This window comes from Micromonospora sp. BS32, assembly GCF_059089345.1.
In genome coordinates, this window is record NZ_JBSSHR010000001.1 from 227,860 (window position 1) to 338,447 (window position 110,588).

The window sequence follows — 110,588 nt, forward strand, 5'->3', positions numbered from 1 at the left end:
AAGACCAGCCGGACCCGGGCCTCGGTGGCCGACGGCGCCAACGCGTTGGCCAGGCCGCGGGTGCCGCCCCAGCGGGGGACCGTGCCGTAGAGCGCGAAGCAGATCGCGTCCAGCACCGTGGACTTGCCCGAGCCGGTCGGGCCGACCAGGACGAAGAAGTCCGCGTCGGTGAAGTCAACGGTGGTCTCGTCGCGGAAGACGGTGAAGCCCGCCATGTCCAGCCGCATCGGGCGCATCAGCGGTCGACCTCCTCGAGGAGCTCGTCGAAGAGCTCCCGCACCCCGTCGTCGTCGTGGCCCTTGCTGTCCAGGTAGTCGGCGAAGAGTTCGCGGGGAGAACGCCCGGCGCGCTGGGCCGTCCGGGTGCCGCTGCCGGGGGTGGGAACCAGCTCCGGGTCGATCCGGATCTCCAGCGCGCGGGGGAGCAGCTCCTGCACCTCCTCGCGCAGGCCGGCCCGGGGCTGCTCGCGGACGAACACCCGCAGCCAGCCCTCCGGCGGGGTGATCTCGGCGAGCTGGGCGAGGGTGCCGCGGACGGTGCGCAGCGGTACCGCCGCCGGCACCGGCACCTCGCGGATCTGGGCGGCCGTCCGGGCGGTGACCTCGACCAGGGTGACCGAGGGGACGTTCTCCTGCTCGCCGAAGTCGACCGCGAGCGGGCTGCCGCTGTAGCGGACCGGGCAGGGGCCGATCACCCGCTGGGCGCGGTGCAGGTGGCCGAGCGCCACGTAGTGGGCGGTGCCCGGGAAGACCGTCGCCGGGACCGCGTAGCCGAGCACGGTGTGCGCGTCCCGCTCGCCGCCGCCGGTGCTCGCCCCGACCACGGTGACGTGCGCGGTGACCAGGTGCACCCGGTCGGGCTCGGTGAAGCCCTCGGTGAGCCGGGCGAGGACCCGGCCGAGGTGGTCGGCGTACGTCTGGGTCGCCTCGGCGGCGGTCAGCTCGTACATCTCCACCGCGCGGACCGCGAACCGCTGGGAGAGGAAGGGCAGCGCGGCGAGCTGCCAGCGCTCGCCGTCGCGGGTGACGCCGTCGATGACGTGCTCGGCCGGATTGTCCCGGACGCCGCCGCGCAGGGTGATGCCCGCGGCGTCGGCCCAGGGCCGCAGCGCGTCGAGGGCCTGACCGTTGTCGTGGTTGCCGCCGATCGCCACCACCTCCGCGCCGGTGCGGCGCAGCGCGGTCAGCGCCCGGGTGACCAGCCGGGTCGCCTCGGCGGTCGGCGCGGCGGTGTCGTAGAGGTCGCCGGCGACGATGACCAGGTCGGGACGCTCGGCGGCGGCGATCTCGATGACGCCGGCGAGCACCTGCTTGTGCTCGTCGAGGCGGGGCTGCCCCTTGAGCACCTTGCCGACGTGCCAGTCGGAGGTGTGCAGGATCTTCACGGGTGGGGAGCCCCCTCTAGAACGGGATGTCGTCGTCGCCGGAGCCCGAGCCGACCACCGCGAACGGGTCGACGGACTGGGTGATCGAGCGCAGTGTCTGCGAGGGCGGCCGCCCCGCCTCGGAGACCCGGGTCGCCCAGGCGGGGAAGGGGAACTCCAGGCAGAGCGGGACGGGGATGTCCGGCTGGTTGACGAACATGGTGCCCGGCTTGGCCAGCAGCGCCCGCTGCCGCTGGGCCGGTGGGAGGAAGCCGTACTCCGGGCGGGACGCCTCGGCCGGGTCGAGCCGGCCGACCACCCGGATCGCCGAGTTGGTGACGATACGCCGCTCGACCTCGCTGGCGGTCTGCTGCGCGCCGACCAGGATCACCCCGAGCGAGCGGCCCCGCTCGGCGATGTCCAGCAGCACCTCCTTGATCGGGGAGGAGCCCTCGCGCGGGGCGTACTTGTTGAGCTCGTCGAGGACGACGAAGAGCAACGGCTTCGCGGTGCCGGACTTCTCCTTGCGTTCGAACTCGCTCTTGAGCGTCACGCCGACCACGAATCGCTGTGCGCGGTCCGGCAGGTTGTGCAGGTCGACGACGGTGACCTGGGCGCTCTCCGCCGTGTTGATCGAGTGCGGGCGGCGGGTGGCCAGGTCGCCCCGGATCAGCCGGCCGAGGTCCTTCTTGCTGCCGATCAGCCGGCGCGCGAACGCGTTGACCGTGCCCAGGCCGACCGCGCTGCCCGCCCAGTCGCTCCGGGTCTCGTCGTCGTTGAGCTGCTCGACGATGTGGTCGACCAGGTCGCCGTACGACCCGAGCCGGACCCCGTCGACGCTGACCCCGCCGTCGGCGGGCTGGGCGTAGCGGGCCAGGTGGGCGGCGACCGAGTGGACCACCATCGTGTACTGCTGGCGCTCGTCGTCGGCATCGGCGAAGACGTAGGGCAGCAGGCGGTCGGCGCAGAACTCGCTCAGCGTCCAGTAGAAGCTGTCGACGCCGGTGAGCCGGCTGCTCACGTCGGGGGTGCCGGACGAGTCGCCGACCCGGGGCGGGGCGTAGACCCGCACGTCGGGGAAGGCCCCGGCGTCCAGGCCGAGCTTCGCGTACGCGGCCCGGGTCGGGTCGTCGAGCCGGGCGTTGGGGTGGTCGAGGAAGAGCAGGTCCTCGCCCTTGACGTTGAAGATCAGCGCCTTGACGTTGACCGCGTCGCCGCCGAGCACGCCGGAGCGGAAGACCGAGTAGAGCAGGAAGGTGGCGAAGCTGGTCTTGGTGGCCACCCCCGAGATGCCGGAGATGGAGACGTGCGCGCCCCGGCTGCCGTCGAGGAAGTCGGCGTTGAGGTAGACCGGCACCCCGTCGCGCCCCATCCCCATCGGGATCCGCCGCTCCATCCGGTCGAAGTGCAGCGCCCGGGCCCGGGCGTCGCCCTCGGCCCGGTAGACCGCCGCGCCCGGCGAGGGGGGGACGTAGAACTCCGGGTCGACCCGGGTGGTGGTGATCTCGGCGGCCTCCTGCACCTGGGCCGGGAGGGTGCCGTCGGCGATGGCGAAGACGTCCGAGTCGAACTGGGCGCCCTCGTGCCGGGCCCGGACCTGGGTCACCACCCCGGCGATCGTCACCGGCTCCCGGTCGGGCAGCTCGCGGCGGGTCACCACCACGTCGTCGAGCTGGAGGTAGCTGTCCGGGGAGACGGCCGTCCAGAACTGCAGCGGGGTGGCGTCGGCGGTGCCGAGCACCCGGCCCACCGGCTGGCCGGGGCCCTCGCGCAGGTCGTCGGTCATCGGCGGGCTCCGGTCAGCTGGTCGTTCCGGTCACGGCACACGTGGTGCATCCTGCCCGAGGAGTACGACAGGTTGCCACGCGACGCGGCGGACGCCACGCCGGGCGACAGCGCGTCCGCCGGAGCGTCACCGGCGGCGCACGCAGCGTCGCCCTGTCCGGACCCGTCTGCGGTCACCGGGTGTTCGGCTCGGAACCTTGCCGCGCAGCCGGTCATCGGTGCACCGGTGTGGCGTCCCGGCCGCCCCGGTTCGCCCGCCGCCACAACGAAATCCGTACTTCCGGCGCGGTCCGGCTGGCTCGGCGGGCTCCTCGGAGCCGCATTGAACTGGGCGGATGACATCTCGTGGTGAACAGGGTGCGAAAAGTCGTGGAAAAAATCTTGGTCAGAAGTCGTGACAGACAAGGGACACCAGGGTCTTAAATATGCAACAGCACATCGAGGATCTTTCCTCCGTCGATCCCCGTGTGCCCTGTCGTGGCCCGTGACCTGCGGAGCCTCGACCGATCCGTCGTGCATCCGCGACGGATCAGTCGGTCGGCACCCCCCCGACCGGCGGACCTAGTGAAGGCGAGATCTTCATGCGTCGAACCACCCTCCTGAGCGGCCTCGCCACGGCCGCTCTGCTGGCCACGGCCGCCACCGTGCCGACCGCGGCCGCCGCCGCGCCCGGCGTCTCCGGTGACGCGTTCACCCGGGCGGTCGCCCAGCTCAAGGCGCACTCCGGCGCCGGGCTGGCCGCCGACGGCCAGTCGTTCACCCTCCGGAACGTCGCCACCGACGCCGACGGCACGGAGCACGTCCGGCTCAACCGCTACTCCGACGGCCTGCCGGTACTCGGCGGCGACGTCGTGGTGCACCTGGGCAAGGGCAACTCGTGGCGCGGCGCCAGCCAGAGCCTCGCCGCCGCCCCGCAGCGCACCCCGAAGGCCACGGTCAGCAAGGCCGCCGCCGGCCGGGTCGCGCTGGGCGCGTCGACCGCCGCCGGGCGTACCGTCTCCGGCACCCAGCTCGTCTTCGACGCCGACAACGCGTCCACCACGCTGGCGTACGAGGTCGTCGTGGGCGGCACCTACGCCGACGGCACCCCGAGCGAGCTGCACGTGCTGGTGGACGCCACCACCGGCAAGGTGCGCGACTCGTGGGAGGGCGTGGTCCGCGAGGGCACCGGCAACACCTACCACTCCGGCTCGGTCTCCGTCGGCAGCGTGCTCTCCGGTGGCACCTACCAGCTCAACGACCCCAACCGGGGGAGCAGCAAGACCTACGACCTCAACGGTGGCACCAGCGGCACCGGCACCCTGGTCACCTCCGCGTCGAACGTCTTCGGCGACGGCACCCTGGGCAACCGGCAGACCACCGCCGCCGACGCCGCCTACGGCGCCGCGGCGACCTGGGACTACTACAAGAACACGTTCGGTCGTAACGGCATCCGCAACGACGGCGTGGCCGCGTACAGCCGGGTGCACTACAGCACCAACTACGTCAACGCGTTCTGGAGCGACTCCTGCTTCTGCATGACGTACGGCGACGGCGACCTCTCCCAGGGCTGGGAGCCGCTGACCTCGCTGGACATCGCCGGGCACGAGATGAGCCACGGCGTCACCGCCAACACCGCCGGCCTGCGCTACAGCGGTGAGTCCGGCGGCCTCAACGAGGCCACCAGCGACATCTTCGGCACCATGGTCGAGTTCTACGCCAACAACGCGAAGGACCCGGGCGACTACCAGATCGGCGTCGAGGTCAAGACCAACGGCGTGCCGCTGCGGTACATGGACAAGCCCTCCAAGGACGGCAGGTCCGCGGACTGCTGGAGCAGCTCGGTCGGGCGCCTGGACGTGCACTACTCCTCCGGGCCGGCGAACCACTTCTTCTACCTGCTCGCCGTGGGCAGCGGCTCCTCGTCCTACGGCAACAGCCCGACGTGCAACGGCAGCACCGTGGCCGGCATCGGCAACGCCAAGGCCGGGGCCATCTGGTACCGGGCGCTGACCACCTACATGACCTCGCGGACCAGCTACGCCGGGGCGCGCACCGCGTCCCTGTCGGCCGCGCGGGACCTGTACGGCGCCGGCAGCACCGAGTACAACACGGTCGCCGCCGCCTGGTCGGCCGTGAGCGTCAACTGATCCACTGATCCGCGGGCCGGCGGCTTCCTCCTCCGCCGGCTCGCGGAGCACGGCTCGCGTCACGGGCGCGGGTACGCCGACCGGCGTGCCCGCGCCCGTCGCCGTCTGCCGGGCCTGCGCCTACTCGTCAGGGTGACGGCGGTTCCGGCCGGTCAGCCGGCGGGCGCGGCCCCCGCGGAAGCCGTCGCGTCGTGCCGGGCGTACCGCAGCATGAGCACCCCGTCGTCGGCGGCGAGCACGTGCCGCAGCGGCAACTGCCGGGGCGGGCTGGCGTCACCCGCGGTGATCCGGCCCGGGCCCGCGCCGGCGAGCAGCGGGGCGACGGTCAGGCAGAGCTCGTCGACCAGGTCAGCCGCGGTGAGCGCGCCGAAGAGGTGCGGGCCCCCCTCGCAGAGCACCTGGTCCAGTCCGCGCCGGCGCAGCTCGGCCAGGCCCTCGGCGAGGTCGACGGTCTCCGGACCGCAGCGGACCAGGTCGGCCACGTCGGTCAGCCCCGGCGGCGGGGTGGCGGCGTCGGTGGTGAGCACGACCGGCCGCACCGGCGCGTCGGCGAAGGCCGCCTGGGCCGGGTCCAGGTCCAGCGAGCCGGAGACCACCGCCAGGGTCGGGTATTCGGCCAGGCCCCGCTCGCGTCGCCAGGCCCGGCGCGGCTCGCTGAGGCGCACCGCGCGGTAGCCCTCGTGCCGCAGCGTGCCGGCGGCCACCAGCAGCCCGTCGCAGAGCATCCGGAGCAGACCGAAGATCCGCTTGTCCGGCTCGCCGGAGAGCCCGGCGGAGTAGCCGTCCAGGGTCACCGCCCCGTCCACGCTGGAGACGAAGTTGACCCGCAGGTGCGGGCGGTCGACCCGCGCGTAGAGGGCGGTCAGCTCCGCATCGTCGAGCGGCCCGGCGGCCGGCGTCGGCCAGAGCCGGGAGATCGGCGTCGGGGCGTTCATTCGCCGGCCGGGCCGGTGACCGGAGGGGTGGGCTCGGGGGCACGGTGCTGGCAGTCGCACCACTTCCGGCCGGGGCAGTCGGCGTGCCGTCGTTCCCGGCAGGCTCGGCAGATCATGTCGGCAGCCTATGCGGTGGGGGAGCGGGGGTGGCGTGGCGCGGCGGATCCGCCCGCCGCGCCGGTGCTGCGGCACCCGACCCGGCGTCCGGCAAACGTGTCGGCGGTAACGATCTGGGAACGCTCCCATCGGTCTATTGACACCTCTGACACCTCCCGGCAATCTCATGGGAGCGTTCCCAGAGACGTGACGCGGATCACCCGCATCGCCTTCGGCCGACCGGCAGCCGACGCCGGTCCGGCCCGGGAACGTGCACAGCACCCCCCACCACACCCACCCAGCCTCACCATCGAAAGAGGGGTCAGGATGAGCGTCACCTCACGTCGCCGCTTCGCGGCGATCGCGCTCGCATCCGTCGCCGTGCTCGCCACGGCGACCGCCTGCGGCGACGACTCGTCGTCGGAAGCGGGCGACGGCAACGTCACCCTGGTCGTCGACGTCTTCGGCGACCAGGGCTTCGGGTACGAGGAGCTCTACAAGCAGTACGAGCAGGAGCACCCGAACGTCAAGATCCAGGAGCGCGGCAAGGGCCTCGGCCTGGGCGACTACAACACCCGGTTGGCCCAGCAGATCACCGCCGGCGCGGGCGCCGGTGACGTCGTCGCTCTCGAAGAGGGCACGATCGTGCAGTTCTACGCGCAGGCCGACAAGTTCGTGAACCTCGCCGACCACGGCGCGAACGACCTCAAGGGCAACTTCCTGCCCTGGAAGTGGGAGCAGGGGATCACGCCGGACGGCAAGGTCCTCGGCCTCGGCACCGACATCGGGTCGATGGCCGTCTGCTACCGCACCGACCTGTTCAAGGCCGCCGGCCTGCCGACCGATCGGGAGCAGGTCGGCGCGCTCTGGCCGACCTGGAACGACTTCATCGCCCAGGGGCAGAAGTTCGCCGCCGCCGACAAGAAGCACAAGTTCGTCGACTCGGCCACCAACTTCTACAACGTGGTGCTGATGCAGACGGCCGGCGCCGGTAGCGGCTACACCTACTTCGACAAGAGCAACCAGCTGGTCATCGGCAACAACCCGGACGTGAAGTCCGCGTTCGACCTGACCACCAAGATGGTCAGCGGGGGTCTGTCGAACAACCTCAAGAGCTTCTCCAACGAGTGGAACGCCGGTTTCAAGAACGGCACCTTCGCCACCATCGCCTGCCCGGCCTGGATGACCGGCGTGATCAAGGGGCAGGCGGGTGACTCGGCCGCCGGCAAGTGGGACATCGCCAAGGCGCCCGGCGCCGGTGGCAACTGGGGTGGCTCCTTCCTGGCGGTGCCGAAGTCCAGCAAGCACGCCAAGGAGGCCGCCGAGCTGGCCAAGTTCCTGACCACCGCCAAGTCGCAGACCGAGGCGTTCAAGAAGGTCGGCAACCTGCCGTCGTCGCCGCAGGCGCTCAGCGACCCGGCGGTCGCCGAGGCCACCAACGACTACTTCAGCAAGGCGCCGGTCGGCAAGATCTTCGCCGCCGGGGCGAGCGAGCTGAAGCCGGTCTACTTCGGCCCGAAGAACCAGGCGGTCCGGGACGCGGTCGAGAACGCGCTGCGCAGCGTCGAGCAGGGCAAGGCCGCCGACGCCGCCTGGCAGGACGCGGTGAAGAACGGCGAGGCAGCCGGCAAGTAACCGGCGCAGGTCGCGCTCACGGGTGGTGCCGAGGTCCGGCGCCACCCGTGAACCCGCGTCGGACCGCCCTGCCGCGGTGCCCATGGCGGCGCCGCCGACTGTGAAGGACCGCTCATGAGCTCTCTGGAAACCACCGCCCCGCCGGGCGCCGAGGTACGCCGGACGCCGCCCGCGCCGCGCCACGTGGCCCCGCGCTCCAGGCTGCTGAACCGGCTGGACCTCCGGCTCACGCCGTACCTGTTCGTCCTGCCGTTCTTCGTGCTCTTCGGGATCTTCGGGGTCTACCCGATCATCTACACGTTCTGGATCGCGATGACCGACCGGTCACCGCTCAACGCCTCGATCAGCTTCGTCGGCCTGGACAACTTTGTCGAGCTGCTGACGAACGACCCGCAGTTCTGGAACGCGGTGGTGAACACCCTCGGGATGTTCGTTCTCTCCACCGTGCCGCAGCTGCTGCTCGCCCTGATGCTGGCCAACGCGCTGAACCGGCGCATCCGGGGCCAGATGTACTTCCGGCTGGCCATCGCGATGCCGATCATCACCTCCACCGCCGTGGTGGCGCTGATCTTCTCGATGATCTACGCGCGGGAGTTCGGCCTGGTGAACTGGCTGCTCGATCTGGTCGGTGTCGACCCGATCGACTGGCGGGCCAACCGCTTCGCGTCCTGGTTCGCCATCTCCACGATGGTCGACTGGCGGTGGGTCGGCTACAACGCCCTGATCTACCTCGCCGCGATGCAGTCGATCAGCAAGGACATGTACGAGGCGGCCTCCCTCGACGGTGCCTCCCGGCGCCGGCAGTTCTGGTCGATCACCATTCCCCAGCTGCGTCCCACCATCATCTTCACGCTCATCATCTCGACCATCGGCGGCCTCCAGCTCTTCACCGAGCCGCTGATGTTCACCAGCGGCGCGGGTGCGCTCTCCGGCGGCACGGAGGGGCAGTTCCAGACCATCACCATGTACCTGCTGGACGTGATGAACCAGCGGTTCCGCTGGGGGTACGCGGGCGCCGTCGCGCTGGTGCTGTTCCTGCTGATCGCGTCCGTCTCGTTCATCAACTACCTGCTGGCCCGCCGAATCAGCTCGGACAAGTGAGGGTGGCGCATCAATGACCAGTACGACTCTGCGACCACCGGCGGTCCGGCCGCCGGCCGGTCGCCCCGGTCTCCGTCACCAGGCGGAGAAGCTCTGGACGGCCAGCCCGCTCACCTGGTTCGGGCTCGTCCTCGGCGTGATCCTCTCGCTCTTCCCCTTCTACTGGATGATCGTCATCGCCTCGCGGACGAGCGACGCGGCGAACTCCTGGCCGCCGCCCTTCCTGCCCGGGGGAAAGCTGGGCGAGAACATCCAGCGGGTCCTCGACAACGGCGACGCCAACATCGTCAAGGGCCTGCTGAACTCGTTCCTGGTCTCCGGCACGATCACGGTGGCGACGGTCTTCTTCGGCTCACTCGCCGGATTCGCCTTCGCGAAGCTGCGTTTTCGCGGCAAGAACGCGCTGCTGCTGATCATCCTCGCCTCGATGATGATTCCCATTCAGCTCGGCGTGCTCCCGTTGTACATCCTCATGGCCAAGCTGGAATGGCTGAACACCATGCCGTCGGTGACCGTGCCGTTCCTCATCGGCGGCTTCGGGATCTTCATGATGCGCCAGTACGCCGAGCAGGCGGTGCCGAACGAGCTGATCGAGGCGGCCCGGGTCGACGGCTGCTCCACCTGGCGGGTCTACTGGCACGTGGTGGTGCCGGCGCTGCGGCCCGCCGCGGCGGTGCTCGGACTGCTCACGTTCATGGAGCAGTGGAACCAGTTCTTCTGGCCCTTCGTGGTGCTGGCGGATCCGGCCAATCCGACCGTGCAGATCTCTTTGCGCAGCCTCAACACCGCATACTTCGCGGACAATTCTCAGATCTTCGCGGGTACGCTGATCGCGACCCTTCCGTTGTTCGTCGTGTTCGTCCTGTTCGGCCGCCAGATCATTGGCGGGATCATGGAAGGTGCCGTCAAGTCGTGAGCAACCCAGCACACCCGCCCGCGGTCGGCGTACTCGACCAGGGGCCGGAACTCGTCTTCCCGCCCGGCTTCCTGTGGGGCGCGGCGACCGCCGCGTACCAGATCGAGGGGGCGGCCACCGAGGGCGGCCGTACCCCGTCGATCTGGGACACGTTCAGTCACACCGAGGGGCGGGTGGTCGCCGGGCACACCGGCGACGTGGCCTGCGACCACTACCACCGGATGCCCGACGACGTCCGGCTGATGGCCGAGCTGGGCCTGAAGTCGTATCGGTTCTCGGTCTCCTGGCCCCGGGTGCAGCCCGGCGGCTCCGGCGCCGCGAACCAGCAGGGCCTGGACTTCTACCGGCGGCTCGTCGACGAGCTGCTCGGGCACGAGATCGAGCCGTGGCTGACCCTCTACCACTGGGACCTGCCCCAGCCGCTGGAGGACGCCGGCGGCTGGCCGGCCCGGGACACCGCCGCCCGGTTCGCCGACTACGCCCGGCTCGTCGCGGACGCCCTCGGCGACCGGGTGCGGTACTGGACGACGCTCAACGAGCCCTGGTGCTCGGCCTTCCTCGGCTACGGCTCCGGCGTGCACGCCCCCGGCCGCTCCGACGGGGCGGACGCCGTCCGGGCGGGGCACCACCTGATGCTCGGGCACGGGCTCGCCGTGCAGGCGTTGCGGGCGTCCCGGCCGCAGGCGCAGCTCGGCATCACCGTCAACCTCTACCCGGTCACCCCGGCCACCGACGCGCCGGCCGACGTCGACGCCGCCCGGCGGATCGACGGGTTGGCCAACCGGTTCTTCCTCGACCCGGTGCTGCGTGGGTCGTACCCGGCCGACCTCGTCGCCGACCTGCGCGAGGTGACCGACTTCGGGCACGTCCACGACGGTGACCTGGCCACCATCTCCACCCCGCTGGACGTGGTGGGGGTGAACTACTACAGCCGGCACGTGGTCGCCGCGCCCGTCGAGGGGGCCGAGCCGGAGAAGTACTGGCGGGCGCCGTCGTGCTGGCCGGGCAGCGAGGACGTCCGGTTCGTCACCCGGGGCGTGCCGGTCACCGACATGGACTGGGAGATCGACGCCCCCGGCCTGGTGGAGACGCTGCGCCGGGTGCACGAGGAGTACACCGACCTGCCGTTGTACGTCACCGAGAACGGTTCGGCGTTCGTCGACACGGTGGTGGACGGGCAGGTCGACGACGTCGATCGGCTCGGCTACTTCGACGCCCACCTGCGTGCCGCGCACGAGGCGATCACCGCCGGGGTGCCCCTGCGGGGCTACTTCGCCTGGTCGCTGATGGATAATTTCGAATGGGCCTGGGGTTACACCAAGCGTTTCGGGATGGTCCGGGTCGACTACGACACCCAGGCCCGTATCCCCAAGTCCAGTGCCAGGTGGTACGCCGAGGTGATCCGACGCAACGGTCTGGCCGCACAATAGGCGAAGGCCAGCCATCTTCCGGGCGGCCCCGGCCGCCACCCCGTCCCCGGGGTAGCGGCGGGTCCGCCCGATGTCGGAGGAGCAGACGATGACAACGCAGCGCACCCGGTCGCTCGGGCGCCCGACCCTCGACGCGGTCGCCGCCAAGGCGGGCGTCGGGCGCGGCACGGTGTCCCGGGTGGTGAACGGGTCGCCCCAGGTCAGTCCGGAGGCCCGGGCCGCGGTCCAGCAGGCCATCGCCGAGCTGGGGTACGTCCCGAACCGGGCGGCCCGGGCGCTGGTCACCCAGCGGACCGACTCGGTCGCCCTGGTGGTCTCCGAGTCGGGGGAGCGGGTCTTCACCGAGCCGTTCTTCGCCGGCATCGTCCGCGGCGTCTCCTCCGGCCTGCTGGAGACGCCGTTGCAGCTCTGGCTCGCCATGGTGCAGTCGCCGATCGAGCGGGAACGGGTCGAGCACCACCTGACCAACCAGCACGTCGACGGGGTGCTGCTGCTGTCGCTGCACGACTCCGACCCGCTGCCCACCCTGCTGGAGGAGCGCGACCTGCCGACGGTGCTCGGTGGCCGGCCGGCCCGGATGCTGCAACCCGGCGCCCAGCCGTCCTGGTTCGTCGACGTGGACAACATCGGTGGGGCCCGGCAGGCCGTGGAGCACCTGGCCGGCAAGGGGCGGCGGCGGATCGCGCACATCGCCGGCCCGCAGGACATGGGGGCCGGGGTGGACCGGCTCACCGGCTACCGGCAGGCCGTCCAGGCCACCGGCGCGGGCGCCGACCCGCGGATGATCGTGTACGGCGACTTCAGCGAGGGCAGCGGCGCCGCCGGGATGCGGCAGCTGCTGGAGGCCTGCCCCGACCTGGACGCCGTCTTCGTCGCCTCGGACCTGATGGCCTTCGGCGCGCTGCGGACGCTGCGCGAGGCGGGCCGTCGGGTCCCCGAGGACGTCGCGGTGATCGGCTTCGACGACGCGCCCATCGCCCAGCAGTCCGACCCGCCGCTGACCACGGTCTTCCAGCCGGTGGAGGAGATGGGCCGGCAGATGGCCCGGCTGCTGGCGGCCCGGATCCGCGGCGACGAGATCCCCACCCCGCACATCCTCCTGGACACCAAACTGATCCACCGCACCTCCGCCTGACCCCCCGCCAAGATCCGCTCACTTGCACGGAAAGAGTGGCCATTCACGGTCGAATGGCCACTCTTTCCGTGAAAGAGCGCCCACGGGGGCGGGGCGTGGGGTGTCAGGGGTTGCGGAGGGTGTGGAGGCCCTGGTGGGTGAGGGGGGCCACCATGTCGCCGATTCGGTCGAAGCCGGCGCCGAGGGTCTGGCCGAGGGTGTGCCGGTAGTGGATGCCCTCGCAGATCACCGCGAGCTTGAAACAGCCGAGGGCGATGTGCCAGTGCAGCGGCCCGACGTCGACGTCGCTGCGGCCGGCGTACCGGTCGATCAACTCGGCGCCGGTGGGGAACCCGGCGCGCGGGCCGATCCCGTCGGCCACCGGGTTGCCCTCGGCCAGCTCACTGTCGCCGAGCACGTCCCAGTAGGTCAGCAGCAGGCCCAGGTCGGCCAGCGGGTCGCCGAGGGTGGCCATCTCCCAGTCGAGCACCGCCCGCACCGAGACCGGGTCGACGGTGGCGAGGAGGTTGTCCAGCCGGTAGTCCCCGTGCACGATCCGCCCGGCGTTGGCGCCCTCGGGCACCGAGGCGGCGAGCAGGTCGCGCAGCTCGTCGATGTCGGGCAGGTCACGGCTGCGGGACCGGTCGAGCTGGCCGGCCCAGCGGCGCACCTGGCGGCCGAGGTAGCCCTCGGGGCGGCCGAAGTCGGCCAGCCCCACCTCGGCGGGCTCGACGGCATGCAGCGCGGCGAGGGTGTCCATCATCGCGTACGCCAGCTCCCGCCGCCGGTCGGCGCCGAGCGGGTCGGTCTGCGCGCGACTGCGGAACACCTCGCCGCGGACCCGCTCCATCAGGTAGAACGGCGCCCCGATCACCTCGGCGTCGTCGCAGAGCAGCAGCGCCGCCGGGACCGGCACCGCGGTGGGGGCGAGCGCGGAGATCACCCGGAACTCGCGGGCCATGTCGTGCGCGGTGGCGAGCACGTGCCCCAGCGGCGGCCGGCGCAGCACCAGCTCCTGCTCGCCCGCCCGCACCAGGTAGGTCAGGTTCGACTTGCCGCCGGCGATCAGCGTGGCCGTGAGCGGGGCGTCGGCCAGCTCCGGCCGGTGCGCGGCCAGGTGGGCGGTGAGCCGGTCGAGGTCGAGGCCCTTCGGCGACCGGGTGGTGGCCGGGCCGGTCGGGGCCGCGGCGGCCTGGGACGCGTCGACGGCCGGTTCGGTCATCCGAATAGTTGATGGCAGCTCAGCTTTCTTGTCAAGGTCGGATTTTCCGGCCGGGACATGCCGCTGCAACAGGGGTGAAATGGTCAACCGGCAGGCTGGTGCCCAGCCTGCCGGCCGCGACGGCCGGCCCGCCGAGCGGAGGACAGACATGTTGCTCAGAGTTCGGGTGACCCTGCCGGACCGACCCGGGACGCTCGGCCAGGTGGCCCGGACACTCGGCGTCTCCGGTGCCGACATCGTGCAGGTGGTGGTCCTGGAACGGCTCGGCGGGCGGGCCGTGGACGACTTCACGGTGGTCTGGCCGGGCGCCGCCCGGGTGGAGCGGCTGATGGCCGGCCTGGCCGCCATCCCCGGCGTACGCGTCGACGGCGTGTGGCGGGCGATCGGCGCCCCGACCACCACCGGCCAGGACGCCGAGCTGCTGGCCCAGATCGCGGCGAACCCGACCGACGGGGTGGCCACCCTGGTCGACGCCGTACCGGGGCTGCTCGCCGCCGACTGGGCGGTCGCCGCGGTGGTGCCGCTGGACTGGGCCTCCCGCAGCGGTGGCGGGACGCCGGTGATCGGCCACGCCAGCTGGCGGATGCCCGAGCCGCCCCGGCTGCCCGAGGTGACCCCGCTGCGGGCCCGGGCGCTGACCGGCGCGGACGGCTCGCACCACGCCGTCGCCCCGTTCGGCCGGGCCGGGCTGGTGCTGGTGGTGGCCCGGGAGCACACCGAGCCGCTCACCGCCGCCGCCTTCCACTCCACCGAGGTGGACCGGCTGGCTCAGCTCGTCCGGGCCAGCGCGGTGATCCTCGGCGACCGGCTGGACCTGGTTGGCGCCCCGCCGGTGACCAACGTCACCTGAGCCGGAGCTGCGGTTCCGGCGCTGTCACCGCCGGGCAACGGCACGGCAACAGCCGCCCGGCAGGGTCGTAGCGGGGGAAGGGAGCGAACATGACGCTGTGGCGGATCCGAGCCACCGTGGACGACCGGCCGGGCTATCTGTCGGTGCTCACGGCGAGTCTCGCCTTGCGGGGGGTCAACATCCTCACCGTGCAGGTGCACACCACCGAGGCCGGCGCGGTCGACGACTTCCTCGTCGACGCGCCGGACGGACTCAAGGAGGCGGACCTGGTCGCCGCGGTGGAGCGCGGCCGGGGCCGGGACTGCTGGGTGGCGCGCAGTGAGGCGCGCGGCCTGGCCGACCAGCCGACCCGGGTGCTGGCGCTGGCCGCCAGGCTGGTCCGGGACCCGGACGCGACCGGGGAGGTGCTCCGCGCCCTGCTCGGCGCGGACGAGGTGACCTGGCGGCCGTCGCCGGCCGGCCCGCACGGCGGGGTCGGTCCGTCGACGATGCTGCTGGCCGACCCGACGGGGGGCTCGTTCGCGCTGCACCGGCGGGCGCCCAGCTTCACCCCGGCCGAGTACGCCCGGGCGCAGGCGCTGGCCGAGCTGGCCGCGACGGTCGCCCGCCGGGACGCCGACCGGGTCACCCTGGTCCTGCCCGACGGGGCGGAGCTGACCGTACGCCCGGCCACGGCCGACGACCTGCCGGCCGTGGTAGCGCTGCACGATGCCTGCTCGGCGCGGAGTCGGCAGCGGCGCTACCTGGGCGGGGCGGTCTCGCCGGCACCGAGCCGGCTGCGCCGGTTGCTGGCGCCGGCCCACGGGCTGACCCTGCTGGCCACCACGCCCGGTTCGGGCGGGGCGGCGGAATCGGTGGTGGCGATGGCGAACCTGATCGCCGAGGGGGACGAGGCCGAGGCGGCGTTGCTGGTCCGGGACGACTGGCAGCGCCGCGGGCTGGGCAGCGCGCTGCTGCGCCGGCTGCTCGGGCACGCCGACCGGGCCGGCTGCGCCGCGGTGGTGCTGCACACCCAGGCGGACAACACGGCGATGCTGCGCACGATGGCCCGGCTGGGCCGACCGACGCAGGTGGAGCGGGACGGCTCGGTGCTCACCGTCACGGTGCCGCTGGTCGCCCCGACCGCCGGGGGCGCGCCCGGCGCCCGGCCCGGGATACCGGGGCAGGTCACCCGTACCGGGCCGGCGCGCTGACCGGGATCCGAGACAACCGCACAGCTTCGGGCGGGGGTGCCCCGCCCGGTGCGCAGGCCGACCTCCGGTGCGGGGGTCGGTGAAACGGCAGGGCCCCCGATGCGGGGGCCCTGCCCAGGTCCGGGACCGGCTGACGGCGGACCACCCGGCCCGGATCGCCCGCCGGGATCAGGTGGCCGGGTAGCTGCTGTAATCCGGGAAGTTGCCGTAGAGCCGGTCGTCGCCGCCCTGGGTGACCGCCTGCACCAGCAGGTCGCCGCCGACGAAGGCGCCCTTCCAGGAGGCGCCCCGGCCGCCGAACGGCTCGTCCCGGTCACCCCGGGAGCGGGGCTTGTTGATGCCCACCTTGAACGCCTGGAGGTCGACCGCGAGCTTGGCCGCCTCGTCGGTGTCGTCGCAGGCCAGCGAGGCGACCAGCGCGCCGTTGGAGGCGTTCATCGCGGCGAGCAGCTCGTCGGTGGTGTCCACCACGACGATGGTGTCCACCGGGCCGAACGGCTCGGCGTGCATCAGCCGGGACCGGCCGGGCGGGGCGAGCAGCACCGCCGGCGCCACATACGCGGAGGTGTCCTGCCCGTCGAGGAAGGGCGCACCGTCGAGCTTGCCGCGGTGCAGCGGCACCGCGCCGCCGCGTACCGCCTCGTCGACCTTGCGGCGCAGCTCGTCGGCCTTGGCGGCGCTGATCAGCGGGCCGAAGTCCAGCTCGGGCAGCGGGTCGCCGGCCCGCCAGCTCTCGTCGACCGCGAGCGGGTGTCCGAACCGGACGGAGCGGACCACGGGCAGGTACATGTCGAGGAACTCGTCGACCAGGTCCCGCTGGACCACGAACCGGGGGTACGCGGTGCAGCGCTGCTTGCCGTACTCGAAGCCCTTCTTGAGGTGCGCGGCGAGCACGTCCCACTGGGAGAAGTTCCAGACGCCCCAGGCGTTGAGCCCCTCCTGCTCGATGAAGTGCCGCTTGTCGGTGTCGAGCAGGGCGGCGGCCACCTTGCCGCCGTTGGAGCGTCCGCCGACGAAGGCGACGGCTCCGATCTCGGGCGCCCGGACCAGCACCTCGGAGAGTTCCTCGCCGCTGCCGGAGAGCAGCGTGGCGGGCAGCCCGGCCCGGCGCATCAACGCGTGCGCCACGGTCAGGCAGACCGCCCCGCCCTGGGACGGGGTCTTGGCGATGACCGCGTTGCCGGCGAGGAGCTGGACCAGTTCGGCGTGGACCAGCACGCTCATCGGGTAGTTCCACGACGCGATGTTGCTCACCGGGCCGGGCAGCGGCTCACGGCCGTCGGCCAGCATCCGGTCGATCTCGCCGACGTACCACCGGACGCCGTCCAGAGCGCGGTCGACGTCGGCGCAGGCGAGCCGCCAGGGCTTGCCGATCTCCCAGACCAGCAGCATGGCGAGCAGGTCGCGGTGGGCGGTGAGGGCGTCCAGCGCGTCGTCGACCCGGGCCTTGCGCTCGGCGAGCGGGGTCGCCGCCCAGTCGCGGTGCGCGGTGGCCGCATGGGCGACCGCGGCGCGTGCGGTCTCGGCGTCCAGCCGGGGCAGGTTGACCAGCAGGGTGTTGTCGACCGGGGTGCGCACCGGGCCGGGCGTACCGACCGCCCGCCACTCGCCGGAGATCAGGTTGTGCAGCGTGGTGACGCCGTCGGTTTCGGGCCCGAAGGCCTCCGGTGCGGCGGCCACCGCGCGGGCGAGGGTGTCGGACCAGGCGGTCCCGTCGGCGAGTCGTAGAGCCATCGCATTCTCCTCAGGGTCGACCGGGGGAGCGGCGGCGTCGATGGCACCGCTGGTGTGGCGTACTGTCCCGCGCCGGTCAGCGCGCGGGCAACCGTACGTTCGTATGCCAGGACGCGTGTCCGTCGCCGCAGGCGCGGTCGGGCGGTTCACCGCCCGCCCCGCCCGCCCATGAGCTGGGAGTACGCGGCCAAAGCATCGACGTAGACCGATGATGTGACGAATCCCCGGGCGGCGTCGACCGGGTTACCCGTCAGTACGGATCACGCGCCCGGACAGATCAATCCCGGCCTCGTTCGACTCGGCGGCGTGGCACCCGCGGGGCCTGGACGACGAAACCGGCCGCCGGGCAGATGCCCGACGGCCGGTTCGGTCCGCTGTGGAGCGGTCAGCTGGTGAAGGTGATCTTGTCGCGACGACGACGCAGCACGGTCAGGGCGACGCCCCCACCGATCAGCACGAGGCCGGTCAGTGCGGTGCTGGTGGCCGCCACGCCGGTCAGCGGCAGCGAGCCGCTGCCCTCACCGCCACCGACACCGCCGGGGGCGCCGGGGCTGGTCGGGACGCCCGGGCTGGTCGGCGTGCCGGGGCTGGTCGGGGTCGACGGGCTCTGCGACGGCGACTCGGTGGAGCTGGCGCACGGCTGGAGCCAGAACACCTTGTGCTTCTCGTCGGACGACCGGCCGTCGGTGAGGTCCACGTCGAGCTTGATGTGGTAGCCCTGCTGTGCGTTGACCTTGAGGCCCTTCAGGTCGAGATCGTCGGCCGAGAGCCGGATGACCTCGTCGTGGTCGTTCTCCGCGCCCGACGCCGCGTCCTTGCTGATCACGTAGTTCTTGACGGACCAGACGATCTTGTCCTTCGGCGCGCTCGACGGCGGCTGCGACCAGAGCGTGATGTCCGCCGCCTGGTTGGTGTCGAAGTTGAAGAACTCCAGCTCGAAGTCGCAGGTCACGTGCGGCTGGTTGTCGACCTCGTCCTCGAACTCTTCGCCGTCGATCTTGACCGTGCCGTTGTCACCGTTCGGGTTGTGCGGTGCCCCCTGGGAGAGGGCGGCGCCCGCCCACGCCGGGCTGGCGAAGGCGAGGCAGGCCGTGGCGGCGGTCGCGGCAAGAGCCGCGCGCGCCACGTACCGACGCTGTGGCATGGGGAATCCTCCGGAATGGGTGTAGGGGACGGCACATGATCCCATGGATGGCGTCCGAGCGCGACATCGGACGATCGGCCTGAGCTGGGACGACGGGCCGGTGGGAAGCCCGAGAGTGACGAACCGGCGACGGATTCGCGGCATGTCGCTGTAACGCGGTGGGGACATCCGGCGCTTGCCCCGGTTTTGGGGCGTCGGTGACGGCCTTCACAAAGTACGACATCCCGATTGCGTTGTCATGCATCCATGCCAGCGCTCCCGCGATTCCCGCGGCTGGTCACCGTGACCGCGGGGCTGGTGACCAGGTAGCTGGGGGCGCGGTCGCGTCGACTCGGTTGACGCCGCCGACCAGCCGGCTGATCTCCGCAGCGGCCTGGTGTTCCGGTGCGACGGTCAGAAAGCGTCGCAGGACGCGTTCGGCCTCGGCGGGGCGGCTGGTGCGCTCGGCCAGTCCCAGCACGAGCAGTCCGTCGGGCGAGTCCGGGGCGTGGGCGAGCACCTGTCGTGCCGCCCCCGTCGCCCCGGCCGTGTCTCCCGCTCGCAGGAGCACGAAGGCGAGCCGGAGCTGGACGGCGTCATCGGGCCGCTCCCGCAGTGCTTCCCGGTACATCCGCGCAGCGGCGTCGTACCGGTGCTGCGCCTCCAGGTCACCGGCCAGTTGCACGGCGACGGCGATGGGGTCGGCCGGTGCCGCCGCCTGTCGGGCCGGCCGGTCGAGGTGGTAGGTGGCGACCGCCACCGACGCCACGAGAGCGAACAATCCGACGGACACCGCCCGCCAGGCCCGGCCGGCCGCCCGGGCGTTCGGGGCCGCGGCCGCGGTCACCATGGGTGCGGCCCGGGGCGTGCGGGGACGCAGCGTCCGCAGGGCCGCGTACCCGCCGCCCAGTAGGGCCACCAGGGGTACGCCCCAGAGCAGCAGCTCCGTTCTGCGAGCCGGCGCATCGGTGAGCACGTCCGCGCCGTAGCGTTGGACGAACCACCGGCGGATCTCGTCGCGGTCCCGCCCCTGGGCGAGCTGATCGGCCACCACCTGCCGCATCGCCGCCGCGATCGGCGAGTGCGAGTCTGCCACGGACTCGCCCTGGCAGGCCGGGCAGCGCAGCCCGGCGGCGACTGCGCGGACCGGGTCCTGCCCGGGGGAGTCGCCGGCGGACCGGGCGAGCCCCGCACCGGCCGCGACGACCAGCGCGGTGAGGGCGAGCGCCGTGACGGCGCCCCGCCACTTCACCCGGCCAGCAGCGGGGCCACCCGCTGCTCCAGCCACTGCCGCGTGACGACGCCTCGCCGGCGGTCGATGATGCCGCCGTCCCGGTCCACCAGGAAGGTCTCCGGCACGCCGCGGACGCCCCAGCCGATCGCCCGGGTGCCGTCCGGGTCCCGCAGCACGGTCAGCGCGGTCGCGCCGGTCTCGTCGAGCAGAGCCCGTACCGCCTCGGCGCCGTCGCGGATGTTCAGCCCGACCAGCCGGAGTCCCCGGGGTGCCCAGCGCCGTTCGGCTTCGACCAGCAGCGGCAGCTCGTCGCGGCAGGGACCGCACCAGGAGGCGAAGACGTTGACCAGCACCACGTGTCCGCGAGCGGCGGCCAGGTCGAAGCGGCCACCGTCCAGGGTGACGCCGGACAGGGCCGGGGCGGGTACCGGGGTCCCGGCGGCGATGTCGCCGGACGTCGATGTCGCGGGTGGGCGTAGGCCGAGAGCGACCAGCGTGCCGACGGCCACGGTGAGCGCCAGCACCACGGCAGGTCCGGCTCGCAGCCAGTCCGGTCGCCGAAGCGTCCGGCGGGTCATCGGACACCTCCGGATCCGAGGGCGGCGGGCCTGGCCGGACGGTGCGTCGGCACGGGCGGGCGGTGCCGGCGGCGGGCCGCGCCGAGCGCCGCGAGGAGGCCGCCCAGGGCGGTCAGCCCACCACCGGCCCAGAGCAGCCCGACGAGCGGGTTCACTGCCAGCCGGACCGTCGCGCTGCCGTTGTCCGGAGCGACCGCGATCAGCGTGACGTAGGTGTCGCGCAGCAGGCCGGTGTCGATCGCCGGCAGGGTGACGGCAGTGTCCCGGGCGGGGTGGTAGCGCAGGGCCGGCGTGGCGGTCCGCGCCGCACCGTCGGGCCCGGTCAGCCGCAGCCGCGCCCGCACCGACATGCCGTCGTCGCCGCCGCCGCGGTCGACGCCGACCAGGCGTGCCGTCACGTCGGCCACCCGGATCGTCTCCCCGGTGCGGAGGGTCCGCTCGGTGTCCCGCCCGTACGCCGCGGACCCGGCGACGCCCACCGCCACCAGGGCGATCCCGGCGTGCGCGACCAGCCCGGCCAGCCGGCTCGGTCGCCGGTGCGGTCCCGGCCGGCGCAGCCGATCGGGCACCTCGCGGGCCAGGCCGACGAGCACGAACGCGGCCGTGCCGAACGCGGTGAGCGCCGGCAGGCCGGGTCGGCTGAGCAGCCCCACCGCCGCCACGGTGGCCAGGGCGACGCCACCGGGCAGCACGAGTCGGCGCGCCGCCGCCGCCCGGTCCCGGACCCGCAGCGCTGGGGTCATGCCCATCACCAGCAGCACCACCACCGCCAGCGGCACCGCCGTACGCTGGTAGTAGTCCGGTCCGACCGAGACGCGTGCCCCGCCGAGCGGGCCGGAGAGCAGCGGGAAGATCGTGCCGATCAGCACCGCCGCCGCGATCGTCACCAGGAGCACGCCGTTGACCAGCACCGCCGTTCCCCTGGACAGCGCCGGTGGACCCGGTCGGGCAACCGGTCCGGGCGGCCGCCGTCCGGCCAGGACGGTCGCCCCGACGACCGCCAGCAGCACGAAGCCGAGCAGCATCGGGCCCAGCGGTGAGTCGGTGAAGCCGTGCACGCTGGACACCGCGCCGGACCGGGTGAGGAAGGTACCGAGCAGCACCAGCAGGAAGCTCGCGCAGGCCAGCGTGGTGGGCCAGCCCGCCCGTTCGGCGGCGCGTGCCAGGGTGGTGTGCAGGAACGCGGTGGCGGTCAGCCAGGGCAGCAGGGAGGCGTTCTCCACCGGGTCCCACGCCCAGTAGCCGCCCCAGCCCAGCACCGCGTACGACCACCACGCGCCCAGCCCGATGCCGGCGGTCAGCGCGGCCCAGGCCACCAGCGCCCACGGCCGGGCGGCCCGCAGCCAGCCGCGCCCGTCGGGCCCGGCCAGCGGCGCGGCCAGCGCGAAGGCGAACGGCACGACCAGGCCGAGGTAGCCGGCGTAGAGCAGCGGCGGGTGCACCCCCATGGCCGGGTGCTGCTGCAGCAACGGGTTGGGCCCCGGGCCGTCGGCAGGTGTTGGGCTCACCACCCGGAACGGGTTCGCGGCGAAGCTGGACAGGGCGAAGAAGAACAACGTGACCACGCTGACGACGACCATCGCGTACGCGTGCAGCCGGGCCGGATACCTACGCCGGGCCAGCAGCGCCGCGTACCCGGCGAGGACCAGCAGCCAGAGCAGCAGCGACCCGTCCAGCGCGGACCAGAGACTGGTGACCGTGTAGTACAGCGGCACCCGGCGTCCGCCGTTCTCCGCGACGAACCGGACGCTGAAGTCGTGCCGGATCAGGGCCGCCTCCAGTACGCCGCAGGCGAGAGCGGCGGTCGCCAGGGTCACGGCGGTGCCGAGGCGGGCGGGCCGGGCGGGCGCGGCGAACAGAGCCACCCGCAGCCAGAGCAGCGCGGTGAGGGTGGCAGCGGCCAGCCCCACCGTGAGGCTCACGGTGCCGAGGTCAGCGAGCATCGACCGGGCCCGGGGAGGTGGACGGGCGGTACTCGTTGCCGTGGCGGACCACGACGTGGTCCGAGCGGAACACGCCGTCCGCCGACAGGGTGCCCTCGACGACCGCCCCCTCGCCCTCCCGGAACGTCTCCGGGGGCACGCCGCGCTGCTCGACGGTGATCTCGTGACCGCCTTCGGCGAGGCGGAACATCACCAGTTCGCCGCTGCGGCGAAGCGACCCGGGCACCACGTCGCCGCCGAGGCGGATCCGCTCCCGGGTGGTGGCGGCCGGGTCCGCGAGCACCTCGCCCGGCGTGCGGTAGTAGGTCAGGGTGTCGCGCAGCGCGCCGGTGACCAGCAGCGCGCCCACGGCGAGCAGCACGGCGACGACGGCGGCCCGGCCCGCCAGGCGACGGGTCATCCGATTCGGACCGGGACGCTGTCCGGCGCGGGACGGGCCTGGGCGGCCAGCCGGCGTTCCAGCCGAACCACCCGGTGCAGCAGGACGCAGAGCGCGGCGAGCGTCGCCGCAGCCACGGCGAGCAGCAGCGCGAGACCCATCCGGGGATCGATCGGTGGGCGTTGCGGGGCGAGCACGGTGGCTTGCTGGTGCAGCGAGCGCCACCAGACCACGGAGAAGTGCACCACGGGAACGAGCAGGAAGCCGCCCGTACCGACGAGCGCCGCCGCTCGCGCCACCCGGTGGTCACCGCCGTCGCGCGCCCCGGCCCGCCCGCCTACCGCCGGCCGCAGGGCCAGGTAGCCGGCGTACGCGAGCAGCAGGAGGGCCGTGCTGACCAGCCGGGGATCCCACGCCCACCAGGTTCCCCAGACCAGGTGCCCCCAGAGTGAACCCGTCGCGATCGCCACCGCGGTCAGGGCCACCCCGATCTCGGCGCCCGCGCGGGCGAATCGGTCCCAGCGCAGGTCGCCCCCGATGAGGTACGCGCCGCTGGCGGCCAGCACGACGGCGAACGCGGCGTAGGCCACCCAGGCGGCGGGAACGTGCAGGTACATCAGGCGCTGCGCCTGGCCCTGCACCTCGTCCGGGGGGGCCAGCCATCCGCCGGCCACCACCGCCGCTGCGGCGAGGCCGCCGGCGAACCAGGCCATCGTCCGGCGTCCGGCGGCCGCTTCGGCGGTGTCCGCGACGAGGTCCACGCTGGAGGCGCGCATGATCTTCCTGTCCAGGCCTGGGGCGCTTGTGGATGGGGTGGTATGCGGCTTCACCATAGAGGCACCCGAACGGCAGATCCGCAAATTCGCCAGAAATCGTCTGATAACCCCCAGAGGCCCCTAAGGTCGCTGATGGTGGACAGGACAGCGGAGACGACCTTGAGCGCGGCCGGGCGGCACCGCCGGCCGCGTCCGGTGCTCACGGCGCTGTACGGCCTGCTCCTGCTCGCCGGGTGCGCCGGCGACACTCCGTCGGCGCTGAATCCCGCCGGGACCGGGGCGGCTAGGGTCGCGGGCCTCTGGTGGCTGTTGTTCTGGATCTCCACGGGGGTGTTCGTCGAGGTCATGGTGCTGCTGACCTGGGCGCTGGTCTTCCGGCGGGGCAACGCCCGGGTGCGGCACGGGCAACCCGTGCGCTTCGTGACGATCGCCGGCGCCGGGCTGCCCTTCGTCATCCTCGTCGCCGTCTACGCAGTAGGCCTGCGTGACCTCGCGGCGCTCGGTCACGGTCCCGGTCCGAACGCCCCCACCGTGGAGGTGACCGGCCACAAGTGGTGGTGGGAGGTGCATTACCCGGGGGCGTCCGGCGCCACCGCCAACGAGGTCCACATCCCGGTGGGCGAGCGTGTCAGGGTGCGCCTGCGCACCGACGACGTGCTGCACAGCTTCTGGGTGCCGCAGCTCATGCCGAAAACGGATCTGATCGCCGGTGAGACCCGGGAGACCTGGTTGCAGGCGGAGCGCGCCGGCAGCTACCGGGGTCAGTGCGCCGAGTACTGCGGCACCCAGCACGCCCACATGGCCTTCCTGGTCGTCGCGCAACCCCGCGCCGACTTCGACGCGTGGCTGGCCCGCCTGAACGCCCCGGCGCGCGAGCCCCGGACCGAGGCCGAACGGCGCGGCCAGCTGGCGTTCACGCAGGGCACCTGCGCCGCCTGCCACGCGGTGCGGGGTACCAGCGCGCAGGGGCAGGTGGGGCCGGATCTGTCCAACCTCGGCTCCCGGTGGAGCATCGGCGCCGGGGCGGTGCCCAACACCGCCGGGCACCTCGGCGGCTGGATCGCCAACTCGCAGACCGTCAAGCCCGGCAACGCCATGCCCCCGCAGCCGGTCGACGCCACCCAGATGCCCGACCTCATCACCTATCTGCGATCGCTCGAGTAGGCGCGCTGATGTCCGCGACCATCACACCGCCGCCCGGCATCAGCCGCGAGGAGCTGACGCGGCTGACGGAACAGTGGGCCGAGCGCCCCTCGCTGCGGGCCTGGTTCAGCACCGTCGACCACAAGAGGATCGGCCGCCGCTACCTGGTCACCGCCGGGTTCTTCTTCGTCCTGGCCGGGCTCAGCGCACTGGTCATGCGGACCCAGCTCGCCCGACCCGAGGCGGGGGTCGTGTCGCCCCAGGAGTACAACCAGCTCTTCACCATGCACGGCACAGCCATGATCTTCCTGTTCGCCACGCCGATGCTGTTCGGCTTCGGCAACTTCCTCGTCCCGCTGATGATCGGCTCCCGGGACATGGCGTTCCCGAGGTTGAACGCGTTCGGCTACTGGGTCTTCCTCTTCGCCGGGCTGTTCATGTGGGCGAGTCTGCCGTTCGGTGCGGCGCCGAACAACGGCTGGTTCGCCTACGTGCCGCTCAGCGGGGAGCAGCACAACCCCGGCCTGCACATGGACGTCTACGCGCTCGGGCTGCTCTTCCTCGGCATCTCCACCACCTCCGGGGCGATCAACTTCATCGTCACCTCGCTCAAGTTGCGCGCTTCCGGGATGTCGCTCAACCGGGTGCCGCTGTTCGTCTGGGCGATCGTGGCCACCGCATTCATGGTGATCTTCGCGCTGCCGGCGTTGAACCTGGACAACGCCATGCTCTTCCTCGACCGCCGGTTCGGCACCCACTTCTTCGACCCGGACGCCGGTGGGAACGTGCTGCTCTGGCAGCACCTGTTCTGGATCTTCGGACACCCCGATGTCTACATCATCGTGCTGCCCGCGCTGGGCATCGTCTCCGCGGTGCTGCCCGCGTTCACCCGCCGCGGCGTGGTCGGCTATCCGCTGATCGTGCTCTCCATCGTGGCCATCGCGATCATCTCGTTCGGGGTGTGGGTGCACCACATGTTCGCCACCGGACTGCCTCAGCTCTCGTACAGCTTCTTCAGCGCGGCCAGCACGATAATCACCATCCCGTCCGGGATCCAGATCTTCGCCTGGCTGGCCACCATGCTGCTCGGCCGGCTGGTCATCCGGGTGCCGCTGCTGTTCGTCATCGGGTTTGTGGTGACCTTCGTGCTGGGCGGCTTCACCGGCGCGATGTTCGCGTTGACCGCGTTCGACCAGCAGGTCACCGACTCCTATTTCGTGGTGGCGCACTTCCACTACGTGCTGATCGGTGGGGCGGTCTTCCCGATGCTCGCGGGGATCTACTACTGGCTGCCCAAGATCACCGGCCGGATGTACCACGAGGGCCTGGGGCGCTGGGCGTTCTGGCTGGTCTTCGCCGGCATGCACGTCACGTTCTTCCCGATGCACCTCTACGGCCTGTTCGGCATGCCCCGGCGGGTCTACACCTACCGCAGCGAGCCGGGCTGGGACGGGTGGAACCTGGTCAGCACCGCCGGGTCGTACCTGCTCGCCGTCGGGCTGCTGCTTGTGCTCGTCGGCGTGGTGCACGCGGTACGGCGGGGCCGCCCGGCCCCGGCCGACCCGTGGGAGGGCGACAGCCTGGAGTGGTCGACCGCCTCGCCGCCCGAGCCGTACAACTTCCCGGTTCTGCCCCGGGTGCACAGCCTGCACCCGGCCTGGGACGAGCGGACCGCCGAGTCGACCGGCGTGGGCGCGACGGAGGACCGCATCCTCAGCGAGGGACGCCGCACGCTCTTCACCAGCGAGCTGGACGGCCGTCCCGAACGGGCGGTGGAGATGCCGGAGTCCACGCTCAAGCCGCTCCTGCTCGCCGGCGCGCTGCTGGTCTTCTTCACCGCCATGCTTTTGGCCTGGTATCCGGTCGCGGCCGTCGCCATGGTCGTGGTCGTGGCGACGATCGCGGTCTGGCTCTGGCCGCCCCGCCAACCCGAAGAGGAACCCGGGGTGGCGGCGTGACCGAGCGGGGTGGGGTCCTGGCGGCGTCCACCAGCGCCGAGGCGCTGAGCACGGAGCTGCCGGTCGGCCGGTCGACCGGCTGGTGGGGCATGGTGATGCTGGTGGCCACCGAGGCCACCCTCTTCGCCTGCCTGCTCGGCAGCTACTTCTACCTCCGCTTCCAGTACGGCCCACAGTGGCCGCCGGACGGCATCCAGGACCCGGAGCTGCTCACGCCGCTGGTGATGACCGCCGTGCTGGTACCCAGCAGCCTTCCGGTGATCTGGGCGGAGCACGGCATCCGCCACGGCCAGCGGTGGCGGATGCGCTGCGGACTGGCCACCACGCTGGCGCTCGGGATGACCTTCCTGGCCCTGCTGGCCACCGAGTACGCCGAGAAGCTGAAGCAGTTCACCATGACCACCGACGTGTACGGCTCGCTGTTCTACCTGATCACCGGCTTCCACGGGCTCCACGTGCTGGTCGGGCTGACCATGATCGGCTGGCTGCTCGCCGCCTCCCTGAACGGCGGCAGCTTCGGCGCCCAGCGGCACGAGCGGGTCCGCAACGCCGCAATCTACTGGCACTTCGTCGACCTGGTGTGGGTCGCCGTCCTGTTCACCCTCTACCTCTCCCCGCGGCTGTGATGAGCACCCGGCCCGGTCCGCACGCCCGGCTGGCCGGCGGCCTGCTGCTCTGGTATGGCGTGCTCGGTGGTGCCGTCGCCTGGGCGGTGCACCTGCTCGTCGGCTGGAGCCTGGACGAGCTCGTCTGTGCCGCCGGCTCCGAGCGGGTCTCCGCCGTACCGCTCTGGCAGGCCGTCGGCCTGGCGGTGGTGATCCCGGGCCTGGTCACGGTGGGGTCGCTGCTGGTGGCCGCGCTGGTCTGGCGACACACCGCGCGGGCACCGGCCACCGGCGCCGAGGATCCGGCGTTCGGCCGCTCCCGGATGCTCGCCGCCGTGGGCATCTGGGCCAACCTGCTGTTCCTGGCCATCATCGTGCTCGGCGGGGCCGCCGTGCTGGTGTTCCCACCATGTCAGGGCTGAGCGTCTACCGGGCCCACGGGCCCGGCCCGACCCCAGTGGCCGAGGGACTGCTGACCATGCTGGTGGTCGTCACGACCTGCCTGCTGGCGGCGGGATACGGGCGGGGCGTGCAGGAGCTGTGGGTCCGTCGGGGTCCCGGTCAGGTCGTACCGGGCTGGCGGGTGGGCGCCTTCGCCGCGGGGCTGCTGGTGGTGCTCGCCGCGGACCAGGGCCCGCTGCACGAGATGGCCGAGGCCTCGTTCGCCGGGCACATGGCCCAGCACATGCTCCTCCTGCTGGTGGCGGGGCCGCTGCTGGCGGCGGGCGCGGCGGGGCTGCCGCTGAGCCTGGCCGCGCCGCCGCCGCTGCGCCGGGTGATCGCCCGGTGCCGGGTGGCGCCGCCGGTACGCCGGATGCGCCGGCCGACCGCGTACGCCCTGCTGGCCGGAGCGGGGCAGACCGTCGGCCTCTGGTTCTGGCACCTGCCGGGGCCGTACGTCGCGGCGGTGGACCGTCCCGTGGCGCACGCGGCCGAGCATCTGTGCTTCCTGGCGGCGGCCTGGCTGTTCTGGGCGCCGGTGCTCGGCTCGGCACGGCACCGGGCGCCCGCGCCGGTGACCGTGCTGGTGCTGCTCGGCAGCATGCTGCCCGCCTCCGCCCTCGGCGCCGTACTCACCTTCGCCCCGAAACCGGTCTACCCCACCCGGATGTTCGACGCCTCGCCGCTCGCCGACCAGCAGCTCGCCGGCCTGGTGATGTGGGTGCCGATGGATCTGGTCGTGCTGGTCGTGGCGCTGACGGTGTTCCTGCGCTGGCTGCTGCGAATGGACCGGGACCGCCCCGACAGCCTGCGTCGGGGCCCGGTGCGCCGATGGACCGGCCCGGCGGCGGTCGAAGCCGGAACGGAAGGGAAGGTCCGATGAAGCTGTCCTGTCGGCTCTGGGCGCTCGGTGCGGCCCTGATCAGTCTGCCGGTCGTCGCGATCACCGGCTGCGCCTCGACGCCCGCACCGCCGCCCCCGGAGTCGCGGAGCGGGCGGCCCGACCGGGGCGCGGAGCTGATCGCCCAGTACGGCTGCGGGTCGTGCCACACCATTCCCGGCGTCACCCGCGCCGACGGCCTGGTCGGCCCGCCCCTGACCCGCTTCGGCGCCCGCTCCTACATCGCCGGTGAGCTGCCGAACAACGCCGACAACCTGCGGCGCTGGATCTCCGACCCGCAGGGCGTGGAGCCGGGCACGGCCATGCCGAATCTGGGAGTCGACGCGATCGACGCGCAGGACATTGTTGCCTATCTCTACACCCTGGACTGACCGATGCGACAGCCACGAACGGCGACCCGACTACCCGCCCTGCACGCGCGCCGGGCCCTCGCGGTGGGACCCGTCCTGCTGCTCGCCGCCGGCCCGGTCGTGGTGGCGCCCGCGCCGACCCCGCGGGAGGCGGCGACCACGGCCGCCACCACGCCACCGCCCGGCTCGGGCGACCGGGGCAGGCAGCTCTACCTGGAGCACTGCGCGAGCTGTCATGGCGAGCAGGGACAGGGGTCGCAGCGGGGGCTTTCCTTGGTCGGCGTGGGTCCCGCCTCGACGGACTTCCAGCTCTCGACCGGCCGCATGCCCGTGTCCCAGGAGGTGCCGCAGGCCCGCCGCGGCGCACCCGTCTTCTCCGCCGATGACATCGCGGCCCTGGTCGGCCAGGTGGCCAGCTTCGGCGGGGGCGGGCCGCAGGTTCCACGGGTCACGCCGGCGAACGTCGTCTCCGGCCGGGAGGTCTTCGCGGCGAACTGCGCCCCGTGCCACGGTGCCACCGGTGCCGGTGCGGTGCTGACCAGCGGCTGGGTAGCCCCGCCGCTGTACGACGCCACGGCGACGCAGGTCGCCGAGGCGGTCCGGGTCGGCCCCGGGCTGATGCCGGTCTTCCCTGGTCAGGTGCTCAGCGACGCGCAGGTCAACGACCTGACCGGTTACGTGGAGCGGCTGCGCAGCCAGCGTCTGGACCGGGGCGGCAACCCGCTCGGGCGGCTCGGCCCGCTGGCCGAAGGGCTGGTGGCCTGGCTGGCGGTGTTGGGGCTGCTGGTGGCGGCCGCCCGGTGGCTGGGCCGGAGGGCCGGGGAGTGAGCGGCCGGCGTCCTTCGGCGGCCGAGCGGGCGGCAAGCCGTCGGATCATCACTGCATTCCTGGCCAGCGCGGCCGGGGCGGTGGGCTTCGCGGTGACGTACGGGCTGGGCGGGAACACCCGGTGGGAGGGGATCTGCCTGGCGGTGGCCTGCGCCGGCCTGGCCGTTGGTCTGGCGGTGTGGGGACGACGCCTCGTGCCGGTCGGCGGGTACGTCGAGGAGCACGAGGGCTTCGCCCCGCCCCCCGCGGAGCAGGCGATGACCGCGGCGGTGCTGACCGCGCCGGACAGCCCGGTGCGGCGGCGTGGCCTGCTCGCCGCCCTCGGGCTGGCGTTGACCGCGCTCGGCGCCGCCGCGTTGTTCCCGCTGCGGTCCCTGCTGCCGTGGGACCGGGCCGACCCGGTGAAGGCGCTGAAGGACACCCCGTGGGGACCCGGCGTGCGGTTGGTCGACGCCGTCGGACGCCCGCTGCGGCCCGAGGACGTGCCGGCGAACGCGATGGTCGGGGTGTTTCCGCAGGGCAACGCCGACGCCGGGGACGCCCCCGCCTTCGCGGTACGGCTGGAACCGGAACGGTTCACCCGGCCGCCCTCCGGCGGACACCTGGACGGGCTGGTCGTCTGGTCCCTGCTCTGCACGCATGCCGGCTGCCCGGTCCGGCTCTACCTCAAGGGCGCCGGGCAGGTGCTCTGCCCCTGCCACCAGTCCTCGTTCGACCTGATGGCGAACGCCCGACCGGTGGCCGGCCCGGCCGCGCGGGCCCTGCCCGGCCTGCCCGTCGAGATCGGACCGGACGGCTTCCTCCGCGCCACCGGGGACTTCACCACACCGCCCGGCGCCGGCTTCTGGAGCCGGCCGTGATCACCGGCCGGCTGGCCCGCGCGCTGGACGACCGGCTGCGGCTCTCCCCGATCACCCGGCGGGCGCTGGCGAAGGTCTTCCCCGACCACTGGTCGTTCATGCTCGGCGAGATCGCGCTCTACTCGTTCGTCGCGCTGATCCTCACCGGGATCTACCTCACCTTCTTCTTCGACGCCAGCTCCGCCGACCGGGTCTACCACGGCGGGTATGCCCCGCTGGACGGCGCCACCACCTCCGCCGCATACGCCTCGACGGTCCGGTTGAGCTGGGACATTCGGGCCGGCCTGCTGATCCGGCAGACCCACCACTGGGCCGCGCTGGTCTTCGTCGCGGCGATCCTGCTGCATCTGACCCGGATCTTCTTCACCGGAGCGTTCCGCAAGCCGCGCGAGCTCAACTGGCTGATCGGCGTGACCATGCTGACCCTCGCGCTGGCCAACGGATTCACCGGCTACTCCATGCCGGACGACCTGATCTCGGGCATGGGACTGCGGATCATCGTGTCGGTGGTGGAGTCGATACCCCTGGCCGGAGCGTGGCTGGTGTCGCTGGGCCTCGGTGGGGAGTTCCCCTCCGACGTGATGATCCCCCGGCTGTTCATCAGCCACGTGCTGCTGGTGCCGGCGGTCCTGGTCGCCCTCGTGTCGCTGCACCTGGCCATCCTGGTGCGGCAGAAGCACAGCCAGTTCCCGGGCCCGGGGCGGACCGAGCACAACGTGGTCGGATCGCTGCTCTGGCCGAGCTACGCCCTGCGCTCTCTCGCCCTGTTCGCCTGGGTGCTGGCGGTGCTGTTCGCCCTGGGCGGCCTGGTGCAGATCAACCCGGTTTGGCTCTACGGCCCCTTCGAGCCGGCCCAGTCCACCTCACCGGCCCAGCCGGACTGGTACGTCGCCTGGGGCGACGGCGCGCTGCGACTGTTCCCGCCGTGGGAGTTCCGCATCGCCGGGCACCTCGTGCCGGCCCCGTTCTTTCCCGGCGTGGTGCTCGGCGGGATCACCTTCCTGGCCCTCTACGCCTGGCCGTTCGCCGAGCGCATACTTACGCGGGACCGTCGGCAGCACCATCTGCTCGACCGGCCCCGCGACCATCCGGTCCGGCTGGCCGTCGGCGTCGGCGCGCTGACCTTCTACGTTGTGCTGACTGTCGCTGCGGGGGACGACATCCTCGCCCGGCTGCTGCGGGTGCCCGTCTACGACCTGCTGGCGCTGTTCCGGGTGCTGGCGCTCGTCCTGCCACTGCTGGCCGGCGGGGTCGCATTCCTCGCGGCCCGGGCGCTGCGCCGCAGCGGATCCGGCGGCATCGGCGAACTCACCCGCCCCGACCTGCGGCGGGCCGGGGGGCGGCCGACGGGGGAGCCCGCAGACCGGAACGGCGCCGGCCTGCCGCTGACTCCGCCGCGGGACCGACCGGGTGAGCGGATCGAGCTGTGGCCGGACGGCGACGGGTGGCGCTGGCGTTATCGCGACGAGATGGGACCCGTGGTCATGTCCGGAAACCGGGCCGTGCGGTCGGAGGAGGAGGCGATCGAGGCTTCCCGGCTCGCGTACCCAGGGGTCGACCGGGTGGTGGTGCCCGGGCCGCCCCCGCCGTCGCCGCCCGGCCCGGTCCGTGCCGTTCTGCGCCGGTGGGGCCGCGCCGCGGCGGCGGGATCGCTGCTGGTCGCGGCCCTGGTGGACCGGCGGCGTGACCGCCGGCGCCCCGAGCGCACGGGACGCGATCCGTCGCCACCGCCGCAGGACCAGGAGCCGGCCGAATCCGGGCCGCCGGCCGAGGCCGCGGACGAGCCGTCGACACGGGTTGGGCGGACATGAGACATCTGGTGGGCCAACCAACGGAGCTGCCCGACCCACCGTCGACGGCGCCCGCCCCAACCGGCGAGCGATCTCCCGCACGGACAGCCCCGCCGCCCGACCCAACCGAACTCTTCCCGTTCCCCCGCCGACAACCGCCCCGCCATCAGCAGCCACCTCCACCACATCAACGAAGGTGTTGCAACCAGCGGCTGAGCCCGCCGACCGAACGGAAACTGTCCAAGATCCTTCAGGCTTTCACCGGCTGAGTCAGTCGGGCAGGTCCTCGGCGAGGAGGTCCATCAGGAGGGCGTCGTGCCACCTGCCGTCCGCACCGCGTTCGTAGCGGCGCATGATGCCCACCGGCCGGAAGCCGACCTTCGCGTACGCCCGGATCGCGGCGGTGTTCGCCGCTGCCGGGTCGATGGTGAGCCGGTGGTGGCCGCGCGCGGAAACCAGGTGCCGGGCCAGCGTGCGGATCGCGTCCCCGCCCAACCCGGCGCCGTGCACCGCCGGGTCGAGGTAGATGTCCAGCGCGGCGTGCCGGTAGTCCGGGTCCGGCTCGGCGTAGTACTGCACCAGGCCGACGACCCGGCCGTCGTGCTCGATGGCGTACCCGGTGAGGTCGTCGTCGGCCAGCTCGGCGCGGACCGCGGCGACCAGGTCGTCACCGCCGCGCCACCAGCGCCGTACCTCCGGCGTGGCCCGGATCGCCGCGAGGGCGGGCACGTCCGCGTCCGACACCGGTCGCAGCGTCACGCTCTGCCCCCGCAGCACCGGCTCAGCCCCGGATCTCGCCGTGCGCGACGCAGACCGCCGACCAGCCGACCGGAAGCACCTGCACCTTCATCCGGCGGCGGCAGTGCGCGCAGTACCGCGGCGGCTCCAGCGCCCGCGCCGTCGCGCAACCCGGGTGCGGGCCCGACGTGGCGCTCTCGCCGCAGCGGTCGCACCAGGTCACCGTGGGCTCGACCAGTTCGGTCACCGTCTACCTCACAGGGTCGCGGAGAGGGCCTTGACCGGCATCTTCAGGTCGTCGAGCAGCTCCAGGTCAGCGGTCGCCGGCCGACCCAGGGTGGTCAGGTAGTTGCCGACGATGACCGCGTTGATCCCGCCGAGCAGCCCGTCGCGGGTGCCCAGGTCGCCCAGCGTGATCTCCCGGCCGCCCGCGTACCGGAGGATGGTGCGCGGCATGGCCAGCCGGAACGCGGCGATGGCCCGCAGCGCGTCCTTCCCCTCCACCACCGGGCGGTCACCCAGCGGGGTGCCCGGCCGGGGGTTGAGGAAGTTCAGCGGCACCTCGTGCGGGTCCAGCGCGGCGAGCTGGGCGGCGAACTCGGCGCGCTGCTCCACGGTCTCGCCCAGGCCGAGGATGCCGCCGCAGCAGACCTCCATGCCGGACTCGCGGACCATCTTCAGCGTCTCCCAGCGCTCCTCCCAGGAGTGCGTGGTGACCACGTTCGGGAAGTAGGAGCGGCAGGTCTCCAGGTTGTGGTTGTAGCGGTGCACGCCCATCTCGACCAGGTCGTCGACCTGCTCCTGGCTGAGCATGCCCAGCGACGCGGCGACCTGGATGTCGACCTCCGCCTTGATGGCGGCGACGCCCTCGCGCATCTGCTTCATCAGGCGGTCGTCCGGGCCGCGCACGGCGGCCACGATGCAGAACTCGGTCGCCCCGGTCGCCGCGGTCTGCTTCGCCGCCTCGACCAGGGAGGGGATGTCCAGCCAGACCGAGCGGACCGGCGAGGTGAACAGGCCGGACTGCGAGCAGAAGTGGCAGTCCTCCGGGCAGCCGCCGGTCTTGAGCGACACGATGCCCTCGACCTCGACCTCCGGGCCGCACCAGCGCATCCGTACCTCGTGGGCGAGCTGCAGGGCGGCGGGGACGTCTTCGTCGGGCAGGTTCAGCACGGCGAGGACACCGGCCTCGTCGAGGCCGACGCCGTTCTCCAGCACCTGGGTCCGGGCCTGGTCGAGGATCTCTGGCATGGCTCGTACCCTACAAGGCCCCCCGGCGCCGAGAAATGGGCGCTTCCCCGGGCTCCGGATCTCCGATGTCGGTCAGCTGGTCGGCCAGCAGCGCCCGCACCAGCGCACCCGTCGACCCGGCGAGCTGAACCGAGGTTGAGGTCAAGGCGAACCGAGTGGATCCGCCGGGCCCCGACGGGCGGGTGGTAACTTCGCCCGGCGGAAGCGGTCGACGGCGGTGGGGAGTGACGGTGGCGGACTGGCTGGCGGCGCTCGACCGCCGCGCCGAGTTGCGGGCCAAGGCGGGGCTCACCCGGACACTGTGCCCCCGGGCCGCCGGCGACGCCGTGGTCGACCTGGCCGGCAACGACTACCTGGGCCTGGCCACCCACCCCGAGGTCACCGCCGCCGCCGCGCAGGCATTGTCCGCGTTCGGGCTGGGGGCCACCGGGTCGCGGCTGGTGCGCGGCTCCACCGACGCCCACCACGCCCTGGAGGACGTCCTGGCCGGTTGGCTCGGCGCCGACCGGGCACTGGTCTTCTCCTCCGGCTACCTGGCCAACCTGGCCGCCGTCCGGGGGCTCGTCCAGCCCCGTACCCTGCTCGTCTCCGACGCGCACAACCACGCCTCGCTGATCGACGGCTGCCGGATCTCCGGCGCGGAGACGGTGGTCACCCCGCACGCCGACGTCGACGCGGTGGCCGCCGCGCTGGCCGCCGCACCCGGCCGCCCGGCGGTGGTGGTCACCGAGTCGGTCTTCTCCGTCGACGGGGACCTCGCCCCGCTGGCCGCGCTGCACGCGGTGGCCCGCCGGCACGGCGCGCTGCTGCTGGTCGACGACGCGCACGCGCTCGGCGTCACCGGTCCGGCCGGCGCCGGCGGGGTCGCCGCCGCAGGGCTGGCCGGCGAGCCGGACGTGGTGGTCACCGCAACCCTCTCCAAGGCGCTCGGTGGCGCCGGCGGGGTGGTCGCCGGGCCAGCCGAGTTCGTCCGGCACCTGATCGAGACCGGTCGGACCTTCATCTTCGACACCGCGCCGCCGCCCGCGGTCGTCGCCGGCGTGCACGCCGCCGTCGAGCTGGCCCGGGCCGGCGACGACCTGCGCGCCGAGCTGGCCGACCGGGCCGCGTCGGCGGTGCGCCGGCTGACCGCCGCCGGGCTGACCGTCTCCGCGCCCGACGCCGCCGTGGTGTCGGTGACCGCCCCCGGCCCGGAGGCGGCCACCACCTGGGCCGCCGACTGCCGGGACCGCGGCATCGCGGTCGGCTGCTTCCGCCCGCCGTCCACCCCGGACAGCCGATCCCGGCTGCGACTGACGATCTCCGCCGGGGTGCCGCGGGCCGACTTCGACCGCGCCCTGGAGGTCATCGTGGAGTGTGCGCCGTGAGCGCGAGGAGTGAGCCGGGTTTGCGAGCCCCGCAGTCGCGAACGAAGGTGGCCCCGTGAGCGCGAGGAGTGAGCCGGGTTTGCGAGCCCCGCAGTCGCGAACGAAGGTGGCCCCGTGAGCGCGAGGAGTGAGCCGGGTTTGCGAGCCCCGCAGTCGCGAACGAAGGTGGCCCCTTGACCAGCCCGTGGAAGGGGGCGGTGCTGGTCACCGGCACCGACACGGAGGTCGGCAAGACGGTGGTCACCGCCGCCATTGCGGCCGCCGCGCAGGCCGCCGGCATGCGGGTCGCGGTGATCAAACCAGGGCAGACGGGTACGGCCACCGGCGAGCCCGGCGACGTCGACTCGGTGACCCGGCTGGCCGCCCCGCTGACCGGCCGGACCCTGGCCAGCTATCCGGACCCGCTCGCCCCGCTCGCCGCGGCCCGGGTCGCCGAGCTGGAACCGCTGGAGCTCTACACCGCGGTCGACGCGATCCGGGCCGAGGTCGACAAGCACGACCTGGTGCTGATCGAGGGGGCCGGCGGGCTGCTCGTACCGATGGGGCTGCGCCCGTCCGGCGAGCCGTGGACGGTGGCCGACCTGGCGGTCTCCCTGGACGCCCCGGCGGTGGTGGTGGCCCGCGCCGGGCTCGGCACGCTCAACCACACCGCATTGACCCTGGAGGCGCTGGAACGGCGGGCCGTCCCCGCCGGGGTGGTGATCGGCGCCTGGCCGACGGAGCCGGAGCTGGTGCACTGGACCAACCTGACCGACCTGGTACCCGACCTGCTCGGCGCGCTGCCGATGGGCGCGGGCGCGATGGACCCCGGGGTCTTCCGGCGTTCCGCCCCCGGCTGGCTCACCCCGGCCCTCCACGGGGTGCTCGACGACTGGCGGGCCTGGGCCGAGGACATCAGCTGAGCCCCACCACCTGACCTTCGTCGGTGCCCGGGCCGGCCGGCCGTCGGTAGCCTGACCGACGTGCGCAGACGTCGGGTGTGGTGCCGGGTCGACCGGTGGCGGGCCGGTGACCTGGCGCTCTGGGCCGTCATCGCCGCCCCGGTGGCCGCCGCCCGCCTCAGCCCGCCGTACGAGCGGTTCGCCTTACCGTTGCTGATCGGCTCGTTGCTCCTGCTGGCGGCGGCGGTCGGCGCGGCCCGGCGGTGGCCGGCCACGGCGGTGGCGCTGGTCCTGGCCGGTTCCCTGGTCGACGGCAACTTCGTCTTCGCCCTGCTCGCCGTCAGCTACCTCGCCGGCCGGCGCAGCACCCGCACCGGGCCGGCCGCCGGGCTGTTCACCGTGGTGGCGGTCGGCGGCACGGTGCTGCACCTGGCGGTGCTCGGCACCGGCATGGCGACCTGGTTCCTGCTCAGCTGCGTGCTGCTTGGCGCGGGGGTGTTCCCCTGGCTGGTGGGCCGCTACCGGCGGCAGCAGCACGCGTTGGGGGTGGCGGGCCGGGAGCATGCCGAGGCGGTGGAGCGCGAGCAGCGGGGCGCGGCCGAGCGAATCCGGCTGCGCGAGCGGGCCCGGATCGCCCAGGAGATGCATGACTCGCTGGGCCACGAGCTGAGCCTGATCGCGCTGCGCGCCGCCGCTCTGGAGGTCGCCCCCGACCTTGCCGCGGGGCACCGGGCCGCCGCCGGAGAGCTGCGCTCCAGCGTCGCCGCGGCCACGGAGCGGCTGCATCAGGTCATCGGGGTGCTCCGGGACGGCCCGGCCACCACCCACCCGGTCGGGGAGACCCTCGACGAGCTGGTCGACCGGTCCCGCGAGGCGGGCATGGTGGTGCTGCCGCACCTCGGACCCGGGACCGATCGGCTGCCGGTGGTCACGGCCCGCGCCGCGCACCAGGTGGTCCGCGAGGCGCTGACCAACGCCGCCCGGTACGCCCCCGGCGCCCCGGTGACTGTCGCGGTCACCGAGGACGGCGGCCGGATCGAGGTGCGGGTGGCCAACCCGCCGCCCCCGGCCGGTCCGCTGCCCGGCCCGCCGTCGCACGGCTCCGGCTTGCTGGCGCTGGACGAACGGATCCGGTTGCTCGGCGGCACCCTGGACGCCGGCCCGGCCCCGGACGGCGGGTTCGTGGTCGCCGCCCGGCTGCCCGGGGCGACGGGGGCAGAACCGGCCGGCACCGCGCTGTTCCCCGCGGCCGTCCCCGATCCGGCCGTCCCCGATCCGGCCGTCCCCGATCCGGCCGTCCCCGATCCGGCCGGCGCCGATCCGGCCGGCGATCCGCCGGACGTCGGGGCGGCCGAGGGGCGGCGGCTGCGGGCGGCCCGGCGGCGGGTCCGGCGCAGCCTGCTGGTGGCCGTCGCCGTTCCGCCGGCCGTGGCCCTGCTGCTGTCGCTGGTCTACTACCCGGTGGCCACGGCGGACGCGGTGCTCGACCGGGCTGTCTTCGAGCGGATGCGGATCGGTACGCCCCGCGCCGAGCTGGCCGGGCTGCCCCGCCGCCAGGTCGAGCCGCCGGCCGACGTACCGGTCGTCGCGGACCCCCGCTGCGAGTACTACACCGACGGGAACTTCCCGCTGGCCGAGCCGACCTGGCGGCTCTGCTTCGTCGACGGCCAGCTGACCAGCAAGGAGCGGGTGACGGGATGACCAGCGATCCAGGACCGGTGCGGGTGCTGGTCGCCGACGACGAGGCGATGATCCGGGCCGGGGTACGGGCCATCCTCGCCACCGACGCCGGCATCGAGGTGGTCGCCGAGGCGGCCGACGGCCGGGCGGCGGTCGACCTCGCCCGCGTCCACCGGCCCCGGGTGGCACTGCTGGACATCCGGATGCCGGTGCTGGACGGGCTCGCCGCCGCCGCCGAGATCCGTCGCTGCGTGCCCGGCACCGCCACGGTCATGCTCACCACGTTCGGGGAGGACGAGCACGTGGCCCGGGCGCTCGGACACGGCGCCAGCGGCTTCCTGCTCAAGGCCGGCGACCCGCGCGAGTTGATCGCCGGGGTGCACGCGGTCGCCGACGGCGGGGCGTACCTGTCGCCGCGGGTGGCCCGTCGGGTCATCGAGCTGAACTCCGACCGGCTGGCCCGGGTGCCGGCGGCGCGGGACCGGACCGCCGGGCTGACCGAGCGGGAACGCGAGGTACTCGGCCTGGTGGGGGCGGGACTGTCCAACGCCGAGATCGCCCGCCGGCTCTTCCTCACCGAGGGGACGGTGAAGGGCTACCTGACCAGCATCTTCACCCGCCTCGAGGTACGCAACCGGGTGCAGGCGGCGATCCTGGCGTACGAGGCGGGGCTGGCCGGCTGAACCCGGCCGGCCCCGCCCCGGCGCCACTCAGGCGTCCCGGCGGCGCAGCGCGTACCGGCCGAGCGCCAGTGCTCCGGCGGCCCAGCCGGCGAGCAACAGCAGCCCCACCACCGGCGGGTACGGGTCGGTGTCCCCGGCCAGGAAGTGCCCGCCGGCCACCCCGGGGAAGGCGTCGGCGATCCGGTTCAGCACGGCGATGTCCGGCTCCTGCAACGACAGCGGCACGATCATCAGCACTGCGAAGAGCACGGTGAGGGTGAGCACCGCGCTGCGTAGCGCCGCGCCCAGGCCGAGCGCGAGCACGCCCACCAGCGCCAGGTACGTGGCCGTCGCGAGGACGTCGCCGACCGTGCCGGCCACCGGGACGCTGCCCCACTCGCCGAGCAGCGGGCGGGCGGCCAGCATGCCGACCACGCTGAGCAACAGGCCGAAGGCGAAGGTCACCCCACCGGTCACCACCGCCTTGGCCAGCAGCACCCGTCCCCGCGACGGGGTGCACTGCAGGGTGGTCCGGATGGTGCCGGTGGCGTACTCGCCGGTGATGGCGAGCAGGCCGAGGGCCAGCACGGCGTACTGGGTGAGTTCCAGCGCCCCGACGACGATGCTGCCCACGGTGACCACTCCCGGGTCGTCGGCCGGGTCGCCGTTGGTGTTGGCATTCGCGGCGTAGATGGCGAGCTGGGCGGCGGTCGCGGCCATCACCAGCACGCCGGCCAGCAGGGTCCACCAGGTGGCCCGCACCGACCAGAGTCGGGTCCACTCGGCAGCGAGCGCGCCGGCCACGCCACCGCGTCGACCGGCGGGACGGGTGGGGGAGAGGGCGCTCACCGGGCCCCACCCCCGGCGTACTCGACCGCGTCGCCGGTCAACCGCATGAACGTCTCCTCGAGGGTGGCGGTCACCGTGGTCAGCTCGTGCAGCGGCACCCCCAGCTCGTACGCAAGGTCGCCGATCCGAGCGGCGGTCGCGCCGGTGACGGTCAGGCCGTCGGCGTCGGACGCGGTCACCGTGCCGCCCTCGACGGTGAGCCGGTCGGCCAGCGCGGCGAGCGCCGCCGGTCGCGGCCCCCGTACCCGGACCGTGGCGGCGCCGGCGGCGAGCAGCTCGGCCACGGGCGCGTCGGCGATCAACCGGCCCCGGCCGATCACCACCAGGTGCGCGGCGGTCTGCTCCATCTCGCTCATCAGATGGCTGGAGACCAGCACCGTCCGCCCCTCGGCGGCGAGGCGTCGGGTGAGGTCCCGAATCCAGCGCACGCCGTCCGGATCGAGGCCGTTGACCGGCTCGTCGAAGAGCAGCACCGGTGGGTCACCGAGCAGCGCTCCGGCGATGCCGAGCCGCTGGGCCATGCCGAGCGACAGCGCCCGGCCCGGCTTGGCGGCCGCCCGGTCGTCCAGGCCGGCGAGGGCGAGGACCTCGTCGACCCGACGGGCCGGGATGCCGTTGCTGCGGGCCGTCGTCAGCAGGTGGGCCCGCCCCGACCGGGACGGGTGGATCGCCCGGGCGTCGAGCAGCGCGCCCACCTCGTACAGCGGATGCCGCAGCTCCCGGTACTGCCGCCCGTCCACCAGGGCCCGGCCGGCGGTGGGCCGGTCCAGGCCGAGGACCATCCGCATGGTGGTGGACTTGCCCGCACCGTTCGGGCCGAGGAACCCGGTGACCCGGCCAGGTCGGATGTCGACGGTCAGGTCATCGACCGCCGTCACCGCCCCGAACCGTTTCGTCAACCCACGTAGTGTGATCATGCGTTGACGGTAGGAACCGCGCAGGTTTCGTCGCCGCTGCCGATCGGCAGCTGCTGCCCCCGACCTTCGTCAGGTGCTGCCGGTTGGTCGCTGCCGACCGGCTCAGGGCCGCCGCACCACGAACGCGTCCGGCATCCGGAAGGTGAGGTTGTCCGGGCACCACGGCGGCCGGACCACCGTCACCCCGTCCAGCAGTGCCGCGGCCTCGGCGACCACCACCGCCGCCTCCATCCGGGCCAGCTGCGCGCCGACGCAGCGGTGCGCCCCCGCCCCGAAGGCCAGGTGCCGACGCGAGCCGCGCTGGCCGGGGAGGAACCCGGAAGGTTCCGCCACCACCTCGGGGTCGCGTCCGGCGCGGGCCAGCCAGAGCACCACGCTGGCCCCCGCCGCCACCGCCGTCCCGCCGAGCGTGGCGTCGACCGCGGCCACCCGCCGCCAGGTCACGATCGGCGGCTCCAGCCGCAGTCCCTCCTCGACCACGTCGGCGACCGCCACCGTGCCGTCCCGCAGCCCGGCGCGGACCGTCGGCTCGCCGGCCAGCCGGTGCAGCAGCAGGGTGAGGAACTGCGAGGTGGTCTCCTGACCGGCGACCAGCAGGAAGAAGAGCGCGCCGACCACCACGTCGGGGGAGTGGCCGGCGGCCCGCAGCCGGGCGGCGAGCCCACCGCCGGTGGCGGCGAAGTCCCGCAGCACGGTGTGGAACCGGCCCACCTCCGCGGCCAGGACGAGCTGCCGGTCGGCGTCCAGTGGGGCCCAGAACAGCTCCAGCGCGGCCCGGGCGAAGTCCTTGACCGCCTCGACCGGGGCGTCCGGCAGGTCGACCAGCCGGGCCAGCACCAGCAGCGGCAGGTCGGCGGCGAGCGCGGCGTACAGGTCGACCGGTTCCCCGGCGGCCAGCGCGGCATCCAGCCGGGCCACCCGCCGCCGGACCAGGTCGGTCAGCCAGGGCCGCTGCGCGTCCACCCGGGCCGGGTGCAGCGCCTCGGCGACGATCTCCCGGATCGCCGGGTGGCTCGCCCCGGAGTTGTTGGCCAGCGTCGGCGGCAGCCGGAACCGGTGCCGGGCGAGGATCCGCAGCGCCGCCACCGGGACCGGGGTCACCGCGTCCAGGGCGTTGTCGGGCAGCCAGGTCACCGGGTCGGCGAGCACCTGCCGGACCAGCGCGTGCCGGGTCACCACCAGGTGCGCGACGCCCACGTGGTCAACGACGGTCGCCACGTCGGGCCAGGGCCCGTCGACGGACTCCCAGCCCCGGAACAGCACGCCGACACGCTAGCGGGCGGCTCCCGGCGGCGTCGGGTCCAGCTCCCAGACGGTGGTGCGCTTCACCCGTACGCTCTCCAGCGCCTCCGGCACCGGCACGTCGTACGCGGCCAGCTCGCGGAAGCGTTCGCGGGGCAGGAACGCCCGGCCGGGGTCGCCGACCAGCACCCGGGCCCCTTCGGTGCGGGCCGCCCGGAGCAGGAACCGCAGCATCCGCTTCGCCATCGCCTCGCTGTAGAAGACGTCCCCGGCGAGCACCACGTCCGCGCCTCCGGCGTCGCCGTCCAGGATGTCGCCGAGTTCGGCGTCGACGCGTACCCCGTTGGCCTCGGCGTTCAGCGCGACCGCCGCGACCGCCCGGTCGTCCACCTCGACGGCGCGCACGGACGCCGCGCCGGCCTTCGCGGCGGCGATGGCCACCAGGCCGGAGCCGGCGGCCAGGTCGAGCACCCGGCGGCCGGCGACCAGCTCGGGGTGGTCGGTGACGTAGCGGGCCAGGCTCTGCCCGCCGGCCCAGGCGAAGGCCCAGAACGGCGGGGGCTGGGCGCTGCGGAACTCGCCCTCGGTCAGCTCCCACAGCCCGATCGGCTCGTCGGCCTGGTGCAGCCGCACCTCGGGAACGAAGGGCACCGGGGCGAGCCGGGCGTGCAGCCGGACGAAGGCCGCGGAAAGGTCGGACACTCTGGAATTGTGCCCCGGCCGGCTTTCCGGGCGTGTCGCGGGGCGACGGTGACCGGTTCACCACAGCCGGTGATAACGCGCCCCGGATGTGGCGGTCGGTGCGAACACGCCCGTCTACCGGCTTCCCCGGCCCGCTCATAGCGTGGCGAGTGGACCGGACCCACGAAATGACGAGGCGGTGATGACGGTGTGGCGCAACGCGCTGCGGGTCGGGGTGGTGCTGGCCTGCCTGTCGGCGACGGGGCTGGCGGCGCCGACGCCGGCGTCGGCCGCGCCCGGGTTCGCCACCGAGCTGAGCGGCCTGCCCGACGAGTTCAGCGCGGGTGACCAGGTGCGCACGGTCTCCGCGGTGGTCCGCCGCGACGGCGGCGGTTGCCTCAAGGTGCGCTGGTCGATGGTGCTCAGCGTGCAGGGCGGCCTGCGGCTGGACCAGGTGAAGATGGACCGGGTGGAGGACTCCGGCTCCTTCCCGCTGGAGATCCGGACCGACGGGGACGTGGCCCGGTTGACCGACCGGGAGCTAGACCCGGGCACGCTCTGCCCGGACCGCACGGTCACCGCCCGCTACCAGGTGGCCTTCGCCGAGGACGTCACCGAGGGGCAGCTCACCCTCGCCGCCGAGGCGTACGACGAGGGTCTGCGCCTGCTCGCCCGGCAGACCGCCACCCGGGAGGTGGTCGGCGCGGCCGCCGCCCCGACGACCGAGCCGACGGTGCCGGCCGAGCCGACGGTGCCGGCCGAGCCGACCGTGCCCGCCACCGAGGACGCCGAGCCGACCGAGGCGGCGATCGCCGACGTGGCGCCGCCCGCCGCTGCGAACCGGGCGCAGACCGGCCCCGGCGGCTTCGGGCTGGTACAGGCGGCCTTCCTCCTCGGCGGGTTGCTGCTCTTCCTCGGCGTCGGCCTGCTGATGCGGCTGCGGCAGCTCACCCGCGCCGCCGGCGCGGCCGGCGGTGGCACCGGAGGGCGGCCCTTCGAGCGGCAGCCCGGGCGCTGGACGCCGGCCCGTCGCTGATCGGGGGCCGCCGGGGGCCGGGCACTGCCCGACCCCCGGCGGGCATCACTTCGAGAACACCTGGAACTCGGCGACCCGGACCTGGTCGCGCGCCGGGCTGGCGGTCGCGCAGTCGGTCGTGGTGGCCGGGTCGTCGTCCTGCTCACCGGCGTACGCGGGCCCGCCCGTGCACTGGCTGGCCAGCACCTCCAGCTTCACGTGGGTGGCGAGGGTGGTCGGCACCCGGAACGAGCGCAGGTTGATGTCCCGGGTGTAGGCCCGGTACTTCCCACCGGGGAACGCGTCGGCGTCGCTGGTGTAGATCCGCTGCCAGCGGGCCGGGTCGGCGCAGTCGGTGGTGGTCGCGTCGCAGGTCGACACGGCGAACGCGCGCAGCGCGCTCAACGCGTTCTGCCCGCCCGCGTCGGCGTCCCCGAGGATCGCCGGGCGCAGCATGGCGCTGACGTTCACCCGCTTGACCACCTGGGCCGCGTCCCCGGGCAGCGCCACGGTGACCTGCCTGCCGGCGACGCCGTCCAGCGAGGCCCAGTTGGTGGCCTCGGTGTCGTCGCCGATCCGGTCCAGGTTCAGCCCGTCTCCGCTGATCACCGCGCCGGAGGCGGTGGACGCCAGGTTGCGGCTCAGCCGCAGGTCGACGTACGCCTGCTGGCCGGCCTGGGCGACCACGCTGAGCCGCTGGTGGCCGAAGCCGGGCGCGACCGCCAGCAGCTGGTACGTCCCGGCGACCGCCTCGAAGGTGTCCGGCAGCCCGGTGGCCGGATCGGTGTCGGCGATCGGGGTGGCCCGGGCCTCGTAGTCGCCGACGTACACCCGGATCGGCGCGTCGGCGCTGTCGCCCTTGGCCCGCAGCGTGAGGGTGGCGTTGCCGCCGGCCGGGCTGGCGAAGCTCGGCGTCGGGTCGCTGTCGGCGGCGCCGACCGTGGCGGCGTCCCGGCCCATGCCGGAGCGGGCGAACTCGGCCCAGATCAGCTCCTGGTCGGCCCCGCCGAAGCGGAGCAGGTCGGCGGTGAGCAGGGTGTCCCGCATGTCGAGCATGCTGACCTGGCTCGCGGCCTGGAGCAGGAACGAGTCGAAGACCAGCTGCGCCCAGCGCCGGTTGCCCGGGCACTGGTCCGCGGTGACCTTCCCCTGCGCGCAGTCGAGCTGCCGCTGCCCGGTGCCGAGGCCGTACCGCTTCACCATGGCGGCCCGGATCCGGTAGTTGGTGGCGCTCCAGATCTCGCCGTCGGCGTGCACGGCCGGGCCGGCGGTGTTGTAGCCGACGTCGGAGTAGTTCAGCGGGCTGCGGCTCATGTCGTGGTTGCGGATGCCGCTGACCAGGTTGCCGGTGACGTATCCGCCGGTGACGAAGGGCGTCTCGCCGGGGGCGCGCAGACCGTGCTCGTACAGGTACTCAGCGGCGAGCAGGTCGCTCCACGACTCGCCCATCGCGCCGCCCTGGAGGCCGCTGATGCCGGTGTCCGGCCCGGCGATCATCCGGTTGGTGATCGCGTGGGTGTACTCGTGCCCGATCACCGTCATGTCGTAGTCGCCGTCGACGCACGGCGGGTACGGCCCGCCGGCCTGCGGCTGCCACAGGTACATGTTGGTGCTCGGCGGGAGGCCGTCGCGGGGCGTGCCCTGGTTGGCGTTGTTCCGGTTGCCGCTGAGCGCGCCCTGCTGGGCCCGGCCCTGCTCGGCGTCACCGCCCAGGCCGGCCGCGCCGACGTTGACCGCCTGCAGGTTCCAGGTGGCCTCGGTGAAGCCGAGGTGCCAGGCCCAGTCGTGCATCCGGTTGTGCATCGCGAAGAGGTTCGCGATGGCCGCGTCGGTGTCATTGCGCTGCGCCGAGGTGAACGCCGCCGGGTTGCAGCGGGACTGGTGCCACTGGTCGGTGAAGGGGTACTCGTAGCGGCGCTCGGGGCTGGCCGGGGCCGGCAGCAGCGGGCTGCCCGCGCCCCAGGAGACCACCGTGTTGGCCGAGTTGCCCCGGGAGGTGCCGGTCGGCGTGCCGGTGGCCAGGTCGACGTCCCAGGGCTGGCCGCTCGCCGGGTCGCGGAACGCGGCGGCGCAGTCCGGCGCGGGGTCGCCGCACCAGCGCACCCGAGGGTCCTGCCCGGCGGCGAGGTCCTGCGGCGGGGTGGCCGGGTAGACCGCCCAGCTCGGGTTGTCGGAGTCGAAGTCGACCAGGTCCTCGCGAACCAGGACGCCACCGGTGATCCCGTCGACGTACGTGGTGACGGCGGCCGGGTGGTCGGTGGCCTTCCCGATCAGGGTCACCTCGTACGCGGCCCGGTTGCCGTCGGTCGGGGTGGGCACGGCGACCTGCCGGACGCTGTGGCTGGCCACCCCCTCGGCGGTCAGCCCGGCGTCGGCGAGCGCGGCGGCGTACGCCTGCTCGCCGGTGAGCGTGGCCGGGGCGGGCGCCGTGTCGTCGCGGGTCAGCGAGGAGCTGACCGAGACCACGGTGCCGTCGACGACCGCCACGGTGACCAGGCCGTCGTATCCGGCGGGGAGGTCGCCGAGGCGTTGCCGGAGGGTGACCACCGCGCCCGCGCCGAGCGGCCGCACCAGCAGCCGGTCCATCGCGGCGACCGTGTCGGCGTCGAGGCCGAACAGGTCGCGGTTGTCGGCGAGGTAGCGCCGGGCGGCGGCCTCCGGGTCGACCGGCAGCCCGGTGGCGAGCGGTGTCCGGGCCGGTCCGAGCGCCTGCGGGGTGCCGAGCCGGTTCCACCGGACGTCGGCGTCGGCGCGCCGGGCGAGCCCTCGCTGGCGGGCGTCGGGTGCGGCCGTACCGGTGCGGTTGTCGACGTCTGCGGAGGCGTGGCTGTCGTCGGCGAACGCGCCGGAGCGGCCCGGTGTCGCGGCCGCTGCGTCGCCCGGTGCGGCCGCGGCGGTGCCGGTCGGCAGCAGGGCGGCGACCACGGCGGCGGTGGCCAGTACGGGAACGAGCCGGCGTCGGCGCCGGCTCGTCGTTGGTGTCCACTCCGGTATGGGCACGGAACCTCCTCGTGGGAGCGGGGCCGGCGTCGGGGCCGGCGGGCAGGCGCGGTTACGCATGCGCATCTGTGAATACCAGCCGCAGCGGACCGGGGCAAGGTCGCCGGTGACGTCGGGTGTCGCCGGGACGACGCTGCGCAGAAGATCTCGCTTTACAAAAGCCGGCATCTTGTAAATCAACGTGACCGGTGCCACAGTCGACGGCAGACCCGTGAGATCGGAGGTCGACGATGGCCGTCAGCACCGGCACCAGCACCGTCGCCTGGCGCGACACCCGCAAGCCGCTCTGGCCGCTGGCCCTGCTCGTCCCGGTGCTGCCCTTCCTGGGCTGGCTCGGCTGGCGAAGCACCGGCGGCGCCTGGGCCTGGTGGCTCACCCCGGCGGTGGTCTTCGGGCTCATCCCGGCGATCGACCTGCTCATCGGCGACGACCGGCGCAACCCGCCGGACGAGGCGGTGCCCGGCCTGCAGGCCGACGGCTACTACCGCTGGCTCACCTACCTCTACCTGCCCGCCCAGTACGCCGCCCTGGTGCTCTGCTGCGCCGTCTGGGCCCGCGGCGAGCTCTCCTGGCTCGGCGCGGCCGGGCTGGTCGCCACGGTCGGCGTGGTCAACGGCATCGCCATCAACACCGCCCACGAGCTGGGGCACAAGCGGGAGACCGCGGAACGCTGGCTCTCCAAGATCGCCCTGGCGCCCACCGGCTACGGGCACTTCTACGTCGAGCACAACCGGGGCCACCACACCCGGGTCGCCACCCCGGAGGACCCGGCCAGCTCCCGGCTGGGGGAGAGCTTCTGGGCCTTCTGGCCGCGTACCGTCCTGGGCAGCCTGCGGTCGGCCTGGCGGCTGGAGACCAGCCGGTTCCGGTTGCGCGGCCGCAACCCCTGGACCCATCGCAACGACATCCTCAACGCCTGGGCGATGACGGTGCTGCTGTTCGGGGTGCTGGCCGTCGTCTTCGGCCCGGGGGTGCTGCTGCTCCTGGTGCTCCAGGCGGTGGTCGGCTTCTCCCTGCTGGAGGTGGTCAACTACCTGGAGCACTACGGGCTGGCCCGGCAGCGCACCGCCGCCGGCCGCTACGAGAAGGTCGACCCGCGGCACAGCTGGAACAGCGACCGGACGGTCACCAACGTCTTCCTCTTCCAGCTCCAGCGGCACAGCGACCACCACGCCAACCCGCTACGCCGCTACCAGACCCTGCGCAGCTTCGACATGTCGCCCCGGCTACCGGCCGGCTACGCCACCATGGTCGTCGCCGCGCTGGTGCCGCCGCTCTGGCGGCGGGTGATGGACCACCGGGTACTCGCCCACTACGGCGGCGAGCTCGAGCTGGCCAACGTCCACCCGCCGGCCCTGCGCCGGCTGCGGGAGCGCCGGCGCCCTGCGGCCTCCGGTCAGGGGTACGCCCACTGACCACACCCCCGGCGCCGGCGCCCCGTGGGTCGGTGTCAGTCCGGTGGCGTCCAGTCCGGGTCGCGGCCGAAGGCGGCGATGAGCTGGTCCTGCCTGTCGGCGTCGGCGGGCACGTCGACGCCGGGGTGGACCAGCTGCGCCCGCTGGTAGTCGGAGACCCGCCCGGCGAACCACTGCGCGCAGGTGGCGACCGGCTCCGGGTCGAGCCGCGGGTCGGCGCCGATCGCCACCGCCAGGTCCCATCCGTGTACGAGGTGCTCGGCGACGAGCTGCTGCAGGTACTCCTCGGCCGGGGTCTCGCCGGTGGAGAGGTGGACCGTCCGGTCGAGCGCGCCGGGGTGGGTGGCGGCGACCTCGGCCTGGGACGCCGCCTGCCGGGCGGTGTCGATCGGGTCGTCGCCGAGCTGGTCGCCGTCGAACCGGTCACCCACCTCGTCGAGGGTCCGCCCGGCCAGCAGCGGCACCGTCCAGCGGTCCTCGCCCACCACATGGTTGACCAGGGTGCGGACGTCCCACCCGGGGCAGGGCGTCGGGTCGCCCCACTGCCCCGGGGCCACCTGGTCCACCCGGTCGATGAACTCGGCCAGTGCGCGTCGGTAGCTCTCCACCAGCTCCATGCCCCCGATCCTCCCGGCCCGCCACCCCACCCCGCCCCCACGATCCGCGCACTCGCACGGAAAGAGTGGCTTCCCCAGGCGGGATGGCCACTCTTTCCGGGAAAGTGCTCCGCCGGGGAGGGGTGGGAGTCAGTCGAGTTGGGTGGGGTCCAGGGCTAGTTCGCGGGCGGCGGTCAGGCGGACCCATTCGGCGCACTGGCGGCGGGAGATCACCCGGTCGTGCACCGCGAGCTGCACGGCCAGGCCGTCCATCACGGCGTTGATCCGCCAGGCGGCGCCGGCCGGGTCGGCGCACTCGAAGGTGCCCTCGGCCACCCCGTCGGCGATCACCGTGGTCAGGTCCTGCCGCCAGCGCAGGTCCAGCCGGCGGGAGACCTTCTCCAGCTCGGGGGTGCGCAGCGACTCCGACCAGCCGTCGATCCACATCGACCAGGAGATCGAGCGGCCGGCCGGGGTGTAGAGCCGCAGGATCCGCCGCAGCTTCGTCAGCGGCGCCGCGGCGGACCGGGTCACCGCGTCCAGCCGGGCCAGATCCTGCTCCGCCGCGTAGGCGAAGGCCTGCGCGAGCAGCCGTTCCTTGGTGGCGAAGTGGTAGAAGACCAGCGCCTGGCTCACCCCGGCGGCCTCTGCCACGTCGGCTGTACGGGTGTTGGCAAGTCCACGTTCGACGATCACGTCGCAGGCCGTTCGCAACAGGGAATCCAGGCGCACAGCGGCGGCACGTCTCGTCACGCCGTTACCGTAACCTATCGACTTGAGCACAGGGAGTTACCGTCACCGTCGGTTCGCCCGGGCAAACAGTCGGAACCCGGACAGCTGTCGCCCGGCGCGTCGGTTCGCCCCATCGGCCATCGAGGGCCCTCGCCGCGGCGAGGCTCCCCACCCAGTCTCCTAGGAAGCTTTAGGGGACCGGCCGGGCGCCTCTCCACCCGTCTCCGGCGCGCCGGGAAACACCCCCGATTTGGCATCCCTCCGGCGACTCGGCTAAAGTTCTCATCCGTCACCGGGAACGTCCGGAGACAAGCGGACGTAGCGCAGCTGGTAGCGCATCACCTTGCCAAGGTGAGGGTCGCGGGTTCGAATCCCGTCGTCCGCTCGGAGCTGCCGCCACGCACGACGGGGGCAACCTCGGTGGGGTGGCCGAGAGGCGAGGCAACGGCCTGCAAAGCCGTGTACGCGGGTTCAAATCCCGTCCCCACCTCGGTAACAAAGGCGCGGGCGATTGGCGCAGTGGGAGCGCGCTTCCTTGACACGGAAGAGGTCACTGGTTCAAACCCAGTATCGCCCACCAGCGAAAAGGCTCGTCACCGACAGGTGACGAGCCTTTTCCGTGTCCCGTTCGTCCGGCCCGCGGGCACCTCCGGCCCGCGGGCACCATCCGCTCAGAGCGGCGGGGCCACGTCCCGGCGCTCCTCGACCCGTCGGTACTCCACCGGCTCGGCCGTGGTGACCACCTGCCGGCGGCGACCCCAGACCAGCGTGGTCATCACCAGGCCCAGCACGCCGGCCGCCATCAGGATCCAGCCGACCACGTCGAGGTTCACGCCGCCGACGCTGGCGTCCAGCGCGAAGGTGAGGATCGCGCCGACCGCGATCAGGAAGATGCTCGTTCCGATACCCACGACAGCCTCCTTAAGGGGGATGTGGTGCGCTGTCGACGGAGTCAGTACCCCATCGGTGAGCAGCGCAATCACCCGGCCGGACCAGCGCCGGAGGGGCGGCGCCGGCCACGATCTTGCCGTCGGGTAGAGTTCAACCCGTCGCCGGGGAAACCGGGCGGCACGCGGACGTAGCGCAGCTGGTAGCGCATCACCTTGCCAAGGTGAGGGTCGCGGGTTCGAATCCCGTCGTCCGCTCGCGATCACGGGCGATTGGCGCAGTGGGAGCGCGCTTCCTTGACACGGAAGAGGTCACTGGTTCAAACCCAGTATCGCCCACCAGGCGCTGCACGAAGGCCCCGGCTCCAACGAGCCGGGGCCTTCGTCATCTCCGCGCCTCACCTTTCGGCCCCCGGGTACGCCGCCGGCCGGCACCCGGGGCGGGGTGCCGGCCAGCGTGTCACGGTCAGCTGTTCCAGTGCGCGGCGACCAGGTCGGCGGCCTGCTGCTCCCACTGCGCGTAGTGGTCCGGGTAGGCCGAGACCTGCACGGTCTGGGCGGCCTCGGTCAGCGGCATGTCCTGCCAGCCGTCGACCTGCTTCAGGCCCTTGAGGAACGCCATCGTCGAGTACTCGGGGTCGGTGATCTGCTCGACCGTGCCCCAACCCGAGCTCGGACGCTGCTGGAACAGGCCCTGCGAGTCGTGGTCGTTGCGGTCACCCAGGTGCCCCAGGTTCTCCAGCTTCGACTCCTGGAGGCTGGTCGCGAGGGCCACCACGGCGGCCCGCTCGTCCATGCCGGACTTCTTGGTCGCGGCGATGATCGCCTTGACGTTGCCGGTCTGCTCGTCGCCCAGCTCGATCCGCGACTGCGCGCCCTGCACGCCGTGCGGGATCAGCTTGGCCCGGTCCACGGCCGGCTTGTCAGCCTGGACCACGGCGACGTCCTTCGCCTCGACCAGGGTGGTCGTGGCGGTCGTGCCGTGGTTCAGCGGGCCGGCGGCGAGGCCACCGGCGAAGGCGAGACCAGCGATACCGAGCACGCTCTTGCGCAGCATGGTGTTCATGGGTGGCTCCATTCGGGGGTCGACCCGCACGCCCGGGGGACCGGCGCGGGGCAAGCACCACGAGAAGGCGCTCAGAAGGCAAAGGGGAAAGTCTTCGTCCGGGCGGCTTCGCGAGCGGGGGCTCGCGGCGCCGGGACCATGTGTAACGACCGCCGGCCCGGCGTCATTCCGGGGGTTCGTCGTCCATCGGCCAGGCAGCGGGGGCTGCTGCTGCGGTCGTACGGAGGGTGTAACGACCTGGGCTCGCCTGCGATTCCGGGCCGGGGGTGCCGCCGGTCACGGGACACCCGGGCCGTGCCGGACCCGCAACCGGACAGGCGGCGCACGGGTGCCCAAGGCATCTGATTCGGGGCCGTCCGGGAGGCTTTCTGCCGAGGGCAGATCCGCTGCCGGTGAACAGGAGTGCCGGCCCGGGCCACCGCCCGGCAGGCTGGGACGCATGAGACTGCTGGTGCTGGGTGGGACGGGGTTCGTCGGCGGGGCGATCGTGGCCGAGGCGGTACGGCGAGGCTGGCCGGTGACGGTGTTCAACCGGGGACTGCACGGGGAGGTGCCGACGGGCGTACGCCGGTTGCGGGGTGACCGCACGGCGCCGGACGGGCTGGCGGCGCTGGCCGGCGGGGCATGGGACCTGGTGGTGGACACCTGGGACGGCGCGCCCCGGGCGGTGCGGGACGCGGCGCGGGTGCTGGCCGGCTCCGTCGGGCACTACGCCTACGTCTCCAGCGGCTCGGTCTACGCCGCGCCGGTGGAGCCGGGCTCGGCCGAGGACGCGCCGGTCGTCGAGGCGGCCGCGGACGCGGTCGACGGGGACTACGCGCAGCTCAAGGCCGGTGGCGAGCGGGCCGCGGTGGAGGTCCTGGGCGACCGGGCGCTGCTGGCCCGGGCCGGGCTGATCCTCGGGCCGGGGGAGGACATCGGGCGGCTGCCCTGGTGGCTGAACCGGATCGCCCGGGGTGGCGCGGTGCTGGCGCCGGGGCCCCGCGACCTGCCGGTGCAGTACATCGACGTGCGGGACCTGGCGATCTGGCTGCTCGACCGGGGTGCGGAGGGGCTCGGCGGGGCGTACAACGTGGTGGGCCGCACCGGGCACACGACGATGGGGGAACTGCTCGACGCGGCCGTCGCGGCGACCGGGTCGGACGCGGTGCTGCGCTGGACGGACCCGGCGCCGATCCTGGCCGCCGGCGTGGAGCCCTGGAACGACCTGCCGATCTGGATCCCACGCGGGCACGAGTACCGCTGGTTGCAGGAGCGCGACGTGGAGCGGGCGTACGCGGCGGGGCTGGTCTGCCGCCCGGTGGCCGAGACGGTCGCCGACACCTGGCGTTGGTTGCGCGAGGTGGGCGGGGTGCCACCGCGCGCCGGTCGTCCGGCGCGGGCGCCGGTCGGCCTGGACCCGGAACGGGAGGCGGCGCTCCTGGCCGCGACCGCTGCGCCGCGGCCCTGAACCCCCGGCCGGGGCGCAGCGAGACCCGGCGGGGCCGGACCACCCGGCCCCGCCGCATGCCCTCAGGCCGGCACCACCGGCAGGTCGAGCAGCTCGTCGACCCGGCGTCGCGGGGTGGCCATGCCGGGCTGGCCGTACCCGATCCGCATCACCATCTGCGGCGTGCCGAACCGGCCCAGCGACAGCCGCAGCGCCTCCCGCGCCCCCGGCACCTCGATGGGCTGGGAGAGCATCGACACGCTCAGCCCGGCGTCGGTGGCGGTGAGCAGCACCCGCTGAAGGGCCTGGCCGGCGATGATCTGGTCGGTGGCGGTGTTCCCCGCCGACCCGAGCACCGCGACCAGCGGCTCCGGCTCGAAGTCGCGTCCCGGGGCCCGGTTGCGCCCGCCGAAGCCGCGCTGCGGGAGCAGGTCCTGCGGTTCGCTCTGCGGCCCGCCGGCGGCGGTCGGCACCCCGTCCGGGGAGGGCTCCGAGCGGATCCACGCGGCCCGCTCCGCCACGTACGCCGGTTCGCGTTCGAGCACCCGGTGGGCGCTGCGGGCGATCTCGGCGAAGGCGTTGACGGCGCTGGTGCCGATCAGCAGCTCCAGCCAGCACTGCTCGGCGCGGGCCGCCTCACCCAGTTGCCAGCGGGCGTCGGCGGGCACCGGGTCCGGCCAGAACGGGGCCCGGTTGCTGAACCGGCGCGGGATGGCCGCGTACAGGCTCTGCTCGCCGGGGGTCGCGCGGCGTGGCAGGTCCGGCACCAGCCGGGCCACCACGTCCGGCTCGGCCGGGTACGGCCGCAGCCGCACCGTCGCCGGCGTGCCGGCCACCGCGAGCGCCAGCCGCAGGTTGAACAGGGCCGCGCCGCAGGAGATCCGGGCGCCCCAGCCGCTCGGGTCGGTGGCGGCCAGCCGCCGCGCCGGGTCGACCGAGAGTTCGATCCCGCCGTCGCGCAGCCGGAAGCGCCACGGCTGGGTGTTGTGCAGGGAGGGCGCGCGCACGGCATCCGCGACGGCGGCCCGTAGCTGCGCGACGGTGAAGCCGGTGTCCATGGTCATGCTCCTTCCGTGGCAGGTCGTACCGCCTCCCGATGGGTCCGTCTACACGGTCCGTCACCGGCGGGGGGCGCGGGCAGGGCCGGACGTCCCGTCCCGGTCGGGGCCCCCGGCCCGCCGCGGCGCCCCACGGTAGGGACCTTCGGCCCGTGTAGCGGACGGTCCGGGCGGGTAGAAACGAGGGATGATTCGGGTGTTCCTCCTCGACGACCATGAGGTCGTCCGCCGTGGCCTTGCCGACCTGCTGCAGAGCAGCGGTGACATTGAAGTGGTCGGTGAGTCCGGCTCCGCGCAGGAGGCGGCGCGCCGTATTCCCGCCCTCCGGCCGGACGTGGCGATCCTCGACGCCCGGCTGCCCGACGGCAACGGCATCGACGTGTGCCGCGACGTCCGGGCCGTGGACTCGTCGATCAAGGGACTGATCCTCACCTCGTACGAGGACGACGAGGCGCTCTTCGCCGCGATCATGGCGGGGGCGGCCGGGTATGTGCTCAAGCAGATCCGCGGCACCGACCTGGTCGACGCCGTGCGTCGGGTGGCGGCCGGTCAGTCGCTGCTCGACCCGGCGATCACCACCCGGGTGCTGGAGCGCATCCGCAGCGGCGTCGAGCAGCCCCGCGAGCTGAAGACGCTCACCGAGCAGGAGCGCCGGATCCTGGAGTACGTGGCCGAGGGGCTGACCAACCGGGAGATCGCCGGCAAGATGTTCCTCGCCGAGAAGACGGTGAAGAACTACGTCTCCAGCGTGCTGGCCAAGCTGGGCCTGGAGCGGCGTACCCAGGCCGCCGTGCTGGCCACCCGGTTGCTCGGCAAGACCCACTGACCGCCGGCGCGGCCGCGCCGGCCCGCCGGGGCAGTGCTCCGGCCCGCCCGGAGACGGCCCGCCCGGAGACGGCCCGCCCGGAGACGGCCCGCCCGGACGGCGGGCCGGCGACTGCGCTCAGTCGCGCAGCGGCACGCACCAGGACAGCTCGGTGCCGTGCGGATGCACCGGGCGTACCTCGAACTCGCCGCCGTGCCGCTCGGCCCGCTCCCGCAGGTTGATCAGGCCGCCCCGGGCGGCGGCCGGGTCACAACCCTTGCCGTCGTCGGTGACCGTCACCGCGACTCGACCGGCGTCCACCCGGACGGCGACCGCGACCCGGCTGGCCTCGGCGTGCCGGACCGCGTTGGAGAGCGCCTCCCGCAGCACCGCGGTCAGGTCCGGCCGGACCGAGTCGGGCACCGCGCTGTCGATCGGCCCGTCCAGCTCCACGGCGGGTCGGAAGCCCAGCGACGCGGCGGCCACGTCGACCGCCTCCCGGATCTCGGTGCGCAGCGCCGCGCTCATCGGGGTACGCAGCTCGAAGATGGTGCGCCGGATGTCGCGGATGGTGGCGTCCAGGTCGTCGACGGCCGCGTTGATCCGCTTGGCCACCTCGGGCCGGGCGTTCATCGCGCCGCTCTGCAGTTGCAGGCCGGTGGCGAAGAGCCGCTGGATCACCACGTCGTGCAGGTCGCGGGCGATCCGCTCGCGATCCTCCAGGACCACCAGCAGCTCGCGTTCCTCCTGGCCGCGGGCCCGTTCCATGGCCAGCGCCGCCTGGCCGGCGAAGCTGCCCAGCAGCTTCACGTCGTCGTCGGGGGTCCGCGCCGCGTCTGGCCGGTGGGCGATCACCAGCACACCGTGCAGGGTGGCCGCCGCGGCGAGCGGCGAGACCACCGCCGGGCCGGCGACCACCGGCACCGGCCACGGGGCCGCCTCGGCCAGGTTCTCCACCCGCTCGTGCCGGTGCTCGATGACCGGGCCGGCGAAGCTCGTCTCCTCGGCCGGCAGCACCGCGCCGACCAGCTCCTGAGCGGCGTCGTCGGCCGAGTCGACGACCTCGACAGTGAACTGGCCGGCGTCCTCGTCGTAGAGCAGCACCAGGGCCAGTTCCGCCTCGGCGACCTCCCGGGCCCGGCGGGCCACCAGGGCCAGCGCGTCGGTACGGCGGACCTCGCCGAGCAGCACCGAGGTGATCTCGGCGGTGGCGGCCAGCCAGCGCTCCCGCCGGTGGGCCAGCGCGTAGAGCCGGGCGTTCTCGATCGCCACACCCGCCGCGGCGGCCAGCGCGACCACGATCTCCTCGTCGTCCTCGCTGAACTCGGGAGCGCCCTGCTTCTCGGCGAGGTAGAGGTTGCCGAAGACCTGGTCGCGGATGCGCACCGGCACGCCGAGGAAGCTGTGCATCGGCGGGTGGTGCGGCGGGAAGCCGTACGACTTGGGGTGCTGGGTGATGTCCGGCATGCGTACCGGGCGGGGCTCGTCGATGAGCAGGCCGAGCACACCCCGCCCGTGCGGCAGGTCGCCGATCTTCGCGTGCAGCTCCGGGTCGATGCCGTGGATGATGAAGTCGTGCAGCATCCGGTCGGACCCGATCACCCCGAGGGCGCCGTACCGGGCACCGACCAGTTCGCACGCCGCCTGCACGATCCGTTGCAGGGTGCTGCGCAGGTCGAGGTCGGAGCCGATGCCGACCACCGCGTCGAGCAGGGCGCGCAGCCGCTCCCGACTGGTCACCACCTCGCCGACCCGGTCCAGCATCTCCTGGAGCAACTCGTCGAGCCGAACCCGGGACAGCGGGCTCAGCCCGAGCGAGGGCAGGTGGTCGTTGCGGGGGTTCGGTGCGCTGGGAGCCACGCAGGCGATGCTATCGCCCGGTGACCGCCCGGCACGAGCCCGTCACGGGCGCTCGTCGCGTACCGCCGAGGTGTCCACCACCTGTGCGACGTCGAGCCGCGGCGTGTGCGGCGGGCCGGCGTGCGTCGGGTCCGCGAGCCCCAGCCGCATCGAGAGGTACGGAAAGCCCAGGTCCGAGAGGATGTGGCGGAGTGCCTGCCGGGTGCCGTCGACCTCCACCACGCCGCTGAGCGGCAACAGGGACACCCCGAGCCGGGTCGCGGTGAGCCAGGCGGCGGAGAGCGCCTCACCGGCGCGCAGCCAGCTGTCCGGTTCGTCCTCCGAGCCCCAGAGGATCGCGTAGACGGCCGCCCGGTCGTGCCCGGGGCCGACCGGCAGGGTGCCCGGGCGGCCGAAGTCACGGCCCGGGACGGTGGTCTGCGGGGCCTGTTCGGGCAGCACCTCCGGCGGCAGCCCGGTGCCGGTCCCGGCCCGGCTCGTCCAGTACGCCAGCTCCTGCAGCAGTTCCGGATTGCCCGCCTCGACCGCGGCGGCCTGCTGGGCGGCGCTGGCGAGCTGGATCTTCTGGGTGTCGTCGAGAATCTGGAGGTTCACGCCCTCGCGGCTGGCCGCCCGGTCGATCTCGTCGAGCGTGGCGTCGGGGATCGGCTCGTCGCTGACCGGCCGCCGGTCGGTGTGGCGTACCTGCATGCACTGCACCAGGTGCATGGCGTTCGGGTCCGCCCCGGTGTGCGTGAAGCCGGTAAGCCGGGCCAGCAGGTCCGGTCGGGCCGGGTCGGGCATGCGCTCCACCAGCGCCGTCCAGCCCTCGGCGGCCAGCGCCACCCGGGCGTGGTGCAGTGCGGCGCCACAACTGATCGCCAGCAGCCGGCCCTCCGGGTCCATGGCGCTGAGCCGGCGGTCCTGGACCACCCGCAGCTCGAGTGCGTCGGGTAGGACCGTCCAGCGCCACGGCTGGGTGTTGTGCACCGAGGGGGCGTGGCCGGCCATCCCGGCGGCCTCCGCGAGCGCGGTGGTCAGCGGGCGGTCCGTAGCCGGCGTCTCGTGGCTCATCGTCACGACCTTTCCGTTTCTCCCCATCGTGCCCCACCCCGACGGTCCCGGGGCGGGATGCGCCTCCCATCCTTCTTCATTGCCCGGTGCGACGCACGGTACGCAGGTCCCGTCGCGTGAGCACTTCGGCCCGCCCGATTCCTCCGGATCCGCCGCACCTCCCGGCCGCCGCTGCGACGATCCGCAGGTGAGGCAGGAGCAGCGGGAGTGCGTTCCGGAGCGGCCGGTCGGCCGGCACCGGGTCGACTGGCGGGAGTGGGCGCCGCTGACCCTGCTGACCCTGGCGGTGCTGCTCGGGGCGGGGCTGTGGTCCGCCGGCTGGCGCGGCGCCGCCGACCTGGTCTGGACGGCGGTGACCCTGGTCGCCCTGCTCCCGGCGGCCTGGGCGGTGCTGCGGCAGCTCTGGCGCCGGCAGTTCGGGGTGGACGTCATCGCGGTGCTGGCGCTGGCCGGGGCGCTCGTCGTGCGCGAGTACCTGGCCGGCGCGGTGATCGCGGTGATGGTGGCGACCGGCCGGGCGCTGGAGACGTACGCCCAGCGCCGGGCCACCCGTGACCTGCGGGCGCTGCTCGAACGCGCGCCCCGGCAGGCCCGCCGGCGGACGGCGGACGGCCGGATCGAGGTGGTCCCGCTGGACCGGGTCGCGGCCGGCGACCGACTGCTGGTCGGCCCCGGTGACGTGGTGCCGGTGGACGGGACGCTCGACGCCGCCGCCACCCTCGACGAGTCGGCGGTGACCGGCGAGTCGCAGCTGGTGGACCGGGCCGCCGGTGAGCAGGTGGCCAGCGGCGTGGTGAACTCCGGCGCGGCGGTCGGGCTGCGGGCCACCCGCAACGCGGCGGAGAGCACGTACGCGGGGATCGTCCGGCTGGCCGAGGAGGCGACCGCCCGCAAGGCGCCGATGGTCCGGCTCGCCGACCGCTACGCGGCGGCGTTCGTGCCGTTCACCCTGCTGCTGGCGGGGCTGGCCTGGCTGCTGTCCGGGCAGTTCATCCGGGCGGTGGCGGTGCTGGTGGTGGCCACCCCGTGCCCGCTGCTGCTGGCCACCCCGATCGCGATCGTGTCGGGGCTGTCCCGGGTGGCCCGGCGGGGGGTGCTGGTCCGCGACGGTGGCTCGTTGGAGCTGCTGGGCCGGGCCCGGACCCTGCTGGTCGACAAGACCGGGACGCTCACCGCCGGAAAGCCGCGGGCGGCCGAGACGGTGGTGGCCCCGGGCGGGGACCGGGACGAGGTGCTGCGGCTGGCCGCGTCGGTCGAGCAGCTCTCCCCGCACGTGCTGGCCGTCGCGCTGGTGCGCCAGGCCCGCGAGCGTGGGCTGGCGTTGGCCGAGCCGTCGGACGTCACCGAGGAGCCCGGGCGCGGGGTCGACGGGCGGGTCGACGGCCGCCGGGTGCGGGTCGGTCAGCTCGCCGGGGAGCCGCCGGAGTGGGCGCGGCTGGCCCGGGAACGCGCCGAACTCGCCGGCTGGTCCACGGTCTGGGTGAGCGACGAGCACGGTCCGCTGGGCGCGATCCTGCTGGAGGACCCGGTCCGCCCCGACGCCCGGCGCACGGTGCGGCGGCTGCGCGAGGCGGGGCTGCAACGGCTGGTGATGCTCACCGGGGACCGGCCCCGCACCGCCGACCAGGTGGCCCGGGCGGTCGGGGTGGACGAGGCGCTGGCCCAGTGCTCCCCGGAGGAGAAGGTGGCCCGGGTGAAGGCCGAGTCGGCCCGGGCGATCACCGTGATGGTCGGCGACGGGGTCAACGACGCCCCGGCGCTCGCCGAGGCGCACGTCGGGGTGGCGATGGGCGCCACCGGGGCGACCGCCTCGGCGGACGTGGCCGACGCGGTGCTCACCGTGGACCGGCTGGACCGGCTCGCCGACGCGGTGGAGATCGCCCGGCACGCTCGCCGGATCGCGGTGCAGAGCGCCACCGTCGGGATGGGGCTGGCCGTGCTGGCGATGCTGGTCGCCGCGGCCGGCCGGCTGCCCCCGGTCGGCGGCGCCTTCCTCCAGGAGGGCATCGACGTCCTGGTGATCCTCAACGCGCTGCGCGCCCTGACCGGCGGGCTGCGCCGCCGGGACGTCCCGCCGGGCACCCGCGAACTGCTCGACCGGTACGCCGGCCAGCACGCCGGGGTGCGCGACGTGCTGGCCCGGGTACGCGACACCGCCGACCTGGTCGCCACCCGCCCGGACGCCCCGGAGTGCCTGCCGGCGCTGCGGGAGACCCACCGGCGGCTCACCGACGAGGTGCTGCCGCACGAGAGCGCCGAGGAACGGCAGCTCTATCCGGCGCTGGCCGGCCCGCTGGGCAGCGAGGAGGCGACGTCCACGATGAGCCGGGGGCACCTGGAGATCCGCCGGCTGGTCGACCGGATCGGCGGGCACCTGACCCAGACCGCGGACGGGCGGATCCGCCCGGACCAGGTGCCCGACCTGCTGGCCAGTCTGTACGGCCTGGACGCGGTGCTCCGGCTGCACCTGGCCCAGGAGGAGGAGGACTACTTCTCCCTGAACCCGGCCGAGGGCACCCCGGGCGACGGACGCTGACCGCTCGCGGCCCGGTCAGCGTTCCCGGGCCACCGCCACCGGACAGTGGGCGTGCTGGATGAGCTGCTGGCCGACCGAGCCGAGCAGCATCCCCCGCAGCCCGCCCCGGCCCCGGCTGCCCACCACCACGAGCTGGGCGTCCCGGCTCGCCTCGACCAGGGTGGCGGCCGGTTGGCCGGGCATGACGTCCACGGTGACCGGCAGCTCCGGGAAGGTCTCCCGCCACTGGGCGAGCGCCTGCTCGACCGCGGACCGCTCCTCGGCGGCGGTCGCCTCGGCGTCGTAGTCCGACGGCCGCCACCGGTCGCCCGGCGGCTCGAAGACCCGGACCACCCGCAGCGGCACCTCCCGCTGGGCGGCGCGCTCCACCGCGAAGCCCAACGCCACCCGGGACTCCTCGGAGCTGTCGAAGCCGACCACCACCGGGCCGGCCGCCCCGGCCTGCGCCTCCCGAACGACCACCACGGGGCAGTGCGCGTGCGCGCTCACCGCCACCGCGGTGGAGCCGGCGAGCAGCCCGCCGAAGCCGCCGTGGCCCCGACTACCCAGCACCAGCAGGCTCGCCTCGGCGGACCGTTCCTCCAGCACCAGGGCGGGCGGGCCGTCGAAGACCTCCCCGTGGACCGTGATCCCCGGCCGCGCCGCCGAGGCGTCCGTCGCCGCCTTGCCGACCAGCTCCTCCACCTGCCGGCGGGCCGTCTCGTCCGGCCAGATCCCGGGCGCCACCCCAGGACCGATCCAGCCGGCCACGGTCAACCACTCGAAGACGTACGCCAGGCGGACGGGCCGGCCGCTGCGCTCCGCCTCGGCGAGCGCCCAGTCCAGGGCCACCGTCGCGTCGGCGGAGCCGTCGTAGCCGACCAGGATCTCGCCTTCGGCCGGATCGCCGGTCTGCCGTCCGCCGCGACCGGCGGGCGTGCTCACTGCCCGCTCCGCACTGCGGGGTCGGTCTCCCGGATCCACCGCCACTCGGCGACCCGGGGGTCGTCCTCGCCGTAGGCGCGGGTGTAGTCGCGGCAGGCCTGCCGGGCGTCGATCATCTCCTGGCGCAGGTGGGCGGCGCGCGAGGCCAGCCCGGGCACCCGGTCGATGACGTCGATGACCAGGTGGAACCGGTCCAGGTCGTTGAGCATCACCATGTCGAACGGCGTGGTGGTGGTGCCCTCCTCCTTGTAGCCGCGCACGTGCAGGTTGTTGTGGTTGGTGCGCCGGTAGGTGAGCCGGTGGATCAGCCACGGGTAGCCGTGGTAGGCGAAGATGATCTGCTTGTCGCGGGTGAAGATGGTGTCGAACTCGTTGTCCGGCAGGCCGTGCGGGTGCTCCGACGGCGGCTGGAGGCGCATCAGGTCGACCACGTTGACCACCCGCACCTTCAGTTCGGGCAGGTGCTTGCGGAGCAGGTCGGCCGCGGCGAGGGTCTCCAGCGTGGGCACGTCGCCGGCGCAGGCGAGCACGACGTCCGGTTCCTGGCCGTCGTCGCTGCTGGCCCAGTCCCAGATGCCCAGGCCGCGCCGGCAGTGCTGGACCGCCTCGTCCATGGCGAGCCAGTTCGGCGCCGGCTGCTTGCCGGCCACCACCACGTTGATGTAGTGCCGGCTGCGCAGGCAGTGGTCCATGGTGGAGAGCAGCGTGTTCGCGTCCGGCGGCAGGTAGACCCGGACCACCTCGGCCTTCTTGTTCATCACGTGGTCGATGAAGCCGGGGTCCTGGTGCGAGAAGCCGTTGTGGTCCTGCCGCCAGACGTGGCTGGAGAGCAGGTAGTTCAGCGAGGCGAGCGGCTGCCGCCAGGGGATGCCCCGGGTCACCTTCAGCCACTTGGCGTGCTGGTTGACCATCGAGTCGACGATGTGGATGAAGGCCTCGTAGCTGGTGAAGATGCCGTGCCGGCCGGTGAGCAGGTAGCCCTCCAGCCAACCCTCGCAGAGATGCTCGGAGAGCACCTCCATCACCCGGCCGTCGGGGGAGAGGTGGTCGTCGCCGGGCACCGTGCCGGCGACGAACGCCCGGTCGGTGACCTCGAAGGCCGCGCCGAGCCGGTTGGAGGCCACCTCGTCGGGGCCGAAGAGGCGGAAGGTCTGCGGGTTGGCGGTGATCACGTCGCGGATCCATTTGCCCAGCTCGCCGGTGGCCCCGACAGCGGGCTCACCCGGCTGCTTCACGTCGACCCCGTACTGGCGGAAGTCCGGCAGGTGCAGGTCGCGCAGCACCGTGCCGCCGTTGGTGACCGGGTTGGCGCTCATCCGCCGCTCACCCCTGGGCGGCAGCGAGGACAGCTCGGCGACGGGGGCGCCGGTGGCGTCGAAGAGCTCCTCCGGCCGGTAGCTGCGCAACCAGCGCTCCAGCTCGGCCAGGTGCTCCGGGTTCTTTCGCACCTCGTCGATGGGCACCTGGTGCGCGCGGTAGGTCCCCTCGACCTGCTTGCCGTCGACCTGGGCGGGGCCGGTCCAGCCCTTCGGCGTGCGCAGGATGATCATCGGCCAGCGGGGGCGCTCGACGGGGCCGCCGGAGCGGGCCCGGCGCTGAATCTCGGCGATCTCGTCGCAGGCCCGGTCCAGGGTGGCGGCCAGGAGCTGGTGCACCTTCTCCGGCTCGTCGCCCGCGACGATGTACGGCTGGTAGCCGTAGCCACGCATCTGGGCGAGCAGGTCGTCGGTGGGGATCCGGTCCAGCACGGTCGGGTTGGCGATCTTGTAGCCGTTGAGGTGCAGGATGGGCAGCACCGCGCCGTCGCGGGCCGGGTTGAGGAAGACATTGGACAGCCAACTGCCGGCCAGCGGGCCGGTCTCCGCCTCACCGTCGCCGATCACGCAGGCGACCAGCAGGTCCGGGTTGTCGAACGCGGCGCCGTAGGCGTGGCTCAGGGCGTACCCCAGCTCGCCGCCCTCGTGGATCGAACCCGGCACCTCCGGCGCCACGTGGCTCGGGATGCCGCCGGGGAAGGAGAACTGCCGGAACAGCCCGGCCATGCCCGTCTCGTCCCGACCGATCGAGTGGTAGAGCTCGCTGTAGGTGCCCTCCAGCCAGGTGTTCGCCACCAGGGCCGGGCCGCCGTGGCCGGGCCCGGTGACGAACATGGCGGACAGGTCACGGTTGACGATGACCCGGTTGAGGTGCGCGTAGAGCAGGTTCAGGCCGGGGCTGGTGCCCCAGTGGCCGAGCAGCCGCGGCTTGACGTGCTCGGGGGCCAGCGGTTCACGCAGCAGCGGATTGTCGAGCAGGTAGATCTGCCCGACGGTGAGGTAGTTCGCCGCCCGCCAGTAGGCGTCCAGCCGGCGCAGCTCGTCATCGGTCAGGGGGCTGTGCAGGTCGAGAGCGGTGTCCATGCTGCAAAAGCCTCTCGCGGGTCGGGGGGTTCTGCACCCGGAAGCGGGATTTCGTCCCGGGCCGGTCCAGCTTCGCGTCCCGGGCCGGGCGCCGATCAGGGCCGTAGGTCCCGGGCCGTGAGGGCGTCATGCCCCGGCCGGCGCGGCGGAGACCAGTCCACGAACGACGATGACCGGTGCCGGCGAGTGATAGAGCAGGGTCTGGCTGACCTCGCCCAGCATCCCGCGCCACGGCTCGTCGCCGCGCGCGCCGACCATGGCGACCTGGGCGGACCGGGACTGCTCGACCAGCACCGTGCCGGGGTCGCCGCGGACGGTGTGGCACTCCGCCGCCACCGACCGGTACGGCCGTCCGGCCCGGGCCACCGCCTCGGCGAGCAGCGCGTCCACGTCGCCGTCCGGGCGGCCCGGCTCCGTCACCCACACCGCGATGATCCGGGCCTGCCGCCGGGAGGCGCAGTCGAAGGCGAAGTCGAGCGCCGCCCGCGCGCTCTCCGATCCGTCCACCCCGACCAGCACCGGGCCGGGCGGCGGTGGCTCGGGGCGGGCGACCAGGACCGGGCAGCCGGCCCGGGCGGCGAGCTGCACCGCGAGCGCGTCGGCCGGTACGCACTCCTGGCAGCCGGCCATCCCGCCGTCGCCGATCGCCACCAGGAAGGCCGTCTCGGAACGGCGGATGAGCGCCGTGAGCGGGCTGCCCTCGACGATCTCGCCGCGGACCGACACCCCCGGGTCGACCTCGTTGGCCACGGCCGCGGCGCGGGAGATCAGCTCGTCGGCCGCGGCCCGCGCCCCGGCCACCGAGGGCGCGGTCAGCGCGGCCTCCCAGTTGAACGCGTGCAGCAGGGCCAGCTCCCGGCCGTGTTCGGCGGCCTCCCGGGCGGCGGCCCGGACCACCTCCAGGTCCTGCCGCGAGGGGCCGACGCCAGCGACCACCGGCGCGCCGGCGGATCCGGTCATCCGGCTCACCTCCCGGGCGCCCCGCACGGTACGGCCACGCCGTCCCCACCGACGCTAGTCGCGACGGCGGGGCGGCGGGGTCGGATCGGGCGACCCGGCTCAGCGGAACTGGAACCGGTTGACCGCGTCGAAGACCCGGGCGCCGAGCAGTCGGCGGGTGTGCACCATCGCCCAGGCGGCGGCGGTGACCACGTAGCGGGTGCGCGGACGGCCGGCGGTCACCGCCCGCTCGATCACCGCGGCCACCGTCTCCGGCGTCGCCGCGAGCATCCTGTTCGAGTACGACTCGGCCATCGCCGCGTCGACCGAGGCGACCATCTTCCGGTACGGCCCGGCCGGGTCCGCGCCGGCGCCGAGCGACTCGGCGGCCACCGCCCCGAAACCGGTGCGGATCAGGCCCGGCTCGACGATCGTCACGTCGATGCCGAACGGCCGCACCTCCTGCCGCAGCGCGTCGGAGATCGCCTCGACCGCGTACTTGCTGGCGTGGTAGTAGCCGCCGCCGGGAAAGACCAGCCGGCCGCCCATCGAGCTGATGTTGACGATCCGGCCCCGGCCGGCTCGGCGCATCCCGGGCAGCACCAGCTGGGTGAGTCGGCTGAGACCGAAGACGTTGGTCTCGAACTGGGCCCGGACCCGGTCCATCGGGGTCTCCTCGATCGGGCCGTACTCGCCGTAGCCGGCGTTGTTGATCAGCACGTCGACCTGGCCGTGCTCGGCCTCGATCGCGGCGACGGCGGCGCGCATCGAGGCCTCGTCGGTGACGTCGAGGGGGAGCAGCCGGACGCCGGCGTCGGCGAGGTCGGCGATCGCCTCGACCTTGCGGGCGGTGGCGTAGACGGTGAGCTCCGGCCGGCGGGCGAGCTGGCGCACGGTGGCGCGGCCGATGCCGGAGGAGGTGCCGGTGATCAGGACGGTCGTCATGACGGGGCTCCAGGGTGGGTGAGCCCGGCGACGACCAGCGCGACGCCGTCGCGCAGCCGCTGCCGGGGCAGGTCAGGGTCGGTGAGGTCGGCTTCCAGGCCGCGGGTCAGCGCGACCAGCACGTCGGCGACCGCGCGGGCCCGGGGCCCGGCGACGTCGGCGAGGACATCGGCCACCACGTCGGTCAGCTCCCGGGTGTACGCCTCGACGAGGTCGCCGGTGAGCTTGGTGCTGGTGTCGAGCAGCTCGGCGGCGTGCCGACTCTCCCGGTGCAGTCGCAGGGTCAGTTCGAGCTTGGCGCCGAGCACGGCGTGCAGTCGCTGGGTGGGCGACGCCGCCGGGTCGGTCGCGGCGGCCCGGGCCTGGTCGAGGGACTCGGCGAAGAGCCGTTCGGCGAGGCGTCGGTAGGCGTCGTCCTTGTTGCGGACGTACTGGTAGACGGCGGGGCGCGACATGCCGGCCGCGGCGGCGATGTCGTCCATCGTCGTGCGGCGCACCCCGTGCCGGGTGAAGCACTCGTAGGCGGCGGCGAGGATGGCGTCCAGCCGTTCGTTCGACATGCTGACAATATCTGCACATCTTGTCAGCACGTCAAGAGTGTTCGCCGTGACGGGTGGAGATGGGTGGGGCTCAGAGGGTGGCGGGATGCACCCGGAGCACGACGGCGGTGGCGTTGTCGTGGCCACCGTCGTCCAGGCTGGCGGCGAGCACCTCCCGGACCGCTCGCGCCGGGTCACGGTCGGCCAGGAACTCCCGCAGCAGGTGGTAGTCGACCTGGTCGCTCACCCCGTCGGTGCAGAGCAGCCAGGTGTCGCCGGGGCGCAACGGGACGGCGGCAACGTCCGGATCCGGGGAGTCGGGATGGCCGACGTAGCGCAGGAGCTGGTAGCGGGCCCGGTCGGCGGCGGGGGAGTTCGCCGGGTACCAGCCGTGCAGCAGCCCGAGCCAGGCGGCGGTGTGGTCGACGGTGATCAGTTCGAGCACGCCGCCGCGCATCCGGTACGCCCGCGAGTCGCCGAGCTGGACGATCCAGGCCTGTTCGCCGTCCGGCTCGACCAGCAGGGCGGTCAGCGTGCAGCCGGTCAGCTCGGCCAGCCGGGCGCCGGCGGTGCGTACCCGCGACCGGGCCTCGGCCACCGCGGCGCGCAGCCGGCGCGGCCCGATGGCCGGCCAGTCGGTCCGGACCGCCTCGACCATCGTGCGCATCGTGGTGGTGCCGGCCACCCGGCTGCCCTCGCCGGCGCCCATGCCGTCGGCGACCGCGACGAACGGCAGCTCCGGGTCGACGTGCAGCACGTCATAGTTCTCCCGGTAGCGGTGGCCGACCACGCTCCCGCCGACGGCCTCCAGCGTCACGGGTCCGGCCGTGACGCGGCATTCGACCAGGTCGGGGCGGTTGCCGGTGGGACGTCGGAGCACCAGCGGACGGTAGCACCGGGGAGCTTTTCCGCCGGGATGTCCGGTGTCGTGTTCCCGGCCGCCCCACGGGCGCTGTCAACGAGGGTTGACAGTGGCCGCTCGTCAACGTAGGTTGACACCATGAGTCAGGCGACGGAACTCGCGGCGGCCGCCGGCAGCACCGACCCCCGGGTCGGCCTGCGTGCGGTCCTCGCCCTGCGCCGGCTCCTCGAACGGCTCGAGGTGGTCCAGGTGGACAACGCCCGTCGACAGGGCTGGTCCTGGCAGGAGATCGCCGACGCGCTCGAGGTCAGCCGGCAGGCGGTCCACAAGAAGCACGCCGGGCGACCGGCGGTCCGAGGTACCTGGGAGGCGTGATGTTCGAACGGTTCACCGACCGGTCCCGCACGGTCGTCCGACGGGCGGTCGAGGAGTCCCGGGCCGAGGGGCGACGTCCCGTCGGCACCGAGCACCTGCTGCTCGGCGTCCTCGCCGACGCCGACAACCTGGCCGTGCGGGTGCTCGCCGACGCCGGGGTACGCGCCGACGACCTACGCGCCGCCGTCGCCCGGCACACCGCCCGCGGCGACACCGGCCTCGGCGAGGCGGACGCCGCCGCGCTGCGCGAGATCGGCATCGACCTGGCGGCCATCGTCGCCCGGATCGAGGAGTCCTTCGGCCCGGACGCGCTGCGCGAGGCGGTCCCGCCGCCGCGCCGCCGGTGGGGCCGCCGGCGCCCCGACGACGGGCGGTTCTCGCCCCGGGCGAAGAAGGTGCTGGAGCTGTCGCTGCGCGAGGCGATCCGGCTGCGCCACCACCACATCGGCACCGAGCACATCCTGCTCGGGCTGCTCCGGGAGGGCGGCGGGCTCGGCGCGCTGGTCCTGACCGAGGCCGGCGTGGACCTCGACGACCTGCGGCGCCGGGTCGAGGTCGCGCTGCGGACGGCGGCCTGAGGCGTGGACGACGCGCAGCGGTGAACGGGCCAACCGGTGGCGGCCGCGTTGAAACCTCTTTGCGGCACAGGCAACCTTCCGCCATGTCGGCTCGCTGACTGCCCGAATCTGCTGCACACTTGCGCCGTGGATGGTGGAGAGCAGAAGCGCCCGGTGACCGCTGGTGAGGCCGCGCCGCGCTCCGCGGTGGTGGTGAACCCCGTGAAGGTGACCGATCTCGACGACTTCCGTCGGACCGTCAACGAGGCCCTCGCCGCCGCCGGCTGGCCCGAGCCGGCCTGGCACGAGACCACCGTCGAGGATCCCGGCCGGGGGCAGACCGAGCAGGCCGTCGCCGATGGCGCCGAGGTCGTCTTCGCCTGCGGGGGCGACGGCACCGTGATGGCCTGCGTCAGCGCCCTGGCCGGCACCGACACCGCGCTGGCCGTGCTGCCCCAGGGCACCGGCAACCTGCTGGCCGCCAACCTCGGCCTCTCCAACGACCTGGCCGCCGGCCTCCAGGTCGCCGTCGAGCGCGGCATGCGCCGGCTGGACGTCGGCGTGGTGGGCGACCAGTGCTTCGCGGTGATGGCCGGGATGGGCTTCGACGCGCAGATGCTCGACTCCACCTCCGAGACGACCAAGAAGCGGATCGGCTGGCCGGCGTACATCGTGGGGGCCGCCAAGCACCTGCGGGACCGGCCGATGCGGGTCACCATCGCCATCGACGACCAGCCGCCGCGCCGCCGTCGCGCCCAGTCCGTGCTGGTCGCCAACGTCGGCCGGTTGCAGGGCGGGGTGCGGCTGCTCACCGACGCCGAGCCCGACGACGGCTGGCTGGACGTGGCCGTGCTCACCCCCCGTACCCTGCGGCACTGGCTGGCGATGGGCTGGGCGCTGATGCGCCGGCGCGGCAGCGTGCCCCGGATGGAGGTGTTCCGGGCCCGCACCGTCGAGATCACCAGCAATCGGGCGCAGCCCCGCCAGCTCGACGGCGACCTGATCGACCCGGGTCGCAGCCTGAAGGCCGAGATCAGGCCCGAGTCGCTCTGGCTCTGCGTGCCGCGTCCCGAGCGGGACCCGGATCTGGCGTACGACGCCAGCGCGGCGGCGAAGCGCGGTGAGCGGCTGGTCGAGGAGGCCCGCCGTGAGTAGCACCAAGCTGGTCCCCGAGACCCGGCTGATGGCGCAGGACGAGCTCTCCGCCGACGACGCCTGGCGCACCCTGCGCCGGCAGGGCGGTTGGTGCCTGCTGCGGGACGCCTTCATCCGGTTCCGCTACGGCGACGGGTTCAGCCACTCCCGGGCGTTCGCCCTGCAACTCTGCCTCGCCGTGGTGCCGTTCATGATCGCGCTGACCGGTCTGATCACCGACCTCGGCGTGGAGGAGGGCGGCCAGGTGGTCGCCGACACCCTGCTGGCGCTCACCCCCGGGCAGAGCGAGCAGATGGTGCAGGAACTGCTCGGCGACGGGGAGCGCACCGAACGCGCCGGCGAGCTGGCGCTGAGCCTCGGTCTGCTCACCGGGCTGATCGCGCTCACCACCACCATGGCCCAGATCGAACGCGGCGCGAACCGGATCTACGGGGTCGAACGGGACCGCCCGGCCCTGGCCAAGTACGTCCGGGCCGCGATCCTCGCAGTGACCGCCGGCGTACCGGCACTGATCGGCTTCCTGATCCTGGTCGGCGGCGGGGCGATGGGCGACTCCGTGCAGCGGCACTACGAGTGGGGCGGGTTCGCCGACGGGGCCTGGGACGTCATCCGGTGGCCGTTGAGCCTCGGGCTGACCGTGCTCGCCGTGGCGGTGCTGTTCCGGCGCGCGCCCCGCCGCCAGCAGCCGGGGCTGTCCTGGCTCCTGTTCGGCGCCGGCATCGCCACCGTCCTGTGGTGGCTGGCCAGCGTGGCGCTCGCCGCGTACGTCAAGCTCAGCGGCGGTTTCGGGCAGACCTACGGCGCGCTGACCGGGATGATGGCCCTGCTGCTCTGGGCCAACCTGACCGGGATGGCGCTCTTCGGCGGGCTGGCCTTCGCCGCCCAACTGGAGGCGATGCGGATCGGGGTGCAGGAGCCGGCCAAGCCGGACCTGTGGGAGCCCGAGGCCGAGCGGCAGGAGACGTTGGACACCGGGGAGATGACCTCACTCTGACCCGACGCGCGGCAGCCCGGTGTACGCGCAACGCCGATCGGGTACAGCGCCTCGCCAGAGGACAAGGGAGGTGCGGAGTGACCGCGGTCAAGGAGACTACGGCCCGACGGCCGCTCGGCCATTTCGCCGAACGAAGCATCGCCGGGCTGCTGGTGATCGCCGGCGCGGGCGTCGCGTTCGGGCTGCTGCTGATGCTGGTCCGGTTCAAGTGGGGCCCGCTCTACCGCGCCGACCACGAGGCGGCGGAGTGGTTCAACGGGCTGGTCGCCCCGCACCACGCGCTGGTCACCGTGCTCCAGGCGATCACCGACCTGGGCGGGCGGCCGGTGCTGATCTGGCTGGTCACGATCGCCGTGGTCGGCCTGTTGATCCGCCGCCAGTCCCGGCTGGCGGTCTACCTGATCATCACCGGGGTGGGCGGGCTCATCCTCGACCCGTCGCTCAAGGCCATCGTCGGCCGGCTGCGCCCGGTGGTCGATGTGCCCGTGGCCAGCGCCCCGGGCAACAGCTTCCCCAGCGGGCACGCGCTCGGCTCGTTCGTCGCGTACGGGGCGCTGCTGCTGGTCTTCCTGCCGGCCATGGCGCCGCGCTGGCGCAAGCCGGCGATCGGGATCGTCGCCTTCCTGGTGGTGCTGGTCGGGCTGACCCGGATCGCGCTGGGCGTGCACTTCGTCTCCGACGTGCTCGCCGGCTGGCTGCTCGGGGCGGCATGGCTCGGCGTCACCGCGTACGCCTTCCGGCTCTGGCGGCGCGAGCGCGGCCGCCCGGTGCCGCCGCTGTCCGAGGGGCTGGAGCCGGAGGCCGGCGAGGAGATCAGCCCGGCCCCGGACGAGGAGCACGTGCTGGCCCACCCCCGCTCGGCCGTCGCCGAGCTGCTGGTCGGCTGGGTGCTGGTCTTCGGCGCGCTCTACGCCTTCGGCATGTACGTCAGCTACCACGCCAAGGGCACCGTCTTCGACACCCTCGACACCGACGTGCCGCGGTGGTTCGCCGACCGGCACACCGACACCCTCACCGACCTGAGCTGGTGGTGGAGCAAGTTCGGCGACACCCACGCGATCCTGCTGGTCTCGCTGGTCTTCTGCCCGCTGGTGCTGGCGATCTGGCGGCGCTGGCGCCCGGTGCTCTTCGTGGTGCTGGCCATGTTCGGCGAGTTGAGCCTCTTCCTGGCCTCGGCCCGCGCGGTCGAGCGGCCCCGCCCGCAGGTGGAGAACCTGGACGGGCAGATGCCCACCTCGTCCTTCCCGTCCGGGCACATCGCGGCGACCATCTGCCTCTGGTCGGCGATCGCCATCATCGTGTTCGCCCGGACCGACCGCTGGTGGCGGTGGCTCTTCGTGGCGATGGCGGTGATCATGCCGGTCGGGGTGGCGGTCTCCCGGATGTACCGCGGCATGCACCACCCCACCGACTTCATGGGCGCGATCCTGCTCAGCGCGCTCTGGATCGGGTTGCTCTACTGGGTGGTCCGACCCAACGCCGACGTGCACGCGGGCAACCGGCCGGCGATCGAGTCGGAACAGGTCGGCGAGCTCGACGACGAGCTGGCCAAGGCCGCCCGGCCGGAGTGACGTACCGCCGATGCTGCGGGTGATGACCTGGAACATCCGGACCGGTGGCCGGGACCGCACCGGCCCCGGCCGGCTGGACCGGGTGGTCCGGGTCGTCACCGCCCAGGGGCCGGACGTGCTGGCCCTGCAGGAGCTGCGCGGCTTCGACCGCGGCGGGCTGCTGGCCGAGGTGGCGGGCCGGGTGGGGATGATCCCCCACCTGGCCCGTTCCTGGGTCGGGCAGCCGGTGGCGGTGCTGGTCCGCCCGCCGTGGCGCACCCTGGCGGCGGGGCCGCTGCGCCGCCCCTTTCACCACGCGGCGCAGCGGGTGGTGCTGGCCACCGACGTCGGGCCGCTGACGGTGCTCAGCGCGCACCTGGACCCGTACACCGGGGTGCGGCGGTTGCTGGAGGCCGGTTGGCTGGCGGCGGCGACCCGCCGGGGGGAGCTGGCCCTGCTCGCCGGTGACCTGAACACCCTGGAACCGGGCGCCGACCACACCGAGCGGGTCGCCCGGCTGCCGGCGGCGTACCGGCGGCGGCACCTGCGCCGGGACGGGCGCACGGTGGAGACCCGGGCGGTGGGCGGGCTGCTCGCGGCCGGTCTGGTCGACCTGTGGGCGGCGACGGGCGCGCCCCCGGACGAGGGGCTGACCGCGCCCACCCGGCACGGCGGTGGCGCGGAGTTCTCCGGGATGCGGCTGGACTACATCTTCGGCACCCCGGCGCTCGCGGCCCGGCTGCGGTCCTGCCGGGTGGTGCGCGGCGGCGATACCGAGTACGCCTCCGACCACTACCCGGTCCTCGCCGAGCTGGACCTGGATCCCGCCTGAACGGCCGTGCAACCGGATCGGGTTCCGGCGCCATCCGTACGGTGAAGACGCCGACGTCCGGGACGGGGAGTGGTCGATGCACGCCACACAGCGGCAGGAGTACGTGGAGTTCGTGACGGCGGTGACGCCGAGGCTGCGGCGGACCGCGTACCTGCTGACCGGGGGTGACGCGCACCGGGCCGACGACGTCGTGCAGCAGACCCTCACCCACCTCTACGTGAAGTGGGGCCGGGCGCGGGGCGCCGACGACCTCGGCGCGTACGTGCACCGGATGCTGGTGAACGCGTTCCGGCAGGAGCGGCGTTCCCGCTGGTTCGGCGTCCAGTTGTTCGACCGGGCACCGGAACCGGTGCCGCGGGGTGCGCCTCCGGGGTCGACCGACGGTGTGGCTGACGCGGTGTCGGTGCGGGCCGCGCTGGCGGCGGTGCCGCCGGGACAGCGGGTGGTGCTGGTGCTGCGGTTCTACGCCGACCTGAGCGTGGAGCAGACCGCCGAGGTGCTGCACTGCTCGACCGGGAACGTGAAGAGCCAGACCGCCCGGGGGCTCGCCGCGCTGCGCCGGGAACTGCCGCTGGGCGAGACGACGGGGGTGACCCGATGAACGGCACCGAGGAGACCCTGGTCCGGGGCATGCTGCACCGTGCCACGGCCGACCTGTCCCCGGGGGAGTTGACCCCGGAGCGGCTGGTGGTCGCGGGGGAGCGGGCGGTATGGCGGCGTCGGCGGCGGACGGTGGGGTCGGCGGCGGCGGTGACGGCCCTGGCGCTGCTGGGGGTCACCGTCCTGCTCGGCGTACGACCGGCCGGCCCCCCGGCCGACCGGGTCGGCCCGCCCGCGGCGAGCCCGACGGCGGCGTGGCCGACGGTGGCGCCCACGTCGTTCGACCCGGAGCAGCGCGCCTTCCGGCTCGGCTGGCGCCCGGACGGTCTGACCGACGAGGCGTTCACCGGTGGCCCGTCCCGCCAGGAGCTTTATCTCGCCTCCGGGACCGGGCCGGCCGACCGGCGGGTCACGGTGAAGGTGGGTGCGCGTGGCTACGAGGTGTTCCACCTGCTCACGGGCCAGCAGACCTCTAGCCGCACGCCGGGGCAGCAGACCGGGCCCGGCGTGTCCACCGACCCGGTGCAGGGCCACGACGCCTGGATGTACACCAGCCCGACGGGGCACGACGTAACGCTCTCCTGGCAGTACGCCCCTGACGGCTGGGTCGTCGTTTCCGCGAAGGACGCCGAGCGTCCCGCCGAGGTGGCCCGGCGGGTGGCCGAGGGACTGACCTGGGAATCGGAACCGGTCACGGTGCCGTTGGCGCCGATCCGGACCCCGCAGGGTGCCCGGCTGGAGGGCGTGGCTGTGGACTCCCGGTCCGGCCGGTGGAACGGGGTCCACCTCAACTATGCAGCCGGCGCGACGGACGAAGACGGATTCTCCATCGCGGTCCGTCGGGACAGGCCGGGAAGGAGAGGCACGGCCACCACCGTAGCCGGGCGGCCGGCCTGGTTCGGCGACCCCACGCCCGGCATCGGCGTCTACCAGGTGGCCGAGTTGTCGGCCGCCTGTTCGCCCTGCTACGCGGAGGTGACGGTCTTGCCCGGCGGCCTGGCCGTGCTCGGCGGCCGCGCCGCCGCCCTGCGGTTCGCCGCCTCGGTCCGGCTGGTCGACGACCCGGACGACCGGAGCGGCTGGCGCCCGCTGTGAGCGCCCGCGGCCGGCCCGCACCGGGCCGGCCGCCCCGCTCAGAGGAACAGGTTGAGCAGGACGGTCAGCACGACCGAGGCGAGGATCGAGAAGAGGATCATCAGGAGGCAGCCGAGGCCGCCGCCGAGCGGTCGCACTTCCGTGTTGCCGATGCGCATGGGTTCACCTTGTCAGGGTCGGGGTGAGCAGGGTGCGGATCGCGTCGGCGACCTGCGCCGGCGCGGTGGTGACCACGTTGTGCGCGGCGCCCGGCACGGTGACCAGCCGGGCGTCGGGCACCAGCCGGGCCACCTCGGCGCGCCAGCGGGCCGGGACGACGGTGTCCTTCGCTCCGGCCACCACCAGGGTGGGGACGGTGATCCGGACCAGGTCCTCCTCGACCGGGTGGTGCACGGAGTGGGAGACGGTGGCGGCGACCCGCCAGGGGCGGGCGTCCCAGACGTCGCGGAGCAGGATCGGCGTCTGGAGCTTGGCCTCGACGACGGTGTCGACCAGCCAGCGGCCGACCAGTCCACGCCGGGAGCGGGCGGTCGGGTCGCTGGTCGGGCCGGCGAGCACCAGCGCGCCGACCAGCTCCCGATGGCGTACGGCCAGCGCGGCGGCCACCTCGGCGCCGTACGAGTGGCCGAGCAGGCAGACCGGCGGCAGCCGGTACGCGGCCAGCCAGGCGGCCAGCCAGTCGGCGTGCTCCCGCGCGTCGTACGCCCGGCCGGGGCGGTCGCTGAGGCCGAAGCCGGGCAGGTCCGGCACGTACACCGGATGGGTCGCCGACAGCGCGACGGCCAGCGGGGTGAGGTAGCGGTGCGAGACGGCCAGCCCGTGCACCAGTACCACCGGTGGGGCGCCGGTGCCCGGGTCGGCGGTCCGGCGGGTGTGCGTGCGTACCCCGTCGACCAGCCGGAACTCGCTGATCAGGCCGGCGGCCGGGCGGGGCGCGGCGAGTGCGGCGCGCAGCTCGGCCGGGCCGAAGCGGCCGGATCGGGTGAGCGGCGGCCGGTCCCGCCCCGGTGCGGTCGGCGGGGCGGGCGGGGTCGACCGGGTGAGGCTCACAGCTCGCGGAGCCTGGGGAGCAGCTGCTCCTGGGCCCAGTCCAGGAACATCGGCTGGGTCTCCCCGCCGACCTGCACGATCGCCACGTGGGTGAAGCCGGCGTCGACGAACTTCTTGAACGCCTCGACGTGCTTGTCGACGTCGGGGCCGCAGGAGATGCCCTCGGCGACGTCCTCCTCGCGGACGAACTGGGTGGCGGCGGCGAAGGCGTCCGGGTCGGGCAGGTCGGCGTTGACCTTCCAGCCCATGCCGAACCAGCGGAACTGGTCGTGTACGAGCTTGCGCGCCTCGGCCTCGTCGGGGCCGTAGCAGATGGCCACCTGGCCGTAGCGGGGGCGCCCGATGCCGCCCGCGTCGTCGTACAGCTCCATGATGTGCGGGTCCGGCTCGGTGGCGACGATGCCGTCGGCGTACTCGGCGGCCAGCGCGGTGGACGACGGCCCGGAGGCGGCGACGGCCATCGGGACGGGCCGGTCCGGCCGGTCCCAGAGGTACGCGTCGGGCACGTCGAAGTGGTTGCCGGAGAAGGTCAACGTCTCGCCGTTGAGCAGCGGGCGGATGATCTGGAGCGCCTCCTCGAACATCTCGTGCCGCTGCTGCACGTGCGGCCAGCCGCCGATCACGTGCTCGTTGAGGTTCTCGCCGGCGCCGAGGCCGAGGGTGAACCGGCCGTCGGAGAGCGCGCCCATGGTGCTGGCCTTCTGCGCCACCACGGCCGGGTGGTAGCGGCGGATCGGGCAGGTCACGAAGGACATCAGCTCGGCCCGGCTGGTGGCGTGGGCGACGGCGCCGAGCACCGACCAGGCGTACGGGGCGTGGCCCTGGGAGTCCAGCCACGGGTAGTAGTGGTCGGAGATGACCAGCTGGTCGAAGCCGGCCGCCTCGGCCCGTACCGCATAGTCGACCAGCTGCTTCGGGCCGGCCTGCTCGCACATCAGGGTGTAGCCGACGGTGACCATTGGTTTCTCCTTCACCTCTGGCGGATCGTCCTCCGATACCCCGGCGGGCGCTGGTCAACCGCCGCCGTCCGGTACGGGCGCGAGCCGGATCCGGGCCCTTGACGTGCGCTCAATGCCGGCCTAAGGTCCGGCCTTAACCGGTTCAGGCCGGTGGCGTTCACATCCTGTGGTGGGGATGACCGCCCCTGCGGCGGCCCACGGTCGGCGTGGGCGGCCGCAGGCCGTCCCGGCGGATGGGCGGTGAACTTAACCGGTTGCCTTCCAGGTTCCATCGGCCTAGGCTGATGCCTGCGCTGCCACGGAGCCGGGCGGCGGCTGTCGGGCTGCAGCCGCGCGCCACACCGTCGCCACCATCGCCGACCCCGCCAGGGCACGGGGTCGTTCGTCCCTGAGGAAAAGCCCATGAAGAAGCGACTCTCCGTCGCCGGCGTCGCCCTGCTCACCGTCCTCGCCGCCGTCTTCGCCTTCGGCCAGCCGGCCCACGCCGCGGCCGGCTTCTCGGTCGCCAACGGCAAGCTCTACGACGCCAACGGCACCGAGTTCGTGATGCGCGGCGTCAACCACGCGCACACCTGGTACCCGCAGCAGACCAGTTCCTTCGCCAACATCAAGGCCCTCGGCGCCAACACCGTGCGGGTGGTCCTCGCCAGCGGCGACCGCTGGACGAAGAACAGCGCCGCCGACGTCGCCAACGTCATCTCGCTCTGCAAGGCCAACCGGCTCATCTGCGTGCTGGAGGTGCACGACACCACCGGCTACGGCGAGGACGGCGCGGCGACCACCCTGAACCGGGCCGTCGACTACTGGCTGAGCATCGCCAGCACCCTCGCCGGCCAGGAGAAGTACGTCATCCTCAACATCGGCAACGAGCCGTACGGCAACCAGGGCTACGGCTCCTGGGCCACCGACACCGCGAACGCGGTCAAGCGGCTGCGTTCCGGCGGCATCGCGCACACCATCATGGTCGACGCCCCGAACTGGGGTCAGGACTGGTCGTTCACCATGCGTGACAACGCCGGCACGGTCTTCAACGCCGATCCCGCGAAGAACACCGTCTTCGACATCCACATGTACGGCGTCTTCGACACCGCCGCCGAGATCACCGACTACCTGGGCCGCTTCCGCAGCGCCGGGCTGCCCATCGTGGTCGGCGAGTTCGGCTTCAACCACTCGGACGGCAACCCGGACGAGGACACCATCATGGCCTACAGCCAGGCCAACGGGATCGGCTACCTGGGCTGGTCGTGGAGCGGCAACGGGGGCGGCGTCGAGTACCTCGACATGGCCACCGCCTTCGACCCCAACCGGCTGACCAGCTGGGGCCAGCGGATCTTCAACGGCGCCAACGGCATCAGGGCGACCGCGCGGGAGGCCTCGGTCTACTCCGGCACCACCCCGACCACGCCGCCGAGCAGCCCGAGCCCGACCACCAGCCCCACGACTAGCCCCAGCCCGACCACGCCGCCGACGACCACGCCGCCGCCGAGCGGCGGCTGCACGGCCAGCTACACGATCGTGAACTCGTGGCAGGGCGGCTTCCAGGGTGAGATCAGGGTGACCGCGGGTTCGGCGGCCATCAACGGCTGGTCGACGACGTGGACGTTCACCGGTGGCCAGACGATCAGCCAGTCCTGGAGCACGACGCTGAGCAACAGCGGGTCCACGTACACCGCCCGCAACGTCGACTACAACGGCCGGCTCGGCGCCGGCGCCAGCACCACCTTCGGCTTCATCGCCAGCTGGAACGGGGCCAATGCGATCCCCGCGGTGAGCTGCGCCGCGAGCTGAGGCACGTCGCCGCATCGGTGGCCGGGTCCGCACGGACCCGGCCACCTCTCTCCGGGTACGACCACCGGGGTGACGCCTGAGGCCGGGGAACCCCGCCGTCGGGGCTCCCCGGCCCGGTCACCAGCCGGTCCAGAGCCAGTCCGCGCAGTCCGGCCAGACCCGGGGCAGCGCCTCGGCGACGACGCCGGCGAAGGCCACCGTGGCCTCGTGCGAGGCGTAACCGACCCAGTCGAGATGCTCGTCGCTCCACAGTCCTTCGGCGCCGTCGTAGACCGGGTCGAGCAGCTCGACCGCCAGCCGGTGCCCCGTGCCGTCCTCCCGCAGCTCGGTGACCCGCGCCCGACCCAGCCCGGTCAGCGTCCGGCGCACCGCGGCCACCCCGTCCGCCGCCCACATGCTCTCCGCGCGCAGGATCAGCACGCCGGGCGGGACCGGCTCGTCCGTCAGCGGGTGCCAGTACGGCCCTCGCACCCCCCACCGCCGCGCCAGCCGGCCCCGCTGCGCGGCGGCCTCTGCCGGGGCGAGGACCCGCCGATAGGGGAGCGGATCGGCCGGCGGGACGGCATCGGACCGCCAGCCCCGGACGACCGAGGCGAACCGTTCCCGCTCGTCCGCCGCCGCCGCCTTTCCCCGGCGATCCATCGGTTCCGTCAGCTCGGACCGCGCGTTCCCGGCGGCCCGCAGCAGCGCGGCGAAGACCAGGTCCGGCGGTGGCAGGTCGTCGGGATCGAGCCGCTCGATCTCCACCAGGATGGCGTCGACCACGTGGTACCGGGAGAAGAGCTGCACGGCGTCCGGGGTGTAGCGGAAGCCGTCCCACGCCATGCCGTCGTTCGGCAGCGCGGCGTACCTGCCGGTCAGCTCCGCGTACCGTCCGGCCAGGTGTCGACGGGCCGCCAGGTGCAGTGAGCCGGATTCCACGAGCGCCATTCTGCTCCTGGCGGGGCTCGCCGGTCAGTGGCCGGCGTCGTCCGTCCCGGCGAGCCGGGCCGCCCGCATCAGCAGGTAGTGCTGCTCCGGGCGGCTGCTGGTCCGCCCGGCCGCCGCCCGGTAGTGGGCCACCGCGCGCTCCCGGTCGCCGGCCATCTCGTACAGGTGGGCCCGGGCCGCGTCGAGGCGGTGCTGCCCGGCGAGGCGGGCGTCGACGTCCAGCGCGGCGAGCGCGTCGAGGCCGGCGGCCGGCCCGTGCACCATGGCGGTGGCGACCGCCCGGTTGAGCGCGACCACCGGGCTGGCGGAGAGCCGCTCCAGCACCTCGTACAGGGCGAGGATCTGCGGCCAGTCGGTGTCCGTCGCGGTGGCCGCCTCGTCGTGCAGCGCCGCGATCGCGGCCTGGAGCTGGTACGGCCCGACGGGTCCCCGGGTCATCGCCCGGGTGACCAGCGCGGTCCCCTCGGCGATCAAGTCGGCGTCCCACCGGCCGCGGTCCTGCTCGGCCAGGGAGATCAGCTCGCCGGCCGGTCCGGTCCGGGCGGCGGCCCGGGCGTCGGTGAGCAGCATCAGCGCGAGCAGGCCGGCGACCTCGCTGTCGTCGGGCAGCAGCGCGTGCATCGCCCGGGTCAGCCGGACCGCCTCCTCGGAGAGGTCCACCCGGCGCAGCGCCGCGCCGACGCTGGCGGTGTGCCCCTCGGTGAAGACCAGGTAGAGCACGTGCAGCACCACGGCGAGCCGGGCCTGCCGCTCCGCCTGCTCGGGCATCCGGAACGGCACGCCCGAGTCGCGGATGCGCTGCTTGGCCCGGCTGATCCGCTGCGCCATGGTGGCCTCGGGGACGAGGAAGGCGCGGGCGATCTCGGCGGTGGTCAGCCCGCCCACCGCGCGCAGGGTCAACGCGATCGCGGAGCTGGTGGAGAGCGTGGGATGGCAGCAGAGGAAGAGCAGCACCAGGGTGTCGTCGGAGTCGGCGGCCGGCTCGTCCGCCGCCGGCGCGACCCACCGGGCGTCCGGTTCCCGGCGACCGGCCAGGTCCTCGCGACGCCGCCGGGCCACCTCCGAGCGGACCAGCTCGATCATCCGCCGGTGGCCGACCTGGATCAGCCAGCCGCGCGGGGTCTCCGGCACGCCCTCGACCGGCCACTGCGTCGCCGCCGCCAGCAGCGCCTCCTGGGTCGCGTCCTCGGCGTCGGCGAAGTCACCGAACCGGCGGGCGAGCACGCCGAGGACCTGCGGCGCCAGCTCGCGCAGCAGGTCCTCGACGGGGCGCTCCGGGGTGTCCAGGCGTCACAGCTCCTGCGGCGGGGCGGACATGACCGGGTGCACCTCGATGGGCATCCGCAGCGGCCGGCCACCGGGGCCGGGCGCGGTGGAGATGTACGCGGCGATCTCGGTCGCCCGCTGCGGGGTGTCGCAGTCGACGATCCACCAGCCGGCCAGGAACTCCTTGGTCTCGGCGAACGGCCCCTCGGTGACCACCGGCGCGCCACCCTCGCCGGCCCGGACGATCCGGGCCTGCTGCGGCCCGCCCAGCCCCTCGGCCTGGACCAGCTCGCCGGCGGCGGTGAGCTTCCCGTCCACCTCCCGCATGAACCCGATGTGCGCCGCGATCTCCTCCGGCGTCCAGGTGTCGATCGACGGGAAGTCGGCTCCGGCGGCGCTGAACTGCATCAGCAGCATGTACTTCACGGCTCGCTCCTCACGCTGTGGCACCGATTCTCGGTGCTCTCACCCCCGGGTAGAAGCCGCCGTCGGTGTTCTCGACATCCGCCGGAGAAAAATCCGGAGAATTTCTAACCGACCGCGGTGACCTCCAGCAGCAGCGCCTGCTCGGGGTGCAGGGCCGGCAGTTGCAGCCCCACCGCGCCGAGCACGGTTCCGGCCAGCGTGACGCCCCGCGGCAGCCAGCCCGGCTCGGTGAGTTGCAGGACCGCCGGCTCCGGCACGCCTTCGGCGGGGCGGACCGCGTACCGGCGGGACGGGTCGAGGCCGGGCAGCCGGACCGGTCCGGGGACCTGGGCGGCGGAGGTGGCCACCCGGGACACCGCGTACACCGCGTGGGAGCCGTCGTGGGCGACCACGCCGTGCGCCTGGACGGCCGGGTCGGGGTGGTCGACCCGGACCACCCGGCCGGCGTGCAGCAGCGGGCGCAGCCGCTTGTGCAGCGCCACCCAGGCGGCCAGTTCGGCCAGTTCGGCCGGGGTGATCGCGCCGATGTCCCACTCGATGCCGTGGTGGCCGAAGAGCGCGGTGACCGCGCGGAAGCCGAGGTCGTGCACCCGGTGGGTGGTGTGCGAGCGCTCCGGTCCGATGTGGGTGCCGACCAGCTCCGGCGGGAGCAGCAGCCCGGTCCAGCGCTGGATCGACAGCCGTTCCAGGGCGTCGTTGCAGTCGCTGGCCCAGACCCGGTCGGTACGACCGAGGATCTCCAGGTCGACCCGGGCGCCGCCGGAGGAGCAGCTCTCGATCTCCAGGTGCGGGTGCCGGGCGCGCAGCTCGTCCAGCAGCCGGTAGACCGCCAGGGTCTGCGCGTGCACCCCGGGCCGGCCGGCGTGCCCCGCCTCGGTCAGGTCCCGGTTGTGGTCCCACTTCAGGTAGGCGATGCCCTCATGCTCGGTGAGCAGCGCGTCGAGCCGGCCGAACACGTGGTCGTACGCCTCGGGGTGGGCCAGGTCGAGGACCTGCTGGTGCCGCCACTCGGGGGGCAGTCGACCCGGCGCGGCGAGCAGCCAGTCCGGGTGGGCGCGGAACAGGTCGGAGTCGGGGTTGACCATCTCCGGCTCGACCCAGAGCCCGAACTGCATCCCGTGCCCGCGCACGTGGTCGATCAGCGGTCCCAGCCCGTCCGGCCAGACCTCGTCGTCGACGTGCCAGTCGCCCAGGCCGGCCCGGTCGTGGCGGCGGCCCCGGAACCAGCCGTCGTCGAGGACGAACCGTTCCACCCCCACCTCGGCGGCCCGGTCGGCGAGCGCGGTGAGCCGCGCCAGGTCGTGGTCGAAGTAGACCGCCTCCCAGACGTTGAGGGTGACCGGCCGGGGGGAGCGGGGGTGCCCGGGGCGGGCCCGCAGGTGGGCGTGGAGCACGTCGCTGAGCCCGTCCAGCCCGGTGTCGGAGCGGACGGCGTGCAGCAGGGGAGTGGCGTACTCCTCGCCGGGGCCGAGCAGGATCTCGCCGGGGGCGAGCAGTTCGCCGCCGCCCAGGGTGGACTCCCCGGTGGGGCGGCGCTCGGCGACCGTGACGTGGTCGCCGCTCCACGCGGTGTGCACCGCCCACACCTCGCCGTGCCGGAAGCCGAAGCCGGGCGGGCCGGCCACCAGCAGCAGGGTGGCGTCGTGTCCGGTCCGGCCGTGCCGGCCCTCGCGGACCCAGGCGCCCATCGGCCAGGGGTGCCGCTGCGGCGCGCGTTCCCGGCACCAGCGTCCGGTCAGGTCGAGCAGTTCGGTGGCGACCGCCGGCACCGGCAGCACCGGGGTCAGCTCGCGCACCTCGTAGGGGGCGTCGCCGGTGTTGCGCAGCCGGTGCCGCAGCGTCAGCAACCCGGTCGGGTGCAGGGTGATCTCGACGGTGAGGGCGAGGGCGGCGCCGGGGTCCGACGCCCGCACGGTCACCCGCGCGCCCAGCTCCGAGACGTCGCGGCCGCCGCCCGCGTCGACGACGTCGAGCCCGTCGAGGCGGAAGGCGGTGGACCAGTCCCGTCCGTCGCGGTGGCCGCCGAGGCCGGGCCGGCCGCTCCAGCCGGCGCTCGCCTCCGGCAGCAGCGACAGCACGGTCGGCGCGTCGAAGCTGCTCGGCACGACGGGTGGAACGGTGGCGTCCACCAGCGCGGGCAGGTCGTCGGTCGGCAGCGGGCCGAGGTCGGCGCCCCAGTGCACGACCCGGGGCAGGCCCGGGCCGCGGGCGTCCAGCACCAGGCTGGTCCGCCCGCGGCGCAGGTGGACGACGCTCATCCCTTGCTGGCTCCCAGCGTCAGGCCCCGGACGAACTGCTTCTGCAGCAGGAAGAAGATCACCAGGGTGGGGATCGCGACCAGGACCGAGCCGGCCGAGACCAGGTTGTTGTCGGTGAAGAACTCGCCGCGCAGGTTGTTCAGCGAGCTGGTCACCGGGAACTTGTCGCCGGTGCGCATCAGCACGGTGGCCCAGAAGAACTCGTTGTAGATCCAGGTCACCTCCAGGGTGGCCAGCGCGGCCAGGGCCGGCCGGCACAGCGGCATGGTGATCTGCCAGTACTGACGCCAGATGTTCGCCCCGTCGACCATCGCCGCCTCGTACAGGTCGCGGGGGAGCGCCTTCATGTAGTTGCTGAGCACGAAGACGCAGAAGCCGCACTGGAAGGCGACGTTGACCAGGATCAGCCCCCAGTAGCTGTCGTAGAGCAGTTCCGAGTCGCTCATGAACGCCGGCAGCGGCACCTCGGTGAAGAGCCGGAACAGCGGGATCAGCAGCGCCTGCTGGGGCAGCAGGTTCGCCGCCGTGAAGAGTCCGAGCAGGACGATGTTGAGCTTCCAGCTGAACCGGGCGATCACGAAGGCCACGCAGGAGGCCATGAAGAGCGTCAGCAGCACCGCCGGGACGGTGATGTACACCGAGTTGAGGAAGTGCTTGCCGAACTCGGCCGTCTGCCAGGCGGTGACGTAGTTGTCGAACGTCCAGCCGCCGAAGGAGACGTAGCCGTTGGTGGCCGTGTACTCGTACGACCGCAGCGAGCTCAGCACCGCCCAGAGGATCGGGAAGAGCCAGCCGACGGCGATCGCACCCAGGAAGAGGTGCAGGGCCACCCGGGCCGGCCGGAGCGGCCGGCGCGGGCTGACCGGGGCGGTGGCCGCCGGCTCGCGGGTCAGGGTGGTGCTCATCGCCGGTCCTCCCGCATGACGGTGGTCAGGTAGAGGGTGATGAAGACCAGCGAGACGACCAGCATGATCGTCGCCAGGGCCGAGCCGAAGCCGATCCGGCTGGCCTCGCCCACCACGTTCTGGGTGACCAGGGCGGAGAGCAGCTCCAGGCCGTTGCGACCCTTGTTGATCACCCAGACCAGGTCGAACGCGCGCAGCGACTCGATCACGGTGACCACCAGGACGATGATGTTGATGGGTCGCATCACCGGGAACACCACGCGGAAGAAGGTGCTGGTCTCGGAGGCGCCGTCCACCGCCGCGGCCTCGCGCAGCGACGGGTCGACGCCCTTGAGGCCGGCCAGGTACAGCAGCATGATGTAGCCGACGTGCCGCCAGCCGGCGGCGACCAGCACCGCCCAGATGTTGACGTTCGGGTCGCCGTACCAGTCGGTGTCGCCGCCGAGCACCGCGTTGAGCAGCCCCTGGTCGCGGGAGTAGATCAGCTGCCAGACGAAGCCGATGAGCGCCAGCGAGAGCACCACCGGCAGATAGAGCGCGGTCTGGTAGAACCGGCTGCCGCGGATCTCCTTGTCCAGCAGCACCGCGAGGAACATGCCGATCGGGGTGGCCACCACGAAGAGCGCGGCCAGCCAGAGCAGGTTGTTCTGCACCGCCGGCACGAACGGCGGGTAGATGTCCACCACGTCGGAGTAGTTCTTTCCGCCGACCCAGTCGATCTCGCTGATCGGGCCGATGCCGTCCCAGTCGGTGCCGGAGAGTGCCACGGTGGCCAGCGCCGGCAGCCAGACCAGGCCGACCACCAGCAGCAGCGGTACGAGGACCATCAGCGTGATCACCACGCGGTCGGTGCGGGACAGGAGCCGTAGCCGGCGGCCGCGACCACCCCGGGAGGAGGTGGTCGCGGCCGGCGACGGCACGGCGCGATCCGCTTGGATCAGGGGCAGGTCGGACACGATGTCCTTCCCCTCTCGCCGTCAGCTGGTGAAGATCGACTTCTTCTGGTTCTCGATGCTGGTCAGCAGCCCGCTGACGTCCTTCGGGTTCTTGAGGAACTGCTGCAGCGCCGGGATGACCACGGTGGAGGCGAAGTCCGGTCGGGTGTCCCGGTCCAGGAACTGGGCGATCTCGGTGGCCGAGCCGACCAGCTCCGCGGCCTTCTTCTGCAGGGCGGTGTAGCCGCTGACGTCGGCCTTGCCGTTGGCCACCAGGGTGCTCGGGTCGTTCTTGACGGTGATGTTCGCGGCGTCGGTGGAGCCGAGGTACTCCAGCAGCTTCTTGGCGTTGGCCTCGGACTTCGGCTTGCGGGCCAGCATGTAGCCGTCGATCGGGGCGTCCAGGGCCTTGGCCCCGATCGTCGAGTCGATCTCCGGGAAGGTGAAGAAGTCCAGATCGTCCTGCTCGGCGGCGCTGAACTGCTGGGCGACGAAGAGGCCGAGCAGGTACATGCCGCTCTTCTTCTGCTGCAACGACTGCGCGGCCTCCTGCCAGGTGCGGCCCAGCGCGTCCGGCTGGTGCAGCGGCAGCAGCCCGTTCCAGGTGTCGAAAACCTTCTTCACCTTGTCCGAGGTCCAGGCCTCCTTGCCGGCCATCAGGTCGACGTGGAACTGGTAGCCGTTGATCCGCAGGTTGAGGATGTCGAAGGTGCCCATCGCCGGCCAGCCGTCCTTGTCGGCGAAGGCGATCGGCGCCAGGCCGTCCTTCTTCATCTGCGCGCCGAGCGTGTTGAGCTGGTCCAACGTGGTCGGCACCTGGTAGCCGTACTGCTTCCAGACCGACTTGCGATAGAAGAGCGCCCACGGGTAGTACGACGACGGCACCAGGTACTGCTTGCCGTCGTCGCCGGTCGAGGCGGTCTTGAACGCGTCGGAGAAGCCGGAGAGCTTGCCCCAGACGTCGCTGACGTCACCGGCCAGGCCCTTCTCCGCGAAGAACCGCATCCGGTAGCCGGAGAACCAGGTGAACACGTCGTCCGGCTTGCCCTGCAGGTAGTTGTTGATGTTCTCCTGGAAGGTGTTGTGGTCGACCGTGTTGATCGCGACCTGGATGCCGGACGAGGTCTTGAACCCGTCCATGACCTTGGCGATGACGCCCTTCGGCACCGGGTCGGACTGGTTCGAGCCGAGCGACACCGCCTTGCTGTCCGACCCGGAGTCGGAGTCGGAGCCGCAGCCGGCGAGGAGGCCGGTGCCGAGCAGCGCGCCCGCCCCGGCGGTGCCGGCGAGCAGCGAGCGTCGCCGGAGGCCGGTGACGGAGGGCGGTGTGAGTCGGGCCAGGTACTCGGCTTCGGTACGGGGACGGGACATGGTGCCTCCTGCGGATGAGAAGGTGCGCTGCGGCCGTCGGGTGTGAGGGGGTCGGTGTCGGTGAAAGCCACATAGATCCACCGAGAACAAACATTCGCAAACACAAAGTGCCGGTGGCGCTTGAAGCTACCCCTCCCTGCGGCCGTGTCAAGAGGGCTGAAGCCAATCGGTATCGCAGCGTTGACAAGGGATCCCGGTGGTAAACGTTGGAAATTCTGTCGATGTTGGAAAGTGTTGACTTGGCCCGTCCGTCGGGGCACGCTCTGGTGCCATGCGACAGGACGGCACCTGGCAGGGCGACGGAATCTTCTACGGCGCCGACTACAACCCGGAGCAGTGGCCCGAGGAGGTCTGGGCCGAGGACGTGGCCCTGATGCGCCGGGCCGGGGTCGACCTGGTCTCGGTCGGGATCTTCTCCTGGGCCCTGCTCGAACCGGCCCCCGACCGCTACGACTTCGGCTGGCTCGACCGCGCCCTCGACGTGCTGCACCGGGGTGGGATCAGCGTCGACCTGGCCACCGCCACCGCGAGCCCGCCGCCGTGGCTGGCCCACCGGCACCCGGAGACGCTGCCCCGCCGGGCCGACGGCACGGTGCTCTGGCCCGGCGGCCGGCAGGCGTACTGCCCCAGCTCGCCGGTCTTCCGGCAGCGCTCGCTCGCCCTGGTCGAGGCCGTCGCCGACCGGTACGCCGACCACCCCGCCGTGGTGATGTGGCACGTCTCCAACGAGCTCGGTTGCCACAACGTGCACTGCTACTGCGACGTCAGCGCCGAGGCGTTCCGCGGCTGGCTGCGCGACCGCTACGGCGACCTGGCCGCACTCAACGACGCCTGGGGCACCACCTTCTGGAGCCAGCGGTACGGCGACTGGGCCGAAATCAACCCGCCGCGCACCGCGCCCACCTTCGCCAACCCCACCCAGCAGCTGGATTTCCTGCGCTTCTCCTCGGACGAGCAGCGGGCCCAGCTGCGCGCCGAGCGCGAGGTGCTCAAGCGGCGGGTCCACCAGCCGGTCACCACGAACTTCATGATCGGCACCGGGATCAAGTACCTCGACTACCACTCCTGGGCCGCGGACGTGGACGTCGTCGCCAACGACCACTACCTGACCGCCGCGGACCCCCGCTCACACCTGGGCCTGGCGCTCGCCGCCGACCACACCCGCGGAGTGGCCGGCGGGGACCCGTGGCTGCTGATGGAGCACTCCACCAGCGCCGTCAACTGGCAGCCGCGCAACGTCGCCAAGGCCCCCGGCCAGCTGCGCCGCAACAGCCTCACCCACGTGGCCCGCGGCGCCGACGGGGTGCTCTTCTTCCAGTGGCGGGCGTCCCGGGCCGGCGCCGAGAAGTTCCACTCGGCGCTCGTCCCGCACGCCGGGCCGGAGACCAAGGTGTTCCGCGAGGTCTGCCAGCTCGGCGCCGACCTCAAGGCCATCGCCGAGGTGCGCGGCAGCCGGGTCGAGGCGGAGGTGGCGATCCTCTTCGACTGGGAGGCGTGGTGGGGGGTCGAGCTGGACTCGCACCCCAGCGTCGACGTGACCTACGCCGACCGGGTCACCGCGCTGTACGGCGCGCTCTGGCGGGCCGGTGTCACCGCCGACCTGGTGCACCCCTCGGCCGACCTCACCGGCTACAAGCTCGTCCTGGTGCCCACCCTCTACCTGGTCCGGGACGCCGATGCCGAGGCGCTGCGCCGGTATGTCGACAGTGGCGGCACCGCCCTGGTGACGTACTTCAGCGGCATCGTCGACGAGCACGACCACATCCGCCTCGGCGGCTACCCGGGCGCGTTCCGCGAGCTGCTGGGTGTCCGTACCGAGGAGTTCTTCCCGCTGCGCGCCGGCGAGCGGGTGCGCCTCGACGACGGCTCCGGCGCCGACGTGTGGACCGAGTGGCTGCACCCGGAGGGGGCCGAGGTGCTCGCCTCGTACGCCGACGGGCCGCTGCCCGGGGTGGCCGCCCTGACCCGGCACCGGGTCGGCGCGGGCACCGCCTGGTACGTCGGCACCCGGCTCGACGAGGCGGCCACCGACCGGCTGGTGGCCCGGCTGCTGGCCGAGGCGGGCGCCCGTCCACCGGTGGACGCCCCGACCGGGGTCGAGGTGGTCCGCCGCCGCGCCGGGGACCGGTCCTGGCTCTTCGTGGTCAACCACACCGACGCCGACGCCCGGCTCGACGTCACCGGCGCGGACCTGCTCACCGGTACGCGCTGCGCCGGCGATCTCGTCGTCGGCGCCGGCGGGGTGGCCGTGGTGCGGGAGGAGCCGGCCGTGGCCGGTCATGTCCCGAACGCCGAGCCGCGAGCAGCGGCCTGATCCGCGTACCGTTTTCGCCGTCCGCCGCCGAGAGGGAGGTCCGATGCTGGCCCAGCAACGGCAGAGCGCCATCCTGGAGCTGATCCGGCAGCATGGTGGCGTCCGGGTCAGCCACCTGGTCAGCCGGTTCGGGGTCTCCGACATGACCATCCGGCGGGACCTGGAGGTTCTCGCCGAGCGCGGGCTGATCGACAAGGTGCACGGCGGCGCGACGCTCGCCGGCCCGGGCTCCGCCGAGGAGCCGGGCTTCGCCGCCAAGTCGATCCGCCAGCAGGACGAGAAGCGCGTCATCGCCGAGCGGGCGGCGTGCCTGGTCGAACCGGGCATGGCGATCGCGCTCTCCGCCGGCACCACCACCGCCGCGCTGGCCACCCGGCTCGCCGACGTGCGGGGGCTGACCGTGGTGACCAATTCGATCCCGGTGGCCGACGCGCTCTACCAGAACCCGCGCGCCGACCAGACGGTCGTACTGACCGGTGGCATCCGCACCCCGTCGGACGCGCTGACCGGGCCGGTGGCCGAGGCGGCGATCGGCGCGCTCAACGTGGACCTGCTCTTCCTCGGCGTGCACGGGATGAGCCCCCGTACCGGGTTCACCACGCCGAACCTGCTGGAGGCCGCGGTCAACCGACGGTTGATCGGCGCTGCCCGGCGGCTGGTCGTGCTCGCCGACCACACCAAGTGGGAGACCATCGGGATCGCCACCATCGCCCCCCTCACCGAGGCCGACGTGCTCATCACCGACGGGAAGCTGCCGGCCGAGGGGCGGCGCCAGATCGGGGAGGAGGTCGGTGAGCTGATCGTGGTCGAGACCGACTGAGCCGGCGGCCGGGGCGACGTACCGCCGGGCGGCGCGCTTCCCAGGCACTTCACAGCGCTGCGGGTTAGGGTGCCCTGCGTGACCGTGCGCGCTCCACGGTGGAGCACGCCGAGGGTGAAGCAGGAGTGCCGATGGTCTTCAAGAAGATGCTGAGCGCGTTCGGTGTGGGTGGGCCCAGCGTCGACACCGTGCTGGCCAACCCGAACACCCGTCCGGGCCTGGCCCTGGACGGCCAGGTCAACCTGGTCGGCGGGGACGCCCCGGCGAGCATCGAGCAGATCACCGTCGCCCTGGTCACCCGGGTCGAGATCGAGGGCGGCGACACCGAGTACGCCGGCATCATGGAGTTCCAGCGGATGGCGGTTAGCGGCCCGCTCCAGCTGGCGCCGAAGCAGCAGCTGTCGATCCCGTTCCAGCTGCCGGTGCCCTGGGAGACCCCGATCACCGACGTCTACGGCCAGCGGCTGCACGGCATGACGATGGGGCTGCGGACCGAGCTGGCGATCGCCCGGGCGGTCGACAAGACCGACCTGGACCAGGTCAACGTGCACCCGCTGCCGGTGCACGAGCGGATCCTGGAGGCCTTCCAGCGGCTCGGTTTCCGGTTCAAGCACGCCGACCTGGAGCGCGGCCACATCCGGGGCACCCAGCAGACTCTGCCCTTCTACCAGGAGATCGAGTTCTTCGCCGCGCCGCAGTACGCGCGGACCGTGAACGAGGTCGAGGTGACCTTCGTGACCAGCCCGCACGGCGTCGAGGTGATCCTCGAGTGCGACAAGCGCGGCGGCTTCCTCAGCGCCGGGCACGACGCCTTCGGCCGGTACGCCGTCTCGCACGCGGACGCCGACCGGGTCGACTGGGCCCGCGTCGTCGAGGGCTGGTTGCAGGAGACCACCTCCCGCTACGGCGGGCTGCGCGCCTCCGGCTTCGGCCAGCCGACCCACGGCTACCCGACGCAGGGGCACCACGGCCGTGGCGCGGGCATGGGCGGCATGGTGGCCGGCGCGGCCCTCGGCATGGCCGGTGGCCTCGTCGCCGGCGAGATCATCGAGGACGCCTTCGAGGGTGACTTCGGCGGCGACGACTTCGGTGGAGACTTCGAGTGAGCCGCTGACGGCCGACGACGGTGGCCCCCGGGAATGATCCCGGGGGCCACCGTTCTCAGGAGCTGATCTCGTCGGGGTCAGTGGCGCGCCCTGCGCTCTTCGCCCGTGCGGAAGTTGCTGCCGGCCTTGGACAGCCCTCGGCTGCCCAGGTAACCGATGGTCAGCAGCGTGATGAAGAACCAGGCCTGCGGGGCGCGGAAGATGTCCACGCCGACCGAGTTCTTGCCGACCAGGTACGACGCGGCCAGCACGCCGATCACACCAGCGACGTAGACCCAGAATTCAGTCGTCGCGAACGACGGCTTGGTCTCCGTGCCCGGCGCCGTCAGTTCCTGCCGGCGTCCTTCGTGCATCATCGGCATCGGACGGGTCATCTCGTCCATCCGCGCCCGATCGTCCATGTCCATCGGCCGGTTCGGCGCGTTCTGGGTAGGCCGGTTCATCGGCCTGGTCGATGCAGCCTGCGTGCTCATCTGTCCTCCTCAAGGATTGATGAGTACCTGCATTCCCTCGCCCCGCTACCGCGGTTCGGCCACGGCGCGGTTCGCCTGCTGTGGCGGGGGCACCCTGCGTCTACCCGGCCCCCCCGAGGAGGTAACACCGACCCGCCGGCGGATCGGTCCGCCGGTGACGCCCCGCGCGGACGCACCACCGGCGGGGTACGTCAGCGCAGTCCGTGCGCACGGCCACCCCGATCAGCGGCTCCGGGTCGCTCGGTGAACCGGCGCGGGCCGGTTTGTCGTCCCCGTCAGCGGGCAGGCGGTGGGTTACCGCCAGTTCTGCGAGGTGATCAACGTGCGTGAGAGCAACCCGACGCGGGATTCCGCCCGCAAGACCGAGGAGCGGCTCACCGCCGGCGTGTACGGCGAGGGCGCGCTCGACGAGGTGACCGTGCCGCGTTTCGACGAGACCCGGGTGATCCAGGAGGAGGACCCGGACGATCCGGCCGACGCGCCGATCGACCCGAACGTGCTGCGTGACGGCGGCCCGACCCGGGGCCAGGGCGCGATCACCACCACGGGCGGCACCGCCGGCCCGGCCAGCGCCCGCCGGGTGGCCAGACAGCCCGAGCGACACCCTGGCAAGGTGGCTCCGACCACCACCGGCGACGCCACCACCGGCGGCCTGAGCACTCCCGCCGGTGGCTCCACCAGCGACAAGTCCAGCTCCGGCAGCCAGGTGGGCAACTTCACCAACGACCGGGCCAACCCTGGCTGATCCGGTTGCCCGCTGATCGCGCGCGACCAGGGAAGCAGTGGCCTCACCCGCACGGGGAGGCCACTGCTTCCCGCATCTGCCGGCTCGTCGCCGGCTCGGCGGCGGTCAGGGGGTGGGGCGGAGGATGCCGAGGCGCTGGGTGGCGCGGGTGAGGGCGACGTAGAGGTCGCTGCGGCCGCGCGGGGACTCCGCCACGATGCCCTCGGGGTCCACCACCAGGACGGTGTCGAACTCCAGGCCCTTGGCCTGGCCGACGGTCAGCACCACCACCCGGCTCTCCAGCTCCGGTTGCTCGCCGACGGCGGCTTCGGGCAGCGCGGCGACCACGGCCGCCGCCAGCTCGTCCGCCCGGCCGGCCGGGACGATCACGCCGAGCCGGCCCTCGTCCAGCGCGGCGGCCTCCCGGGTGGTCGCCTCGACCACCTCTGTCGCGAGCGTTGCGGCGTCCACCGCCCGGTCCCACGGCGGCTCGCCGCTCTCCCGGACCGAGCGGGGCGGGCGCAGCGCCGGGTCGATCTCGGCGAGCACCTCGGCGGCGACCGCCATGATCTCGGCGGGGGTGCGGTAGCTGACGGTCAGCTCCTCCAGCCGCCACCGCCGCGCCACGTACGGCTCCAGCGCCTCGCCCCAGGACGGCGTGCCGGCCAGCGCGCCGGTCTGTGCGACGTCCCCGACGATGGTCATCGACCGGCTCGGGCAGCGGCGCATCAGCAGCCGCCAGCCCATCGGGGTCAACTCCTGCGCCTCGTCGACGATGACGTGCCCGAACGCCCAGCTCCGGTCGGCGGCGGCGCGCTGCGCGGTGGTGAGGTGGTCGGCCTCCTCCTGCCGTTCCAGCAGCCGGTCGGCGTCGATCAGGTCGGTGACGCCGAGGATCTCACCGCCGTCGGCCTCGTCCTCCACGTCGATGGAGCGGGAACCCCGGGCGATCTCCAGCACGCCCTCGGCGTACTCGCGCTGGAAGGAACGGATCCGTTCGCGGCGGGCGGCGGCGGCCCGTTCGTCCTCCCCGAGCAGCTCGGCGGCCTCGTCGAGCAGCGGCACGTCTGCCGGCGTCCATCCGCCGCCCGGTTCCCGGTGCAGCAGGGCGCGCTCGGCGTCGGTGAGCATCGGCGCGGCGGTGGCGAGCCGGTCGGGGGAGGCGTACAGGTCGGCCAGGAGTCGCTGCGGGGTGAGCACCGGCCAGAGCCGGTCGAGCACGGCCTGGACCTCGGGTTCCTCCCGCAGCTCCCGGCGGATCTCGGCGCGGTCCGCCTCCTCCAGCAGGTTCTCCCCGCCCAACGGGTCGGCGCCGATCCGCTCGGCGACCTGCGCGGCGAGCGCGTGCACCAGCTCGATGTCGAAGAGCGCCCGGGCCAGGTTGTGCGGCCGGTCGGCGTGGCGGACCCGGTCGCGGGCCGCCCGGACGGTCTCCGGTTCCACCCGCAGGATCTCGCCCTGGGGCAGTTCGATCTCCAGCGGCTCGTCCGGCACCCACTGCCGGTCGCGGACCGCGGCGGCCAGCACCTCGGCCATCACCGCCCGGCCCTTCAGCGCCGCCGTCCCGGCCGGCTCCGCGCGCCCGGCGCTCACCCCGGGGAAGAGGTCCCCGGGGGTACGCAGCAGCACGCCCGTCTCGGCCAGCGCCGGCAGCACCTGCGAGATGTAGCGCAGGAAGGTGGCGTTCGGACCGACCAGCAGCACGCCACGGGTGGAGAGCTGCTGGCGGTGGGTGTAGAGCAGGTACGCCGCGCGGTGCAGCGCGACCGCGGTCTTGCCGGTGCCCGGGCCGCCCTGCACGACAAGCACGCCCGGCAGGTCGGCCCGGATGATCCGGTCCTGCTCGGCCTGGATGGTCTCGACGATGTCGCGCATCCGGCCGGTGCGGCCAGCGTTGAGCGCGGCGAGCAGGGACGCCTCGCCGGTCAGCTCCTCGTGGGCGGTGGGGGAGGCGGTGGCGATGTCGAGCGTCTCGTCGTTGAGGCCGGTGACCATGCGCTGCCGGCTCCGCAGGTGCCGCCGCCGGCGTACGCCCTGGGGGTTGGCGGCGGTGGCGAGGTAGAACGGGCGGGCGGCGGGGGCGCGCCAGTCCATCAGCAGCGGGTCGTAGTCGCCGCTGGTGTCGAAGATGCCGATCCGGCCGATGTAGTGCCGGGCGCCGTCGGCGCCGTCGAGCCGGCCGAAGCAGAGGCCGTTCTCCACCGCGGAGAACTGCTCGACCTGGTCGGCGTACATCCGTACGGCGCTGTCCCGTTGGGACCGCGCCTGGAGGGTGCCGCCGGTGGTCCGCAGCTCCTGCGTGAGCCGGCGGGCGGCCTGCTCACGCAACCCGTCCAGCCGGCCGTAGAGCATCGAGACGTACTCCTGCTCGCGGCCGATCTCGTCGTCGTGCCGCGGCAGCTCGCCGGGACCGCCGGAATGCGTTGACAAGCCGTCTCCTCGTCAATTAGAATTGCACCGGGAATGGCCGAGAGCGCCATTCCTTTTTTGTGCCCAGGAACTGTTGAAGATACCGCGCGGCGAGCCGCGGCACCAAGCCTGCCGGTCCGGGCGCGACCACGTCACACCGCCGCGCCGACTCCGGGCACGCGAACGGGGGCCCGCACCGGCTTCCGCCGGCCCGGACCCCCTGCGCTGTCGCGGTGGGTCAGCCGCGCGCGGCCTGGTAGAGCCGCTCGGGCGTCACCGCCCCGGCCAGCAGCCGGCCGTCGTCGGTGAGCAGCACGCTGAACAGCTTCCCGGTCAGCAGCCGGCCGCTGCCCCAGTCGCCGCTGACCTTCGGCAGCCCGTTCAGCAGGCTCCCGAGCTGGGCCGCGTCGGGTCCACCGGTGCCGTCCGCGGCGGTCGGCTTCTCCTCGCGCGGGGCGGTCGCGTCCGTGCGGGCCACCACCACGGTGGTCCAGCCCTCGCCGACGGTACGCACGTCCGCGCCGTCCGGCCGGTGCTGCGCGGCCCGCTGCCCGTCACCCGCCGGCGCGTCGGCCCGCTCCTCGGTGACCTTCACCCCGGGCGGCGGGTTGAAGGCGAACTGGTCGGCGTCCGGCCGGCGGAAGTCGACCTGGGTGAACGCCACCTCGAAGGCCGGCTGGTCGGCGCCGTCGGCGAGCACCTCGAAGCGGAGCGGGATGTGCTCGGTGGCGTCGATGGCGATCCGCACCTGATGCACCAGGGACGCCTCGTCGCGCGGGGTGAGCACCAGCTCGTACGCGTCCCGCCCGGCGACCGTGGCGGTGCGACCGGTGGTGACCACGGTGCTCGGGTCGATCGCGGCCAGCGCCCGGTTGGCGGCCTCCTGCGGGGTGGCCGGCAGCTCCGCCGCCGGCGCGCGGCCCGCCGACTCCGGCAGGGTGCGGTGGCTGGCGGTGTTGGCCCGGCTGTCCCAGGTCCAGACGTCCCGGCCGGCGCGGATCACGTCCCGCTCGCCGAGGGTGTCGAGCAGCGCGACCCGCTGCCGGTCCGGGCCGGAGTGCCAGACCCGCAGGGTGTGCGTGCCGGTCAGCAGCTTGGTCAGATCGCCGCCGACCAGGCCGGCGATCGGCGGCAGCCCCAGGTCGGCGCGCTGCACCACGGTGCCGGAGAGCCCGTCCAGCCGGGCGGTCTGCACGTCGACCAGGAGTTGGGCGGCGCTGCGCGGCGGCAGCGCGGGTTCGGCGTTGGCGGCGAACGTGCCCACCGCCACGCCGCCTCCGACGACGGTGACGGCCGCGGCCAGCGGCACCAGCCAACGCAGCGCGGGACGGCTCTTCAGTACGGACATGACGCACCTCCTGCGCCCATCCTGCCCGGAAGGTGCTGTGAACGTGCTGAGGACGCCAGACCGGCCGGCGGCGCCGGGGTGGCACGCTTGTGGGCGTGCGGGTGCTGGTGGTGGAGGACGAGTCCCGGTTGGCGGCCGCCCTGCAACGCGGCCTGACGGCGGAGGGGTTCGTGGTGGACACCGCGTCCACGGGTCCCTCCGGGCTGGACGCCGCCCGGCACGGCGGGTACGACGCGATGATCCTCGACGTGATGCTCCCCGGCCTTTCGGGCTACGAGGTGGTCCGCCGGCTGCGCGCCGAGGAGCGCTGGTTGCCGGTGCTGATGCTGTCGGCCAAGGACGGCGAGTACGACCAGGCCGACGGGCTGGACTGCGGGGCCGACGACTACCTGACCAAGCCCTTCTCGTACGTCGTCCTGCTGGCCCGGCTGCGGGCGCTGCTGCGCCGGGGCGCGCCGGAGCGCCCGACCGTGCTCACCGTCGGCGACCTGCGCCTCGACCCGGCCCGCCGGCGGGTCACCCGGGCCGACGTGGAGGTCGTCCTGACCGCCCGCGAGTACGCCCTGCTCGACTACCTGATCCGCCGCCCCGGTGAGGTGGTCTCCAAGACCGAGCTGCTCGACCACGTCTGGGACGGCGGGATGCGGACCGCGCCGAACGCGGTCGAGGTGTACGTCGGCTACCTGCGCCGCAAGATCGGCCGGGACCGGTTGGAGACGGTCCGGGGCGCCGGTTACCGGCTGGCGACGTGAGCCGCCCCGGCTGGCCGTCGCTCGGGCTGCGCGTCCGGCTGATGGCGCTCGGGGTGGCGGGGCTCAGCGTGGGGCTGGCCCTCGGCGGGGTGGTGCTGCTGGTGGCGCTCGGCTGGACGCTGCAACGCAACGTCGACGACGAGGCGTTCCGGACCGCCGACGCGGTGGCCCGGCTGGCCGCCGAGGACGCCCTGCCGGATCCGCTGCCGGTGGCCGGTGGGCAGCTACGGGTGCAGGTGGTGGACGCGTCGGGGCGGATCCGGGCCGCCTCGATCGACGCCGACCGGCTGGTGCCGATGGTCCGCCCGGACCAGCTCGGCGGGGGCGACCGGCGGCGTACCGTCGTCCCGGGGCAGCGCCTCGGCCTGCCGGGACCGGTGCGGGTGGTGGCCGTCCCGGCCGGCACGCCCACTGAGCCGCTGACGGTCCTGGTCGGCCGGTCGACCGAGGACGTCGCGCACGCGGTGCGGGCGGCCCGGACGGTGCTGCTGGTGGCCTTCCCGCTGCTGGTGGCGCTGCTTGCGGCGGTGGCCTGGCGGGTCGTCGGGGCGACCCTGCGCCCGGTGGAGGCGCTGCGCAGCGGCGCGGCGGAGATCACCGGCCGGGGCGCGGACGCCCGGTTGCCGGTGCCGCCGGCCCGGGACGAGATCCACCGGCTGGCGGTCACCCTCAACGACATGCTCGACCGGTTGGAGGCGGCCCGGGCCCGGCAGCGGGCGTTCCTCGCCGACGCCGCGCACGAGCTGCGCAGCCCGCTGACCAACATGCGCACGGAGCTGGAGGTGGCGCAGCGGCTGGCGGACCGGACCGACTGGCCGGCGGTCGCCACCGACCTGCTCGCCGACACCGAGCGGCTGGGTCGGCTCGTCGACGACCTGCTCCTGCTGGCCCGCCTGGACGAGCAGCCGTCCGCGCCAGCCACGCCGACGGGCGGGCCCGGCACGTCCGCCGGCGAGCCGGTGGAGCTGGGCGGGCTGCTCGGCGAGGTAGCCGCCCGCTACCCGTCCCCGCCGGTGTCGGTGATCCCGGCGCCGGGCCCGGTGTGGAGCGTCGGCCACCCGGAGGAGCTGCGCCGGGTGCTGGCCAATCTGGTGGACAACGCCGTCCGGCACGCTCGCTCCCGGGTCGTGCTCGCGGTCCGCCCTGCCGCCGGAAGCGACGCGGCCGGCCCGGGTGGGGCGTACCACCTGGTGACGGTGACCGACGACGGGCCGGGCATCCCGGCAACGGACCGGGAGCGGGTCTTCGAGCGGTTCACCCGGCTGGACGAGGGGCGGGCCCGCGACGCCGGCGGCGCCGGCCTGGGGCTGGCCATCGTGCGGGAGCTGGTCCGCCGGGCCGGCGGGACAATCGAGCTGTCCGACGCCGGGCCCGGCCTGGCCGTTCGGCTACGGCTCCCGGCGCTGCCCGATCCGGGCTGACCCGCGCGGGCCGAGCGGCGGCGGCACATCCGAGGCGCTTCCGGACAGCGATGCGCTGAAGAGCGATATGACGCTGCGTCATATCTATGACGCGGAGTCATATCGCCGACCGGGACATGCGGCCCCGGGCCTCGACACGCCGAAGCGGTGATGTCCCCCGTGGCCGCCCCCGCTCGCGGCCACCGTCGATGAGCGGACCCACCGCCTAAGGGCCCCGACGACCACGGCAGGACGCGGGCCAGGACCGGGCAACCGGCCGACCGGCCAATGGGGACGTGGGGTCAGCGGCGCTTGGTGCAGACCCGGTTGGCCCGGGCGACCGTGTCGGTGGACCAGGCCACCGCGACCGTGAAGCAGTAGTCGGTGGTCCCGTCGAGGCCGTAGACGACGAAGTTGGTCGTCCCGGCGGGCAGCTCCTGGAAGGCGCGCGGATCCTGGTCGGCGCGGCCGCCCGCGATCACCACCGGCCCCTCGGCGCCGGCCGGGTACGTCCAGCTCAGCGCGATGTTGTCGCGGCGGTCGCGGAGGCTGACCGCGCCCGGCGGGGTGCCGGGCGAGGCTGCGACGGGCGACGACGCGCTCGGCGCGGCGGGCGACCCGGACCACGCGGTGGACGCGCTCGGGGAGGCGGGTGCGGCGGGGCCATCCCCGGTGCCGTCCACCTGGGACACCCCGGCGATCACCGCGACGGCGCCGAGCAGCACCACGACCACCCCGGCGACGACCGCCGGCGCGGCCCGGATCCGGCGGGGTGGGGGAGCGTGGTGCCCGGGCACCAGCACCGGCAGCAGCCGGGACGAATCCGGCTGCCCGACCCGGCGGACCCCGTCGGCCTCGTCGGCGTACCCGCCGGCCAGGCCGACCACCGAGGGCGGGACCGGGTCGTGCGGGGTCGGCTCGGGCGCGGGTTCCGGCGGCCACCAGTCGGTGTCCTCCGGGTACGTGTCGTCGGGCGGGAGCCGCTGGCCGGGCACGGTCGGCGGGTGGGGCTCGTCGGCGGCCGGCGTCGCGACCGGCCAGACCGGCGGCTCCGGCGGGCCCTCGGCCGGCGGCGGAGTACGGGCGGCCGGCACCACCGGCCCGTCGTGCTCCGGCCCTTGCTCGTCGTCGCACACGTGGTCGGGGTCGGCGGCGCCCCGGGCCAGCGCGGCGACCTGGCGGGCCAGCGGGTCGTCGGCGGCCAGGTGGTCGGCGGCCAGTTCGCGGGCGAGCGCGAGGGTGTCGTGCGCCTCGCCGAACCGGCCGCAGTCGCGCTGCATCGCGCCGAGCCGGGCGAGCATCTTGATGCCGCTGGGGTGCCCGTCGCCGTAGACCTCGCGGTGCAGCTCCCAGGCGTCCTGGAGGCGTTCCCGCGCCTGGACGCACTGGCCGCGGGCGTACTCGACGGTGGCCAGGTCGGCGTGGGCGGCGAGCACCCGCACCGACTCGGGGCCGTCCCGGGCGGTCAGCTCCAGGATCACCTCGGAGTAGAGCCGGGCGGCCCGGGCCTCGCTGCCGACCCGGTGCAGCACTGCGGCGAGGGTGGCCGCGGCGGAGATGGTGCGTTCGTCGGAGCGGCCGTACAGGCGGTTGGCGGCCGCGTACGCGAAGGCGGCCCAGCCTCGGGCGGAGTGCGGTTCGCCGAGCGCGACCAGCACCCGGGCCTGGAGCCCGGCGGCGTCGGCCAGCTCGGGGGAGGCGTGGTCCGGGCGGGGGTCGGCATCGGTCAGCGCGTCGGAGAGCAGCCGCTGCGCGCCGGCCAGGTCACCGGCGGACACCAGCTGGTGCGCCTGGACAGTGAGTTCACCGAAGCCAGAGGACACGCCCCATCGTGCTCGTCCGGCGACGGTATGTACAACCCTTGCCCGGGAGCAAGTTGGTCAAGAACTGGTCAGGTGGGCGGCGAGCGTTTCGCTGATCCGGCGCAGCTGGTCGACCTGGGCCGGGCTGAGCGCGTCGAACAGGTGGCGGCGTACCCCCTCGACGTGGCCGGGCGCGGCGGCGGCGAGCGCCGCGAAGCCGGCGTCGGTGAGGACGGCGAGCTGCCCGCGCCGGTCGGTGGGGCATTCCTCGCGGCGGATCCAGCCGGCGGCCTCCAGCCGGGCGGCGGCGTGCGAGAGCCGGCTGCGCGAGGAGCCGGTGGCGTCGGCCAGGTCGCTCATCCGCAGCCGCCGGTCGGTGGCCTCGGAGAGCCGGACCAGGATCTCGTAGTACGCGTGCGGCATCCCCGCGTCGCGTTGCAGCTCGCGGTCGAGGGTCTCCATCAGGGCGCGGGAGGCGGTCAGGTAGGAGCGCCAGGTCTGTTGCTCGTCGGGGTCCAGCCACCGGGTCATGACGACCATCATACCGGAAATGGTTGAGCGTTCAACCAAACCGCGCTACCGTGGGTCGCATGGGAATCCACCGCCTGAACCACGCCGTCCTCTACGTGAGCAACCTCGACCGCAGCGTCGCGTTCTACCGTGACGTGCTCGGCTTCCGCCCGGTGTCGATGACCCCGGACGGCTTCCGTGGCGCCGCCTTCCTGCAGGCGCCCGACTCGACCAACGACCACGACCTCGGCCTCTTCGAGATCGGCGCCGCCGCCGGCCGGTCGACCGCCGGTCGCGCCACCGTCGGCCTCTACCACCTGGCCTGGGAGGTCGACACCCTCGACGAGCTGGCCGCCACCGCCGAGCGGCTCGCCGCCGCCGGTGGCCTGGTCGGCAGCTCCGACCACGGCACCACCAAGAGCCTCTACGGGCAGGACCCGGACGGGCTGGAGTTCGAGGTGGTCTGGCTCGTCCCCGCCGACCTGCTCGACGAGGCCGCTCTCGCCGCCCGCAAGCGGATCGGCCCGCTCGACCTCGACCGGGAGCGCCGGCGCTACGGCGGCCAGACCCGCGGCGGTGTGGGGATCTCCATCCCGGCCTGAGCGGCCCTACTGGTACAACGGCAGGATGTCGACCGACGCCGTCCTGCGTGAGCTGCTCGTCCGCCAGCTCGACCACTGGTTGCCGGGGGCGTTGCAGCGCTCCCGGCGGGCCACCCTCGCCCTGGCCTACGCCGGGGAGCCCGCCACCGCCGAGGCGGCCCTGCGGGTGGTGGCCGAGTTCGCCGACCGGCTGCGCGGGCGGCGGCTCACCGTGCTGGTGCTGGCCGGCGGCGCCGACCTGCCGGCCCGACTCGGCGCGGTCGAGGCGACCCTGCCCGCCGACGTCGCCGTGCACCTGGTTCCCGGCGACCCGGCCCGGCTGCCCGTCGCGCTGAAGGCCGCCGGGGCGGCCGGGGCGCCGCTGCTGACCGTCGTCGACGGGGTCGTCCCCGACCCGGCGGTGCTGGACGCCGCCGCCACCGGTCGCCCGGCCGAGGTGCTGGCCGTCGCGCCCGCCCCGGCGACGCTGCGTCCGGCCCTCGACGCGGCCGGGTTCCCGCTGGTCACCGAGGTCGAGCTGGTACCCGCCGACGGCGGCGCCGGCCGGGTGGTCGCCTACGGCACCCGCCTCGACCGGAGCCTGGAGGCGTTCAAGGACGCCCTCTGGGACGCCGACGAGTTCGCCGGGGTCCGCTACCGGGACCCGGCCGACCCGGCCGGCGGGCTGCTCGACATCGCGTTGCACCCCGAGCCCGGGCCGCTGCGCCGCGAGCTGCTGGCCGAGCTGGCCCGCTCCGGCCCCCGTACGGTCACCGAGCTGCGCCGGCACACCCTGACCGCGACCGCCTACCGGGCCGCCGACACCGTCCGTGCGCTGAGCACCCTGCTGACCTCGGGTGCGGTGACCCGGGAGCCGGAGCACGGCCGGCTCGGCGGCGACGTGCTGATCAGCGCCGCCCCGGGCGGCCCGTCAGCTGCCTGACCAGGATGGACGCCCCGGTGGCGATCACCCCGATGCTGAACAGCATCTGCGCGCAGACCACCACCCGGGCGACCTGCCCCCGGGCGTGCACGTCGCCGTAGCCGATGGTGGTCAGGGTGGCCAGCGAGAAGTAGAGCGCGTCGACCCGGGTGTCCAGGTTCGCGAACTGGTCTGGCCGGGTGTTCGCCACCACGTAGTCGGCGAGGGCGAAGGTGACCACTCCGGCGACCAGGGCCACCGTCAGCCGGACCAGCGAGCGGGCCTCCGCGTCGCCGGTGGGTGCCGCGGCGGTGCGCTGTCGACGTACCTGGCCGGTGACCAGCACGGCGACGGTGAGCACCAGCAGCAGCGTGCCGACCGAGCGCAGGACCAGCCGCGGCCCGTTCGGGTCCGGCTCCACCGGGACCAGGAAGTAGGCGAGGAGCAGCAGGAGGCATCCGATCGCCGCGCGCCGCCGCTCCCGACGCCAGAACCCGTCCCCACCCATGCCGCGATTCTGCGCCGGGAACGCGGCCGTCCCAGGCCGAACGCCGAACCGGGCCGGAACGCCGAGCGGGGTGCCGGTGATTCACCGGCACCCCGCTCGACCTCGGGACGTCATGCCCGGGACTTGTCCTGCTTCCAGGAGAGGGGCCCCGGCAGGTCGACCCGGTGCGCCTTGGCCTTGGAGTTCCAGGACCAGCGACCGATCTTGATGCTCCAGGAGGAGAAGCCGTTCTCGGTGAAGTTCAGGATGATCGGCCCGTACTTCTTGCGCTTGCGGAACATCAGACCCATCGTGGGCTCCCTTCGCATTCCCTCTACTGCCCTGCTCTGTCGTGATCGAACATGCCCGGATCGAGGAATTACGAAACCTGCCTCCGTTCCGCTCTGGACGGTGCGCGGCGACGCCCCTCAATCCCCATTGAGCCGGTAGGTGTTGCGGGCAGGTAAACCCAGCTCAGCAAGGGATGTAACAAAGCCAGCGACGCGCATCCCATGTTCTGGAAGGCCGTTGACCGGGGCGCCCGCCGGCCGGCAGCATGGGCTCATGTCGCAGCGGGATGAGCTTCTCCTCACCGCTCGCGTGCACGTCGACCTGGTCCGGCACGCGAGCGCACTCTGTTGAGCTGACGCGCTCCGCCGTCTTCCACACCTCACCTTCTCCGCGCAGACCACGCCCCGCCCACGACGGCCCGGTGGCGCGCGTCGGCGTACCCCCCGCGCCCCGGGCGCGGTTCGTGCACAGATCAGGAGACCGCCATGTCCCCATTCCGTCGTACCGTCGCCGCCCTCGCGGCCCTGCTCACCCTCGGCGCCGCCACCGCCTGCGGCGCGGACGCCGAAGCCTCCGGCCAGACCAAGCAGCTGCGCTACCAGGGCTCGGTCGGCCAGGTCACCCTTCCCGAACTCGCCGCCGACCTCGGCTACCTCGGCGACGTCAAGCTCAACTGGATCGGCAACGTCACCGGCGGTCCGGCCGACATCCAGGCCACCGCCACCGGGCAGAGCGACTTCGGTGGCGCGTTCAACGGTGCGATCGTCAAGCTCGCCACGGCAGGAGCCCCGATCACCGCCGTGGTCAGCTACTACGGCTCCGACGCGCAGACCTTCCAGGGCTACTACGTGCTGCAGGACAGCCCGATCAGGACGCCGCGCGACCTGATCGGGAAGAAGGTCGGGATGAACACCCTCGGCGCGCACGCCGAGGCGGTGCTGAAGACCTGGCTGGTCAAGGGCGGCCTCACCCCGGCCGAGATCGCCAGGGTCGAGCTGGTCGCGCTGCCCCCGGTCAACACCGAGCAGTCGCTGCGGGCGAAGCAGATCGATGTCGCGGTGCTCGGCGGCGTCATCCGCGACAAGGCGGTCGCCAACGGCGGCGTCCGCACCATCTTCACCGACCACGAGCTGCTCGGCGCGTTCAGCGCCGGCGCGTACGTCTTCCGCGACGACTTCATCAAGCGCAACCCGCAGACGGTGAAGACATTCGTGGGTGGGGTCGGCAAGGCGATCGAGTGGGCCCGTAGCCAGCCCCGGGAGACCGTGGTCGCCCGGCTGGAGCAGATCATCGCCAAGCGCGGCCGCAACGAGGACCCGTCCCTGGTGCGGTACTGGAAATCCACCGGCGTCGCCGGAAAGGGCGGCGTGATCACCGACCGGGAGTTCGCCACCTGGATCGACTGGCTGGCCGACGCCGGCGAGCTCAAGGGCGACAAGCCGAAGCCCGGTGACATCTACACCAACCAGTACAACCCCTTCGCCTCCGGTGGCGGTGCGGCATGACCGGCGACAAGGTCCTCTTCGACCGGGTGACCAAGACCTTCGACGTCCGCGGCGGCCGGCGCGCGTCCGCCGGCACGGTCACCGCGCTGGACCAGCTGACCCTCGGGGTACGCCCCGGCGAGTTCCTGGTCGTCGTCGGCCCGAGCGGCTGCGGCAAGTCCACCCTGCTGGACCTGCTCGGCGGGCTCTCCCGGCCCACCTCCGGGCAGGTGCTGGTCGACGGCCGCCCGGTCAGCGGGCCCGGCCTCGACCGGGGCATCGTCTTCCAGCAGTACGCCCTGCTGCCCTGGCGCACCGCCGCCGGCAATGTCGCGTTCGGACTGGAGGCCAAGGGGGTGCCCCGCGCCCAGCGGGCCGACCTGGTCGCCCACCACCTGGAGCTGGTCGGGCTGAGCGGGTTCGCCGAGCGCTACCCGCACGAGCTCTCCGGTGGCATGAAGCAGCGCGTCGCCATCGCCCGCAGCCTCGCGTACGACCCGGACATCCTGCTGATGGACGAGCCGTTCGCGGCGCTCGACGCGCAGACCCGCGACTCGCTCCAGGACGAGCTGGTACGGATCTGGCAGGCCACCGGCAAGACCATCGTGTTCATCACCCACGGCATCGACGAGGCCGTCTACCTCGGCCGCCGAGTCGCCGTGATGACCTCGCGCCCGGGGCGGATCAAGCAGGTCATCGACATCGAGCTGGGGGACCGGGGTGAGGCCGAGGATGTCCGCTCCTCCGACGCGTTCCGGCACCACCGGCACGAGATCTGGACGCTGCTGCGCGACGAGGTCCGCGCCGCCCAGTCCGCCGAACGCCCCGCCGCCACCCCGGCGGCTCGCCGACAGGAGGCCCGAGTTGGTTGACATCGCCGAACGTCCCGCCCGGCTGGCGGCCCCGCCCGCCGCGCCACCGGCGACGGCCGTCGCCGCGCCCACCCTGCCCGGCCGGCTGCTCGGTCTCGGCGGCCGGGCGCTGCACCGCAGTGCCGCGCTGCTGGCCCTGGCCGCCGTCTGGGAGACCGCGCCCCGGGCCGGGCTGGTCGACCGGGTCTTCCTGCCGCCGCTGTCCGAGGTGCTGGTGGCCTGGTGGGCGCTGCTCACCAGCGGGCAGCTCGCCGAGCACGTCGGCGCCAGCCTCACCCGGTCGCTGACCGGGCTCGGGCTGGCCGTGCTCACCGCCATCCCGCTCGGGCTGCTGATCGGTTGGTACCGCCCCCTGGCGGAGCTGCTCAGCCCGCTGCTGGAGGTGTTCCGCAACACCGCCGCCCTGGCCCTGCTGCCGGTCTTCGTGCTGATCCTCGGCCTCGGCGAGACCTCCAAGATCGCCCTGGTGCTCTACGCCTGCTCCTGGCCGATCCTGCTGAACACCATCGCCGGGGTGAAGGGCGTCGACCCGCTGCTGGTGCGCTCGGCCCGTTCGATGGGGCTGAACCACCTGCGGCTGTTCCAGAAGGTGATCCTGCCGGCGGCGGTGCCCACCGTCTTCACCGGCGTCCGGCTCGCCGGGGCGTACTCGATCCTGGTGCTGGTCGCCGCCGAGATGGTCGGCGCGAAGGCCGGGCTCGGCTACCTCGTCAACTACGCGCAGTACAACTTCGCGATCCCCGACATGTACGCCGGGATCATCACCATCTCCGCCATCGGCCTCGTGGTCAACCAGCTCCTGGTCGCCGTGGAACGCCGCTTCTCCACCTGGCGCGTCGACGTCTCCGCCTGAGAGGAACCCCTTATGTCCCGCACCCTGCACCTGAACGCCTTCCTGATGGGCGTCGGCCACCACGAGGCGGCCTGGCGGCACCCGCGCACCGACCCCCGGCGGGTCGCCGACGTCCGGCACTTCCAGGAGCTGGCCCGGATCGCCGAACGCGGCACCCTCGACTCGGTCTTCCTGGCCGACGGGCTCGCCGTCGGGCCGAACGTCCGGCACAACATCCAGGCCGTCTTCGAGCCGCTGACCCTGCTCGCCGCGCTGGCCACCGCCACCGAGCACATCGGTCTGATCGCCACCGTCTCCACCACCTACAACGAGCCGTTCAACGTCGCCCGCAAGTTCGCCTCGCTGGACCACCTCAGCGGCGGCCGGGCCGGCTGGAACATCGTCACCTCCGCCCAGTCGCGGGAGGCGTGGAACTTCAACCTCGACGACCACCCGTCGCACGCCGACCGTTACCGCCGGGCCGCCGAGTTCGTCGACGTCGCGGTGAAGCTCTGGGACAGCTGGGAGGACGACGCGCTGGTCCTCGACGCCGCCGCCGGGGTCTTCGCCGACACCGACCGGGTGCACGAGGTCGCCCACGCCGGCGGGCACTTCACGGTCCGCGGCCCGCTGAACACGCCCCGCCCGCCGCAGGGCCGGCCGCTGCTGGTGCAGGCCGGCTCGTCCGTCGACGGCATCGCCTTCGCCGCCCGGTACGCCGAGGCCGTCTTCACCGCGCAGCAGACCCTCGCCGACGGGCAGGCGTTCTACGCCGAGCTCAAGCGGGCGACCGCCGCCGCCGGCCGCGACTCCGAACTGGTCAAGGTGCTGCCGGGCATCGCCCCGGTGATCGGGGGTACGGAGGCGGAGGCGCAGGCCCTCGCCGACGAACTGGAGGCGCTGATCGTGCCCGAGCACGCCCTCGCCCAACTGTCCGGGATGACCGGGGTGGACCTCACCAGCCTGCCGCTGGACGGCCCGCTGCCCGACCTGCCCGATGCCACCAGCGTGCAGGCCCACCAGAGCCGCTACCAGCTCGTCGTCGACCTGGCCCGGCGGGAGAAGTTGACCATCCGGCAGCTGATCGGCCGGCTCGGCGGCGGGCGCGGCCACCGGGTGATCGCCGGCACCCCCGAGCAGATCGCCGACCAGATCGAGCTCTGGTTCACCGAGGGCGCCGCCGACGGCTTCAACGTCATGCCGCCGCTGCTGCCCAGCGGCCTGGAGGCGTTCGTCGACCACGTGGTGCCGCTGCTGCGCCGGCGCGGCCTGTTCCGCCACGAGTACACCGGTCGGACCCTGCGCGAGCACTACGGCCTGCCCCGCCCCGCCAGCGGGTACGCCGCCGAGCGGGAGCTGGTGACGACGTGACCACCGTGGAACGTCCCACCGACCTGCTGCCGGTGGACCGGGATCTGTTCCGGACCCTGCTGCGCCGGCAGGCGTCCACCGTCACCGTGGTCACCGCGGTGGCCCGGGGCACCGACCCGGCCTGCCTCGGCGGGGTCGGCGCCCCGGTCCGGGCGGGCTTCACCGCAACCTCGTTCACCTCGGTCTCGCTGGACCCGCCGCTGGTCTCGTTCTGCCTCGGCGTGACCTCGTCGAGCTGGCCGGTGCTGGCCCGCGCCGAACACGTCGCGGTGCACCTGCTCGGCGCCGGCCAGCAGGAGGCGGCCCGGGTCTTCGCCACCAGCGGCATCGACCGGTTCGCCGCGTACCCGGGGTGGACGCCGGGGCCGTTCGGGCTGCCACTGCTCGACGGGGTGCTGGCCCGGCTGCTCTGCCGGGTGGTGCACCGGGTGCCGGCCGGGGACCACACCCTGGTCATCGCCGAGCCGCTGGCGCTCGGCCCGGGGGAGGACGGCGACCCGCTCGTCCACCACCGGGGCGGCTACACCACCACCGGTGGCGTCGCCGAGGCGGCCCGGTGACGGCCGCGCCCGCGACCGACCTGCTCGCCCTCGATCCGGCCGCCCAGGACCTGCTGTTCCGGGCGGCCCGGACGGCGAACACCTTCACCGACGAGCCGGTCGACGACGCGCAGCTGGCCGCCGTCCACGACCTGGTCCGGTACGGGCCGACCGCGCTCAACGGTCAGCCGCTGCGGGTGCTGCTGGTCCGCTCGGCGGCGGCCCGGCGACGGCTGCTGCCATACGTGTCCAGCGGGAACCGGGTCAAGACGGCGGGCGCGCCGCTGGTGGCGGTGCTCGCCGCGGACGTCGATTTCCACGAGCGGCTGCCCGAGCTGTTCCCGCACCGGCCGCAGGCCCGGGACTGGCTGGCCGACCGGGCCGAGCGGGTCACCCAGGCCCGGTTCAATGCCACCCTCCAGATTGGCTACTTCCTGATCGGGGTGCGCGCCGCCGGGCTGGCCGCCGGGCCGATGGCCGGCTTCGACGCGGCCGGCGTGCGACGGGAGTTCTTCCCCGACGGCCGGCACGAGGTGCTGCTGTTGGTGAACGTCGGCCGCCCGGGGCCGGACGCCTGGCACGACCGGCTGCCTCGGCTCGCCGCGGAGGAGGTGATCCGGACGGTGTGACTCAGCGCGGCTCCCAGGCGTCCGGCAGCGCCGTCAACCGTCGTACGTGGGCGGGCATCCGGCCGCTGAGGATCTCGGCGAGGCTGACCTCGTCGAGCACCTGCCGGACGGCCGCCCGGACGGCGACCCAGAGCCGGGGCAGGTTCTCGGCAGAGCCCTCGTACCGGGTCTCCTCCGGGCGCAGCCCGCGTACCCCGGCCAGCGGGCCCTCCACGGCACGCAGGATCGTCCCGACGGTGACCTCGCGCGGCGGGCGGGCCAGGGTGTAGCCACCCTCGGCGCCGCGCTGGGCGCGGACCACGCCGGCCCGGCGCAGGTCGGCCAGGACGGCCTCCAGGAACTTGCGAGGCATGTCCTGCTCGGTGGCGATCGCCTGGGTGGAGAGCAGCGACGGGTACGCGGCGGCGAGGCTCAGCGCCGCCCGCACCGCGTAGTCGCCGCGCGCGGAGATCTGCACCCTGCCATCATGCCCGGCCGGGGTCGACCGGCGGGTCGGCGGGCCGGCGTGGCCGCACCACCCGGGGCAGTGGTTGCTCGCGGGCCGCGCGGAACGCCCCGGGGCTGACCCCGACCTCCCGGGTGAAGAAGCGACCGAAGTTGGTCGGCTCGGGGAAGCCGAGCCGGCGACCGATCCGGGCCACCGGCTCGTCGGTCGCCGCGAGCAGCCGGCTGGCCTGCAACGCGACCCGCTCGTCGACCACCTGCTTGGCGCTGCGGCCGGTGACCGCCAGGCAGGCCCGGGTCAGGGTACGCACGGAGCAGCCCAGCCGGGCGGCGTAGTCCTCGACCCGGCGGGTCTGCTGGTAGCCGTGCTCGACCTCCCGGCAGAACCGGCGGAAGGTGATCAGCTCGGCGCGCTGCGACTCGGCGCCGTCGCTGTTCCGCCCGTTGTTCTCGCGCCCGGCGGCGTCCCGGTACGGGTCGGGGAGCAGGGCCAGTCGCAGCAGCAGCACGGCGAGCTGGTGGCGCAGCAGCGGGTGCGCGGCCGGGTCGGCGCGGTGCCGGCGGTGGTCCACCATCAGCTGGCTCACCTCGTTGATGACGGCGTCCTCGTCCTCGCCGGCGAGCTGGTGGTGGGCCGGGACGGACTCCGGGTCGACGTCCAGGCCGCGCAGCGCGTCGCCGTGCCACCGGATGACCGTGGCGTCGAGTTGCGCGGTGCAGCGCAGCACCTGGCCCGGGCCGGCGTGCAGCAGCGTGCCGGGGCGGCAGGGCAGCGGACGGAAGTCGAGTTCCGCGGTGCCGTGCCCGCCGGTGACCAGCACGAGCACGTCGGCGTCGAGCAGCACGGGTCGACGCCACCCCGCGCCCGGGGCGAGGTCGCCGAGTTCGAGGATGTCGATCTCGGTTTCGGGCAGGTCGGGACGGGTTGCCGGGGAGAGCTGACCGGAAGGGACCATCACCTGCGACGGTAACCGGACGTCCGGTCGGTCGCATCCCGGCCACGGGACTCCGGTCCCGCCCACGGTTGTCCGGCTCCGCGGGTGAGACTAGGTTACCGAGCGGTAGGGCTTCGGCGGGTGATGGGACGGGCATGACGGATCTGTTCTCGGTCGACGGCAAGACGGTCCTGGTCACCGGAGGGTCGCGGGGAATCGGGCTGATGATCGCCCGGGGCTTCGTACAGGCCGGCGCGCGCGTGATCATCTCGTCCCGCAAGGCCGACGTCTGCGAGTCGGTGGCCAGGGAGCTGTCGGCCGAGGGGCAGTGCGAGGCGATCCCGGCCGACCTCGGCCACGACGCCGGCGCCGAGGCGCTCGCCGCTGCCGTGCGGGAGCGTACCGACCGGCTCGACGTGCTGGTCAACAACGCCGGCGCGACCTGGGGCGCACCGCTGGAGCAGTATCCCGAGGCCGCGTTCGACAAGCTCTGGGCGATCAACGTCAAGGCCGTCTTCCGGCTCACCACCGCGCTGCTGCCGGCGCTGCGCGCCGCGGCGGGTGCCGACGACCCGGCCCGCGTGATCAACATCGGCTCGGTCGACGGCCTCCGGGTGCCGTTCATGGAGGTGTACGCGTACTCGGCCACCAAGGCGGCCGTGCACATGCTCACCCGGACCCTGGCCCACCAGCTCGCCAGCGAACACATCACGGTCAACGCGATCGCGCCCGGCCCGTTCGAGAGCAGGATGATGGCGTTCGCGCTGGACGACCCGGCGTCGAGGGCGGCCATCGCCGGACAGGTCCCGCTGGGTCGGATCGGCCGGCCCGAGGACATGGCCGGCACGGCGATCTACCTGGCGTCGCGGGCGGGCGCCTACCTGACCGGCGCGGTGATCCCGGTGGACGGTGGGCTCACGACGCACGGCTGAGGGCGTACCCCGGCGTGGTAGCCGGAGCCGCGCGGACTCGGCAGATCCGCGCGGCTCCTTCGACGAGCGTGGTCAGCGACCGGCGAGCAGCCGGTTCACCGCCGTGTCGACGTCCAGGTGCTCGGCCTCGCGGCCGCGCGGGACGACGACGTAGGTCCGGCGCAGGAAGCGCACGAGCACGCTGCGCGGCACCTCGAACAGGGCGTTGCCGTCCGGGGACGACAGTGCCAGCGCGACGAAGTCACCGCGCGGTGTGGCCCACGGCCACACCCGGACGTCGCCGATGCCGGCCGGCTCGTCGAGACCGGTCACCAGCAGCTCACGGGCGAAGGACCAACTGACGGCCTCGCCACCGGCGGATTCGGCGTGGAACAGGACATGGACCGCATACGGGTCAGCAGGGTCGTAACGCAGGCTGGCACGCACCGGCAAGGCGGTGGCGTCAGGCGCGACGAGCCTTAGCGACGTCTCGACCTCTACGGTCGTCGGTCGGATGACACTCATGGACGTTCTCCCCCCGGCACCGCTGCGGAACGCGCGTGTCCCGCTTTTCCCATACTCAGGTGCTACTCCTGGCTACGCTCCGCCATACGCTGACTTCACCCAGTGGTGGGAAGGGGTTCGGAAAGGCCTCGAGAATGTGAAGATTCTTGTAGGATTTCCGGTTCTGCCCAGTGCGTGATCCCGCCCGAAGTCGGGTGGCTCAGTCGTCGACTTACTCCGGTAACGTCCAGTGGTCTGCAGGAGTGACGGGCCGGGGCGACACTGGGGGGTGAAATGGTCACGAACCGATCCTCAGTGGATGCGGGGCGCACGGCCGACTCA

At 73.6% G+C, this 110,588-nt stretch carries 103 protein-coding genes, 5 tRNA genes and 3 pseudogenes (2 of these 111 only partly in view); 58 read left to right on the plus strand and 53 right to left on the minus strand.

Annotated elements, in window-relative coordinates:
• The 3 genes in view from AC5RWQ_RS01035 to AC5RWQ_RS01045 are tightly spaced (at most 16 nt apart) and all read right to left on the minus strand, a layout consistent with a single transcriptional unit that may run on beyond the window.
• Positions 1-236: the 5' portion of an AAA family ATPase gene (locus tag AC5RWQ_RS01035; protein WP_494280848.1), read on the minus strand. It extends 2,242 nt beyond the left edge of the window; the window shows 236 of its 2,478 coding nt (coding positions 1-236); the start codon lies at positions 234-236; its stop codon lies beyond the left edge, outside the window.
• Complete coding sequence (locus tag AC5RWQ_RS01040; RefSeq protein ID WP_494280849.1) at positions 236-1,384, minus strand: exonuclease SbcCD subunit D; 1,149 nt, start codon at positions 1,382-1,384, stop codon at positions 236-238. Before AC5RWQ_RS01040 ends, AC5RWQ_RS01035 begins: the two co-directional genes overlap by 1 nt.
• 16 nt (positions 1,385-1,400) lie before the next feature.
• Positions 1,401-3,149, minus strand: coding sequence for an ATP-binding protein (locus tag AC5RWQ_RS01045; protein WP_494280850.1), 1,749 nt, complete (start codon positions 3,147-3,149; stop codon positions 1,401-1,403).
• Between the two features lie 580 nt (positions 3,150-3,729).
• Between AC5RWQ_RS01045 and AC5RWQ_RS01050 the strand changes: the two genes are divergently transcribed.
• Positions 3,730-5,277: a M4 family metallopeptidase gene (locus AC5RWQ_RS01050; protein WP_494280851.1), complete on the plus strand. Its 1,548-nt coding sequence runs from the start codon at positions 3,730-3,732 to the stop codon at positions 5,275-5,277.
• Positions 5,278-5,429: 152 nt separating this feature from the next.
• Here the strand turns inward: AC5RWQ_RS01050 and AC5RWQ_RS01055 are convergent, their stop codons facing one another.
• The gene (locus tag AC5RWQ_RS01055) at positions 5,430-6,212 is read right to left on the minus strand and encodes a pyrimidine reductase family protein (RefSeq protein ID WP_494280852.1); all 783 of its coding nucleotides are present in this window, start codon (positions 6,210-6,212) and stop codon (positions 5,430-5,432) included.
• Positions 6,213-6,635: 423 nt separating this feature from the next.
• Between AC5RWQ_RS01055 and AC5RWQ_RS01060 the strand changes: the two genes are divergently transcribed.
• The 5 genes from AC5RWQ_RS01060 (at position 6,636) to AC5RWQ_RS01080 (ending at position 12,525) form a co-directional block, all read left to right on the plus strand.
• Positions 6,636-7,943 (plus strand): ABC transporter substrate-binding protein, encoded by a 1,308-nt coding sequence (locus tag AC5RWQ_RS01060; RefSeq protein WP_494280853.1) that lies wholly within the window; start codon positions 6,636-6,638, stop codon positions 7,941-7,943.
• Between the two features lie 114 nt (positions 7,944-8,057).
• Positions 8,058-9,044 (plus strand): carbohydrate ABC transporter permease, encoded by a 987-nt coding sequence (locus tag AC5RWQ_RS01065; RefSeq protein ID WP_494280854.1) that lies wholly within the window; start codon positions 8,058-8,060, stop codon positions 9,042-9,044.
• A gap of 13 nt (positions 9,045-9,057) precedes the next feature.
• On the plus strand, positions 9,058-9,960 hold the full coding sequence (locus tag AC5RWQ_RS01070; RefSeq protein WP_494280855.1) for a carbohydrate ABC transporter permease: 903 nt from the start codon (positions 9,058-9,060) through the stop codon (positions 9,958-9,960).
• Positions 9,957-11,390, plus strand: coding sequence for a GH1 family beta-glucosidase (locus AC5RWQ_RS01075; RefSeq protein ID WP_494280856.1), 1,434 nt, complete (start codon positions 9,957-9,959; stop codon positions 11,388-11,390). The genes AC5RWQ_RS01070 and AC5RWQ_RS01075 overlap by 4 nt, the downstream gene beginning before the upstream one ends.
• A gap of 88 nt (positions 11,391-11,478) precedes the next feature.
• A complete protein-coding gene (locus AC5RWQ_RS01080) occupies positions 11,479-12,525 on the plus strand; it encodes a LacI family DNA-binding transcriptional regulator (protein ID WP_494280857.1) in 1,047 nt (348 codons plus the stop codon).
• A gap of 103 nt (positions 12,526-12,628) precedes the next feature.
• Here the strand turns inward: AC5RWQ_RS01080 and AC5RWQ_RS01085 are convergent, their stop codons facing one another.
• Positions 12,629-13,726, minus strand: coding sequence for a phosphotransferase family protein (locus AC5RWQ_RS01085; protein WP_494280858.1), 1,098 nt, complete (start codon positions 13,724-13,726; stop codon positions 12,629-12,631).
• A 148-nt stretch (positions 13,727-13,874) separates the two neighbouring features.
• On the opposite strand from AC5RWQ_RS01085, the gene AC5RWQ_RS01090 reads away from it, so the two are divergent.
• Entirely contained in the window at positions 13,875-14,576 is a 702-nt protein-coding gene (locus tag AC5RWQ_RS01090) for an ACT domain-containing protein (protein ID WP_494280859.1), read from the plus strand.
• A gap of 89 nt (positions 14,577-14,665) precedes the next feature.
• Positions 14,666-15,769, plus strand: coding sequence for a GNAT family N-acetyltransferase (locus tag AC5RWQ_RS01095; RefSeq protein WP_494280860.1), 1,104 nt, complete (start codon positions 14,666-14,668; stop codon positions 15,767-15,769).
• A 168-nt stretch (positions 15,770-15,937) separates the two neighbouring features.
• On the opposite strand, the gene AC5RWQ_RS01100 is transcribed toward AC5RWQ_RS01095, so the two are convergent.
• From AC5RWQ_RS01100 to ccsA, 7 genes are all read right to left on the minus strand, one after another.
• The gene (locus AC5RWQ_RS01100) at positions 15,938-17,503 is read right to left on the minus strand and encodes an aldehyde dehydrogenase family protein (protein WP_494280861.1); all 1,566 of its coding nucleotides are present in this window, start codon (positions 17,501-17,503) and stop codon (positions 15,938-15,940) included.
• 385 nt (positions 17,504-17,888) lie between these two features.
• Positions 17,889-18,647, minus strand: a complete 759-nt coding sequence (locus AC5RWQ_RS01105) for an LPXTG cell wall anchor domain-containing protein (protein WP_494280862.1) — start codon at positions 18,645-18,647, stop codon at positions 17,889-17,891.
• A gap of 277 nt (positions 18,648-18,924) precedes the next feature.
• Positions 18,925-19,878 (minus strand): cytochrome c-type biogenesis protein, encoded by a 954-nt coding sequence (locus AC5RWQ_RS01110; RefSeq protein ID WP_494280863.1) that lies wholly within the window; start codon positions 19,876-19,878, stop codon positions 18,925-18,927.
• Entirely contained in the window at positions 19,875-20,438 is a 564-nt protein-coding gene (locus AC5RWQ_RS01115) for a TlpA family protein disulfide reductase (protein WP_494280864.1), read from the minus strand. The genes AC5RWQ_RS01110 and AC5RWQ_RS01115 overlap by 4 nt, the downstream gene beginning before the upstream one ends.
• Positions 20,435-22,360, minus strand: coding sequence for a heme lyase CcmF/NrfE family subunit (locus AC5RWQ_RS01120; protein ID WP_494280865.1), 1,926 nt, complete (start codon positions 22,358-22,360; stop codon positions 20,435-20,437). The genes AC5RWQ_RS01115 and AC5RWQ_RS01120 overlap by 4 nt, the downstream gene beginning before the upstream one ends.
• Before the next feature lie 10 nt (positions 22,361-22,370).
• Positions 22,371-22,781, minus strand: coding sequence for a cytochrome c maturation protein CcmE (locus AC5RWQ_RS01125; RefSeq protein ID WP_494280866.1), 411 nt, complete (start codon positions 22,779-22,781; stop codon positions 22,371-22,373).
• A complete protein-coding gene (ccsA, locus tag AC5RWQ_RS01130) occupies positions 22,778-23,536 on the minus strand; it encodes a cytochrome c biogenesis protein CcsA (protein ID WP_494280867.1) in 759 nt (252 codons plus the stop codon). The genes AC5RWQ_RS01125 and ccsA overlap by 4 nt, the downstream gene beginning before the upstream one ends.
• Positions 23,537-23,668: 132 nt before the next feature.
• Here ccsA and coxB point away from each other — a divergent pair, with 132 nt between their 5' ends.
• The 9 genes from coxB to qcrB are packed head-to-tail and all read left to right on the plus strand — an operon-like array spanning position 23,669 to position 32,433.
• A complete protein-coding gene (gene coxB, locus AC5RWQ_RS01135) occupies positions 23,669-24,700 on the plus strand; it encodes a cytochrome c oxidase subunit II (protein WP_494280868.1) in 1,032 nt (343 codons plus the stop codon).
• Positions 24,701-24,708: 8 nt separating this feature from the next.
• Positions 24,709-26,637, plus strand: coding sequence for a cytochrome c oxidase subunit I (gene ctaD / locus AC5RWQ_RS01140; protein ID WP_494280869.1), 1,929 nt, complete (start codon positions 24,709-24,711; stop codon positions 26,635-26,637).
• Positions 26,634-27,263, plus strand: coding sequence for a cytochrome c oxidase subunit 3 (locus AC5RWQ_RS01145; protein WP_494280870.1), 630 nt, complete (start codon positions 26,634-26,636; stop codon positions 27,261-27,263). Before ctaD ends, AC5RWQ_RS01145 begins: the two co-directional genes overlap by 4 nt.
• The gene (locus tag AC5RWQ_RS01150) at positions 27,263-27,664 is read left to right on the plus strand and encodes a hypothetical protein (protein WP_494280871.1); all 402 of its coding nucleotides are present in this window, start codon (positions 27,263-27,265) and stop codon (positions 27,662-27,664) included. The genes AC5RWQ_RS01145 and AC5RWQ_RS01150 overlap by 1 nt, the downstream gene beginning before the upstream one ends.
• Complete coding sequence (locus AC5RWQ_RS01155) at positions 27,652-28,566, plus strand: cytochrome c oxidase assembly protein (RefSeq protein WP_494280872.1); 915 nt, start codon at positions 27,652-27,654, stop codon at positions 28,564-28,566. The genes AC5RWQ_RS01150 and AC5RWQ_RS01155 overlap by 13 nt, the downstream gene beginning before the upstream one ends.
• The gene (locus AC5RWQ_RS01160) at positions 28,563-28,955 is read left to right on the plus strand and encodes a c-type cytochrome (protein WP_494280873.1); all 393 of its coding nucleotides are present in this window, start codon (positions 28,563-28,565) and stop codon (positions 28,953-28,955) included. Before AC5RWQ_RS01155 ends, AC5RWQ_RS01160 begins: the two co-directional genes overlap by 4 nt.
• 3 nt (positions 28,956-28,958) lie before the next feature.
• Positions 28,959-29,762, plus strand: coding sequence for a cytochrome bc1 complex diheme cytochrome c subunit (gene qcrC / locus AC5RWQ_RS01165; protein ID WP_494280874.1), 804 nt, complete (start codon positions 28,959-28,961; stop codon positions 29,760-29,762).
• On the plus strand, positions 29,759-30,622 hold the full coding sequence (locus AC5RWQ_RS01170) for a ubiquinol-cytochrome c reductase iron-sulfur subunit (protein WP_494280875.1): 864 nt from the start codon (positions 29,759-29,761) through the stop codon (positions 30,620-30,622). Before qcrC ends, AC5RWQ_RS01170 begins: the two co-directional genes overlap by 4 nt.
• The gene (qcrB, locus tag AC5RWQ_RS01175; RefSeq protein WP_494280876.1) at positions 30,619-32,433 is read left to right on the plus strand and encodes a cytochrome bc1 complex cytochrome b subunit; all 1,815 of its coding nucleotides are present in this window, start codon (positions 30,619-30,621) and stop codon (positions 32,431-32,433) included. The genes AC5RWQ_RS01170 and qcrB overlap by 4 nt, the downstream gene beginning before the upstream one ends.
• A 39-nt stretch (positions 32,434-32,472) precedes the next feature.
• Here qcrB and AC5RWQ_RS01180 read toward each other — a convergent pair.
• The 4 genes and pseudogenes from AC5RWQ_RS01180 to bioB all read right to left on the minus strand — a co-directional run.
• Positions 32,473-32,598, minus strand: a pseudogene (locus AC5RWQ_RS01180) (helix-turn-helix domain-containing protein); the annotation flags it as partial.
• An 84-nt stretch (positions 32,599-32,682) separates the two neighbouring features.
• The gene (locus AC5RWQ_RS01185) at positions 32,683-33,189 is read right to left on the minus strand and encodes a GNAT family N-acetyltransferase (protein WP_494280877.1); all 507 of its coding nucleotides are present in this window, start codon (positions 33,187-33,189) and stop codon (positions 32,683-32,685) included.
• 4 nt (positions 33,190-33,193) lie between these two features.
• Positions 33,194-33,397 carry a biotin synthase auxiliary protein BsaP gene (gene bsaP, locus AC5RWQ_RS01190; protein WP_494280878.1) on the minus strand — a complete coding sequence of 68 codons (204 nt, stop codon included), beginning with the start codon at positions 33,395-33,397 and terminating at the stop codon, positions 33,194-33,196.
• An 8-nt stretch (positions 33,398-33,405) separates the two neighbouring features.
• Positions 33,406-34,401, minus strand: coding sequence for a biotin synthase BioB (bioB, locus tag AC5RWQ_RS01195; RefSeq protein WP_334485355.1), 996 nt, complete (start codon positions 34,399-34,401; stop codon positions 33,406-33,408).
• 230 nt (positions 34,402-34,631) lie between these two features.
• On the opposite strand from bioB, the gene AC5RWQ_RS01200 reads away from it, so the two are divergent.
• The 4 genes from AC5RWQ_RS01200 (at position 34,632) to AC5RWQ_RS01215 (ending at position 39,012) form a co-directional block, all read left to right on the plus strand.
• The gene (locus AC5RWQ_RS01200; RefSeq protein WP_494280879.1) at positions 34,632-35,768 is read left to right on the plus strand and encodes an 8-amino-7-oxononanoate synthase; all 1,137 of its coding nucleotides are present in this window, start codon (positions 34,632-34,634) and stop codon (positions 35,766-35,768) included.
• A gap of 197 nt (positions 35,769-35,965) precedes the next feature.
• Positions 35,966-36,670 (plus strand): dethiobiotin synthase, encoded by a 705-nt coding sequence (bioD, locus tag AC5RWQ_RS01205; protein WP_494281141.1) that lies wholly within the window; start codon positions 35,966-35,968, stop codon positions 36,668-36,670.
• Between the two features lie 60 nt (positions 36,671-36,730).
• The gene (locus AC5RWQ_RS01210; RefSeq protein WP_494280880.1) at positions 36,731-38,350 is read left to right on the plus strand and encodes a sensor histidine kinase; all 1,620 of its coding nucleotides are present in this window, start codon (positions 36,731-36,733) and stop codon (positions 38,348-38,350) included.
• Positions 38,347-39,012, plus strand: coding sequence for a response regulator (locus AC5RWQ_RS01215; protein ID WP_494280881.1), 666 nt, complete (start codon positions 38,347-38,349; stop codon positions 39,010-39,012). The genes AC5RWQ_RS01210 and AC5RWQ_RS01215 overlap by 4 nt, the downstream gene beginning before the upstream one ends.
• A gap of 27 nt (positions 39,013-39,039) precedes the next feature.
• Here AC5RWQ_RS01215 and AC5RWQ_RS01220 read toward each other — a convergent pair whose 3' ends face one another.
• The 4 genes from AC5RWQ_RS01220 to AC5RWQ_RS01235 form a co-directional block, all read right to left on the minus strand.
• Positions 39,040-39,840 carry an ABC transporter permease gene (locus AC5RWQ_RS01220; protein ID WP_494280882.1) on the minus strand — a complete coding sequence of 267 codons (801 nt, stop codon included), beginning with the start codon at positions 39,838-39,840 and terminating at the stop codon, positions 39,040-39,042.
• Complete coding sequence (locus AC5RWQ_RS01225) at positions 39,837-40,757, minus strand: ABC transporter ATP-binding protein (RefSeq protein WP_494280883.1); 921 nt, start codon at positions 40,755-40,757, stop codon at positions 39,837-39,839. Before AC5RWQ_RS01225 ends, AC5RWQ_RS01220 begins: the two co-directional genes overlap by 4 nt.
• A 102-nt stretch (positions 40,758-40,859) precedes the next feature.
• A complete protein-coding gene (locus AC5RWQ_RS01230; RefSeq protein ID WP_494280884.1) occupies positions 40,860-42,020 on the minus strand; it encodes a cytochrome P450 in 1,161 nt (386 codons plus the stop codon).
• A gap of 9 nt (positions 42,021-42,029) precedes the next feature.
• Positions 42,030-42,701, minus strand: coding sequence for a class I SAM-dependent methyltransferase (locus AC5RWQ_RS01235; RefSeq protein WP_494280885.1), 672 nt, complete (start codon positions 42,699-42,701; stop codon positions 42,030-42,032).
• Between the two features lie 181 nt (positions 42,702-42,882).
• On the opposite strand from AC5RWQ_RS01235, the gene AC5RWQ_RS01240 reads away from it, so the two are divergent.
• Positions 42,883-43,716, plus strand: a complete 834-nt coding sequence (locus AC5RWQ_RS01240) for a hypothetical protein (protein ID WP_494280886.1) — start codon at positions 42,883-42,885, stop codon at positions 43,714-43,716.
• A 45-nt stretch (positions 43,717-43,761) separates the two neighbouring features.
• Here the strand turns inward: AC5RWQ_RS01240 and AC5RWQ_RS01245 are convergent, their stop codons facing one another.
• Positions 43,762-46,695: a M36 family metallopeptidase gene (locus tag AC5RWQ_RS01245; protein ID WP_494280887.1), complete on the minus strand. Its 2,934-nt coding sequence runs from the start codon at positions 46,693-46,695 to the stop codon at positions 43,762-43,764.
• Positions 46,696-46,925: 230 nt separating this feature from the next.
• On the opposite strand from AC5RWQ_RS01245, the gene AC5RWQ_RS01250 reads away from it, so the two are divergent.
• Positions 46,926-48,110, plus strand: coding sequence for an alkane 1-monooxygenase (locus AC5RWQ_RS01250; protein ID WP_494280888.1), 1,185 nt, complete (start codon positions 46,926-46,928; stop codon positions 48,108-48,110).
• 35 nt (positions 48,111-48,145) lie between these two features.
• Here AC5RWQ_RS01250 and AC5RWQ_RS01255 read toward each other — a convergent pair whose 3' ends face one another.
• Positions 48,146-48,727, minus strand: a complete 582-nt coding sequence (locus AC5RWQ_RS01255) for a TIGR03086 family metal-binding protein (protein WP_494280889.1) — start codon at positions 48,725-48,727, stop codon at positions 48,146-48,148.
• 129 nt (positions 48,728-48,856) lie between these two features.
• Entirely contained in the window at positions 48,857-49,459 is a 603-nt protein-coding gene (locus tag AC5RWQ_RS01260) for a TetR/AcrR family transcriptional regulator (protein WP_494280890.1), read from the minus strand.
• A 291-nt stretch (positions 49,460-49,750) separates the two neighbouring features.
• Here AC5RWQ_RS01260 and AC5RWQ_RS01265 point away from each other — a divergent pair.
• From AC5RWQ_RS01265 to AC5RWQ_RS01275, 3 genes are all read left to right on the plus strand, one after another.
• A tRNA-Gly gene (locus AC5RWQ_RS01265) sits at positions 49,751-49,823 on the plus strand.
• Positions 49,824-49,857: 34 nt separating this feature from the next.
• Positions 49,858-49,928, plus strand: a tRNA-Cys gene (locus AC5RWQ_RS01270).
• A 15-nt stretch (positions 49,929-49,943) separates the two neighbouring features.
• Positions 49,944-50,018 (plus strand) — tRNA-Val (locus AC5RWQ_RS01275).
• A 91-nt stretch (positions 50,019-50,109) separates the two neighbouring features.
• Here the strand turns inward: AC5RWQ_RS01275 and AC5RWQ_RS01280 are convergent.
• Complete coding sequence (locus AC5RWQ_RS01280; RefSeq protein WP_494280891.1) at positions 50,110-50,349, minus strand: DUF6458 family protein; 240 nt, start codon at positions 50,347-50,349, stop codon at positions 50,110-50,112.
• 161 nt (positions 50,350-50,510) lie between these two features.
• Here AC5RWQ_RS01280 and AC5RWQ_RS01285 point away from each other — a divergent pair.
• Positions 50,511-50,583, plus strand: a tRNA-Gly gene (locus AC5RWQ_RS01285).
• A gap of 9 nt (positions 50,584-50,592) precedes the next feature.
• Positions 50,593-50,667, plus strand: a tRNA-Val gene (locus AC5RWQ_RS01290).
• A gap of 124 nt (positions 50,668-50,791) precedes the next feature.
• On the opposite strand, the gene AC5RWQ_RS01295 is transcribed toward AC5RWQ_RS01290, so the two are convergent.
• Positions 50,792-51,391 (minus strand): hypothetical protein, encoded by a 600-nt coding sequence (locus tag AC5RWQ_RS01295; protein ID WP_494280892.1) that lies wholly within the window; start codon positions 51,389-51,391, stop codon positions 50,792-50,794.
• A 439-nt stretch (positions 51,392-51,830) separates the two neighbouring features.
• On the opposite strand from AC5RWQ_RS01295, the gene AC5RWQ_RS01300 reads away from it, so the two are divergent.
• Positions 51,831-52,841, plus strand: coding sequence for an NAD-dependent epimerase/dehydratase family protein (locus AC5RWQ_RS01300; protein ID WP_494280893.1), 1,011 nt, complete (start codon positions 51,831-51,833; stop codon positions 52,839-52,841).
• A gap of 62 nt (positions 52,842-52,903) precedes the next feature.
• Here the strand turns inward: AC5RWQ_RS01300 and AC5RWQ_RS01305 are convergent, their stop codons facing one another.
• Positions 52,904-53,878 carry an Acg family FMN-binding oxidoreductase gene (locus AC5RWQ_RS01305; RefSeq protein ID WP_494281142.1) on the minus strand — a complete coding sequence of 325 codons (975 nt, stop codon included), beginning with the start codon at positions 53,876-53,878 and terminating at the stop codon, positions 52,904-52,906.
• Between the two features lie 187 nt (positions 53,879-54,065).
• Here AC5RWQ_RS01305 and AC5RWQ_RS01310 point away from each other — a divergent pair, with 187 nt between their 5' ends.
• A complete protein-coding gene (locus tag AC5RWQ_RS01310; protein ID WP_334485331.1) occupies positions 54,066-54,704 on the plus strand; it encodes a response regulator in 639 nt (212 codons plus the stop codon).
• Positions 54,705-54,821: 117 nt separating this feature from the next.
• Here the strand turns inward: AC5RWQ_RS01310 and AC5RWQ_RS01315 are convergent, their stop codons facing one another.
• Complete coding sequence (locus AC5RWQ_RS01315) at positions 54,822-56,447, minus strand: sensor histidine kinase (protein ID WP_494281143.1); 1,626 nt, start codon at positions 56,445-56,447, stop codon at positions 54,822-54,824.
• Positions 56,448-56,585: 138 nt separating this feature from the next.
• Positions 56,586-57,596, minus strand: coding sequence for an Acg family FMN-binding oxidoreductase (locus tag AC5RWQ_RS01320; protein ID WP_494280894.1), 1,011 nt, complete (start codon positions 57,594-57,596; stop codon positions 56,586-56,588).
• Positions 57,597-57,783: 187 nt separating this feature from the next.
• Here AC5RWQ_RS01320 and AC5RWQ_RS01325 point away from each other — a divergent pair, with 187 nt between their 5' ends.
• Positions 57,784-60,132: a heavy metal translocating P-type ATPase gene (locus AC5RWQ_RS01325; RefSeq protein WP_494280895.1), complete on the plus strand. Its 2,349-nt coding sequence runs from the start codon at positions 57,784-57,786 to the stop codon at positions 60,130-60,132.
• Between the two features lie 15 nt (positions 60,133-60,147).
• Here the strand turns inward: AC5RWQ_RS01325 and AC5RWQ_RS01330 are convergent, their stop codons facing one another.
• The 6 genes from AC5RWQ_RS01330 to AC5RWQ_RS01355 form a co-directional block, all read right to left on the minus strand.
• Positions 60,148-61,056 (minus strand): universal stress protein, encoded by a 909-nt coding sequence (locus tag AC5RWQ_RS01330; RefSeq protein WP_494280896.1) that lies wholly within the window; start codon positions 61,054-61,056, stop codon positions 60,148-60,150.
• Positions 61,053-63,455, minus strand: a complete 2,403-nt coding sequence (locus tag AC5RWQ_RS01335) for a phosphoketolase family protein (RefSeq protein WP_494280897.1) — start codon at positions 63,453-63,455, stop codon at positions 61,053-61,055. The genes AC5RWQ_RS01330 and AC5RWQ_RS01335 overlap by 4 nt, the downstream gene beginning before the upstream one ends.
• A gap of 126 nt (positions 63,456-63,581) precedes the next feature.
• Complete coding sequence (locus AC5RWQ_RS01340) at positions 63,582-64,415, minus strand: universal stress protein (RefSeq protein WP_494280898.1); 834 nt, start codon at positions 64,413-64,415, stop codon at positions 63,582-63,584.
• A gap of 99 nt (positions 64,416-64,514) precedes the next feature.
• A complete protein-coding gene (locus tag AC5RWQ_RS01345; protein ID WP_494280899.1) occupies positions 64,515-65,339 on the minus strand; it encodes an oxidoreductase in 825 nt (274 codons plus the stop codon).
• On the minus strand, positions 65,336-65,899 hold the full coding sequence (locus AC5RWQ_RS01350; protein WP_494280900.1) for a TetR/AcrR family transcriptional regulator: 564 nt from the start codon (positions 65,897-65,899) through the stop codon (positions 65,336-65,338). The genes AC5RWQ_RS01345 and AC5RWQ_RS01350 overlap by 4 nt, the downstream gene beginning before the upstream one ends.
• A gap of 70 nt (positions 65,900-65,969) precedes the next feature.
• A complete protein-coding gene (locus AC5RWQ_RS01355) occupies positions 65,970-66,758 on the minus strand; it encodes a PP2C family protein-serine/threonine phosphatase (RefSeq protein ID WP_494280901.1) in 789 nt (262 codons plus the stop codon).
• Positions 66,759-66,878: 120 nt separating this feature from the next.
• On the opposite strand from AC5RWQ_RS01355, the gene AC5RWQ_RS01360 reads away from it, so the two are divergent.
• From AC5RWQ_RS01360 to AC5RWQ_RS01400, 9 genes and pseudogenes are all read left to right on the plus strand, one after another.
• Positions 66,879-67,115 carry an HTH domain-containing protein gene (locus AC5RWQ_RS01360; RefSeq protein WP_334485315.1) on the plus strand — a complete coding sequence of 79 codons (237 nt, stop codon included), beginning with the start codon at positions 66,879-66,881 and terminating at the stop codon, positions 67,113-67,115.
• Positions 67,115-67,330: pseudogene (locus AC5RWQ_RS01365) on the plus strand (Clp protease N-terminal domain-containing protein); the annotation flags it as partial. The gene AC5RWQ_RS01360 and the pseudogene AC5RWQ_RS01365, both read left to right, overlap by 1 nt.
• 159 nt (positions 67,331-67,489) lie before the next feature.
• Positions 67,490-67,693: pseudogene (locus tag AC5RWQ_RS01370) on the plus strand (Clp protease N-terminal domain-containing protein); the annotation flags it as partial.
• Positions 67,694-67,819: 126 nt separating this feature from the next.
• Complete coding sequence (locus AC5RWQ_RS01375) at positions 67,820-68,827, plus strand: diacylglycerol/lipid kinase family protein (protein WP_494280902.1); 1,008 nt, start codon at positions 67,820-67,822, stop codon at positions 68,825-68,827.
• A complete protein-coding gene (locus tag AC5RWQ_RS01380; protein ID WP_494280903.1) occupies positions 68,820-69,821 on the plus strand; it encodes a YihY/virulence factor BrkB family protein in 1,002 nt (333 codons plus the stop codon). The genes AC5RWQ_RS01375 and AC5RWQ_RS01380 overlap by 8 nt, the downstream gene beginning before the upstream one ends.
• A 77-nt stretch (positions 69,822-69,898) precedes the next feature.
• On the plus strand, positions 69,899-71,392 hold the full coding sequence (locus tag AC5RWQ_RS01385) for a phosphatase PAP2 family protein (RefSeq protein ID WP_494280904.1): 1,494 nt from the start codon (positions 69,899-69,901) through the stop codon (positions 71,390-71,392).
• 10 nt (positions 71,393-71,402) lie between these two features.
• The gene (locus AC5RWQ_RS01390; RefSeq protein WP_494280905.1) at positions 71,403-72,203 is read left to right on the plus strand and encodes an endonuclease/exonuclease/phosphatase family protein; all 801 of its coding nucleotides are present in this window, start codon (positions 71,403-71,405) and stop codon (positions 72,201-72,203) included.
• Positions 72,204-72,279: 76 nt separating this feature from the next.
• Positions 72,280-72,804 carry a SigE family RNA polymerase sigma factor gene (locus AC5RWQ_RS01395; RefSeq protein WP_494280906.1) on the plus strand — a complete coding sequence of 175 codons (525 nt, stop codon included), beginning with the start codon at positions 72,280-72,282 and terminating at the stop codon, positions 72,802-72,804.
• Complete coding sequence (locus AC5RWQ_RS01400) at positions 72,801-73,898, plus strand: hypothetical protein (RefSeq protein ID WP_494280907.1); 1,098 nt, start codon at positions 72,801-72,803, stop codon at positions 73,896-73,898. The genes AC5RWQ_RS01395 and AC5RWQ_RS01400 overlap by 4 nt, the downstream gene beginning before the upstream one ends.
• Before the next feature lie 162 nt (positions 73,899-74,060).
• On the opposite strand, the gene AC5RWQ_RS01405 is transcribed toward AC5RWQ_RS01400, so the two are convergent.
• Complete coding sequence (locus tag AC5RWQ_RS01405; protein WP_494280908.1) at positions 74,061-74,948, minus strand: alpha/beta fold hydrolase; 888 nt, start codon at positions 74,946-74,948, stop codon at positions 74,061-74,063.
• Positions 74,945-75,907 (minus strand): TIGR03557 family F420-dependent LLM class oxidoreductase, encoded by a 963-nt coding sequence (locus AC5RWQ_RS01410; protein WP_494281144.1) that lies wholly within the window; start codon positions 75,905-75,907, stop codon positions 74,945-74,947. Before AC5RWQ_RS01410 ends, AC5RWQ_RS01405 begins: the two co-directional genes overlap by 4 nt.
• A gap of 402 nt (positions 75,908-76,309) precedes the next feature.
• On the opposite strand from AC5RWQ_RS01410, the gene AC5RWQ_RS01415 reads away from it, so the two are divergent.
• Positions 76,310-77,695 carry a cellulase family glycosylhydrolase gene (locus AC5RWQ_RS01415; protein ID WP_494280909.1) on the plus strand — a complete coding sequence of 462 codons (1,386 nt, stop codon included), beginning with the start codon at positions 76,310-76,312 and terminating at the stop codon, positions 77,693-77,695.
• A gap of 117 nt (positions 77,696-77,812) precedes the next feature.
• Here AC5RWQ_RS01415 and AC5RWQ_RS01420 read toward each other — a convergent pair whose 3' ends face one another.
• From AC5RWQ_RS01420 to AC5RWQ_RS01450, 7 genes are all read right to left on the minus strand, one after another.
• A complete protein-coding gene (locus tag AC5RWQ_RS01420) occupies positions 77,813-78,616 on the minus strand; it encodes a hypothetical protein (RefSeq protein WP_494280910.1) in 804 nt (267 codons plus the stop codon).
• 33 nt (positions 78,617-78,649) lie between these two features.
• Positions 78,650-79,912, minus strand: a complete 1,263-nt coding sequence (locus AC5RWQ_RS01425; RefSeq protein ID WP_494281145.1) for an RNA polymerase sigma factor — start codon at positions 79,910-79,912, stop codon at positions 78,650-78,652.
• A 3-nt stretch (positions 79,913-79,915) separates the two neighbouring features.
• Positions 79,916-80,308, minus strand: a complete 393-nt coding sequence (locus AC5RWQ_RS01430) for a YciI family protein (RefSeq protein WP_494281146.1) — start codon at positions 80,306-80,308, stop codon at positions 79,916-79,918.
• Between the two features lie 113 nt (positions 80,309-80,421).
• Entirely contained in the window at positions 80,422-82,575 is a 2,154-nt protein-coding gene (locus AC5RWQ_RS01435) for an alpha-galactosidase (RefSeq protein ID WP_494280911.1), read from the minus strand.
• Positions 82,572-83,480: a carbohydrate ABC transporter permease gene (locus AC5RWQ_RS01440; protein ID WP_494280912.1), complete on the minus strand. Its 909-nt coding sequence runs from the start codon at positions 83,478-83,480 to the stop codon at positions 82,572-82,574. The genes AC5RWQ_RS01435 and AC5RWQ_RS01440 overlap by 4 nt, the downstream gene beginning before the upstream one ends.
• A complete protein-coding gene (locus AC5RWQ_RS01445; RefSeq protein WP_494280913.1) occupies positions 83,477-84,436 on the minus strand; it encodes a carbohydrate ABC transporter permease in 960 nt (319 codons plus the stop codon). The genes AC5RWQ_RS01440 and AC5RWQ_RS01445 overlap by 4 nt, the downstream gene beginning before the upstream one ends.
• A gap of 21 nt (positions 84,437-84,457) precedes the next feature.
• Positions 84,458-85,786 carry an ABC transporter substrate-binding protein gene (locus tag AC5RWQ_RS01450; protein ID WP_494280914.1) on the minus strand — a complete coding sequence of 443 codons (1,329 nt, stop codon included), beginning with the start codon at positions 85,784-85,786 and terminating at the stop codon, positions 84,458-84,460.
• Positions 85,787-86,057: 271 nt separating this feature from the next.
• Between AC5RWQ_RS01450 and AC5RWQ_RS01455 the strand changes: the two genes are divergently transcribed.
• The 3 genes from AC5RWQ_RS01455 (at position 86,058) to AC5RWQ_RS01465 (ending at position 90,026) form a co-directional block, all read left to right on the plus strand.
• The gene (locus AC5RWQ_RS01455; protein WP_494280915.1) at positions 86,058-88,100 is read left to right on the plus strand and encodes a beta-galactosidase; all 2,043 of its coding nucleotides are present in this window, start codon (positions 86,058-86,060) and stop codon (positions 88,098-88,100) included.
• A 43-nt stretch (positions 88,101-88,143) separates the two neighbouring features.
• Positions 88,144-88,920, plus strand: a complete 777-nt coding sequence (locus tag AC5RWQ_RS01460) for a DeoR/GlpR family DNA-binding transcription regulator (protein ID WP_494280916.1) — start codon at positions 88,144-88,146, stop codon at positions 88,918-88,920.
• A 131-nt stretch (positions 88,921-89,051) separates the two neighbouring features.
• A complete protein-coding gene (locus tag AC5RWQ_RS01465; protein ID WP_494280917.1) occupies positions 89,052-90,026 on the plus strand; it encodes a sporulation protein in 975 nt (324 codons plus the stop codon).
• A gap of 77 nt (positions 90,027-90,103) precedes the next feature.
• Here the strand turns inward: AC5RWQ_RS01465 and AC5RWQ_RS01470 are convergent, their stop codons facing one another.
• The gene (locus tag AC5RWQ_RS01470; RefSeq protein WP_494280918.1) at positions 90,104-90,499 is read right to left on the minus strand and encodes a hypothetical protein; all 396 of its coding nucleotides are present in this window, start codon (positions 90,497-90,499) and stop codon (positions 90,104-90,106) included.
• A gap of 322 nt (positions 90,500-90,821) precedes the next feature.
• On the opposite strand from AC5RWQ_RS01470, the gene AC5RWQ_RS01475 reads away from it, so the two are divergent.
• Positions 90,822-91,244, plus strand: coding sequence for a hypothetical protein (locus tag AC5RWQ_RS01475; RefSeq protein WP_494280919.1), 423 nt, complete (start codon positions 90,822-90,824; stop codon positions 91,242-91,244).
• Positions 91,245-91,349: 105 nt separating this feature from the next.
• Here the strand turns inward: AC5RWQ_RS01475 and AC5RWQ_RS01480 are convergent, their stop codons facing one another.
• A complete protein-coding gene (locus AC5RWQ_RS01480; protein ID WP_494280920.1) occupies positions 91,350-93,653 on the minus strand; it encodes a HelD family protein in 2,304 nt (767 codons plus the stop codon).
• A gap of 217 nt (positions 93,654-93,870) precedes the next feature.
• Complete coding sequence (locus tag AC5RWQ_RS01485; RefSeq protein WP_494280921.1) at positions 93,871-94,980, minus strand: LolA family protein; 1,110 nt, start codon at positions 94,978-94,980, stop codon at positions 93,871-93,873.
• A gap of 95 nt (positions 94,981-95,075) precedes the next feature.
• Between AC5RWQ_RS01485 and AC5RWQ_RS01490 the strand changes: the two genes are divergently transcribed.
• Together AC5RWQ_RS01490 and AC5RWQ_RS01495 are read left to right on the plus strand one after the other, a co-directional pair.
• Positions 95,076-95,732, plus strand: a complete 657-nt coding sequence (locus tag AC5RWQ_RS01490; protein WP_494280922.1) for a response regulator transcription factor — start codon at positions 95,076-95,078, stop codon at positions 95,730-95,732.
• Positions 95,733-95,773: 41 nt separating this feature from the next.
• On the plus strand, positions 95,774-97,153 hold the full coding sequence (locus AC5RWQ_RS01495; protein WP_494281147.1) for an ATP-binding protein: 1,380 nt from the start codon (positions 95,774-95,776) through the stop codon (positions 97,151-97,153).
• 281 nt (positions 97,154-97,434) lie between these two features.
• On the opposite strand, the gene AC5RWQ_RS01500 is transcribed toward AC5RWQ_RS01495, so the two are convergent.
• The gene (locus tag AC5RWQ_RS01500; RefSeq protein WP_494280923.1) at positions 97,435-98,955 is read right to left on the minus strand and encodes a tetratricopeptide repeat protein; all 1,521 of its coding nucleotides are present in this window, start codon (positions 98,953-98,955) and stop codon (positions 97,435-97,437) included.
• A 57-nt stretch (positions 98,956-99,012) separates the two neighbouring features.
• On the minus strand, positions 99,013-99,474 hold the full coding sequence (locus AC5RWQ_RS01505; protein WP_494281148.1) for a MarR family winged helix-turn-helix transcriptional regulator: 462 nt from the start codon (positions 99,472-99,474) through the stop codon (positions 99,013-99,015).
• 50 nt (positions 99,475-99,524) lie between these two features.
• Between AC5RWQ_RS01505 and AC5RWQ_RS01510 the strand changes: the two genes are divergently transcribed.
• Together AC5RWQ_RS01510 and AC5RWQ_RS01515 are read left to right on the plus strand one after the other, a co-directional pair.
• Positions 99,525-100,046, plus strand: a complete 522-nt coding sequence (locus AC5RWQ_RS01510) for a VOC family protein (RefSeq protein ID WP_334485271.1) — start codon at positions 99,525-99,527, stop codon at positions 100,044-100,046.
• A 25-nt stretch (positions 100,047-100,071) separates the two neighbouring features.
• Complete coding sequence (locus tag AC5RWQ_RS01515) at positions 100,072-100,968, plus strand: hypothetical protein (RefSeq protein ID WP_494280924.1); 897 nt, start codon at positions 100,072-100,074, stop codon at positions 100,966-100,968.
• On the opposite strand, the gene AC5RWQ_RS01520 is transcribed toward AC5RWQ_RS01515, so the two are convergent.
• Entirely contained in the window at positions 100,934-101,455 is a 522-nt protein-coding gene (locus AC5RWQ_RS01520; protein WP_494280925.1) for a potassium channel family protein, read from the minus strand. The two genes, AC5RWQ_RS01515 and AC5RWQ_RS01520, sit on opposite strands and share 35 nt — an antisense overlap.
• Before the next feature lie 110 nt (positions 101,456-101,565).
• A complete protein-coding gene (locus AC5RWQ_RS01525; RefSeq protein ID WP_208569874.1) occupies positions 101,566-101,745 on the minus strand; it encodes a DUF4236 domain-containing protein in 180 nt (59 codons plus the stop codon).
• Positions 101,746-101,998: 253 nt separating this feature from the next.
• Between AC5RWQ_RS01525 and AC5RWQ_RS01530 the strand changes: the two genes are divergently transcribed.
• The 7 genes from AC5RWQ_RS01530 (at position 101,999) to AC5RWQ_RS01560 (ending at position 107,452) form a co-directional block, all read left to right on the plus strand.
• The gene (locus tag AC5RWQ_RS01530) at positions 101,999-102,076 is read left to right on the plus strand and encodes a putative leader peptide (RefSeq protein ID WP_349881247.1); all 78 of its coding nucleotides are present in this window, start codon (positions 101,999-102,001) and stop codon (positions 102,074-102,076) included.
• Positions 102,077-102,210: 134 nt separating this feature from the next.
• Positions 102,211-103,230, plus strand: a complete 1,020-nt coding sequence (locus tag AC5RWQ_RS01535) for an ABC transporter substrate-binding protein (protein WP_494280926.1) — start codon at positions 102,211-102,213, stop codon at positions 103,228-103,230.
• Positions 103,227-104,081 carry an ABC transporter ATP-binding protein gene (locus AC5RWQ_RS01540; protein WP_494280927.1) on the plus strand — a complete coding sequence of 285 codons (855 nt, stop codon included), beginning with the start codon at positions 103,227-103,229 and terminating at the stop codon, positions 104,079-104,081. Before AC5RWQ_RS01535 ends, AC5RWQ_RS01540 begins: the two co-directional genes overlap by 4 nt.
• Positions 104,074-104,934 carry an ABC transporter permease gene (locus AC5RWQ_RS01545; protein ID WP_494280928.1) on the plus strand — a complete coding sequence of 287 codons (861 nt, stop codon included), beginning with the start codon at positions 104,074-104,076 and terminating at the stop codon, positions 104,932-104,934. Before AC5RWQ_RS01540 ends, AC5RWQ_RS01545 begins: the two co-directional genes overlap by 8 nt.
• A gap of 12 nt (positions 104,935-104,946) precedes the next feature.
• Positions 104,947-106,284 (plus strand): LLM class flavin-dependent oxidoreductase, encoded by a 1,338-nt coding sequence (locus AC5RWQ_RS01550; RefSeq protein ID WP_494280929.1) that lies wholly within the window; start codon positions 104,947-104,949, stop codon positions 106,282-106,284.
• Positions 106,281-106,844, plus strand: coding sequence for a flavin reductase family protein (locus AC5RWQ_RS01555; RefSeq protein ID WP_494280930.1), 564 nt, complete (start codon positions 106,281-106,283; stop codon positions 106,842-106,844). Before AC5RWQ_RS01550 ends, AC5RWQ_RS01555 begins: the two co-directional genes overlap by 4 nt.
• The gene (locus AC5RWQ_RS01560) at positions 106,841-107,452 is read left to right on the plus strand and encodes a malonic semialdehyde reductase (protein WP_494280931.1); all 612 of its coding nucleotides are present in this window, start codon (positions 106,841-106,843) and stop codon (positions 107,450-107,452) included. Before AC5RWQ_RS01555 ends, AC5RWQ_RS01560 begins: the two co-directional genes overlap by 4 nt.
• 1 nt (position 107,453) lies before the next feature.
• Here AC5RWQ_RS01560 and AC5RWQ_RS01565 read toward each other — a convergent pair whose 3' ends face one another.
• Both AC5RWQ_RS01565 and AC5RWQ_RS01570 read right to left on the minus strand, forming a co-directional pair.
• The gene (locus AC5RWQ_RS01565) at positions 107,454-107,909 is read right to left on the minus strand and encodes an RrF2 family transcriptional regulator (protein ID WP_334485251.1); all 456 of its coding nucleotides are present in this window, start codon (positions 107,907-107,909) and stop codon (positions 107,454-107,456) included.
• A 7-nt stretch (positions 107,910-107,916) separates the two neighbouring features.
• Entirely contained in the window at positions 107,917-108,852 is a 936-nt protein-coding gene (locus tag AC5RWQ_RS01570) for a helix-turn-helix transcriptional regulator (RefSeq protein ID WP_494280932.1), read from the minus strand.
• A gap of 134 nt (positions 108,853-108,986) precedes the next feature.
• Between AC5RWQ_RS01570 and AC5RWQ_RS01575 the strand changes: the two genes are divergently transcribed.
• Positions 108,987-109,763, plus strand: coding sequence for a glucose 1-dehydrogenase (locus AC5RWQ_RS01575; protein WP_494280933.1), 777 nt, complete (start codon positions 108,987-108,989; stop codon positions 109,761-109,763).
• Positions 109,764-109,835: 72 nt separating this feature from the next.
• On the opposite strand, the gene AC5RWQ_RS01580 is transcribed toward AC5RWQ_RS01575, so the two are convergent.
• The gene (locus AC5RWQ_RS01580; RefSeq protein WP_007457244.1) at positions 109,836-110,267 is read right to left on the minus strand and encodes an SsgA family sporulation/cell division regulator; all 432 of its coding nucleotides are present in this window, start codon (positions 110,265-110,267) and stop codon (positions 109,836-109,838) included.
• 273 nt (positions 110,268-110,540) lie between these two features.
• Here AC5RWQ_RS01580 and AC5RWQ_RS01585 point away from each other — a divergent pair, with 273 nt between their 5' ends.
• Positions 110,541-110,588, plus strand: partial view of a TIGR02611 family protein gene (locus AC5RWQ_RS01585; RefSeq protein ID WP_494280934.1) — the 5' end (the start) only. 651 nt of this gene lie beyond the right edge of the window; 48 of the gene's 699 nt are visible here — the first part of the coding sequence; the start codon lies at positions 110,541-110,543; its stop codon lies off the right edge, out of view.

What these genes read in the sequence shown, in the direction of transcription:
- AC5RWQ_RS01495 (WP_494281147.1), top strand. Translation starts at nt 95,774, where the DNA reads ATGGCGCTCGGGGTGGCGGGGCTCAGCGTGGGGCTGGCCCTCGGCGGG.
- AC5RWQ_RS01345 (WP_494280899.1), bottom strand. Translation starts at nt 65,339, where the DNA reads ATGACGACCGTCCTGATCACCGGCACCTCCTCCGGCATCGGCCGCGCC.
- AC5RWQ_RS01415 (WP_494280909.1), top strand. Translation starts at nt 76,310, where the DNA reads ATGAAGAAGCGACTCTCCGTCGCCGGCGTCGCCCTGCTCACCGTCCTC.
- AC5RWQ_RS01460 (WP_494280916.1), top strand. Translation starts at nt 88,144, where the DNA reads ATGCTGGCCCAGCAACGGCAGAGCGCCATCCTGGAGCTGATCCGGCAG.
- AC5RWQ_RS01435 (WP_494280911.1), bottom strand. Translation starts at nt 82,575, where the DNA reads ATGAGCGTCGTCCACCTGCGCCGCGGGCGGACCAGCCTGGTGCTGGAC.
- AC5RWQ_RS01090 (WP_494280859.1), top strand. Translation starts at nt 13,875, where the DNA reads ATGTTGCTCAGAGTTCGGGTGACCCTGCCGGACCGACCCGGGACGCTC.
- AC5RWQ_RS01505 (WP_494281148.1), bottom strand. Translation starts at nt 99,474, where the DNA reads ATGGTCGTCATGACCCGGTGGCTGGACCCCGACGAGCAACAGACCTGG.
- AC5RWQ_RS01520 (WP_494280925.1), bottom strand. Translation starts at nt 101,455, where the DNA reads ATGGGTGGGGACGGGTTCTGGCGTCGGGAGCGGCGGCGCGCGGCGATC.
- AC5RWQ_RS01395 (WP_494280906.1), top strand. Translation starts at nt 72,280, where the DNA reads ATGCACGCCACACAGCGGCAGGAGTACGTGGAGTTCGTGACGGCGGTG.
- AC5RWQ_RS01125 (WP_494280866.1), bottom strand. Translation starts at nt 22,781, where the DNA reads ATGACCCGTCGCCTGGCGGGCCGGGCCGCCGTCGTCGCCGTGCTGCTC.
- AC5RWQ_RS01080 (WP_494280857.1), top strand. Translation starts at nt 11,479, where the DNA reads ATGACAACGCAGCGCACCCGGTCGCTCGGGCGCCCGACCCTCGACGCG.
- AC5RWQ_RS01310 (WP_334485331.1), top strand. Translation starts at nt 54,066, where the DNA reads ATGATTCGGGTGTTCCTCCTCGACGACCATGAGGTCGTCCGCCGTGGC.
- AC5RWQ_RS01485 (WP_494280921.1), bottom strand. Translation starts at nt 94,980, where the DNA reads ATGTCCGTACTGAAGAGCCGTCCCGCGCTGCGTTGGCTGGTGCCGCTG.
- AC5RWQ_RS01580 (WP_007457244.1), bottom strand. Translation starts at nt 110,267, where the DNA reads ATGAGTGTCATCCGACCGACGACCGTAGAGGTCGAGACGTCGCTAAGG.
- AC5RWQ_RS01540 (WP_494280927.1), top strand. Translation starts at nt 103,227, where the DNA reads ATGACCGGCGACAAGGTCCTCTTCGACCGGGTGACCAAGACCTTCGAC.
- AC5RWQ_RS01400 (WP_494280907.1), top strand. Translation starts at nt 72,801, where the DNA reads ATGAACGGCACCGAGGAGACCCTGGTCCGGGGCATGCTGCACCGTGCC.
- AC5RWQ_RS01060 (WP_494280853.1), top strand. Translation starts at nt 6,636, where the DNA reads ATGAGCGTCACCTCACGTCGCCGCTTCGCGGCGATCGCGCTCGCATCC.
- AC5RWQ_RS01335 (WP_494280897.1), bottom strand. Translation starts at nt 63,455, where the DNA reads ATGGACACCGCTCTCGACCTGCACAGCCCCCTGACCGATGACGAGCTG.
- AC5RWQ_RS01340 (WP_494280898.1), bottom strand. Translation starts at nt 64,415, where the DNA reads ATGACCGGATCCGCCGGCGCGCCGGTGGTCGCTGGCGTCGGCCCCTCG.
- AC5RWQ_RS01240 (WP_494280886.1), top strand. Translation starts at nt 42,883, where the DNA reads ATGACGGTGTGGCGCAACGCGCTGCGGGTCGGGGTGGTGCTGGCCTGC.
- AC5RWQ_RS01360 (WP_334485315.1), top strand. Translation starts at nt 66,879, where the DNA reads ATGAGTCAGGCGACGGAACTCGCGGCGGCCGCCGGCAGCACCGACCCC.
- AC5RWQ_RS01225 (WP_494280883.1), bottom strand. Translation starts at nt 40,757, where the DNA reads ATGATCACACTACGTGGGTTGACGAAACGGTTCGGGGCGGTGACGGCG.
- AC5RWQ_RS01150 (WP_494280871.1), top strand. Translation starts at nt 27,263, where the DNA reads ATGAGCACCCGGCCCGGTCCGCACGCCCGGCTGGCCGGCGGCCTGCTG.
- AC5RWQ_RS01440 (WP_494280912.1), bottom strand. Translation starts at nt 83,480, where the DNA reads ATGAGCACCACCCTGACCCGCGAGCCGGCGGCCACCGCCCCGGTCAGC.
- AC5RWQ_RS01050 (WP_494280851.1), top strand. Translation starts at nt 3,730, where the DNA reads ATGCGTCGAACCACCCTCCTGAGCGGCCTCGCCACGGCCGCTCTGCTG.
- AC5RWQ_RS01465 (WP_494280917.1), top strand. Translation starts at nt 89,052, where the DNA reads ATGGTCTTCAAGAAGATGCTGAGCGCGTTCGGTGTGGGTGGGCCCAGC.
- AC5RWQ_RS01100 (WP_494280861.1), bottom strand. Translation starts at nt 17,503, where the DNA reads ATGGCTCTACGACTCGCCGACGGGACCGCCTGGTCCGACACCCTCGCC.
- AC5RWQ_RS01430 (WP_494281146.1), bottom strand. Translation starts at nt 80,308, where the DNA reads ATGCTGCTGATGCAGTTCAGCGCCGCCGGAGCCGACTTCCCGTCGATC.
- AC5RWQ_RS01315 (WP_494281143.1), bottom strand. Translation starts at nt 56,447, where the DNA reads ATGCTGGACCGGGTCGGCGAGGTGGTGACCAGTCGGGAGCGGCTGCGC.
- AC5RWQ_RS01530 (WP_349881247.1), top strand. Translation starts at nt 101,999, where the DNA reads ATGTCGCAGCGGGATGAGCTTCTCCTCACCGCTCGCGTGCACGTCGAC.
- AC5RWQ_RS01250 (WP_494280888.1), top strand. Translation starts at nt 46,926, where the DNA reads ATGGCCGTCAGCACCGGCACCAGCACCGTCGCCTGGCGCGACACCCGC.
- AC5RWQ_RS01575 (WP_494280933.1), top strand. Translation starts at nt 108,987, where the DNA reads ATGACGGATCTGTTCTCGGTCGACGGCAAGACGGTCCTGGTCACCGGA.
- AC5RWQ_RS01410 (WP_494281144.1), bottom strand. Translation starts at nt 75,907, where the DNA reads ATGGTCACCGTCGGCTACACCCTGATGTGCGAGCAGGCCGGCCCGAAG.
- AC5RWQ_RS01515 (WP_494280924.1), top strand. Translation starts at nt 100,072, where the DNA reads ATGTCGACCGACGCCGTCCTGCGTGAGCTGCTCGTCCGCCAGCTCGAC.
- AC5RWQ_RS01350 (WP_494280900.1), bottom strand. Translation starts at nt 65,899, where the DNA reads ATGTCGAACGAACGGCTGGACGCCATCCTCGCCGCCGCCTACGAGTGC.
- AC5RWQ_RS01085 (WP_494280858.1), bottom strand. Translation starts at nt 13,726, where the DNA reads ATGACCGAACCGGCCGTCGACGCGTCCCAGGCCGCCGCGGCCCCGACC.
- AC5RWQ_RS01390 (WP_494280905.1), top strand. Translation starts at nt 71,403, where the DNA reads ATGCTGCGGGTGATGACCTGGAACATCCGGACCGGTGGCCGGGACCGC.
- AC5RWQ_RS01160 (WP_494280873.1), top strand. Translation starts at nt 28,563, where the DNA reads ATGAAGCTGTCCTGTCGGCTCTGGGCGCTCGGTGCGGCCCTGATCAGT.
- AC5RWQ_RS01455 (WP_494280915.1), top strand. Translation starts at nt 86,058, where the DNA reads ATGCGACAGGACGGCACCTGGCAGGGCGACGGAATCTTCTACGGCGCC.
- AC5RWQ_RS01450 (WP_494280914.1), bottom strand. Translation starts at nt 85,786, where the DNA reads ATGTCCCGTCCCCGTACCGAAGCCGAGTACCTGGCCCGACTCACACCG.
- AC5RWQ_RS01055 (WP_494280852.1), bottom strand. Translation starts at nt 6,212, where the DNA reads ATGAACGCCCCGACGCCGATCTCCCGGCTCTGGCCGACGCCGGCCGCC.
- AC5RWQ_RS01155 (WP_494280872.1), top strand. Translation starts at nt 27,652, where the DNA reads ATGTCAGGGCTGAGCGTCTACCGGGCCCACGGGCCCGGCCCGACCCCA.
- AC5RWQ_RS01065 (WP_494280854.1), top strand. Translation starts at nt 8,058, where the DNA reads ATGAGCTCTCTGGAAACCACCGCCCCGCCGGGCGCCGAGGTACGCCGG.
- ctaD (WP_494280869.1), top strand. Translation starts at nt 24,709, where the DNA reads ATGTCCGCGACCATCACACCGCCGCCCGGCATCAGCCGCGAGGAGCTG.
- AC5RWQ_RS01295 (WP_494280892.1), bottom strand. Translation starts at nt 51,391, where the DNA reads ATGAACACCATGCTGCGCAAGAGCGTGCTCGGTATCGCTGGTCTCGCC.
- AC5RWQ_RS01105 (WP_494280862.1), bottom strand. Translation starts at nt 18,647, where the DNA reads ATGCCACAGCGTCGGTACGTGGCGCGCGCGGCTCTTGCCGCGACCGCC.
- AC5RWQ_RS01570 (WP_494280932.1), bottom strand. Translation starts at nt 108,852, where the DNA reads ATGGTCCCTTCCGGTCAGCTCTCCCCGGCAACCCGTCCCGACCTGCCC.
- AC5RWQ_RS01305 (WP_494281142.1), bottom strand. Translation starts at nt 53,878, where the DNA reads ATGGACACCGGCTTCACCGTCGCGCAGCTACGGGCCGCCGTCGCGGAT.
- AC5RWQ_RS01535 (WP_494280926.1), top strand. Translation starts at nt 102,211, where the DNA reads ATGTCCCCATTCCGTCGTACCGTCGCCGCCCTCGCGGCCCTGCTCACC.
- coxB (WP_494280868.1), top strand. Translation starts at nt 23,669, where the DNA reads ATGGTGGACAGGACAGCGGAGACGACCTTGAGCGCGGCCGGGCGGCAC.
- AC5RWQ_RS01300 (WP_494280893.1), top strand. Translation starts at nt 51,831, where the DNA reads ATGAGACTGCTGGTGCTGGGTGGGACGGGGTTCGTCGGCGGGGCGATC.
- AC5RWQ_RS01070 (WP_494280855.1), top strand. Translation starts at nt 9,058, where the DNA reads ATGACCAGTACGACTCTGCGACCACCGGCGGTCCGGCCGCCGGCCGGT.
- AC5RWQ_RS01215 (WP_494280881.1), top strand. Translation starts at nt 38,347, where the DNA reads ATGACCAGCGATCCAGGACCGGTGCGGGTGCTGGTCGCCGACGACGAG.
- AC5RWQ_RS01320 (WP_494280894.1), bottom strand. Translation starts at nt 57,596, where the DNA reads ATGAGCCACGAGACGCCGGCTACGGACCGCCCGCTGACCACCGCGCTC.
- AC5RWQ_RS01045 (WP_494280850.1), bottom strand. Translation starts at nt 3,149, where the DNA reads ATGACCGACGACCTGCGCGAGGGCCCCGGCCAGCCGGTGGGCCGGGTG.
- AC5RWQ_RS01095 (WP_494280860.1), top strand. Translation starts at nt 14,666, where the DNA reads ATGACGCTGTGGCGGATCCGAGCCACCGTGGACGACCGGCCGGGCTAT.
- AC5RWQ_RS01550 (WP_494280929.1), top strand. Translation starts at nt 104,947, where the DNA reads ATGTCCCGCACCCTGCACCTGAACGCCTTCCTGATGGGCGTCGGCCAC.
- AC5RWQ_RS01525 (WP_208569874.1), bottom strand. Translation starts at nt 101,745, where the DNA reads ATGGGTCTGATGTTCCGCAAGCGCAAGAAGTACGGGCCGATCATCCTG.
- qcrC (WP_494280874.1), top strand. Translation starts at nt 28,959, where the DNA reads ATGCGACAGCCACGAACGGCGACCCGACTACCCGCCCTGCACGCGCGC.
- bioB (WP_334485355.1), bottom strand. Translation starts at nt 34,401, where the DNA reads ATGCCAGAGATCCTCGACCAGGCCCGGACCCAGGTGCTGGAGAACGGC.
- AC5RWQ_RS01510 (WP_334485271.1), top strand. Translation starts at nt 99,525, where the DNA reads ATGGGAATCCACCGCCTGAACCACGCCGTCCTCTACGTGAGCAACCTC.
- ccsA (WP_494280867.1), bottom strand. Translation starts at nt 23,536, where the DNA reads ATGCGCGCCTCCAGCGTGGACCTCGTCGCGGACACCGCCGAAGCGGCC.
- AC5RWQ_RS01115 (WP_494280864.1), bottom strand. Translation starts at nt 20,438, where the DNA reads ATGACCCGCCGGACGCTTCGGCGACCGGACTGGCTGCGAGCCGGACCT.
- AC5RWQ_RS01255 (WP_494280889.1), bottom strand. Translation starts at nt 48,727, where the DNA reads ATGGAGCTGGTGGAGAGCTACCGACGCGCACTGGCCGAGTTCATCGAC.
- AC5RWQ_RS01470 (WP_494280918.1), bottom strand. Translation starts at nt 90,499, where the DNA reads ATGAGCACGCAGGCTGCATCGACCAGGCCGATGAACCGGCCTACCCAG.